The organism is Streptococcus sp. HMSC34B10 (assembly GCF_001839505.1).
Classification (GTDB): domain Bacteria; phylum Bacillota; class Bacilli; order Lactobacillales; family Streptococcaceae; genus Streptococcus; species Streptococcus peroris.
In genome coordinates, this window is record NZ_KV841556.1 from 1 (window position 1) to 112,378 (window position 112,378).

At 40.1% G+C, this 112,378-nt stretch carries 121 protein-coding genes, 6 tRNA genes and 1 pseudogene (1 of these 128 cut by a window edge); 117 read left to right on the top strand and 11 right to left on the bottom strand.

The features are described from left to right. Positions 1-42: 42 nt before the first annotated feature. From HMPREF3237_RS05500 to rpmH, 29 genes and pseudogenes are all read left to right on the top strand, one after another. A tRNA-Tyr gene (locus HMPREF3237_RS05500) sits at positions 43-123 on the top strand. A gap of 6 nt (positions 124-129) precedes the next feature. Beyond that, positions 130-200: transfer RNA gene (locus HMPREF3237_RS05505), tRNA-Trp, on the top strand. A gap of 12 nt (positions 201-212) precedes the next feature. Continuing rightward, positions 213-285 (top strand) — tRNA-His (locus HMPREF3237_RS05510). A gap of 13 nt (positions 286-298) precedes the next feature. Continuing rightward, a tRNA-Gln gene (locus tag HMPREF3237_RS05515) sits at positions 299-370 on the top strand. A gap of 9 nt (positions 371-379) precedes the next feature. Then, positions 380-463, top strand: a tRNA-Leu gene (locus HMPREF3237_RS05520). A 266-nt stretch (positions 464-729) separates the two neighbouring features. Further along, on the top strand, positions 730-1,881 hold the full coding sequence (nagA, locus tag HMPREF3237_RS05525) for an N-acetylglucosamine-6-phosphate deacetylase (protein WP_049503731.1): 1,152 nt from the start codon (positions 730-732) through the stop codon (positions 1,879-1,881). Between the two features lie 236 nt (positions 1,882-2,117). After that, entirely contained in the window at positions 2,118-2,495 is a 378-nt protein-coding gene (locus tag HMPREF3237_RS05530) for a DUF1033 family protein (protein ID WP_049503733.1), read from the top strand. Between the two features lie 53 nt (positions 2,496-2,548). Next, positions 2,549-3,490, top strand: coding sequence for a competence type IV pilus ATPase ComGA (gene comGA, locus HMPREF3237_RS05535; RefSeq protein WP_006144820.1), 942 nt, complete (start codon positions 2,549-2,551; stop codon positions 3,488-3,490). Beyond that, the gene (gene comGB / locus HMPREF3237_RS05540) at positions 3,420-4,454 is read left to right on the top strand and encodes a competence type IV pilus assembly protein ComGB (RefSeq protein ID WP_257365478.1); all 1,035 of its coding nucleotides are present in this window, start codon (positions 3,420-3,422) and stop codon (positions 4,452-4,454) included. Before comGA ends, comGB begins: the two co-directional genes overlap by 71 nt. Further along, positions 4,455-4,778: a competence type IV pilus major pilin ComGC gene (gene comGC, locus HMPREF3237_RS05545; RefSeq protein ID WP_006144822.1), complete on the top strand. Its 324-nt coding sequence runs from the start codon at positions 4,455-4,457 to the stop codon at positions 4,776-4,778. It abuts the gene before it with no gap. Beyond that, a complete protein-coding gene (comGD, locus tag HMPREF3237_RS05550; protein WP_070889106.1) occupies positions 4,741-5,175 on the top strand; it encodes a competence type IV pilus minor pilin ComGD in 435 nt (144 codons plus the stop codon). The genes comGC and comGD overlap by 38 nt, the downstream gene beginning before the upstream one ends. Continuing rightward, on the top strand, positions 5,138-5,440 hold the full coding sequence (gene comGE / locus HMPREF3237_RS05555) for a competence type IV pilus minor pilin ComGE (protein WP_070889107.1): 303 nt from the start codon (positions 5,138-5,140) through the stop codon (positions 5,438-5,440). Before comGD ends, comGE begins: the two co-directional genes overlap by 38 nt. Beyond that, positions 5,403-5,864: a competence type IV pilus minor pilin ComGF gene (comGF, locus tag HMPREF3237_RS05560; RefSeq protein WP_006144826.1), complete on the top strand. Its 462-nt coding sequence runs from the start codon at positions 5,403-5,405 to the stop codon at positions 5,862-5,864. Before comGE ends, comGF begins: the two co-directional genes overlap by 38 nt. After that, complete coding sequence (comGG, locus tag HMPREF3237_RS05565) at positions 5,842-6,279, top strand: competence type IV pilus minor pilin ComGG (protein ID WP_070889108.1); 438 nt, start codon at positions 5,842-5,844, stop codon at positions 6,277-6,279. The genes comGF and comGG overlap by 23 nt, the downstream gene beginning before the upstream one ends. A 109-nt stretch (positions 6,280-6,388) precedes the next feature. Then, positions 6,389-7,090 (top strand): histidine phosphatase family protein, encoded by a 702-nt coding sequence (locus tag HMPREF3237_RS05570; protein WP_070889109.1) that lies wholly within the window; start codon positions 6,389-6,391, stop codon positions 7,088-7,090. Positions 7,091-7,278: 188 nt separating this feature from the next. After that, positions 7,279-8,985 (top strand): ABC transporter ATP-binding protein, encoded by a 1,707-nt coding sequence (locus tag HMPREF3237_RS05575; protein ID WP_070889110.1) that lies wholly within the window; start codon positions 7,279-7,281, stop codon positions 8,983-8,985. A gap of 1 nt (position 8,986) precedes the next feature. Next, positions 8,987-10,753 carry an ABC transporter ATP-binding protein gene (locus tag HMPREF3237_RS05580; RefSeq protein WP_070889111.1) on the top strand — a complete coding sequence of 589 codons (1,767 nt, stop codon included), beginning with the start codon at positions 8,987-8,989 and terminating at the stop codon, positions 10,751-10,753. 137 nt (positions 10,754-10,890) lie between these two features. Beyond that, positions 10,891-11,580, top strand: coding sequence for a gamma-glutamyl-gamma-aminobutyrate hydrolase family protein (locus HMPREF3237_RS05585; RefSeq protein WP_070889112.1), 690 nt, complete (start codon positions 10,891-10,893; stop codon positions 11,578-11,580). Between the two features lie 171 nt (positions 11,581-11,751). Then, the gene (locus HMPREF3237_RS05590; RefSeq protein ID WP_000018239.1) at positions 11,752-13,101 is read left to right on the top strand and encodes a glucose-6-phosphate isomerase; all 1,350 of its coding nucleotides are present in this window, start codon (positions 11,752-11,754) and stop codon (positions 13,099-13,101) included. Positions 13,102-13,284: 183 nt separating this feature from the next. Continuing rightward, entirely contained in the window at positions 13,285-14,085 is an 801-nt protein-coding gene (locus HMPREF3237_RS05595; RefSeq protein WP_038804195.1) for an SDR family oxidoreductase, read from the top strand. A gap of 62 nt (positions 14,086-14,147) precedes the next feature. Next, positions 14,148-15,974 (top strand): BglG family transcription antiterminator, encoded by a 1,827-nt coding sequence (locus tag HMPREF3237_RS05600; protein WP_083279645.1) that lies wholly within the window; start codon positions 14,148-14,150, stop codon positions 15,972-15,974. Then, complete coding sequence (locus HMPREF3237_RS05605; protein WP_049548210.1) at positions 15,974-16,471, top strand: transcriptional regulator GutM; 498 nt, start codon at positions 15,974-15,976, stop codon at positions 16,469-16,471. The genes HMPREF3237_RS05600 and HMPREF3237_RS05605 overlap by 1 nt, the downstream gene beginning before the upstream one ends. After that, complete coding sequence (locus HMPREF3237_RS05610) at positions 16,468-17,013, top strand: PTS glucitol/sorbitol transporter subunit IIC (RefSeq protein WP_001106813.1); 546 nt, start codon at positions 16,468-16,470, stop codon at positions 17,011-17,013. The genes HMPREF3237_RS05605 and HMPREF3237_RS05610 overlap by 4 nt, the downstream gene beginning before the upstream one ends. Before the next feature lie 13 nt (positions 17,014-17,026). Then, complete coding sequence (locus HMPREF3237_RS05615; RefSeq protein WP_000120696.1) at positions 17,027-18,007, top strand: PTS glucitol/sorbitol transporter subunit IIB; 981 nt, start codon at positions 17,027-17,029, stop codon at positions 18,005-18,007. Between the two features lie 97 nt (positions 18,008-18,104). Next, positions 18,105-18,476: a PTS glucitol/sorbitol transporter subunit IIA gene (locus HMPREF3237_RS05620; RefSeq protein WP_033585537.1), complete on the top strand. Its 372-nt coding sequence runs from the start codon at positions 18,105-18,107 to the stop codon at positions 18,474-18,476. A gap of 196 nt (positions 18,477-18,672) precedes the next feature. After that, positions 18,673-19,149, top strand: a pseudogene (pgi, locus tag HMPREF3237_RS05625) (glucose-6-phosphate isomerase); the annotation flags it as partial. A gap of 130 nt (positions 19,150-19,279) precedes the next feature. Beyond that, positions 19,280-20,740 carry a glutamate--tRNA ligase gene (gene gltX, locus HMPREF3237_RS05630; RefSeq protein WP_070889113.1) on the top strand — a complete coding sequence of 487 codons (1,461 nt, stop codon included), beginning with the start codon at positions 19,280-19,282 and terminating at the stop codon, positions 20,738-20,740. A 426-nt stretch (positions 20,741-21,166) separates the two neighbouring features. After that, positions 21,167-22,381, top strand: coding sequence for a pyridoxal phosphate-dependent aminotransferase (locus tag HMPREF3237_RS05635; RefSeq protein ID WP_070889114.1), 1,215 nt, complete (start codon positions 21,167-21,169; stop codon positions 22,379-22,381). A gap of 144 nt (positions 22,382-22,525) precedes the next feature. After that, complete coding sequence (rpmH, locus tag HMPREF3237_RS05640; protein WP_000831905.1) at positions 22,526-22,660, top strand: 50S ribosomal protein L34; 135 nt, start codon at positions 22,526-22,528, stop codon at positions 22,658-22,660. A 180-nt stretch (positions 22,661-22,840) separates the two neighbouring features. Here rpmH and HMPREF3237_RS05645 read toward each other — a convergent pair whose 3' ends face one another. Continuing rightward, a complete protein-coding gene (locus HMPREF3237_RS05645) occupies positions 22,841-24,685 on the bottom strand; it encodes an APC family permease (RefSeq protein ID WP_070889115.1) in 1,845 nt (614 codons plus the stop codon). A gap of 245 nt (positions 24,686-24,930) precedes the next feature. On the opposite strand from HMPREF3237_RS05645, the gene HMPREF3237_RS05650 reads away from it, so the two are divergent. From HMPREF3237_RS05650 to pflA, 13 genes are all read left to right on the top strand, one after another. Further along, entirely contained in the window at positions 24,931-25,707 is a 777-nt protein-coding gene (locus HMPREF3237_RS05650; protein ID WP_070889116.1) for a TatD family hydrolase, read from the top strand. Next, positions 25,704-26,267: a ribonuclease M5 gene (gene rnmV, locus HMPREF3237_RS05655; RefSeq protein WP_070889117.1), complete on the top strand. Its 564-nt coding sequence runs from the start codon at positions 25,704-25,706 to the stop codon at positions 26,265-26,267. The genes HMPREF3237_RS05650 and rnmV overlap by 4 nt, the downstream gene beginning before the upstream one ends. A gap of 132 nt (positions 26,268-26,399) precedes the next feature. Then, positions 26,400-27,827, top strand: a complete 1,428-nt coding sequence (locus tag HMPREF3237_RS05660) for a hypothetical protein (RefSeq protein WP_070889118.1) — start codon at positions 26,400-26,402, stop codon at positions 27,825-27,827. Positions 27,828-27,913: 86 nt separating this feature from the next. Beyond that, complete coding sequence (locus tag HMPREF3237_RS05665; protein ID WP_070889119.1) at positions 27,914-28,630, top strand: dimethyladenosine transferase; 717 nt, start codon at positions 27,914-27,916, stop codon at positions 28,628-28,630. 12 nt (positions 28,631-28,642) lie between these two features. Next, positions 28,643-29,515 carry a 16S rRNA (adenine(1518)-N(6)/adenine(1519)-N(6))-dimethyltransferase RsmA gene (gene rsmA / locus HMPREF3237_RS05670; protein ID WP_006144859.1) on the top strand — a complete coding sequence of 291 codons (873 nt, stop codon included), beginning with the start codon at positions 28,643-28,645 and terminating at the stop codon, positions 29,513-29,515. Between the two features lies 1 nt (position 29,516). After that, positions 29,517-30,395: a ribosome small subunit-dependent GTPase A gene (gene rsgA / locus HMPREF3237_RS05675; RefSeq protein ID WP_025168586.1), complete on the top strand. Its 879-nt coding sequence runs from the start codon at positions 29,517-29,519 to the stop codon at positions 30,393-30,395. 10 nt (positions 30,396-30,405) lie between these two features. Continuing rightward, complete coding sequence (rpe, locus tag HMPREF3237_RS05680) at positions 30,406-31,062, top strand: ribulose-phosphate 3-epimerase (protein ID WP_070889120.1); 657 nt, start codon at positions 30,406-30,408, stop codon at positions 31,060-31,062. Continuing rightward, positions 31,025-31,687 carry a thiamine diphosphokinase gene (locus HMPREF3237_RS05685; RefSeq protein ID WP_070889121.1) on the top strand — a complete coding sequence of 221 codons (663 nt, stop codon included), beginning with the start codon at positions 31,025-31,027 and terminating at the stop codon, positions 31,685-31,687. The genes rpe and HMPREF3237_RS05685 overlap by 38 nt, the downstream gene beginning before the upstream one ends. A gap of 1 nt (position 31,688) precedes the next feature. Next, positions 31,689-32,945, top strand: coding sequence for a DNA recombination protein RmuC (gene rmuC / locus HMPREF3237_RS05690; RefSeq protein WP_070889122.1), 1,257 nt, complete (start codon positions 31,689-31,691; stop codon positions 32,943-32,945). Then, entirely contained in the window at positions 32,935-33,876 is a 942-nt protein-coding gene (locus HMPREF3237_RS05695) for a 3'-5' exoribonuclease YhaM family protein (protein WP_025168588.1), read from the top strand. Before rmuC ends, HMPREF3237_RS05695 begins: the two co-directional genes overlap by 11 nt. A gap of 100 nt (positions 33,877-33,976) precedes the next feature. Next, positions 33,977-34,801, top strand: a complete 825-nt coding sequence (gene purR / locus HMPREF3237_RS05700) for a pur operon repressor (RefSeq protein ID WP_006144868.1) — start codon at positions 33,977-33,979, stop codon at positions 34,799-34,801. A gap of 72 nt (positions 34,802-34,873) precedes the next feature. Then, positions 34,874-36,127, top strand: a complete 1,254-nt coding sequence (locus tag HMPREF3237_RS05705) for a diaminopimelate decarboxylase (protein WP_070889123.1) — start codon at positions 34,874-34,876, stop codon at positions 36,125-36,127. A 132-nt stretch (positions 36,128-36,259) separates the two neighbouring features. Beyond that, entirely contained in the window at positions 36,260-37,054 is a 795-nt protein-coding gene (gene pflA / locus HMPREF3237_RS05710) for a pyruvate formate-lyase-activating protein (protein ID WP_006144870.1), read from the top strand. 142 nt (positions 37,055-37,196) lie between these two features. Here the strand turns inward: pflA and yidC are convergent, their stop codons facing one another. Then, a complete protein-coding gene (gene yidC, locus HMPREF3237_RS05715; protein WP_025168590.1) occupies positions 37,197-38,117 on the bottom strand; it encodes a membrane protein insertase YidC in 921 nt (306 codons plus the stop codon). 76 nt (positions 38,118-38,193) lie between these two features. Continuing rightward, complete coding sequence (locus HMPREF3237_RS05720) at positions 38,194-38,472, bottom strand: acylphosphatase (RefSeq protein WP_070889124.1); 279 nt, start codon at positions 38,470-38,472, stop codon at positions 38,194-38,196. Positions 38,473-38,505: 33 nt separating this feature from the next. Here HMPREF3237_RS05720 and HMPREF3237_RS05725 point away from each other — a divergent pair, with 33 nt between their 5' ends. The 11 genes from HMPREF3237_RS05725 (at position 38,506) to HMPREF3237_RS05775 (ending at position 47,276) form a co-directional block, all read left to right on the top strand. Further along, positions 38,506-39,246 carry a TrmH family RNA methyltransferase gene (locus tag HMPREF3237_RS05725; RefSeq protein WP_070889125.1) on the top strand — a complete coding sequence of 247 codons (741 nt, stop codon included), beginning with the start codon at positions 38,506-38,508 and terminating at the stop codon, positions 39,244-39,246. Between the two features lie 56 nt (positions 39,247-39,302). Continuing rightward, positions 39,303-39,986 (top strand): Bax inhibitor-1/YccA family protein, encoded by a 684-nt coding sequence (locus HMPREF3237_RS05730; protein ID WP_070889126.1) that lies wholly within the window; start codon positions 39,303-39,305, stop codon positions 39,984-39,986. A 95-nt stretch (positions 39,987-40,081) separates the two neighbouring features. After that, a complete protein-coding gene (gene asnA / locus HMPREF3237_RS05735; protein WP_006144882.1) occupies positions 40,082-41,074 on the top strand; it encodes an aspartate--ammonia ligase in 993 nt (330 codons plus the stop codon). A 60-nt stretch (positions 41,075-41,134) separates the two neighbouring features. Then, a complete protein-coding gene (gene rsmD / locus HMPREF3237_RS05740; protein ID WP_006144883.1) occupies positions 41,135-41,674 on the top strand; it encodes a 16S rRNA (guanine(966)-N(2))-methyltransferase RsmD in 540 nt (179 codons plus the stop codon). Continuing rightward, positions 41,664-42,152 carry a pantetheine-phosphate adenylyltransferase gene (coaD, locus tag HMPREF3237_RS05745; protein ID WP_006144884.1) on the top strand — a complete coding sequence of 163 codons (489 nt, stop codon included), beginning with the start codon at positions 41,664-41,666 and terminating at the stop codon, positions 42,150-42,152. The genes rsmD and coaD overlap by 11 nt, the downstream gene beginning before the upstream one ends. Continuing rightward, a complete protein-coding gene (locus tag HMPREF3237_RS05750) occupies positions 42,136-43,173 on the top strand; it encodes a SepM family pheromone-processing serine protease (protein WP_006144885.1) in 1,038 nt (345 codons plus the stop codon). Before coaD ends, HMPREF3237_RS05750 begins: the two co-directional genes overlap by 17 nt. A 56-nt stretch (positions 43,174-43,229) precedes the next feature. Further along, positions 43,230-43,460 (top strand): DUF1146 family protein, encoded by a 231-nt coding sequence (locus HMPREF3237_RS05755; RefSeq protein ID WP_070889127.1) that lies wholly within the window; start codon positions 43,230-43,232, stop codon positions 43,458-43,460. Positions 43,461-43,484: 24 nt separating this feature from the next. Beyond that, positions 43,485-44,771 carry a UDP-N-acetylglucosamine 1-carboxyvinyltransferase gene (murA, locus tag HMPREF3237_RS05760; RefSeq protein WP_070889128.1) on the top strand — a complete coding sequence of 429 codons (1,287 nt, stop codon included), beginning with the start codon at positions 43,485-43,487 and terminating at the stop codon, positions 44,769-44,771. Next, complete coding sequence (locus HMPREF3237_RS05765; protein WP_070889129.1) at positions 44,758-44,952, top strand: DNA-directed RNA polymerase subunit beta; 195 nt, start codon at positions 44,758-44,760, stop codon at positions 44,950-44,952. Before murA ends, HMPREF3237_RS05765 begins: the two co-directional genes overlap by 14 nt. A gap of 46 nt (positions 44,953-44,998) precedes the next feature. Further along, a complete protein-coding gene (locus tag HMPREF3237_RS05770) occupies positions 44,999-45,826 on the top strand; it encodes a DNA/RNA non-specific endonuclease (protein WP_070889130.1) in 828 nt (275 codons plus the stop codon). 118 nt (positions 45,827-45,944) lie between these two features. Next, a complete protein-coding gene (locus HMPREF3237_RS05775; RefSeq protein ID WP_070889131.1) occupies positions 45,945-47,276 on the top strand; it encodes a hemolysin family protein in 1,332 nt (443 codons plus the stop codon). Between the two features lie 89 nt (positions 47,277-47,365). Here the strand turns inward: HMPREF3237_RS05775 and HMPREF3237_RS05780 are convergent. Further along, positions 47,366-47,436 (bottom strand) — tRNA-Cys (locus tag HMPREF3237_RS05780). Positions 47,437-47,619: 183 nt separating this feature from the next. Here HMPREF3237_RS05780 and HMPREF3237_RS05785 point away from each other — a divergent pair. The 17 genes from HMPREF3237_RS05785 to HMPREF3237_RS05865 all read left to right on the top strand — a co-directional run bounded on the left by HMPREF3237_RS05785 (position 47,620) and on the right by HMPREF3237_RS05865 (position 62,106). Continuing rightward, positions 47,620-49,599, top strand: a complete 1,980-nt coding sequence (locus HMPREF3237_RS05785) for a peptide ABC transporter substrate-binding protein (RefSeq protein ID WP_070889132.1) — start codon at positions 47,620-47,622, stop codon at positions 49,597-49,599. A gap of 65 nt (positions 49,600-49,664) precedes the next feature. After that, on the top strand, positions 49,665-51,161 hold the full coding sequence (locus tag HMPREF3237_RS05790; RefSeq protein ID WP_070889133.1) for an ABC transporter permease: 1,497 nt from the start codon (positions 49,665-49,667) through the stop codon (positions 51,159-51,161). Further along, on the top strand, positions 51,161-52,087 hold the full coding sequence (oppC, locus tag HMPREF3237_RS05795) for an oligopeptide ABC transporter permease OppC (RefSeq protein WP_006144894.1): 927 nt from the start codon (positions 51,161-51,163) through the stop codon (positions 52,085-52,087). The genes HMPREF3237_RS05790 and oppC overlap by 1 nt, the downstream gene beginning before the upstream one ends. An 8-nt stretch (positions 52,088-52,095) precedes the next feature. Next, positions 52,096-53,163 (top strand): ABC transporter ATP-binding protein, encoded by a 1,068-nt coding sequence (locus HMPREF3237_RS05800; protein ID WP_070889134.1) that lies wholly within the window; start codon positions 52,096-52,098, stop codon positions 53,161-53,163. Positions 53,164-53,173: 10 nt separating this feature from the next. Next, a complete protein-coding gene (locus HMPREF3237_RS05805; RefSeq protein ID WP_070889135.1) occupies positions 53,174-54,100 on the top strand; it encodes an ATP-binding cassette domain-containing protein in 927 nt (308 codons plus the stop codon). Positions 54,101-54,437: 337 nt separating this feature from the next. Then, positions 54,438-54,683, top strand: a complete 246-nt coding sequence (locus tag HMPREF3237_RS05810) for a YneF family protein (RefSeq protein ID WP_025168592.1) — start codon at positions 54,438-54,440, stop codon at positions 54,681-54,683. A gap of 206 nt (positions 54,684-54,889) precedes the next feature. Continuing rightward, positions 54,890-55,684 (top strand): glutamate racemase, encoded by a 795-nt coding sequence (gene racE / locus HMPREF3237_RS05815; protein ID WP_070889136.1) that lies wholly within the window; start codon positions 54,890-54,892, stop codon positions 55,682-55,684. Continuing rightward, the gene (locus HMPREF3237_RS05820) at positions 55,681-56,652 is read left to right on the top strand and encodes a nucleoside-triphosphate diphosphatase (protein ID WP_070889137.1); all 972 of its coding nucleotides are present in this window, start codon (positions 55,681-55,683) and stop codon (positions 56,650-56,652) included. The genes racE and HMPREF3237_RS05820 overlap by 4 nt, the downstream gene beginning before the upstream one ends. Further along, positions 56,628-57,149 (top strand): metallophosphoesterase, encoded by a 522-nt coding sequence (locus HMPREF3237_RS05825; protein ID WP_070889138.1) that lies wholly within the window; start codon positions 56,628-56,630, stop codon positions 57,147-57,149. The genes HMPREF3237_RS05820 and HMPREF3237_RS05825 overlap by 25 nt, the downstream gene beginning before the upstream one ends. Beyond that, positions 57,146-57,607 carry a cyclic-di-AMP-binding protein CbpB gene (cbpB, locus tag HMPREF3237_RS05830; RefSeq protein ID WP_070889139.1) on the top strand — a complete coding sequence of 154 codons (462 nt, stop codon included), beginning with the start codon at positions 57,146-57,148 and terminating at the stop codon, positions 57,605-57,607. The genes HMPREF3237_RS05825 and cbpB overlap by 4 nt, the downstream gene beginning before the upstream one ends. After that, positions 57,604-58,338: a site-specific tyrosine recombinase XerD gene (gene xerD / locus HMPREF3237_RS05835; RefSeq protein WP_070889140.1), complete on the top strand. Its 735-nt coding sequence runs from the start codon at positions 57,604-57,606 to the stop codon at positions 58,336-58,338. Before cbpB ends, xerD begins: the two co-directional genes overlap by 4 nt. Beyond that, the gene (locus HMPREF3237_RS05840; RefSeq protein ID WP_070889141.1) at positions 58,338-59,072 is read left to right on the top strand and encodes a segregation/condensation protein A; all 735 of its coding nucleotides are present in this window, start codon (positions 58,338-58,340) and stop codon (positions 59,070-59,072) included. Before xerD ends, HMPREF3237_RS05840 begins: the two co-directional genes overlap by 1 nt. Positions 59,073-59,084: 12 nt before the next feature. After that, the gene (gene scpB / locus HMPREF3237_RS05845; protein WP_070889142.1) at positions 59,085-59,654 is read left to right on the top strand and encodes an SMC-Scp complex subunit ScpB; all 570 of its coding nucleotides are present in this window, start codon (positions 59,085-59,087) and stop codon (positions 59,652-59,654) included. Next, complete coding sequence (locus HMPREF3237_RS05850) at positions 59,641-60,363, top strand: pseudouridine synthase (protein ID WP_006144906.1); 723 nt, start codon at positions 59,641-59,643, stop codon at positions 60,361-60,363. The genes scpB and HMPREF3237_RS05850 overlap by 14 nt, the downstream gene beginning before the upstream one ends. Further along, the gene (gene yidD / locus HMPREF3237_RS05855) at positions 60,363-60,617 is read left to right on the top strand and encodes a membrane protein insertion efficiency factor YidD (RefSeq protein ID WP_006144907.1); all 255 of its coding nucleotides are present in this window, start codon (positions 60,363-60,365) and stop codon (positions 60,615-60,617) included. The genes HMPREF3237_RS05850 and yidD overlap by 1 nt, the downstream gene beginning before the upstream one ends. Positions 60,618-60,720: 103 nt before the next feature. Next, positions 60,721-61,785: a glutamyl aminopeptidase gene (gene pepA / locus HMPREF3237_RS05860; protein ID WP_070889143.1), complete on the top strand. Its 1,065-nt coding sequence runs from the start codon at positions 60,721-60,723 to the stop codon at positions 61,783-61,785. Positions 61,786-61,809: 24 nt separating this feature from the next. After that, positions 61,810-62,106 carry a bacteriocin immunity family protein gene (locus tag HMPREF3237_RS05865; RefSeq protein WP_025168594.1) on the top strand — a complete coding sequence of 99 codons (297 nt, stop codon included), beginning with the start codon at positions 61,810-61,812 and terminating at the stop codon, positions 62,104-62,106. A gap of 30 nt (positions 62,107-62,136) precedes the next feature. Here the strand turns inward: HMPREF3237_RS05865 and HMPREF3237_RS05870 are convergent, their stop codons facing one another. Further along, positions 62,137-63,768: a Na/Pi cotransporter family protein gene (locus tag HMPREF3237_RS05870; RefSeq protein ID WP_070889144.1), complete on the bottom strand. Its 1,632-nt coding sequence runs from the start codon at positions 63,766-63,768 to the stop codon at positions 62,137-62,139. A 270-nt stretch (positions 63,769-64,038) separates the two neighbouring features. Between HMPREF3237_RS05870 and pgk the strand changes: the two genes are divergently transcribed. The 5 genes from pgk to folB all read left to right on the top strand — a co-directional run bounded on the left by pgk (position 64,039) and on the right by folB (position 69,036). Beyond that, positions 64,039-65,238, top strand: a complete 1,200-nt coding sequence (pgk, locus tag HMPREF3237_RS05875) for a phosphoglycerate kinase (protein WP_070889145.1) — start codon at positions 64,039-64,041, stop codon at positions 65,236-65,238. Between the two features lie 124 nt (positions 65,239-65,362). Beyond that, a complete protein-coding gene (folP, locus tag HMPREF3237_RS05880) occupies positions 65,363-66,328 on the top strand; it encodes a dihydropteroate synthase (RefSeq protein ID WP_373879056.1) in 966 nt (321 codons plus the stop codon). Position 66,329: 1 nt separating this feature from the next. Further along, on the top strand, positions 66,330-67,649 hold the full coding sequence (locus HMPREF3237_RS05885) for a bifunctional folylpolyglutamate synthase/dihydrofolate synthase (RefSeq protein WP_070889146.1): 1,320 nt from the start codon (positions 66,330-66,332) through the stop codon (positions 67,647-67,649). Beyond that, positions 67,630-68,184 carry a GTP cyclohydrolase I FolE gene (gene folE, locus HMPREF3237_RS05890; RefSeq protein WP_070889147.1) on the top strand — a complete coding sequence of 185 codons (555 nt, stop codon included), beginning with the start codon at positions 67,630-67,632 and terminating at the stop codon, positions 68,182-68,184. The genes HMPREF3237_RS05885 and folE overlap by 20 nt, the downstream gene beginning before the upstream one ends. Before the next feature lie 39 nt (positions 68,185-68,223). After that, positions 68,224-69,036: a dihydroneopterin aldolase gene (gene folB / locus HMPREF3237_RS05895; RefSeq protein ID WP_070889148.1), complete on the top strand. Its 813-nt coding sequence runs from the start codon at positions 68,224-68,226 to the stop codon at positions 69,034-69,036. Between the two features lie 40 nt (positions 69,037-69,076). On the opposite strand, the gene HMPREF3237_RS05900 is transcribed toward folB, so the two are convergent. Further along, a complete protein-coding gene (locus HMPREF3237_RS05900; RefSeq protein WP_006144917.1) occupies positions 69,077-69,394 on the bottom strand; it encodes a DUF960 domain-containing protein in 318 nt (105 codons plus the stop codon). A gap of 204 nt (positions 69,395-69,598) precedes the next feature. Between HMPREF3237_RS05900 and ccpA the strand changes: the two genes are divergently transcribed. Beyond that, the gene (gene ccpA / locus HMPREF3237_RS05905) at positions 69,599-70,606 is read left to right on the top strand and encodes a catabolite control protein A (protein WP_006144918.1); all 1,008 of its coding nucleotides are present in this window, start codon (positions 69,599-69,601) and stop codon (positions 70,604-70,606) included. A 41-nt stretch (positions 70,607-70,647) separates the two neighbouring features. Here the strand turns inward: ccpA and HMPREF3237_RS05910 are convergent, their stop codons facing one another. Next, positions 70,648-71,610 (bottom strand): asparaginase, encoded by a 963-nt coding sequence (locus tag HMPREF3237_RS05910; RefSeq protein ID WP_070889149.1) that lies wholly within the window; start codon positions 71,608-71,610, stop codon positions 70,648-70,650. A gap of 65 nt (positions 71,611-71,675) precedes the next feature. Here HMPREF3237_RS05910 and HMPREF3237_RS05915 point away from each other — a divergent pair, with 65 nt between their 5' ends. Further along, positions 71,676-73,067, top strand: a complete 1,392-nt coding sequence (locus tag HMPREF3237_RS05915; protein WP_070889150.1) for a Cof-type HAD-IIB family hydrolase — start codon at positions 71,676-71,678, stop codon at positions 73,065-73,067. A gap of 32 nt (positions 73,068-73,099) precedes the next feature. Here the strand turns inward: HMPREF3237_RS05915 and HMPREF3237_RS05920 are convergent, their stop codons facing one another. Continuing rightward, complete coding sequence (locus tag HMPREF3237_RS05920; protein ID WP_070889151.1) at positions 73,100-73,552, bottom strand: universal stress protein; 453 nt, start codon at positions 73,550-73,552, stop codon at positions 73,100-73,102. 147 nt (positions 73,553-73,699) lie between these two features. Between HMPREF3237_RS05920 and HMPREF3237_RS05925 the strand changes: the two genes are divergently transcribed. The 22 genes from HMPREF3237_RS05925 to dnaJ all read left to right on the top strand — a co-directional run bounded on the left by HMPREF3237_RS05925 (position 73,700) and on the right by dnaJ (position 97,793). Beyond that, positions 73,700-74,539, top strand: a complete 840-nt coding sequence (locus HMPREF3237_RS05925; RefSeq protein WP_070889152.1) for a metallophosphoesterase family protein — start codon at positions 73,700-73,702, stop codon at positions 74,537-74,539. 63 nt (positions 74,540-74,602) lie between these two features. Beyond that, complete coding sequence (locus HMPREF3237_RS05930) at positions 74,603-75,040, top strand: Rrf2 family transcriptional regulator (protein WP_070889153.1); 438 nt, start codon at positions 74,603-74,605, stop codon at positions 75,038-75,040. 197 nt (positions 75,041-75,237) lie between these two features. Continuing rightward, positions 75,238-77,457 (top strand): single-stranded-DNA-specific exonuclease RecJ, encoded by a 2,220-nt coding sequence (gene recJ / locus HMPREF3237_RS05935; protein WP_070889154.1) that lies wholly within the window; start codon positions 75,238-75,240, stop codon positions 77,455-77,457. 191 nt (positions 77,458-77,648) lie between these two features. Next, positions 77,649-78,278, top strand: coding sequence for a COG3942 and LysM peptidoglycan-binding domain-containing protein (locus tag HMPREF3237_RS05940; protein ID WP_070889155.1), 630 nt, complete (start codon positions 77,649-77,651; stop codon positions 78,276-78,278). A gap of 223 nt (positions 78,279-78,501) precedes the next feature. Beyond that, positions 78,502-80,163: a ribonuclease J gene (locus HMPREF3237_RS05945; RefSeq protein WP_070889156.1), complete on the top strand. Its 1,662-nt coding sequence runs from the start codon at positions 78,502-78,504 to the stop codon at positions 80,161-80,163. Positions 80,164-80,231: 68 nt separating this feature from the next. Further along, entirely contained in the window at positions 80,232-81,011 is a 780-nt protein-coding gene (locus HMPREF3237_RS05950; protein ID WP_070889157.1) for an alpha/beta hydrolase, read from the top strand. 112 nt (positions 81,012-81,123) lie between these two features. Beyond that, the gene (locus tag HMPREF3237_RS05955; RefSeq protein WP_070889539.1) at positions 81,124-81,828 is read left to right on the top strand and encodes a M57 family metalloprotease; all 705 of its coding nucleotides are present in this window, start codon (positions 81,124-81,126) and stop codon (positions 81,826-81,828) included. A gap of 98 nt (positions 81,829-81,926) precedes the next feature. Continuing rightward, the gene (gene uvrC / locus HMPREF3237_RS05960; RefSeq protein ID WP_070889158.1) at positions 81,927-83,747 is read left to right on the top strand and encodes an excinuclease ABC subunit UvrC; all 1,821 of its coding nucleotides are present in this window, start codon (positions 81,927-81,929) and stop codon (positions 83,745-83,747) included. Between the two features lie 71 nt (positions 83,748-83,818). Further along, a complete protein-coding gene (gene rsmH, locus HMPREF3237_RS05965) occupies positions 83,819-84,769 on the top strand; it encodes a 16S rRNA (cytosine(1402)-N(4))-methyltransferase RsmH (RefSeq protein WP_070889159.1) in 951 nt (316 codons plus the stop codon). Positions 84,770-84,778: 9 nt separating this feature from the next. Continuing rightward, a complete protein-coding gene (gene ftsL, locus HMPREF3237_RS05970) occupies positions 84,779-85,096 on the top strand; it encodes a cell division protein FtsL (RefSeq protein WP_070889160.1) in 318 nt (105 codons plus the stop codon). 3 nt (positions 85,097-85,099) lie between these two features. Beyond that, a complete protein-coding gene (gene pbp2X / locus HMPREF3237_RS05975; protein ID WP_070889161.1) occupies positions 85,100-87,355 on the top strand; it encodes a penicillin-binding protein PBP2X in 2,256 nt (751 codons plus the stop codon). A gap of 1 nt (position 87,356) precedes the next feature. Beyond that, entirely contained in the window at positions 87,357-88,337 is a 981-nt protein-coding gene (mraY, locus tag HMPREF3237_RS05980) for a phospho-N-acetylmuramoyl-pentapeptide-transferase (protein ID WP_070889162.1), read from the top strand. A 116-nt stretch (positions 88,338-88,453) separates the two neighbouring features. Next, positions 88,454-88,975, top strand: a complete 522-nt coding sequence (locus HMPREF3237_RS05985; protein ID WP_006144942.1) for an FUSC family protein — start codon at positions 88,454-88,456, stop codon at positions 88,973-88,975. Positions 88,976-89,055: 80 nt separating this feature from the next. Further along, positions 89,056-89,415: a MerR family transcriptional regulator gene (locus tag HMPREF3237_RS05990; RefSeq protein ID WP_025168600.1), complete on the top strand. Its 360-nt coding sequence runs from the start codon at positions 89,056-89,058 to the stop codon at positions 89,413-89,415. Between the two features lie 35 nt (positions 89,416-89,450). Next, a complete protein-coding gene (glnA, locus tag HMPREF3237_RS05995) occupies positions 89,451-90,797 on the top strand; it encodes a type I glutamate--ammonia ligase (RefSeq protein ID WP_006144944.1) in 1,347 nt (448 codons plus the stop codon). A 121-nt stretch (positions 90,798-90,918) separates the two neighbouring features. Continuing rightward, positions 90,919-91,239, top strand: coding sequence for a PadR family transcriptional regulator (locus HMPREF3237_RS06000; protein ID WP_070889163.1), 321 nt, complete (start codon positions 90,919-90,921; stop codon positions 91,237-91,239). After that, positions 91,239-91,814, top strand: a complete 576-nt coding sequence (locus HMPREF3237_RS06005) for a DUF2812 domain-containing protein (RefSeq protein WP_070889164.1) — start codon at positions 91,239-91,241, stop codon at positions 91,812-91,814. The genes HMPREF3237_RS06000 and HMPREF3237_RS06005 overlap by 1 nt, the downstream gene beginning before the upstream one ends. 34 nt (positions 91,815-91,848) lie before the next feature. After that, the gene (locus HMPREF3237_RS06010; protein WP_070889165.1) at positions 91,849-92,355 is read left to right on the top strand and encodes a DUF2812 domain-containing protein; all 507 of its coding nucleotides are present in this window, start codon (positions 91,849-91,851) and stop codon (positions 92,353-92,355) included. A 166-nt stretch (positions 92,356-92,521) separates the two neighbouring features. Then, positions 92,522-93,556, top strand: coding sequence for a heat-inducible transcriptional repressor HrcA (hrcA, locus tag HMPREF3237_RS06015; protein ID WP_070889166.1), 1,035 nt, complete (start codon positions 92,522-92,524; stop codon positions 93,554-93,556). A gap of 26 nt (positions 93,557-93,582) precedes the next feature. Next, a complete protein-coding gene (gene grpE / locus HMPREF3237_RS06020) occupies positions 93,583-94,098 on the top strand; it encodes a nucleotide exchange factor GrpE (RefSeq protein ID WP_025168602.1) in 516 nt (171 codons plus the stop codon). A gap of 365 nt (positions 94,099-94,463) precedes the next feature. After that, on the top strand, positions 94,464-96,290 hold the full coding sequence (gene dnaK / locus HMPREF3237_RS06025; RefSeq protein ID WP_070889167.1) for a molecular chaperone DnaK: 1,827 nt from the start codon (positions 94,464-94,466) through the stop codon (positions 96,288-96,290). Between the two features lie 360 nt (positions 96,291-96,650). Beyond that, the gene (gene dnaJ, locus HMPREF3237_RS06030; protein ID WP_006144952.1) at positions 96,651-97,793 is read left to right on the top strand and encodes a molecular chaperone DnaJ; all 1,143 of its coding nucleotides are present in this window, start codon (positions 96,651-96,653) and stop codon (positions 97,791-97,793) included. A 71-nt stretch (positions 97,794-97,864) separates the two neighbouring features. On the opposite strand, the gene HMPREF3237_RS06035 is transcribed toward dnaJ, so the two are convergent. The 3 genes from HMPREF3237_RS06035 to HMPREF3237_RS06045 form a co-directional block, all read right to left on the bottom strand. After that, positions 97,865-98,503 (bottom strand): hypothetical protein, encoded by a 639-nt coding sequence (locus tag HMPREF3237_RS06035; protein ID WP_070889168.1) that lies wholly within the window; start codon positions 98,501-98,503, stop codon positions 97,865-97,867. 86 nt (positions 98,504-98,589) lie between these two features. Then, entirely contained in the window at positions 98,590-98,877 is a 288-nt protein-coding gene (locus HMPREF3237_RS06040) for a hypothetical protein (RefSeq protein ID WP_070889169.1), read from the bottom strand. A 9-nt stretch (positions 98,878-98,886) separates the two neighbouring features. Then, a complete protein-coding gene (locus tag HMPREF3237_RS06045) occupies positions 98,887-99,297 on the bottom strand; it encodes an HIT family protein (protein ID WP_070889170.1) in 411 nt (136 codons plus the stop codon). 67 nt (positions 99,298-99,364) lie between these two features. On the opposite strand from HMPREF3237_RS06045, the gene HMPREF3237_RS06050 reads away from it, so the two are divergent. The 18 genes from HMPREF3237_RS06050 to ytpR form a co-directional block, all read left to right on the top strand. Then, positions 99,365-100,096, top strand: a complete 732-nt coding sequence (locus HMPREF3237_RS06050) for an ABC transporter ATP-binding protein (RefSeq protein ID WP_006144956.1) — start codon at positions 99,365-99,367, stop codon at positions 100,094-100,096. Further along, on the top strand, positions 100,093-101,142 hold the full coding sequence (locus HMPREF3237_RS06055; RefSeq protein ID WP_070889171.1) for an ABC transporter permease: 1,050 nt from the start codon (positions 100,093-100,095) through the stop codon (positions 101,140-101,142). Before HMPREF3237_RS06050 ends, HMPREF3237_RS06055 begins: the two co-directional genes overlap by 4 nt. Positions 101,143-101,189: 47 nt before the next feature. Further along, positions 101,190-101,984, top strand: a complete 795-nt coding sequence (gene ccrZ / locus HMPREF3237_RS06060) for a cell cycle regulator CcrZ (RefSeq protein WP_006144959.1) — start codon at positions 101,190-101,192, stop codon at positions 101,982-101,984. Next, the gene (gene trmB / locus HMPREF3237_RS06065) at positions 101,981-102,616 is read left to right on the top strand and encodes a tRNA (guanosine(46)-N7)-methyltransferase TrmB (protein WP_070889172.1); all 636 of its coding nucleotides are present in this window, start codon (positions 101,981-101,983) and stop codon (positions 102,614-102,616) included. The genes ccrZ and trmB overlap by 4 nt, the downstream gene beginning before the upstream one ends. A gap of 127 nt (positions 102,617-102,743) precedes the next feature. After that, a complete protein-coding gene (rimP, locus tag HMPREF3237_RS06070) occupies positions 102,744-103,223 on the top strand; it encodes a ribosome maturation factor RimP (protein WP_070889173.1) in 480 nt (159 codons plus the stop codon). A 42-nt stretch (positions 103,224-103,265) separates the two neighbouring features. After that, positions 103,266-104,402, top strand: a complete 1,137-nt coding sequence (nusA, locus tag HMPREF3237_RS06075) for a transcription termination factor NusA (protein WP_006144963.1) — start codon at positions 103,266-103,268, stop codon at positions 104,400-104,402. A gap of 21 nt (positions 104,403-104,423) precedes the next feature. Continuing rightward, complete coding sequence (gene rnpM, locus HMPREF3237_RS06080; protein ID WP_070889174.1) at positions 104,424-104,717, top strand: RNase P modulator RnpM; 294 nt, start codon at positions 104,424-104,426, stop codon at positions 104,715-104,717. Further along, a complete protein-coding gene (locus tag HMPREF3237_RS06085) occupies positions 104,710-105,009 on the top strand; it encodes a YlxQ-related RNA-binding protein (RefSeq protein ID WP_070889175.1) in 300 nt (99 codons plus the stop codon). The genes rnpM and HMPREF3237_RS06085 overlap by 8 nt, the downstream gene beginning before the upstream one ends. Positions 105,010-105,025: 16 nt before the next feature. Then, positions 105,026-107,767 carry a translation initiation factor IF-2 gene (infB, locus tag HMPREF3237_RS06090; protein ID WP_070889176.1) on the top strand — a complete coding sequence of 914 codons (2,742 nt, stop codon included), beginning with the start codon at positions 105,026-105,028 and terminating at the stop codon, positions 107,765-107,767. Between the two features lie 165 nt (positions 107,768-107,932). Next, the gene (gene rbfA / locus HMPREF3237_RS06095) at positions 107,933-108,283 is read left to right on the top strand and encodes a 30S ribosome-binding factor RbfA (protein ID WP_070889177.1); all 351 of its coding nucleotides are present in this window, start codon (positions 107,933-107,935) and stop codon (positions 108,281-108,283) included. Between the two features lie 151 nt (positions 108,284-108,434). Next, positions 108,435-109,214 carry a hypothetical protein gene (locus tag HMPREF3237_RS06100; RefSeq protein WP_070889178.1) on the top strand — a complete coding sequence of 260 codons (780 nt, stop codon included), beginning with the start codon at positions 108,435-108,437 and terminating at the stop codon, positions 109,212-109,214. Position 109,215: 1 nt separating this feature from the next. Beyond that, positions 109,216-109,398 (top strand): hypothetical protein, encoded by a 183-nt coding sequence (locus HMPREF3237_RS06105; protein ID WP_006144974.1) that lies wholly within the window; start codon positions 109,216-109,218, stop codon positions 109,396-109,398. A gap of 153 nt (positions 109,399-109,551) precedes the next feature. After that, positions 109,552-109,785 carry a DUF1858 domain-containing protein gene (locus HMPREF3237_RS06110; RefSeq protein WP_006144975.1) on the top strand — a complete coding sequence of 78 codons (234 nt, stop codon included), beginning with the start codon at positions 109,552-109,554 and terminating at the stop codon, positions 109,783-109,785. After that, positions 109,785-111,119: a DUF438 domain-containing protein gene (locus HMPREF3237_RS06115; RefSeq protein ID WP_070889179.1), complete on the top strand. Its 1,335-nt coding sequence runs from the start codon at positions 109,785-109,787 to the stop codon at positions 111,117-111,119. Before HMPREF3237_RS06110 ends, HMPREF3237_RS06115 begins: the two co-directional genes overlap by 1 nt. 9 nt (positions 111,120-111,128) lie before the next feature. Then, entirely contained in the window at positions 111,129-111,383 is a 255-nt protein-coding gene (locus tag HMPREF3237_RS06120; protein ID WP_070889180.1) for a DUF1912 family protein, read from the top strand. Between the two features lie 75 nt (positions 111,384-111,458). Next, positions 111,459-111,749 carry a DUF4651 domain-containing protein gene (locus HMPREF3237_RS06125; protein WP_070889181.1) on the top strand — a complete coding sequence of 97 codons (291 nt, stop codon included), beginning with the start codon at positions 111,459-111,461 and terminating at the stop codon, positions 111,747-111,749. After that, entirely contained in the window at positions 111,746-112,063 is a 318-nt protein-coding gene (locus HMPREF3237_RS06130; protein ID WP_070889182.1) for a thioredoxin family protein, read from the top strand. Before HMPREF3237_RS06125 ends, HMPREF3237_RS06130 begins: the two co-directional genes overlap by 4 nt. A 14-nt stretch (positions 112,064-112,077) precedes the next feature. After that, positions 112,078-112,378, top strand: the start of a protein-coding gene (gene ytpR, locus HMPREF3237_RS06135; RefSeq protein WP_070889183.1) for a YtpR family tRNA-binding protein. Its footprint extends 326 nt past the window's final position; the window shows 301 of its 627 coding nt (coding positions 1-301); it begins with the start codon at positions 112,078-112,080; the stop codon falls past the right edge of the window.

A 112,378-nucleotide genomic window follows, 5' to 3' on the forward strand; every position in this document is an offset into this window, starting at 1 on the left:
TCGGCGGTTCGATTCCGTCTCGCGCCATAATTTTTATCATATGGAAGGGTAGCGAAGAGGCTAAACGCGGCGGACTGTAAATCCGCTCCTTCGGGTTCGGGGGTTCGAATCCCTCCCCTTCCATCCTCTACGGGCATAGTTTAAAGGTAGAACTAAGGTCTCCAAAACCTTCAGTGTGGGTTCAATTCCTACTGCCCGTGTTTAATAGTATGGCGGGTGTGGTGAAGTGGTTAACACACCAGATTGTGGCTCTGGCATGCGTGGGTTCGATCCCCATCACTCGCCTATTTTATATTATTGGGGTATAGCCAAGCGGTAAGGCAAGGGACTTTGACTCCCTCATGCGTTGGTTCGAATCCAGCTACCCCAGTTATACTTTGCCGGCGTGGCGGAATTGGCAGACGCGCTGGACTCAAAATCCAGTGTCCGCAAGGACGTGCCGGTTCGACCCCGGCCGCCGGTATAGTATTAAAGACAAGTTTTTCTGACCTTGTCTTTTTATTTTTTCTTCTAATTTTTTTCTCAGAGTTACCAAAAATTACTATTATTTATTCTGAATACTAACTTTTATTTTATAAAATTATTTTTACTTTATTTTTACTAAATCTTAATTTATTTCTTGAATTTTTAAACTATAATAGGTCTATACCATTTACAAATTTTAGAGAAAGGTTTATAATGTAATTGACATAATAAATAGTATATGAAATATTAGAGGAGGTATACATTATGCCTAAATATATTAAAGCGGATCAATTTTTCTATCCACATGGTGTTCGTCGTGGAGGTTATTTGGAGCTTGTAGATGGTAAGTTTGGAAAACATGTAGAAGAGGTACCTGAAGGTGCTGAAGTAGTTGACTATAGTGGTTATAGCATTGCTCCTGGTCTTGTTGATACTCATATTCATGGTTTCGGTGGTGTGGATGTTATGGATAATAATATCGAAGGAACTCTTCATACTATGAGTGAGGGACTCCTTAGTACTGGTGTTACAAGTTTCTTACCAACTACTTTAACTTCATCTTATGACCAACTCCTTGCGGTAACTGAGAATATCGGGGCTCGATATCAGGAAGCAACTGGTGCTAAGATTCGTGGTATCTATTTTGAAGGTCCCTATTTTACTGAGAAATATAAAGGAGCTCAGAATCCAGCTTATATGAAAGACCCTCGTATGGATGAATTTCGTGCTTGGCAAAAAGCATCTAATGGTCTCCTTAATAAAATTGCGCTTGCTCCTGAACGTGAAGGTGTAGAAGACTTTGTTCGTACCATTACTGGCGAAGGAGTGACGGTTGCTCTTGGTCATTCAAATGCGACATTTGATGAAGCTAAAAAGGCTGTTGACGCTGGTGCTAGTGTCTGGGTACATGCATACAATGGTATGCGTGGATTGACTCACCGTGAACTTGGGATGGTTGGCGCTATGTATGAATTACCCCATACTTATGCAGAGTTGATTTGTGACGGTCATCATGTAGATCCAAAAGCATGTGATATTCTTCTTAAGCAAAAAGGAGTTGAAAATATCGCTCTGATTACAGACTGTATGACAGCAGGTGGACTTCAAGATGGTGATTACATGCTTGGTGAATTTCCTGTAGTAGTAGCTAATGGTACTGCTCGTCTTAAATCTACGGGTAACCTAGCGGGGTCTATCCTTAAACTCAAAGATGGTTTGAAAAATGTCGTCAACTGGGGAATTGCTAGTCCTTATGAAGCAGTGATGATGGCTAGTCTAAATGCTGCTAAGTCAGTTCATATTGATGATGTTTGTGGACAAATTCGTGAAGGTTATGATGCGGACTTCATTGTTCTAGATAAAGATTTAGAGTTAGTAGCAACTTATCTTGATGGGGAAAAACGTTATCAAGCGTAAAAATAAAGCAGTGACTAGACTTAGTCACTGCTTTTTAATTTTTATACTAGAGATAATCTTGAATAATCTCTTGCAAAGATGTATTGTTTTTTTATAGTTGAGTTATTCCCTTAACTGTATTTTGTAAAGGTATCTAATGAACGAAAAATACTTCAAAGAGGCTTCTGAAAACGAGCAAATTTCTTTAATTGTTTTCAAAAATTCGCTATAATATACGATACAAAGGAAATAAAACTATGTATAGAGTTATAGAAATGTATGGAGATTATGAACCTTGGTGGTTTATAGAGGGCTGGGAAGAAGATGTGATTTCCAGTAAGAAATTTGATAAGTATTATGATGCACTAAAGTATTACAAATCTTGCTGGTTTGAACTGGAAAAGAAAATTCCTCTTTATAAAAGTCGAGGAGACTTAATGACCATATTTTGGAATCCAGAGGATAAGCGTTGGTGTGATGAATGCGATGAGTATCTGCAGCAATATCACTCTCTCGCCTTATTAGAAGATGGTCAGATTATTCCAGATGAAAAATTTAGACCTGGATATGAAAAACAAACAGGTCTAGAAATTCACAGAACTTGTCGTATCAAAAAAGATGGAACAACTTTTTAATAAAGTTGTTCTTTTTTTTATATTTTCTTCGAATAATAAACTGAGGAGGGAATATGGTACAAGTATTAGCACAAGAATTAATTAGTCTCGCGAAAACGGATGGAGCTCAGGATATCTATTTTATTCCCAAGGAAAAGGTTTATGAGTTGCATATGCGAATAGGAGATGAAAGGCGTTTAATCAATACCTATGACTTTGAAAAGTTGGGAGCAGTTATTAGTCATTTTAAATTTCTTGCGGGGATGAATGTTGGAGAAAAACGTCGAAGTCAGCTTGGTTCCTGTGATTATCAGCATGACGGTAAGGTTTCTTCACTACGCTTATCGACGGTAGGAGATTATCGTGGTCACGAAAGTCTAGTTATTCGACTTTTACATGACCAAGAGCAAGAGTTACACTTTTGGTTTCAAGACTTAGGAGAATTGGAGCAGAATTATAGGCAACGAGGACTATATCTATTTGCAGGCCCCGTAGGAAGTGGCAAAACGACTCTGATGCATGAGTTAGCCAAATCCTTATTTAAAGGGCAGCAGGTTATGTCGATTGAAGATCCGGTGGAAATTAAGCAAGAAGAGATGTTACAACTACAACTCAATGAAGCTATCGGGCTGAGCTATGAGAATCTCATTAAACTGTCTCTTCGCCACAGGCCTGATTTATTGATTATTGGTGAAATTCGTGATAGCGAAACGGCGCGTGCGGTGGTCAGAGCCAGTTTGACGGGTGCGACAGTTTTTTCTACGATTCATGCTAAGAGCGTGAGAGGTGTTTACGAACGCTTGTTAGAATTGGGTGTAAGTCAGGAAGAGCTGTCAGTCGTTCTGCAAGGGGTCTGCTACCAGAGATTGATTGGGGGAGGAGGAATTATTGATTTTGCAAACGGAAATTATCAAGAACACCAGGCAAACAAGTGGAACGAGCAGATTGACAAACTTTTTAAAGAAGGATATATCACTGCCCTTCAAGCTGAAAGGGAGAAAATTAGCTACCAGTAAGCAGAAGAAAATCATAAATCTGTTTAACAATTTATTTTCAAGTGGTTTTCATTTGGTGGAAGTTGTTTCTTTTTTAGAGCGAAGTGCTCTACTAGAAAAAGACTATGTAATGCAGATGAAGCAAGGCTTATCACAAGGGAAATCTTTCTCAGAGATGATGGGGAATTTAGGTTTTTCGAGTGCGATTGTCACGCAACTATCACTAGCTGAAGTTCATGGAAATCTCCATCTGAGTTTAGGAAAAATTGAAGAATATCTGGATAATCTTTCTAAGGTCAAGAAAAAGTTAATCGAAGTTGCGACCTATCCAATCATTTTGTTGGCTTTCTTACTGCTCATTATGTTGGGCTTGCGAAACTATCTCTTGCCCCAACTAGATAGTAGTAACATAGCTACAGTAGTGATTAGTAATCTACCACAGATTTTTCTTGGGCTCGCTCTGGCTCTAGGTACAGTATCTTTAACGGGATTGTTCTTCTACCGAAAATCTAGGAAGATACAAGTCTTTTCTTTTCTGGCTAAAATTCCTTTTATGGGTGTGTTTATTCAGTATTATCTGACTGCCTATTATGCTCGGGAATGGGGAAATATGATTGGACAAGGTTTAGAATTATCACAGATTTTCCAGATGATGCAGGAGCAAGGGAACCCACTTTTTAGGGAAATTGGTCAAGATTTAGAGCAGTCCTTGCAAAATGGGCGTGAATTTTCTAAAGTTGTGCAAAATTATCCTTTCTTTAGAAGAGAGTTGGGGTTAATCATTGAATATGGAGAGGTCAAGTCTAAGCTGGGAAGTGAACTCGAAGTCTATGCGGAGAAAACTTGGGAATCCTTCTTTACCCGAGTCAATCAAACCATGAATCTGGTTCAACCGCTGGTATTTATTTTTGTAGCTCTACTAATCGTTTTATTGTACGCAGCTATGTTGCTGCCGATGTATCAAAATATGGAGGTAAATTTTTAGATGAAAAAAATGATGATGAAATTAAAAGAAGCGAAGGTAAAAGCTTTTACACTGATTGAAATGTTGGTGGTTCTTCTTATCATTAGTGTTTTACTCTTGCTTTTTGTGCCAAATTTGACCAAGCAAAAGGATGCAGTCAATGACAAGGGTAAAGCAGCTGTAGTTAAGGTAGTAGAAAGCCAAGCAGAACTCTATAGTCTGGATAAAAATGAGACTGCAAGTCTAAGCAAATTACAGGCGGATGGGCGTATCACAGCTGAGCAAGCAAAAGCTTACAAAGAATACCATGCAAAACAAAATACAAGTCAAACAGTTGCGGATTAAGGCATTTACCATGCTTGAGAGTCTCTTAGTTTTAGGAATTGTGAGCCTATTAGCATTGGGTCTATCAGGTTCCGTCCGGTCCACTTTTGCGGCGGTTGAGGAGCAGATTTTTTTTATGGAATTTGAGGAACTCTATCGGGAAACTCAAAAACGCAGTATTGCGAGTCAGCAAAAGACTAGTCTAAACTTAGATGGGCAGACGATCAGTAATGGCAGTCAAAAGTTGACAGTTCCTAAAGGGATTCAAGCTCCATCAGGCCAAACAATTGTATTTGACCGTTCTGGGGGAAATTCAAGTCTAGCAAAGGTGGAATTTCAAACGAGAAAAGAAACTATTCGTTATCAATTATATTTAGGAAATGGAAAGATTAAACAAACTAAAGACACGAAAAATTAAGGCTGTTATTCTACTAGAGGCAGTGATTTCGCTGGCAATTTTTGCAAGTATTGCAATCCTCTTGCTAGGGCAGATTCAAGAAAGTAGAAAAAGAGAAGTAGAACTTCTAAAACAGGAAGAAGTTCTGCGAGTGGCTAGAATGGCTTTACAGACTGGACAAAAACAACTGACTGTCAATGGTGTAACGATTGATGTTGTCACGAGAGAGAAGAGTTTAGAGGTGTATCATGGGACTGAGAAATTACTTGACATTCAGGAAAGGTAAGGTCAAAGGGTTTACGCTCTTAGAATCTCTGATTGCCTTAGTGGTTATTAGTGGAAGCTTACTGTTATTTCAAGCTATGAGTCGCCTTCTTATATCAGAAGTTCGCTACCAGAAAAGTCATGAGCAAAAAGAGTGGCTTTTATTTGTGGATCAACTGGAAGCAGAACTTGACGGATCCCATTATCAAAAAGTGGAAAACAATCGTATTTATCTGAAACAAGATGGCAAAGATATCTCTATTGGGAAATCTAAGTCGGATGATTTTCGAAAAACAGATGCGAGTGGTCGAGGGTACCAACCGATGGTATATGGACTTAAATCAGCGCGAGTTCATGAAGAAGGACAGCTAGTTCACTTCCATTTCCAATTTCAGAAGGGATTAGAAAGAGAGTTCATCTATCGTGTGGAAAAAGAAAAAAGTTAAGGCAGGCGTTCTTCTTTATGCCCTTGTGATGGCAGGTATTTTTAGTCTCCTGTTCCAATTTTATCTGAACCGACAAGTTGCTCATCATCGGGATTATGTATTAAATAAAGAAAAACTGGTGGCTTATGCGATGGCAAAGAGAACTCGAGACAAGGTTCTCGATGAAAAAGGTGGAAAATCTTATCATCTTGGAAGTGTGACCTACCAAAATAAAGAAACTGGGTTTACGACAGTTGTCCAAAGGAATAAAAATCAATTTGAATTTCACTTTCCACCTTTGAAAAAGGCCAACGAAAAAACTAATAAGACAGAAAAAAAGTCAAAAGAAGGAAGTAAGGAGAAGCAAGAAGAACAGGTTAAAAAAGAGATTGCCAAGCCTTCCGAAGTTGCTACTTCTAAGAAAGACATAGAGTAGCTTGATTCTTGTATCAGTTCACGTTTAAGTTGTTAGGTTGGAACAAGTGGGTTAGGACGAGGTTTTTACCTAAAATCATGCTATAATAGATACATATGGAGGACAGAAAATGTCAAGTGTAAAATTGTATCTAGTGCGTCATGGGAGAACGATGTTTAATGCGATTGGGCGTGCTCAAGGTTGGAGTGATACTCCTCTAACTACTGAAGGTGAGCGAGGAATTCATGAATTGGGAATTGGCTTGCGTGAGTCTGGCTTAACGTTTGAACGTGCCTATTCAAGTGATTCTGGGCGTACGATTCAGACGATGAAAATCATCCTTGAGGAATTAGGTTTGACAGGGAAAATTCCTTATCAGATGGATAAGAGAATCCGTGAATGGTGCTTTGGTAGTTTTGATGGTGCTTATGATGGGGATCTTTTTATGGGTATCATCCCTCGAATCTTTAATGTTGATCATGTGCATCGTTTGTCCTATGCGGAGCTAGCTGAAGGTTTGGTAGAAGTTGATACAGCGGGCTGGGCTGAAAGCTGGGAAAAACTAAGTGGGCGTATCTGGGAAGGCTTTGAGGCCATTGCCAAGGAAATGGAAGCTAATGGAGGTGGAAACGCTCTGGTAGTTAGCCATGGAATGACTATTGGAACCATTGTTTATTTAATCAACGGAATGCATCCGCATGGCCTTGATAATGGTAGTGTGACGATTCTTGAGTATGAAGATGGTCAATTCTCAGTCAAGATAGTTGGTGACCGTAGCTACCGTGAACTTGGACGAGCTAAACTAGAAGAGCAAACTAGTTTAGAGCAATAAAATTCAGTACTAAATTTAGAAGAATTTTTAAAGGATTGATAGAATGCTAATGTCATCTTGCACGAGCTTGTAAGAGTTGAGTACTTTGACAATAGCATTCTTTTTTGTTAGAATAGTATCAACATAAAAGCATAAGAAGGGACTGACAGAACTGTCGTCCCCTTTTGTCTATCTTATAAGGGGGAAATATGCTGTTTCAGAAAATAAAAGCCTATAAATGGCAGGTCCTGGCTTCCTTGGTTATGACAGGTCTAATGGTAACGAGTTCACTCTTGCAACCACGTTATTTGCAGGAGGTTTTAGAGGCACTGCTAACGGGTGATAATGAAGCTATTTATACTATCGGTTTTTGGTTAATCCTTGTTGCCTTGATTGGTTTGATTGCAGGTGGCATCAATGTTGTGTTAGCCGCCTACATTGCTCAAGGAGTTTCGTCTGATTTACGGGAGGATGCCTTTCGTAAGATTCAAACTTTCTCATACGCTAATATTGAGAAGTTTAATGCAGGGAACCTTGTTGTTCGTATGACCAACGATATCAATCAGATTCAGAACGTAGTCATGATGACCTTCCAAATTCTCTTTCGACTACCACTTTTGTTTATCGGTTCCTTTATTCTAGCAGTTGTCACCCTACCTTCTCTATGGTGGGTGCTAGTTCTCATGGTCGTTCTGATTGTTGTCATAATGGGTTTTATGATGGGGATGGTGGGACCACGCTTTTCAAAGTTCCAGACATTGCTAGAACGTATCAATGCCATTGCAAAAGAAAATTTACGTGGTGTGCGCGTGGTTAAATCTTTTGTTCGAGAAAAAGACCAGTTTGCTAAGTTTACGCAGGTATCCGATGAATTACTGGGTGAAAACCTTTATATCGGTTATGCTTTTTCTGTTATGCAACCTGCAATGATGTTAATTTCATACGGGGCTGTCTTTCTTTCCATCTGGCTTGTAGCAGGTATGGCAGAGTCAGATCCGTCAGTAGTTGGTTCCATTGCTTCCTTTGTAAACTATCTGAGTCAGATTATCTTTACTATCGTCATGGTTGGATTTTTGGGGAATTCAGTCACTCGTGCCATGATATCGCTCCGTCGTATTCGTGAAATCCTGGATACAGAACCGGCTATGACCTTCAAGTATGTGGAAGATGAAGAATTAGAAGGAAGTCTCAGTTTTGAAAATGTAACCTTCACCTATCCAAATGATGAAGAACCTATCCTAAAAGATGTATCTTTCGATATTGCAGCTGGTGAGATGGTTGGGGTTGTCGGAGCAACTGGTGCAGGGAAGTCAACCTTGGCTCAGTTGATTCCACGACTGTTTGATCCTCAGCAAGGTTCGATTAAAATTGGTGGAAAGGATATTCGTACAGTTAGTGAAGGGACGCTTCGTAAGACAGTTTCTATCGTCCTACAAAGAGCCATTCTCTTTAGTGGAACCATCGCAGATAATCTCAGACAAGGTAAGGGAGATGCGACAGTTTCAGAAATGGAACGCGCAGCTCGCATCGCCCAGGCCAGTGAATTTATTAGTCGTATGGACTTGGCCTTTGAAAGTCCGGTTGAGGAACGTGGGACTAACTTTTCTGGTGGACAAAAACAAAGAATGTCTATTGCGCGTGGAATTGTCAGCAATCCTCGTATCTTGATTTTCGATGATTCAACCTCTGCCCTTGATGCCAAATCGGAACGTTTGGTTCAAGAAGCCCTCAACAAGGATTTGAAGGGGACGACTACGATTATCATCGCACAAAAAATTAGCTCTGTTGTGCATGCTGATAAAATTTTAGTGCTTGACCAAGGTCGCTTGATTGGTCAAGGCAAACACACTGACTTGGTTGTATCAAACCCAGTTTATCGTGAAATTTACGAGACGCAAAAAGGAAAGGAGGAGTAGGATGAAGACATTTGAATTCTTTTGGAACTATTTTAAAGTTTATAAGATATCCTTTGTCGTTGTTATTGCTATGATTATCATTGCAACGATTGCACAAGCCCTCTTTCCAGTATTTGCAGGTCAAACAGTCACGGAACTGGCTAATTTAGTTATAGCTTATCAAAATGGAAATACTGATATGGTTTGGCAAAGTCTATTAGGACTCTTGATGAATCTTGCTTATATTTTGATTGTGCTCGTGGTGTCGAGTCTTATCTATATGGTTTTGATGAGCCGTATTATTGCCGAATCGACAAATGAGATGCGTAAGGGACTTTTTGGCAAGCTTTCTCGCTTGACTGTTTCCTTCTTTGACCGCCATCAAGATGGTGATATCCTGTCACGTTTTACCAGTGATTTGGATAACATCCTACAGGCTTTCAATGAAAGTCTGGTGTCTGTTATGACCAATATTGCCCTTTATATTGGTTTGTTGATTGTTATGTTCGCAAAGAATGTCACCTTGGCTTTGATTACGATTGCTAGCACTCCGCTAGCTGTCATCATGTTGATTGTCATTTTGAAATTGGCAAGAAAATATACCAATCTTCAGCAAAAAGAGGTTGGGAAGCTCAACGCCTACATGGATGAGAGTATTTCAGGTCAAAAAGCCGTTATCGTTCAGGGTATTCAAGATGATGTGATCGCAGGTTTTGTTGAGCAAAACGAGCGTGTCCGTAAAGCAACTTTTAAGGGCAGAATGTTTTCAGGAATTCTCTTTCCTGTCATGAACGGAATGAGCTTGGTCAACACAGCTATTGTTATTTTTGTCGGTTCAGCTGTCTTACTGAATGATAAGAACATCGAGACAGCAACTGCTCTGGGCTTGATTGTCATGTTTACCCAGTTTTCTCAGCAATATTACCAACCCATTATCCAATTAGCGGCGAGCTGGGGAAGTTTGCAACTTGCTTTTACAGGTGCAGAACGTATCCAAGAAATGTTTGATGCAGAAGAAGAAATTCGTCCTCAAGATGCTCCAGTTTTCACAGAATTGCGAGAGGGTGTGGAAATTCAGAACGTAGACTTCTCCTACCTGCCAGGAAAACCCATTTTGAAAGATGTTAGCATTTCAGCTCCAAAAGGAAAAATGATTGCGGTTGTTGGTCCGACAGGTTCAGGGAAAACAACTATCATGAACTTAATCAATCGTTTTTATGATGTGGATGCAGGAAGTATCAGCTTTGATGGAACAGATATCCGAGAATTTGACTTGGATAGTTTGCGAAGTAAGGTAGGAATTGTCCTACAGGATTCTGTTTTGTTCAGTGGAACTATTCGGGACAATATTCGATTTGGAGTACCGGATGCTAGTCAGGAGATGGTAGAAGCAGCTGCTAAGGCTACGCATATCCATGACTATATCGAAAGTCTACCAGATAAGTACGATACTTTGATTAATGATGATCAGAGCGTATTCTCAACAGGTCAGAAGCAGTTGATTTCCATCGCTCGTACCTTGATGACAGATCCACAGGTCTTAATCTTGGATGAGGCAACATCAAACGTTGATACGGTAACAGAAAGTAAGATTCAAAATGCCATGGAAGCTATTGTGGCAGGAAGAACTAGCTTTGTCATTGCCCACCGCTTGAAAACGATTCTCAATGCCAATCAGATTATTGTCCTTAAGGATGGTGAGGTTATCGAACAAGGAAATCACCACGAATTACTCAAGCTTGGAGGTTTCTACTCTGAACTGTACCATAATCAATTTGTCTTTGAATAAGCAAAAAAGTTGTCCTAATTTTGGGCAACTTTTTCTGATAAAAAAATTTTATCACGGACTTAAAAAATACATATTAGACAGGAGTGGGTAAGGGTGATAAGATAAGATTATCAATGGAGAACGAAAGGAAGTCAGTAATGGTAAGAACAGTTGTTGGAGTAGCGGCAAACCTATGTCCTGTAGACGCAGAAGGAAAAAACATCCACTCATCTGTATCCTGTAAATTTGCTGAAAGTATTCGTCAGGTTGGCGGACTTCCTTTGGTCATTCCGGTTGGTGATGAGACACTTGTCCATGACTATGTAGAAATGATTGATAAGCTCATCTTGACTGGAGGACAAAATGTTCATCCTCAGTTTTATGGTGAGGAAAAAACAATTGATAGCGATGACTATAATCTAGCTCGCGACGAGTTTGAGCTAGCTCTTCTACAAGAAGCCTTGCGTCAGAACAAGCCAATCTTAGCCATTTGCCGTGGCGTTCAGTTGGTAAACGTTGCCTTTGGTGGTACACTCAATCAGGAGATTGAAGGTCATTGGCAAGGTCTACCTTTTGGAACTTCACATTCTATTGAAACAGTGGAAGGAAGTGTTGTGTCCAAGTTGTTTAGTAAAGAAAGTCAAGTAAACTCAGTTCATCGTCAAAGTATTAAAGACTTGGCACCTAATTTCCGCGTAACTGCAGTAGATCCACGTGACCAAACGATTGAAGCAATCGAATCTATCGATGAACACCGTATTATTGGTTTGCAGTGGCATCCAGAATTTTTGGTCAATAAAGAGGATGGCAACTTAGAATTATTTGAGTATTTATTGAATGAATTGTAACGACTGGAAACCTAGTCGTTTTTTTGTCTTATTTCGTTCAAATTTTAATATTGTAACATTTTTTACGCAAATGTTTAAATTATGATAAAATTTGGAAAAATTCAGTATAAAAACTTGAAAAAATCTAAGGTAAGGGTTATGATAGAAGAGAAGAAATTTTGGAGGAATATTATGTCACATATTAAATTTGATTATTCAAAAGTATTAGATAAATTTGTTGCACCACATGAACTAGATTATATGCAGCCTCAAGTGACTGCAGCAGATTCTGCTCTGAGAAATGGTACAGGTCCTGGGGCAGAAATGACTGGCTGGTTGAACTTACCTGAAGAATATGACAAAGATGAATTTGCTCGTATTCAAAAGGCTGCTGCTAAAATCCAATCTGATAGTGAGGTATTGATCGTAATCGGTATTGGTGGTTCCTATTTAGGAGCTCGTGCAGCTATTGATTTCTTGAATAATTCATTTGTAAACTTGCAAAGAAAGGAAGAACGCAAGGCACCTCAGATCCTCTATGCTGGAAACTCTATCTCTTCAAGCTATTTGGCTGATTTGGTAGACTATGTATCAGACAAAGATTTCTCAGTAAACGTGATTTCTAAATCAGGTACAACAACTGAACCGGCTATTGCTTTCCGTGTCTTCAAAGAACTCTTGGTTAAGAAGTACGGTCAAGAAGAAGCTAACCAACGTATCTACGCAACTACAGACCGCGCTAAAGGTGCAGTTAAAGTTGAAGCAGATGCTAATGGCTGGGATACTTTTGTAGTGCCTGATAGTGTAGGTGGTCGTTTTACAGTATTGACAGCAGTGGGGCTCTTGCCAATCGCAGCTGCAGGAGCTGATATCAGCAAGTTAATGGAAGGAGCAAATGCTGCTCGCAAGGCTTATGCTTCTGATAAGTTGGCTGAAAATGAAGCATATCAATATGCAGTTGTACGCAATATCTTGTACCGTAAAGGTTATCTGACAGAAGTTCTAGCTAACTATGAACCATCTCTGCAATACTTCTCTGAGTGGTGGAAGCAACTGGCTGGTGAGTCAGAAGGGAAAGACCAAAAAGGGATTTATCCAACTTCAGCTAACTTCTCAACAGACTTGCACTCTCTGGGACAATTTATCCAGGAAGGTACCCGTATCCTCTTTGAAACAGTTATCCGTGTAGATAAACCTCGCAAAAATGTGCTGATTCCTGAATTGGCAGAAGACTTGGACGGTCTTGGCTACTTGCAAGGAAAAGATGTTGACTTTGTCAATAAAAAAGCTACAGATGGAGTGCTGTTAGCACACACTGATGGTGGAGTTCCAAATATGTTTGTGACACTGCCTGAGCAAGATGAGTTCACTTTGGGCTACACTATTTACTTCTTTGAGTTGGCTATTGCTCTTTCTGGCTACCTGAATGGTATCAATCCATTTGACCAGCCTGGAGTTGAAGCTTATAAGAAAAACATGTTTGCTCTTCTTGGGAAACCAGGCTTTGAAGAGCTGGGTGCTGAGTTGAATGCACGCCTTTGATTCTCATATGCTTTGAGTTCATTTAGAATATAAAAAGATCCACAAGTTCATTTCTTGTGGATTTTTAGTACAAGCCTCTTAATTAGTTTATTATTTTTTTTAAAAGTGTAAAAAAGAGTGTCTTAATTCTTTTATGAAAGCGCTGTATAATTGCCTTGTAAATAAAATTTGAGAGGTATCAAAATGAATGATTGGTTAAACATAAAAGGCAAAACAGTTCTTGTGACTGGCGCGTCATCTGGGATCGGTAAGGCAATCGTTGAAGAATTGCTGGAATTAGGAGTCAATGTAGCGAATTTTGATCTTAGCGACAACGATTTGCGTCACCCGAATCTATTATTTGTAAAAGTTGATGTAACTTCTCGCTCTGAAGTAGAAGAGGGTGTTGCCAAAATAGTTGAAAGATTTGGCAATATTGATGCGGTAGTCAATAATGCAGGGATTAATGTTCCCAGATTATTAATTGATGCAGAAAATCCTAAAGGTCCTTACGAGTTAGACGATGAAACGTTTGAAAAAGTAACAATGATTAATCAAAAAGGTTTGTATTTGGTTAGTCAGGCAGTAGGACGTATTTTAGTGAAAAATGGAAAAGGTGTAATTGTGAACATGGCTTCAGAAGCAGGCTTGGAAGGTTCTGAAGGACAAAGTGCCTATGCTGCAACAAAAGCAGCAGTCTATAGTTACACTCGTTCATGGGCGAAAGAGCTGGGTAAGCATGGTGTACGTGTGGTTGGAATTGCTCCAGGAATTATGGAAGCTACGGGACTTCGAACTCTTTCTTATGAGGAAGCTCTTGCTTATACCCGTGGAAAGACGGTAGAAGATATTCGAGCTGGTTATGCTTCAACTTCAACAACTCCTTTGGGACGAAGTGGTAAACTACGGGAAGTAGCTGATCTTGTAGCATTCTATATTTCAGATCGTTCTAGCTATATAACTGGAGTCACTACAAATATTGCTGGAGGGAAAACTCGCGGTTAAAAAAATGAAGGTGAGGAAGAGAGTTGACCTTAGTAAATCGATGGTATAACATTTTAGAAAAAATGGTCTCACAGCCAACTTATTCCATGATAGATATGCGCTCAGAGCTGGATATTAGTATGCAAACCTTGCAAAAGAGTATCCAACAATTAAATGATGTTTTGGCTCCTAATATCCAGATTATCTCACAAGATGATAAGTTAATGTTAGAAGTGTATGACTATACAGAGTTGGAAAGGATTTTATCTGGTAGTTTAAAACAGGAGAGTGACTTCAATTCTTCCAGTAAAAGAATTGCCTATTTACTAAAACGTTTAATTAAGTCAAACTCCCCTCTTCTTATTGACGACTTGGCTGAGGAAGCAGGTGTTAGTAGAAGTACCCTTAATAAGGATTTAAAACAAGTAAAATCTTTGGCAGATAGTTACTCTATCACTATTTCAGGAAAGCCCAACCGTGGGCTGGAGGTCTTGGGGGACGAGCTGAATTTGCGCTTGCTCTATATTCACCAAGTGGCCCCTTACTTTGAAGGAAGGACACTCACCGAGGCAACATCTTCTTTTCTGGAGACGCTACTCCAGGAGTATAAAATCCCGAAAGAAACAAAGGAACTCCTTCGAAAGACCATTTCAATTATGGTGGAGCGTATTCATGCATCTAGGGTGTTGAGTTGTCCTATTCCTTACTATAGGAATGATTTAACAGAGACCCCTTTGGTTGAGAAATTAATCTATCATATTGTGATGACTTATAAGATTTCCCTCAGTCAGTTTGAAATAGACTTTTTGTGTTTTCCTTTTAATGTCCGTTTTATTGACACTTTAAGCAAGCCGTCTTATCAATCTGAACAGCTTGCAAACATTTTTCAAGGGATTGTCAAGAAAGTCAAAGAAACAATGTTGGTTAACTTTGATGATGAAGAATTATTTGAAGAAATCAAGTCTCATCTAGGCCCCTTAATCAATCGACTGATTTTCCATGTGCAAGCTAATGATATATTTCATGGCGAGGTTCAAACTCAATATCCTTTTGCTTTTGAAATGGCGAAAATTGCTGGAGAAGAACTATCTGCAATTTTTGGTTCTGAATTGGAATTATCTGAAATCGGATATTTGGCTTTGTATTTTGAAATGATTTTAAGAAAGCAAAACTCTATTGTAAATAGTTCTCGCAAGCAGATAGCTGTAGTTTGCACAACAGGAAGAGGAACTGCTGCGATGATTATTCAGCAACTCAGACGAATCCTTGGAAATGATGTAGACATTACTCAGTATTCTGAAGAGGATTTTAATGTGGATTTGAATCAGGACTATTTCGCGATTTTTACGACAGTTCCTCTAAAATATAAAGATTCTAAATCTCCAGTCATTCAAGTTAATCATCTTTTTGATGATCAATGGTTGCGGGAAGAATGGCAGAGAGCCAATGCTTTTCATCAAAGAAATCTAGAAACAGTCAGCTTACGATTTGTTCGATTAGGTCCACAAAAAACCTATCATCAATACTTGCTAAATATGGTTGCAGAGTTAGAGAAACTTCAGATGATTGATGAAGGTTTTAGAAATCGGATAATTGATAGGGAGAAAAAACAATCAACCGTTTTTGGCGGAGGAATTGCTTTTCCCCATACAATTAACCAAGGTTATGCAAAAACTATTTTAATGTTTGGAAAACTAGAAGAGCCTTATCAAAAAGGAGATGATTGGATTGAATTTATCTTTCTAGTCGCTATACCCTCAGAAATTGAAAGAAAAATGGAAAGTGAATTGCTGGAATTGTATGACGACATTTTTCGAATTGCAGGAGAGCCTTCTCTAAAAGAAGCATTGAGGGCTGTAGAAACAGAGACAGAATTTCTATCATTTTCTAAGAGCAAAGGAGTATTTTAATGAATTCGCTAATAATTTTCGCTGTATTTGTCATGGCAGCTTATATATTTCAAATGTTCCTCGGCTGGCAGCAACTCAAAGACTTCAATAAGACCTATACGATGCTCCGGAAACTGGGGCGCGTAGCGATTGGCAGAAAATCCGGAAGAATCAAATCCGGTACGATTGTCATGTTCGCGGTTGATGAAAACGGTCGGGTTCTTAAAGCTAGCAAAATGCAAGGAGTCACAATCTTAGCGCGTTTTCAAAATATGGACGATTATGTTGGAGAAGACATCCATTATTTTGACAAGTATAATCCTCTTGTGAGAAAAGAAAATAAGTTGATGCAATCAGCTATAGAAGATGCTAGAAAAGTCTATCTTTGGCATGAGGCAGGTATTGAGAAAGAGACAAGTTCTTCTGATTCTTTTCTGGGATTCGGCTTTTATGCGGATTACTTACAATTATCTATTAAACAGTTATTTAAAAAAAATAAGAAAAGGAGTTCCTTATGAATTACATTACAGAATTTGCAGAGAGTTTTATGAAACTCTTCCAATTAGGTGGAGAAACCTTTATTAGCTGGATGACAAATATTGTACCTCTTGTCTTGATGCTATTGATTGCAATGAATACCCTTATCGCTTTCTTGGGAGAAGAGAAGGTCAATTCCTTGGCTAAGATTTCTGCCAAAAATCCTGTTAGCCGGTATATGATTTTACCTTTCATTTCAGCTTTTATGCTGGGAAATCCGATGGCAATCAGTATGGGACGTTTCTTACCAGAATATTATAAACCTAGTTTTGTAGCAGCTCAGATGCAGTTTTGCCATACTTCAAATGGTGTATTTCCACATATCAATCCTGGGGAATTATTTGTATGGATGGGAATTGCGACAGGAATTCAAACTTTAGGTTTAAGTCAAATGGACTTAGCCATTCGTTACATGCTTGTTGGGCTTGTCATGAACTTTGTAGGTGGTTGGGTAACCGATTTTACAACTGCTTATGTAGCAAAACAGCAAGGTGTTACCTTGAGTAAAACATTTGATTTATAGAAAGAGTGAAATTATGTCATATAAGAGTATAAAAGTTGTTAAAGGAAATGGCGGTTTCGGAGGACCTTTGGTCATTACACCTAGTGAAGCTAAGCATAAATTCATCTATATTACTGGTGGCGGAGAAAAGCCAGATATTGTAGATAAAATTGCTGATTTGACCGGTATGGAAGCTGTTAATGGGTTTAAAACTTCTATCCCAGATGAGGAAATTGCTTTAGCAATCGTGGATTGTGGCGGTACTCTTCGCTGTGGTATTTATCCTAAAAAGGGAATCCCTACAATAAATATTGTCGCTACAGGGAAAAGTGGGCCTCTAGCTCAATATATAACCGAGGAAATCTATGTGTCAGCAGTTGGCCTTAATCAAATTTCTGCTGCTAATGAAGACGAAAAAGCGACAACTGTGGTAACTGAAAAGCCAACTTACGATACTAGTAAAAAAATTACAGAGCAAAAAGCTGAAACAAGTATTGTAGCACGAATTGGGATGGGGGCTGGTAAGGTCGTTGCAACTTTCAACCAGGCTGCTCGTGAAGCCATCCAAACAATGCTCAATACAATAATTCCTTTCATGGCCTTTGTTTCCTTGCTGATTGGGGTTATTCAAGGATCTGGTGTTGGAAATTGGCTGGCAAAATTAATGGTTCCCCTAGCGGGGAACATCTGGGGACTCGTTTTAATTGGCTTTATCTGTTCCTTACCATTCCTATCTCCTTTGTTAGGTCCCGGAGCTGTTATTAGTCAGATTATTGGAACTTTAATTGGAGTCGAAATCGGAAAAGGGACTATTCCGCCCCAAATGGCTCTGCCAGCTTTATTTGCTATCAACACTCAAAACGGTTGTGATTTCATTCCTGTAGCACTCGGCCTATCTGAAGCCAAGGCTGAAACAGTTGAGGTTGGTGTCCCTTCGGTACTTTATTCACGCTTTCTCAATGGTGTTCCGCGGGTGCTAGTTGCTTGGATAGCTAGTATTGGTCTTTATCAGTAGACCTTTGATAGATGCCTGAAAACAGAGAACTATTATGTTAAACTTATCTATAAGCCTAAGTTTATGACAAATTAGAGAAAGTATGAATAGAAATCAGATGAAGAAAATTTTTGAAACTAAAGTAATTCAAGTAGGGTCTGAAGCTCAGAATATGATTCAAGATGCCAATATGCTCATTTTATTTGGAGAAGAAGCACCAGAAGATTTATCAGAGTATTGTTTTAAGATTGATAACAAAAATCTGCTAGGTTCAATACTAGAAGGTGGCAAGCTGGTGGTAGATAATCAGGAATATTCGATTAGTTCCGTAGGAAATGTAGTAGAAAAAAATTTAACTGGACTGGGACATATCACGATTTCTTTTGATGGTTCAAAAGAGGGGAGCCTTCCTGGTACACTCCATGTTGTAGCAGATCAAGCGGTAGTAATTGATAAAGATTCTACCATTCAGATTTTTGAAACTGCTTAACCATAATAAAATTTCAAATCAAGCAATTTAGAAAAATAAAAGTCTAAAAAATTGATTCAGAGCCTGGACCAAAAGTCCAGGCTTCTGGGTCTAAATTAGAAAAAATAGATGACGCAGTGGTTGATTGGCAAGTCAATCAAACTAGCCAGTCAGTGCAAGGGAATTTCCAGCAGATGCATCCACAAGGGGTGCCTGAACAGAAGGAAAAGACCAAAAAGGGATTTACCCAACTTCAGCTAATTTCTCAACAGACCTACACTCATTGGGTCAATTTATCCAAGAAGGAACTCGTATCATGTTTGAAACAGTTGTCCGTGTTGACAAACCTCGTAAGAATGTGATCATCCCTACTTTGGAAGAAGATCTTGATGGACTTGGTTACCTTCAGGGAAAAGACGTTGACTTCGTTAACAAAAAAGCAACTGACGGTGTTCTTCTTGCCCACACAGATGGTGACGTGCCAAACATGTACGTGACTCTTCCTGAGCAAGATGCCTTCACTCTTGGTTACACTATCTACTTCTTCGAATTGGCCATCGCCCTTTCAGGTTACTTGAATGCGATCAACCCATTTGACCAACCAGGTGTTGAAGCATACAAACGTAACATGTTTGCCCTTCTTGGTAAACCAGGATTTGAAGAATTGAGCAAAGAACTAAACGCTCGTCTATAATAGAATAAAAAAGAGTGGTAAATCCACTCTTTTTGCTATTTTTTGAAAAGAGAAATTGGACTCTGGCAAGACTTGTGATATAATATAGAGAGCAAAAAGGCAGACGCCTAGAGACTTTATAGGAGAAGATATGTCAAAAGATATTCGTGTGCGTTACGCACCAAGTCCAACAGGACTATTACACATCGGTAATGCCCGTACAGCATTGTTTAACTACTTGTATGCGCGCCACCATGGTGGAACTTTTATTATTCGTATCGAAGATACTGACCGTAAGCGCCACGTTGAAGACGGAGAACGTTCACAGCTGGAAAATCTTCGTTGGTTGGGGATGGACTGGGATGAAAGCCCTGAAACGCATGAAAACTACCGCCAATCAGAACGTTTGGAACTCTATCAAAAATACATTGACCAACTCTTGGCAGAAGGAAAAGCCTACAAATCTTACGTAACCGAAGAAGAATTGGCAGCAGAACGTGAACGCCAAGAAGCAGCGGGGGAAACACCTCGCTACGTCAATGAATATCTTGGCATGAGCGAAGAGGAAAAAGCAGCATATATCGCAGAACGTGAGGCAGCAGGGATTGTTCCGACCGTTCGTTTGGTAGTTAATGAGTCTGGCATCTACAAATGGCATGATATCGTTAAAGGAGATATCGAGTTTGAAGGTGGTAATATCGGTGGCGATTGGGTTATCCAAAAGAAAGATGGCTACCCAACGTACAACTTTGCTGTTGTCATCGATGACCACGATATGCAAATCTCTCACGTTATTCGTGGAGATGACCATATCGCTAACACACCAAAACAACTCATGGTTTATGAAGCACTTGGATGGGAAGCACCAGAATTTGGTCACATGACCTTGATTATCAACTCTGAAACTGGTAAGAAGTTGTCTAAACGTGATACCAATACCCTTCAATTTATCGAAGACTATCGTAAAAAAGGTTACCTTCCAGAAGCGGTCTTTAACTTTATCGCTCTTCTTGGTTGGAACCCTGGTGGAGAAGACGAAATCTTCTCTCGTGAAGAACTCATCAAACTTTTTGATGAACATCGTCTCAGCAAGTCTCCTGCGGCCTTTGATCAAAAGAAATTGGATTGGATGAGCAACGACTATATCAAGAATGCAGATCTTGAAACAATCGTAGCAATGGCTAAACCATTCTTAGAAAAAGCAGGTCGTTTAACTGATAAGGCCGAGAAGTTTGTAGAACTATACAAACCACAAATGAAATCAGTCGATGAAATCGTTCCATTGACAGACCTATTCTTTGCAGACTTTCCAGAGTTGACAGATGCGGAAAAAGAAGTCATGGCAGGGGAAACTGTGCCAACGGTACTTGAAGCCTTCAAAGCGAAACTCGAAGCTATGTCAGACAATGAGTTTGTGGTAGAAAATATCTTCCCACAAATTAAATCGGTTCAAAAGGAAACAGGCATTAAAGGAAAAAATCTCTTTATGCCAATTCGGATTGCCGTTTCCGGAGAAATGCATGGTCCAGAATTGCCAGAAACTATCTACCTGCTTGGTCGTGAAAAATCAATCCAACACATTGAAAGCATGTTGGAAAAAATCGCAAAATAGCATCTCAAAAAGAGCTCAAATATTGAGTTCTTTTTATATGTATGCTTGTTTGAAAATGCAAATATTTTAGTGTATAATATGAATTGACAGGGTAAGGAAATAAGTTAGTGAGATGGTATTTTTACAACTAGACTCGGCTTAGTCTAAACATTATTCCTAATGTTGGTGAGTCTACTTATTTTTTCTTTGCGTTTTGCTGGATGAGAGAAGCGATTCTTTTGTCTATGCAGTTACTATCCATTATGATGACTTTGTTTTCGATCTAGAGAGTTTCTCTACTCTTTCTTCTCCATATACAGAAAGAAATCGACCTAGCTCTGTTACCTTGCGTTCAGCAAGGTTTTTTTGAGGAAAAGCGCTAGGAAATTTACGATTTCGTTTTGGAGTGGTATAATATTAACTATCCTGATGAATAGAGGAATTGAAATGAAAGAATTTAATAAATCAATTAAATTAGAGCATGTGGCTTATGATATTCGTGGTCCAGTTTTGGAAGAGGCTATGCGCATGCGTGCAAATGGCGAAAAAATTCTCCGTTTGAACACAGGGAACCCGGCTGAATTTGGCTTTACAGCGCCAGATGAGGTGATTCATGACTTGATTATGAATGCGCGTGATAGTGAAGGATATTCGGATTCAAAAGGGATTTTTTCAGCTCGTAAGGCTATTATGCAATATTGCCAACTCAAAAAATTTCCAAATGTAGATATCGATGATATTTACCTTGGAAATGGGGTTAGTGAGCTGATTGTTATGTCCATGCAAGGACTTTTGGATAATGGGGACGAGGTTTTAGTTCCTATGCCTGACTATCCACTTTGGACTGCAGCAGTCAGCTTAGCTGGAGGAAATGCCGTACACTATGTTTGTGATGAAGAAGCTGAATGGTATCCAGATTTAGATGATATTAAGGCAAAGATTAGCTCAAATACAAAGGCCATTGTTTTGATTAATCCAAATAATCCAACGGGAGCTCTCTATCCGAAAGAACTCTTGCTAGATATCATTGAGATTGCTCGTCAAAATGACCTGATTATCTTTGCGGATGAAATCTACGATCGTATGGTCATGGATGGGAATGTCCACACATCAGTAGCAAGTTTGGCTCCAGATCTTTTCTGTGTGAGCATGAATGGTCTATCTAAATCTCACCGTATTGCTGGTTTCCGTGTGGGTTGGATGGTCTTATCTGGACCTAAACATCATGTAAAAGGCTACATTGAAGGTCTCAATATGCTTTCAAATATGCGCCTTTGTTCAAACGTGCTTGCCCAACAGGTCGTTCAAACCTCACTTGGTGGTCACCAATCTGTAGATGAATTACTCTTGCCAGGCGGTCGTATCTACGAGCAACGAAACTTTATTTACAATGCCATTCAAGATATTCCAGGTTTGTCAGCCGTCAAGCCTAAGGCTGGTCTTTATATCTTCCCTAAAATCGATCGAGATATGTATCGTATCGATGATGATGAGCAATTTGTCCTTAATTTCTTGAAACAAGAGAAAGTGCTTTTGGTACACGGACGAGGCTTTAACTGGAAAGAACCAGATCATTTCCGTATCGTTTATCTTCCTCGTGTCGATGAGTTGGCACAAATCCAAGAGAAGATGACTCGCTTCTTGAAACAGTATCGTAGATAAGGCTTTCACAGCAAAAAAGCTGGAAACATTTGTCAGGGCTATTGACAAATAAGTAAGAATCAGATAGAATAGTAAAGTATGTTTAGTAACTGATCACTTTATAGCCGGCTAAACGAATACAAAATCTATGAGGAGGTATTCATCGTGAAACGTACTTATCAACCAAGTAAACTTCGTCGTGCGCGCAAACACGGATTCCGTAACCGTATGTCAACTAAAAACGGTCGTCGCGTATTGGCAGCTCGTCGTCGCAAAGGACGCAAAGTTTTGGCTGCATAATCCAAACAAATGAAACAAAGAAGTCAGTAGGAACTCGAGCCTACTGACTTTTCTTTTGTTTCAAAATGGAATTTTCCAATATAGTTGGTTTAGGGTGAAAGTTTAAGAAAATGAATTGGAAAGACAACATATAAAAAAGCCCAAAACCAGATGATTAGATTTCTGATTTTGAGCTTTTTGTTATTCTTTCAAATGATAAGAATAGCTAGCAACGACGACATCTTCGTGCCATCTGAGTGCGTATTTGAGCTTGAGGCTCATTTGGTTATGGAGAATATTTTGCCAAGGTTTGTTAGGGATAAACTGAGGAACTAATACTGTTACGGTACAGTTTTTCTTCTTGGCTTCCATAGAGACTTTCTTGACATATCTAACAGTAGGAGTGATGATATCACGATAGCTAGTATGGATATTTTTCAAAGAAATAGTTGGGAAATAATGGGTAAATTCTTGTAAAATTTCTTGGTCTTTTTCTGCGGTCTCTTTCGTAGAGATATGCATGGCCAACACTTGATCACCGATGCTTTGTGCATAGTTAATGGCTCCAACACTCACTCGAGTGACATTCCCCACCAACACAAGGACGATATTGCCATCGTATGTTCGTTTTTGGATTCCTTCATATAGTCGAAGTTGTTTCGCAACATTTTGATAATGGCGATTGATGGCCAAGAAGAGTAGGGTAAGCACGAGGATAATTGGGAAGAAAGGCCAAATATCACCGAGTCTGAAGAGGAGTAAGATGAGGACAATAGCGTAACAAATAATAGCGCCGAGGATATTTGCAAAGGCAGATTTCAAAAAATGAGCGCCCTTGACCTTTCTCCAGTGATGGACCATTCCCGTTTGTGATAGAGCAAAGGGAACGAATACACCGATTGTATAAAGAGGAATAAGTCGTTCGGTATTCCCATTAAAGATGAGAAGAAGGATAATGGCACCAAAGGCAAGTGTTAGGATACCATTAGAGTAGCCAAGACGATCTCCTTTTTCCATGAAAAGATGGGGCATATATTTGTTTTTAGCCATGTTGTATGACAACATTGGAAAGGCTGAAAATCCAGTATTAGCAGCGACTGCTAGGATAAGCGCCGTTGAAAATTGGAATAGATAATAGGCTATTTGACCGAATGCAGAATCTCCTAGAATCCCTCTAGCCATTTGCGAAAGGATTGTTTCACCATGTTGAGGAGTGATTCCCATCCAGTAGTTCAAGAAAGTGATTCCTGCAAATAAGAATCCAAGAATGAGAGACATAATGGTTAATGTCTGTGCAGCATTCTTTTCTTTTGGAACCTTGAAAAATGGAACAGCATTTGAGATGGCTTCAACCCCTGTTAGAGAAGCAGAACCGCTAGTGAAAGCTCTCAGGATAAGAACGATAGAGAGACTTGGAACAGCTTGACCGATAGCTGAAGTTGCATGATAGCTGAGATTTCCTGTCAATAGCTGGAATATTCCGAATAGTAATAAGAATACAGTGCTTAGGATAAAGAGGTAGACGGGAATCATAAGGGAACTAGCAGACTCCCTTAAGCCCCGAAGATTTAGAAGCATGAGGATGCAGACTAAAAAGATTGAAATATGTAAATTATAGGGGTGGAGAGGAGGAATCGCTGCGGTTATGGCATCAGCACCTGAGGAGACGGATACCGCAACTGTTAGCATATAGTCAACCAAAAGGCTACCACCTGCAATTAAACCCAATTTAGGGGAGAGATTCTCGCGTGTTACCATATATGCGCCACCACCCTGAGGATAGGCGTGAATGATTTGACGATAAGAAATTGTTAAACTTGCAAGTAGCAAAAGAACGAAAACGCCAATAGGAAGGCTCCACCAAATAGCGAGTGGAGAGAGACTGGTTAAAACGAGAATAACTTGCTCAGGTCCATATGCAATGGAAGAAAGTGCATCGCTGGATAACATAGCGAGAGCTTGTAGTTTTCCGAGAAGGCCACCTTCTCCCTCTGTAAGTGATTTAAGAGGACGACCGATAAAGGTCTGTTTTAATTTAAGAAACATAAGATCTCCCTTTGTTTAGAATTTTAAACAAGTGATATTATACTGCTTTGAGAAGATATAGTCAAGGGAGAATGGTACTTGATGCCTTGTATACAGGCGCTTTTGTCTAGTTTGTGCTCTCGCTCTTGGATAAAAGGAGCGCTGTCCCTCTATGATTAGGCCTTTTATAGGAAGGAACTATTCTTTTCCAAAGAAAGAGGCTCGATTTTTTGGTATAATAGGAAAAGAAAAAGAGGATAGAAATCATGATTTTTGATACACATACCCACTTGAATGTGGAAGAATTTTCAGGAAGAGAAGCAGAAGAAATAGCCTTAGCCGCTGAAATGGGCGTGACGCGAATGAATATTGTTGGTTTTGACAAACCGACCATTGAGCGTGCTTTAGAATTGGTGGACAAGTATGACCAACTCTATGCGACAATTGGATGGCATCCAACAGAGGCAGGAGATTATACAGAGGATATTGAGAATTACTTGCTAGAAAAACTAAAACATCCAAAAGTTGTTGCCTTGGGTGAGATTGGTTTGGACTATCACTGGATGACAGCGCCTAAAGAAGTTCAAGAGAAGGTTTTCCGTCGTCAGATTCAGCTATCAAAGAAAATGGACTTGCCTTTTGTAGTTCATACCCGTGATGCGCTAGAAGATACCTATGAGATTATTAAGAGTGAGGGCGTTGGTCCACGTGGCGGCATCATGCATTCCTTTTCAGGTTCTTTGGAGTGGGCTGAGAAGTTTGTGGAGCTTGGCATGACTATTTCATTTTCTGGAGTGGTGACCTTCAAGAAGGCAACAGATATTCAAGAGGCTGCTAAAGAGTTACCTTTGGATAAGATTTTGGTAGAAACGGATGCCCCTTACCTGGCTCCTGTTCCTAAACGTGGTCGTGAAAACAAGACAGCTTACACGCGCTATGTAGTGGACTTTATTGCAGACTTGCGTGGCGTGTCAACAGAAGAATTAGCTGCTGCAACCAGTGCCAATGCAGAACGAATCTTTGGATTGGAACGTAAATCATGAAAGAGAAAATTTCCCAAGTCATCGTAGTCGAAGGACGGGATGATACAGCCAATCTTAAACGTTATTTTGATGTGGAGACCTATGAGACTCGTGGCTCGGCTATCAATGAACAGGACCTTGAACGAATCCAACGTCTACACCAACGTCATGGGGTGATTGTCTTTACAGATCCAGATTTTAACGGTGAACGCATTCGTCGTATAATTATGACGGCCATTCCAACGGTACAGCATGCCTTTCTCAAGAGAGATGAGGCTGTTCCTAAATCTAAGTCCAAGGGACGTTCTTTGGGGATTGAACACGCTAGCTACGAAGACTTGAAAACAGCACTAGAACAAGTCACAGATCAGTTTGAAGTAGAAAGTGACTTTGATATTAGCCGTAGTGACTTGATTCGATTAGGGTTTCTAGCTGGAGCAGACAGCCGAAAACGCAGAGAATATCTAGGAGAAAGCCTTCGTATTGGTTATTCCAATGGGAAACAACTTCTCAAGCGTTTGGAATTATTTGGCATCCGTTTAGCTGAAGTTGAAGATGCCATGAAATCTTATGAGGATTGAGAAACTCCCCAAAATGTAAGGGGAATATGATACAATAGAAGTAATCATAAACGGTTTAATCAGGCTTGCTTGCAAGCATTAGAAAAGTGACTCCATAGGCTTTGTGCTAAGTGGAGACAATGAGGAAAAGTTATGGGAATATTTGATTTTTTAAAAAAGACAGAAGCAACAAAAACAACTGAAATAACTGAATCAAATAAGGAAGCAGAAGAGGCGAAAGGCAATGCTTGTTTGGGAGTTCTAGGATTTTTCCCAATGGAAGAAAAGGGGGAACTCTTAATTGCTGCCAACCTAGAAGGAAGTTTGAAGGTTGGTGATTGTCTCCAGTTTTGTAATCCTGATCAGGGGATGGATGCTCTTGGTTCAGTAGTCGTGAAAAAACTTTCCTGCCATAAAGAGGATGTAGAAGCTCTAAACGACGAAGAACTGGTCTATCTAGAAGTTGATAAGGTTCCTTCCTTGGATAAACTGAAAAAGGGAAGTGTGCTCTATAGTCAGGGAGTCGAAGAGGAAAAACGTTCATCTACTTATGGATATGCTCTTTACCGAGCTTTTGTGACTATCCAAGAAGGTAAAGTAGGTGATGAGGACTATCAGGCACTTAGTCTTGAGGATAGCATTGAGATTCTACAAGCCTTTTTATGGGATTGCCGTCAAAATCAGGAAACTGAAAGTGAAGAAAGTTATCAAGCTAACACCCGCAAGTTGGAGCGACTAGCAGAAATTGTCAAGGATAAGTTATTAGCAGCAGATTCGATTTATGCAGTTTATTCGGAAAAAACAGGTGAACCCTATCTTTTTTCAACTACCTATGACAGAGGAGAAGAAGGGTATCTCTGTACAGACCCGATGATCATGCTTTTTACACCACGTTGGTATCACCAATTTAAGGAAACCATTGATAGCCGTCCAAATTCATTGGTAAAACTGATTGAAAATACAGCAGATAAAAAAGGGATTGAAAATTTCCTTGGGACAGCCTTTTACTTAAACGGAGCTTTAGGAGCAACCTTTAATACCAAGGAAGTCAGCATCAGTGCTTCTGCTTTGGTTCAGAAACCAGATTTTTCGAACCTACCAGAGATACAAGTTCCTGTTATGAATCCGGATATTGTAAGGTGGATGCTGTTGATGGGGCAGATGGATAAGCCCACGACAGAAGACGAAGAAGTCATATATAAGCTCTATTATAAATTCTTTTCAGTAGCCATGCCAAAAGCCAAACTCCTCATTCCTTTAAATGCTACTTCAGGTTTCCCAGATAAGAATCAGGGAGTCAACTCCTTTGTATTGAAAGAAGACGCCAAGTTCAGCATTCCAGTTAGAGAAGGAAAAGATGGCCGAAACTCCGTGCAGGTATTTACTGATTGGAAACGTCTGAGAATGGTCTTTGATGAACAGTGGAACGGCATGATTGAAGAAGCAGGCGGGATGATTGCCTCTTTTGACTATGCTATCAATGCAACTGAGTATTATAAGGCAGGTGCCTATGTCAGTGAAAAGACATTTAGAGAGATGCAAAAGCTTAGTGAGGAGCTAGAAGGAAGAACTCAAGATTAGGAAGTTACTTTGCATAAAAAAATGTAAAATTTTTCAATTCTTGCTTGAACTACTAGATATCTTCAAAGATTTTGAAAGGGAACGATATGGCAAATAGAAGCTATATTTATTTAAAAAACGGGGATGAAACTCGTATTCTAACAGAGGGAATTTACACGATACCCTATTTTTGGCAATTGTTTTGGGATGAAGAAGATTTAAGAGCTCCCATTTCTCTCTGGAAAACAGCAGAAAAACTCGAAGAAGATGAAGAGCAAGCAGAAAAGTTTTATCAAGAGCAGAATGTAGATATTTTGCTTCCTATTGAGAAATTTCAGCAACATGCCCTCCAAAATCGCTCTTTTTTAGAAGAAAATGCCCCGCAAGCCTTGCAACTATATGATGCCTTTGTTCGCTATATTCTTGCAAATGTCAAAGACGGTGATGTGCTTGGATTTGATGTTTTAGAAGTTATCTTTATGGATCAAGTATCTACAGCTTCTGATAAACTGTTAAAAAACATACGAGCTATTCGAGAAAATCAACCAAAAGATTTGGACTTTTCTCTAACGGATAAGAACATAATCGGCCTTGCTATGGGGTTTCCTGATTATTATGCCTCAGAATTATTGCCAAAAGACAATATTCTAGCCTCAGTCGCCTATCAAGATGAATTGAATAAAACGAACCCTCAAGATGATAAGCAAGGAGACGATTTGACTGGAGCCGATACAAAAGCGAACAAGTGGAGGAATGGTATAGTATATTTATTTATACTTGCACTAGTAATTAGGTTGATTTTTTATATGATGGTTAAGAGATAGAAAAGAGAATACATGAGAATTGCAGATTATAGCGTGACCAAGGCAGTGCTGGAGCGTCACGGTTTTACCTTTAAAAAATCCTTCGGGCAAAATTTCTTGACCGATACCAATATCCTTCAAAAAATTGTGGATACGGCTGAAATTGATGACCAGGTCAATGTCATCGAGATTGGGCCAGGGATTGGTGCCCTGACTGAGTTTTTAGCTGAGCGTGCGGCCCAAGTCATGGCCTTTGAGATTGACCACCGTTTGGTACCAATTCTGGCAGATACCCTGCGTGATTTTGACAATGTGACCGTAGTCAACGAGGACATTCTAAAAGTTGACCTAGCGCAACATATCCAGAATTTTAAAAACCCTGACCTGCCTATTAAGGTAGTAGCCAACTTGCCTTACTATATCACGACTCCTATTCTCATGCACTTGATTGAAAGTGGCATTCCTTTTAGTGAGTTTGTGGTAATGATGCAAAAAGAAGTGGCAGATCGTATCTCTGCTAAGCCAAATACCAAGGCATACGGCAGCTTGTCGATTGCAGTTCAGTATTACATGACAGCCAAGGTTGCCTTTATCGTACCTCGTACGGTCTTTGTACCAGCGCCAAATGTGGACTCAGCTATCCTGAAAATGGTACGCCGTCCAGAACCTGCGGTAGCAGTAAAAGACGAGAACTTCTTCTTTAAGGTTTCCAAGGCTAGTTTTACCCATCGTCGCAAGACCTTGTGGAATAACTTGACAGGCTACTTTGGCAAGACTGATGAAGTCAAGGATAAGTTGACCAAGGCTCTGGACCAAGCAGGTCTGTCGCCATCTGTGCGTGGTGAAGCTCTTGGCTTAGAAGAATTTGCCAGTCTAGCCGATGCGCTTAAAGGACAAGGACTCTAAGATGCAAGGACAAATCATTAAAGCCTTGGCCGGCTTCTACTATGTGGAGAGTGATGGTCAGATTTATCAAACACGCGCGCGTGGAAATTTTCGTAAAAAAGGTCATACCCCCTATGTTGGAGATTGGGTAGATTTTTCTGCGGAGGAAAATTCCGAAGGTTATATTCTCAAGATTCACGAGCGAAAAAATAGTCTGGTTCGTCCACCCATTGTCAATATTGACCAAGCCGTTGTCATTATGTCCGTTAAAGAGCCGGATTTTAATAGCAATTTGCTGGATCGCTTCTTGGTTCTCTTAGAACATAAGGGCATTCATCCTATCATCTATATTTCCAAAATGGACTTACTGGAAGATGGGGGAGAACTGGATTTTTACGAGCAGACCTACCACGCTATTGGTTATGACTTTGTGACTAGTAAAGAGGAACTCTTGCCTCTGTTGACAGATAAAGTGACAGTCTTTATGGGGCAGACAGGTGTTGGAAAGTCAACTCTCCTCAATAAAATCGCACCAGATCTCAATCTAGAGACGGGTGAAATCTCAGATAGTCTGGGGCGCGGTCGTCATACCACTCGAGCTGTTAGTTTTTACAATCTCAATGGTGGAAAAATCGCAGACACACCAGGTTTTTCATCGCTAGATTATGAAGTATCGACGTCAGAAGACCTGAATCAGGCCTTTCCAGAGCTTGCCTCTGTCAGCCGAGACTGTAAGTTCCGTAGCTGTACTCATACTCATGAGCCATCTTGCGCGGTTAAGCTAGCAGTAGAAGAAGGTACCATTGCTACCTTCCGTTTTGATAACTATCTACAATTCCTCAGTGAGATTGAAAATCGCAGAGAAACCTATAAAAAAGTTAGTAAAAAAATTCCAAAATAAGGAGAATCCCATGTCACAATACAAGATTGCTCCGTCAATTTTGGCAGCAGATTATGCCAACTTTGAACGTGAAATCAAACGTCTAGAAGCAACTGGGGCAGAATATGCCCATATCGATATCATGGATGGTCACTTTGTGCCACAAATCAGTTTTGGGGCAGGTGTAGTTGAAAGTCTTCGTCCTCATAGCAGGATGGTCTTTGACTGCCACTTGATGGTCTCTAACCCTGAACATCATCTAGAGGATTTTGCGCGTGCAGGGGCAGATATCATCAGCATTCATGTTGAAGCAATACATCATATCCATGGCGCTCTTCAAAAGATTCGTTCTTTGGGAGTGAAACCTTCAGTTGTTATCAATCCTGGAACACCTGTTGAAGCTATTAAGCATGTCCTTCACCTAGTTGACCAAGTATTAGTCATGACGGTTAACCCTGGATTTGGTGGGCAAGCCTTTCTGCCAGAAACTATGGACAAGGTTCGTGAGTTGGTTGCCCTACGCGAGAAAAAAGGCTTGAATTTTGAAATTGAAGTGGATGGCGGGATTGATGACCAGACCATTGCTCAAGCCAAAGAAGCTGGTGCTACAGTCTTTGTAGCAGGGTCCTATGTCTTTAAGGGAGATGTCAATGAACGAGTGCAAGCTCTCAGAAAACAACTGGACTAACGTTGCAGTTTTTGCAGGCGGAGATCGCGGTCACTATCGGACAGATTTTGACTGCTTTGTCGGTGTGGATCGAGGCTCACTTTGGGTACTAGAGGAAAACCTTCCTCTTGCTATTGCGGTTGGGGATTTTGATTCTGTGACTGTAGAAGAACGCCAAGTAATTAAAAAATGTGCTCAGTACTTTATTCAAGCCCAGCCAGAAAAGGATGATACAGATCTGGAACTGGCACTTTTAACGATTTTTGAACAAAATCCTCAAGCTCAGGTCACTATTTTTGGTGCACTAGGTGGTCGTATTGACCATATGCTGGCTAATGTCTTTCTGCCTAGCAATCCTAAATTGGCACCCTTTATGCGTCAAATAGAGATTGAGGATGAGCAAAATTTGATTCGTTACTGTCCAGAAGGAACCAGTCAACTTGAACCACGTTCGGACTATGATTACCTTGCTTTTATGCCTGTGAGGGATAGTCAGTTGACCATTATCGGAGCCAAGTACGAACTGACTGAGGAGAATTTTTTCTTTAAGAAAGTTTACGCTTCTAACGAATATATAAATAGGGAAGTTTCGGTGACTTGCCCAGATGGCTATGTAGTCGTGCTGCATAGCAAGGACAGGAGATAGGATGGAGATTATATTACTACTGTTACTAATTGCTAACCTAGCCGGCCTCGTTCTCATTTGGCAAAGGCAGGACAAGCAGGAGAAATATCTGACCAAGAGCTTAGAAGACCAGGCAGATAACCTATCAGACCAGTTGGATTATCGCTTTAAGCAAGCCAGACAGTCTAGTCAGCTTGACCAAAAAAATCTTGAAGTGGCTGTCAGTGACCGTTTGCAGGAGGTGCGAATCGAATTGCACCAAGGTCTGACTCAGGTTCGGCAAGAGATGAATGAGAACCTCCTCCAAACCAGAGATAAGACCGACCAACGCCTCCAAGCCTTGCAAGAATCAAATGAGCAACGTTTAGAGCAGATGCGCCAAACGGTTGAGGAAAAGCTAGAAAAAACCTTGCAGACACGTTTGCAAGCCTCCTTCGAGACAGTTTCTAAACAGTTGGAGTCTGTCAATCGAGGTCTGGGAGAAATGCAAACTGTTGCGCGAGATGTTGGTGCGCTAAATAAAGTTCTTTCCGGAACTAAGACCCGAGGTATTCTAGGAGAATTGCAACTGGGACAGATTATTGAAGATATCATGACGCCTGCCCAGTATGAACGAGAATTTGCAACGGTTGAAAATTCGAGTGAGCGAGTTGAGTACGCCATCAAGTTGCCTGGCCAAGGTGACCAGGAATATGTTTATCTACCAATTGACTCTAAGTTTCCACTGGCAGCTTATTACCGCCTGGAAGAAGCCTATGAGGCAGGTGATAAGGATGAAATCGAAAATTGTCGCAAATCTCTCCAAACGAGCATCAAGCGTTTTGCCAAAGATATCAAGAGCAAGTACATCGCACCACCAAGGACGACCAATTTTGGAGTCTTGTTTGTTCCGACAGAAGGTCTCTACTCAGAAATCGTTCGAAATCCGATTTTCTTTGATGATTTGAGACGGGAGGAGCAGATTATTGTTGCGGGACCAAGTACCTTGTCAGCCCTTCTTAACTCCCTATCAGTTGGCTTCAAGACTCTGAATATCCAAAAGAGTGCGGACCATATTAGTCAGACTCTAGCCAATGTCAAAACTGAATTTGGCAAGTTCGGAGGCATTCTGGTCAAGGCACAAAAACATCTCCAACATGCCTCTGGCAACATTGATGAATTGTTAAACCGTCGTACTACAGCTATCGAGCGGACGCTCCGTCATATTGAGTTATCGGAAGATGAGCCTACGCTTGACTTACTCCAGTTCCAAGAAGATGAGGAAGAATATGAAGATTAGTCACATGAAAAAAGATGAACTGTTCGAGGGCTTTTACCTAATCAAATCAGCCGACCTGAGACAAACACGTGCCGGAAAGAATTACCTAGCCTTTACTTTTCAAGATGATAGTGGGGAAATTGAAGGAAAACTCTGGGATGCCCAACCTCATAATGTAGAGGCTTTTACTGCAGGGAAAGTTGTTCACATGCAGGGACGTCGTGAGGTGTACAACAACACTCCACAGGTTAATCAAATCACCCTTCGATTACCTCAGCCTGGCGAACCTAGTGATCCAGCAGATTTCAAGGTTAAATCCCCAGTAGATGTCAAAGAAATCCGTGAGTATATGTCACAGATGATTTTCAAAATCGAAAATCCCATTTGGCAACGAATCGTCCGGAGTCTTTACACTAAATATGATAAGGAATTCTACTCCTATCCGGCCGCTAAGACTAATCATCATGCCTTTGAAAGTGGTTTGGCTTATCACACAGCGACTATGGTTCGCTTAGCAGATGCAATTGGTGATATCTATCCTCAGCTCAACAAAAGTCTTCTTTATGCGGGCATTATGTTACATGATCTGGCTAAGGTTATTGAGTTGAGTGGGCCTGAGCAGACAGAATATACCGTTAGAGGAAACCTTTTAGGTCATATTTCGCTAATAGATAGCGAAATCATCAAAACTGTTATGGAACTTGGCATTGACGATACTCGAGAAGAAGTAGTGCTCTTGCGTCACGTCATTCTCAGCCACCACGGTTTGCTCGAGTATGGTAGTCCTGTTCGCCCACGTGTGATGGAGGCAGAAATTATTCATATGATTGACAATTTGGACGCCAGTATGATGATGATGACGACAGCTCTTGGGTTAGTGGATGAAGGAGAAATGACCAATAAGGTCTTTGCTATGGACAATCGTTCCTTCTACAAGCCGAAATTAGACTAGAAACTAAAAAATGGACTTTATTTGAGTAATAAAGTTCGTTTTTTCTCATGATTGTGATATAATAGAAAAAATATGAAATGAATGGAACGGTAAAAAAATAATGAAATTAAGACGAAGTGATAGGATGGTTGTGATTTCAAATTACCTGATCAACAACCCCTATAAACTAACAAGTCTCAATACCTTTGCGGAAAAGTATGAATCTGCTAAATCTTCGATTTCAGAAGATATTGTCATTATCAAGCGAGCCTTTGAAGAAATTGAAATCGGCCATATCCAGACAGTTACAGGTGCTGGTGGTGGAGTTATTTTCACACCATCAATCTCCACCCTCGAATCAAAAACAATTATCGAAGAGCTTCGCGATAAACTTTCAGAGAGCGACCGTATTCTTCCAGGTGGCTATATCTATTTATCTGATCTACTTAGTACCCCAGCTATTTTAAAAAATATTGGTCGTATTATTGCTAAGAGTTTTATGGATCAAAAGATTGATGCTGTTATGACTGTTGCAACAAAAGGGGTACCTCTTGCAAATGCTGTCGCAAATGTTCTCAACGTACCATTTGTAATTGTCCGTCGTGACTTGAAAATCACTGAGGGTTCAACTGTTAGTGTCAACTACGTTTCAGGTTCTAGTGATCGTATTGAAAAAATGTTCCTTTCAAAACGTAGCCTCAAAGCAGGAAGCCGTGTCTTGATTGTCGATGACTTCTTGAAGGGTGGAGGAACCATTAACGGGATGATCAGCCTTTTAGCAGAGTTTGATTCAGAGTTAGCTGGAGTAGCCGTCTTTGCTGATAATGCGCAAGAAGATCGTGAACAACAGTTTGACTATAAATCCCTCTTGAAAGTCACAAATATTGATGTGAAGAACCAACAAATTGCTGTTGAAGTCGGAAATATTTTTGACTCAGTAAAATAAGAATTGACTTAAAATACAAAGGTTGGAACTTTCGTCCCAGCCTTTCTTTAGTAAAGGATATAAAGGAGTCCTATGAAAACACCATTTATAAATCGTGAAGCTTTAGAAAAAATCGTTCAAGAATTTCCAACTCCTTTTCATCTTTACGATGAAAAAGGAATTCGAGAAAAGGCGCGTGTAGTAAACAAAGCCTTCTCCTGGAATAAGGGATTTAAAGAATATTTTGCAGTTAAGGCTACCCCAAATCCAACTATTTTAAAAATCTTACAAGAAGAGGGATGTGGAGTTGATTGTTCCAGTTATGTAGAATTGTTAATGAGTCATAAACTCGGTTTTTCAGGTTCTGAGATGATGTTCTCATCTAACAATACTCCCGATAGAGAATACACTTATGCACATGAATTGGGTGCAACTATCAACCTCGATGCGTTTGAGGATATTGAACATTTAGAGCGTGCTGCGGGAATCCCAGAAGTGATTTCTTGTCGCTATAATCCTGGTGGAGTATTTGAACTAGGAACAGATATCATGGATAATCCTGGTGAAGCAAAGTTTGGGATGACCAAGCAACAGCTCTTTGATGCCTATAAAATTCTAAAGGATAAGGGTGCCAAAAGATTTGGACTTCATTCCTTCCTAGCTTCCAATACAGTTACGCATCTTTACTACCCGGAGTTAGCGCGTCAATTATTTGAGTTAGCTGTTGAGGTTAAAGAAAAATTAGGAATATCACTTGAATTTATCAACTTATCTGGAGGTATTGGAGTCAATTACCGACCAGAGCAAGAGCCTAATGATATTGCTTTGATTGGTGAAGGAGTTCGCCAGGTTTATGAAGAGGTTTTGACACCAGCAGGCCTTGGTCAAGTCAAAATCTTCACAGAATTAGGACGCTTTATGCTAGCGCCTCATGGTGTATTGGTTACAAGAGTTACCCATAAAAAGAAAACCTATCGTACTTATCTCGGAGTAGATGCCTCAGCTGTCAATCTGATGAGACCAGCTATGTATGGTGCTTATCATCACATTACAAATATGATGCATCCAGATGGTCAGACTGAAGTGGTAGACGTAGTTGGTTCACTTTGTGAAAATAATGATAAATTTGCCGTCAATCGCGAACTTCCACATACAGAAATTGGTGATTTATTAGTGATTCATGACACAGGCGCCCATGGGTTCTCTATGGGTTACCAGTACAATGCGAAACTTCGTTCGGCAGAGATTCTCTATACCGAAGAAGGAAAAGCCAAGGAGATTCGTCGAGCAGAGCGCCCAGAAGATTATTTTGCGACCTTGTATGGGTTTAATTTTAACAAAGAATAGAAAAATTTTTGAAAATCATGAAAGTTGAAAGTGAAAAACAGATTGTTTTCTAAAAAATAGACAAAATCTATTGTTTTTCCTTTCAAGCGTGATATAATAAAATTATAAAACGGTTTCAAGGAAGGTAACGCTATGTCAGAAGAAACAATTGACTACGGACAAGTGACAGGAATGGTGCATTCGACAGAGAGTTTTGGGGCGGTAGATGGTCCTGGGATTCGTTTTATTGTCTTTTTGCAGGGCTGTCAGATGCGTTGCCAATACTGCCATAACCCAGATACTTGGGCAATGGAAACCAATAAGTCTCGTGTGCGCACAGTGGATGATGTTCTAGAAGAAGCGCTTCGTTACCGCGGATTCTGGGGGGACAAGGGTGGTATTACAGTCAGTGGGGGAGAAGCTCTTCTCCAAATCGATTTCTTGATTGCCCTCTTTACAAAGGCAAAAGAAAAAGGCATCCACTGTACCTTAGATACCTGTGCTCTACCTTTTCGTAACAAGCCACGCTATCTTGAAAAATTTGATAAATTAATGGCTGTGACTGATTTGGTTCTTCTTGATATTAAAGAAATTAATGATGCTCAGCATAGAATTGTAACTAGTCAAAGTAACAAAACCATTCTAGCTTGTGCTCAGTATCTTTCAGATATTGGAAAACCTGTCTGGATTCGTCACGTTCTTGTACCTGGATTGACCGACCGAGATGAGGATTTGATTGAACTTGGTAAGTTTGTGAAAACTCTCAAGAACGTTGATAAGTTTGAGATTTTGCCTTACCATACTATGGGTGAGTTCAAGTGGCGTGAACTCGGGATTCCATATTCGCTCGAAGGTGTTAAACCGCCGACGAAAGAACGAGTCAAGAACGCTAAAGAATTGATGGATACAGAAAGTTATCAAGACTACATGAAACGTGTACATGGATAAAAAAAGAGGTTGGAGTAAAGCTATCCAACCTCTTTTGTGAATATGTTTGAAACAATTATAGGATGACCTGTTTTCTATTATTGTTCACAATGAAAATGAAAAGGGCCTAGCAATTAATTGCTAGGCCCTTTTTGGAACTAACCTATCTAGAACGTTGTTTTCCAGAATTTCGTTTATTATTTTTCTTCTTAGTTGGAATGCCAGCAGGTTGCTGAGGGGTTACATCTTTACGAGCGCCTGAAGTTTTGCTTGCTTTTGGTGGATTCTTCGCAAATTCTTCGCGTACTTTTTTACGAAGTTTTGGACGAATCAGATAGTTAATGATAAATTGTTGGAAAATCATGATAATACCACCAACAACAAAGTAAAGTGTTACACTGGCTGGTGAGAAGATTGAAAACATGACAATCATCAACGGACTCATGTAAATCATCTTTTTAAGCTGCTCTCTTTGAGTCTCGTCTTCAACTCCGTGTAGAGAAAGAAGTGATTGGAGATAGTAGAGAACACCTGCGCAGGCAAGAAGAATCCAACTTGGAGAACCGAGTGCAATTCCCATGAAGCTAGCTTCAGAAACACCTTCTGTATGTTGAGCAGCAAAGTAGATAGCCGAGAAGAATGGCAATTGAATGAGGATAGGGAAACATCCTACACCACCAAGCATACTAATGCCGTGCTCTTTTTGAGCAGCAAAGAGAGCTTGTTGGGCTTCGAGTTTTTCTTCTTGAGTTGTTGCCTCTTTCAGACGAGTCTGATGTGGTTCAAGGACGTCTTTGAGAGCATTCATCTTTTCAGAATGAAGGGTTGCCTTCCATGATTGGTAGATACCGAGTGGAAGGATAAGCAAGCGAACGATAATGGTTACGACAATAATAGCGACTCCAAATCCTAACCCTTTATCAGTAGCGAGGTACTTGATAGCTTCTCCCATCGGAGCGCCTAAGAACTCCCAAACGGGACCAGTTGGCTGACCTGTTGCTTTATCAATCTGAACGCAACCTGTCAAGACTAATAGCATAGCAACTCCCATGATAGAGAGAGCGATTCGTTTAATTGATTTCACAGTAATTATTCCTTTTTTTAATTGATACCTTTCTATTCTACTGTTTTTTTGGAAAATATACAATAGTTCTAGAGACCTAATTTGCGATTTTGAAGTCAGAGTAGGAAGGAAAGTTGCTCAATTGGACATCGAGATAGGTCACTTTTGAGAAAGGAGTTGGTCCTTTTCGGATCTCTTGGATGAACTTAGCCATGATAGCAGAGGATTCTGCTTGGGCTAAAATTTCGACAGTTCCATCATCATTATTCCAGACACGACCAGTAATACCACCCAATTCCAGAGCGAGTCTATAGACACCCCAACGGAAACCAACCCCTTGAACCCGTCCTTGGGCTATCATCTTCACCTTTTGCATACCAAACCTCCTTGATTGTGTTATAATATCTTTATGACTATTATAACCTCAAAAGCCAATTCTGTGGTGAAAAATGCTAAAAAATTGCATCAAAAAAAATATCGAAAGTCTTCTTATTTAATTGAAGGATGGCATTTATTTGAAGAGGCGGTACAAGCTGGAGCTAGGATTGAAAAAATCTTTGCTTTAGCGGAACATGGGGAAAAACTAACTGACTATCCCCAGACCGTATTTGTGACAGAAGAAATCTTGCTTGATTTGGCAGATTCACAAACTCCTCAGGGCATTGTAGCCATTGTTCAAAAGGAAGAGGAGCAGATGCCAGATTTGACTTCAGGGAAATATCTCTGTTTGGAAGATGTACAGGATCCAGGAAATGTTGGCACAATGATCCGAACGGCAGATGCAGCAGGTTTTTCTGGAGTCGTCGTTTCAAGCAAGTCAGCAGATATTTACAGCTTGAAGACTCTCCGATCCATGCAGGGCAGTCATTTTCATGTACCGATTTATCGGGTGCCTGTTGGAATTTTTGTTGAAGAGGCTAAAAAGGGCAATTTACCAATTCTGGCAACTACCTTATCTCAAGAGTCCAAGGATTATCGTGAACTTGCTAGGCTAGAAAACTTCGCCTTGGTCATGGGAAATGAAGGACAAGGGATTAGTCCATTCATGGTGGAGCAGGCTGATCAACTGGTTCACATCAGCATGAAAGGGCAGGCGGAAAGCCTCAATGTAGCGGTTGCTGCAGGGATACTCATGTTTTATTTGAGTTAAATTATTTTATTTTTGTTATAATCTATAAAAAAGAATAGAAATAAAGGAGAATAAATATGAATCAAACAATTATTCAAGAACGTTCTGGATTGAATCAATTTTATGCGAAAGTCTATAGTTTTGTTGGCTTGGGAATTGCTTTATCCGCAATTGTTTCAGCCTTAATGCTGACAACCTTCCAAGATTTACTTGTTCAACTGATGCTTAACGCCCGCATATGGTTAATCGTAACAGGAATTGTTGAAGTTGCTCTAGTGATTTTTGCGAGTGGCTTAGCAGCAAAGAATAGCCCTGCTACACTTCCAATGTTTTTGCTATATTCAGTGGTAAATGGTTTCTCACTCAGTTTCATTGTGTCACTATATCTTCCTGGTACGGTTTTAACAGCCTTTATCTCCAGTGCAGCCCTCTTCTTTGTCATGGCCATTATTGGAGTCGTGATTAAGAAGGATTTGAGTGGAATCGGTCGTGCTTTGATTGCAGCCCTATTTGGTTTGATACTAGCCATGGTTGTCAATATCTTCTTAAATAGTGGCTTTATGGACTACATTATTAGTATTGTTATGGTCATTGTTTTTGCAGGTTTAATCGCTTGGGATAATCAAAAAATTCGTTATATTTACGAAGAGTCAGATGGTCAGGTTGCTACAGGTTGGGCAGTTGCTTTAGCTCTTAGCCTATATCTTGATTTTATCAACCTCTTCCTTAGTTTCTTACGTATTTTCGGAAGTGATGATTAAAACTTTAAGAGCTCGATTGAGCTCTTTTTTACTTTTTACTTTCAATTTTATCATCAAAAAGGTATAATCTTTTTATTATTCAAAAGGAGGGGCATATGAAAAAGAGTTTTATTCATCAGCAAGAAGAGATTTCATTTGTAAAAAATACCTTTACTCAATATTTAAAAGATAAGTTAGGAGTCGTTGAAGTTCAAGGTCCAATCCTCAGTAAGGTTGGGGACGGGATGCAGGATAATCTTTCAGGGATTGAACACCCTGTATCTGTTAAGGTCTTGCAAATCCCAAATGAAACTTACGAAGTAGTTCATTCATTAGCCAAATGGAAACGTCATACCCTTGCGCGTTTCGGTTTCGGAGAAGGAGAAGGTCTCTTCGTACATATGAAGGCTCTTCGTCCAGATGAAGATTCATTAGATGCGATTCATTCTGTTTATGTTGATCAATGGGACTGGGAAAAAGTGATTCCAAATGGGCAACGAAATATTGCTTATCTAAAAGAAACTGTTGAGAAGATTTATAAGGCCGTTCGTTTAACAGAGCTTGCAGTAGAAGCTCGTTATGACATTGAGTCTGTCCTTCCAAAACAAATTACTTTTATTCATACCGAAGAGTTGGTGGAACGTTATCCAGATTTGACTCCGAAAGAGCGTGAAAATGCTGTCTGTAAAGAATTTGGAGCTGTGTTCTTGATTGGTATTGGTGGCGTCTTGCCGGATGGGAAACCTCATGATGGGCGTGCACCAGACTATGATGACTGGACAACAGAATCTGAAAATGGATATAAGGGACTAAACGGAGATATTCTTGTTTGGAATGAAGCTCTTGGGGGCGCGTTTGAACTATCTTCTATGGGGATTCGTGTCGATGAAGAAACTCTTCGTCGCCAAGTAGCCATTACAGGTGATGAGGATCGCTTAGAGTTGGAATGGCATAAAGCTCTCTTAAATGGCCTTTTCCCTTTGACAATTGGTGGAGGAATTGGACAATCTCGTATGGCCATGTTCTTACTTCGTAAGAAACATATCGGTGAAGTTCAAACTAGTGTTTGGCCACAAGAAGTCAGAGATACTTACGATAACATTCTTTAAACAATCGAACCGTAAGGTTCGATTTTCTTTTTTTTATCAGAATTTGGTATAATAGACGGTATGAAAATTGTATCTGGATTTTACGGAGGGCGCCCTTTAAAGACGCTAGAGGGAAAAACGACTAGACCAACATCGGACAAGGTTAGAGGAGCGATTTTTAATATGATTGGCCCCTACTTTGATGGTGGCCGTGTTCTGGATCTTTATGCTGGAAGTGGTGGTCTATCCATCGAAGCAGTCTCAAGAGGAATGTCGAGTGCAGTTCTGGTCGAGAAAGATCGTCGAGCCCAGAACATCGTTGCAGAAAATATAGGGATGACCAAAGAAACCTCTAAGTTTCAACTATTAAAAATGGAGTCTAGCCGTGCTTTGGAACAAGTAAGTGGCGTCTTTGATCTCATTTTTTTGGATCCTCCTTATGCCAAGGAACAGATTGCGTCTGACATTGAAAAAATGGCGGAGAGAAATCTTTTTTCAGAAGATGTCATGGTGGTATGTGAGACCGATAAAACAGTAGAACTTCCAGAAGAGATTGCTTGTTTGGGTATTTGGAAGCAAAAAATATATGGAATTAGTAAGGTGACGGTTTATGTCAGATAAAATTGGGTTGTTCACGGGTTCGTTTGATCCGATGACTACTGGGCACTTGGATATTATTGAACGTGCAAGTAAATTCTTTGATAAATTATATGTAGGAATTTTTTATAATCCAAACAAAAATGGATTTTTACCGATAGAAAGTCGGCTAGAGACGGTTGAAAAAGCGGTGGGACACCTAAAAAATGTCCAAGTCATTGCCTCTCATGATGAATTAGTCGTTGATGTTGCTAGAAAACTGGGTGTCCATGTTCTTGTTCGTGGTTTGCGTAACGCTGCGGATCTTCAGTATGAAGCCAGTTTTGATTTTTACAATCATCAATTAGTAGGAGAGATTGAGACAGTCTATCTCCATAGTCGCCCAGAGCATGTTTACATCAGCTCTTCAGCTGTGAGAGAACTATTGAAATTTGGTCAAGATATCAGTAAGTATGTGCCAAATGCTGTCCTAGAGGAGTTAAAGAATGAAGAGAAAGACTAGATGGCCCATATATCTAATTATTGGCCTCATTATCACTTTTATAGCTTTTACGGTGCCACTGCCTTATTACATTGAGGTTCCAGGAACTGCAGAGGATATTCGAAAAGTCTTATTGGTCAATAATCAACCTGACCAAGAGGAGGGGTCCTACCAATTTGTGACGGTTGGAGTTAAACATGCCAGGCTGGTTGACTTGATGTATGCCTGGTTAACACCATTTACGGACATACATAGCGCCAAAGAGATGACAGGTGGTTCATCTGATACGGAATTTATGCGAATCAATCAGTTTTATATGGAAACTTCGCAAAATATGGCTAAATATCAAGGTCTAAAGACAGCGGGTAAGGAAATAGAACTCAAATATTTGGGGGTCTATGTTTTGACTGTGACAGATAACTCAACTTTTAAGGGAGTTCTTAATATCGCTGACACCGTGACAGCTGTGAATGATAAGACTTTTGAGAGCTCCAAGGAAATGGTCGACTACGTTAACTCTCAAACGCTAGGTGACAAGGTTAAGGTTACTTACCAAGAAGATGGGAAAGTCAAAACCGCTGAAGGTAAAATCATTACCCTCGAAAATGGGAAAAATGGTATTGGAATCGGTCTGATTGACCGCACAGAAGTATCTAGTGACGTGCCAATCCGTTTCTCAACTGCTGGGATTGGTGGTCCTAGTGCTGGATTGATGTTTAGTTTATCCATCTATACGCAAATTGCAGACCCTACTCTTCGAAATGGGCGTGTCATTGCTGGTACAGGAAGTATCGACAGAGATGGGAATGTAGGTGATATTGGCGGCATCGATAAAAAGGTTGTTTCTGCTGCTAAAAAAGGAGCTACTGTGTTTTTCGCTCCTAATAATCCTGTTTCTGAAGAAGCAAAAAAGGCAAATCCAAACGCTAAAAGTAATTATGACACAGCTGTAGAAGCAGCTGAAATGATTAAAACAGACATGAAGATTGTTCCAGTCAAAACGCTTCAAGATGCGATTGATTACTTGAAAAACAATCCATAATTAAAGTGTGAGCTCATAGACTAGCATAGAAAAAGAGAAGATGGTATAATAGGCAGATGATTCAGTTGTTTTTTACCCTCAGTAGTCATATGTTTTTTGTCTACCTAGTTTTTCAACTCTTGAAAGATTTGGTCAAATGGGATCAAATCTTGAAGGTGACCAAGGACAATGCGAGGAAGGTACGACTTTTAGTAGTCTTGTGTAGTATCGGTTTAGGATATCTAATCAGTTCTTTTTTCCTAAATATCTATCAGCTATGGCAAGAAGCAGTACGAACATTATTTTAAACTCGAAAGTAAAGGAAAGTATGTATGGAAAAAATTGTAGTTCAAGGTGGCGATAATCGCCTAGTTGGAAGCGTCACTATTGAAGGTGCAAAAAATGCAGTTTTACCACTACTTGCGGCGACTATTTTGGCAAGTGAAGGAAAAACAGTTTTAAAAAATGTTCCAATCTTATCAGACGTCTTTACCATGAACCAGGTAGTTCGTGGATTAAATGCGAAGGTTAATTTTGATCAAGAGGCACATGTTGTTGAAGTGGATGCAACAGAAGATATCACAGAAGAAGCTCCTTATAAGTATGTTAGTAAGATGCGTGCCTCTATTGTAGTCTTGGGTCCAATCCTAGCTAGAGTTGGTCACGCTAAAGTTTCCATGCCTGGTGGCTGTACGATTGGTAGTCGTCCTATTGACCTTCACCTTAAAGGTTTAGAAGCAATGGGTGCTAAGATCACTCAAACAGCTGGTTATATCGAAGCTAAGGCAGAACGCTTGCATGGAGCTCATATCTATATGGACTTTCCTAGTGTTGGGGCAACCCAAAACTTGATGATGGCTGCAACGCTAGCTGATGGCATAACTGTTATTGAAAACGCTGCTCGTGAGCCCGAAATTGTTGATTTGGCTGTTCTCTTAAATAAAATGGGAGCAAAAGTCAAGGGTGCAGGGACAGAAACAGTGACAATCACTGGTGTTGAAACATTACACGGTGCTACACATAAGGTTGTGCAGGACCGTATTGAAGCTGGGACCTTTATGGTGGCGGCAGCCATGACAGGTGGAGATGTCTTGATTCAAGATGCTATCTGGGAACACAATCGCCCTTTGATTGCAAAATTGCAGGAAATGGGTGTTGAAGTTATTGATGAGGATGAAGGGATTCGTATCCGCTCTCAACGTGATAAGTTAAAGGCTGTTCATGTTAAGACACTTCCTCATCCAGGATTTCCGACAGACATGCAAGCACAGTTCACGGCTCTTATGACGGTTGCTCAAGGTGAATCAATCATGGTGGAGACTGTATTTGAGAATCGTTTCCAACATCTAGAGGAAATGCGCCGGATGGGTTTGCACTCTGAAATCATTCGTGATACAGCTCGTATCGTCGGTGGGCAAGCTCTCCAAGGAGCAGAGGTCCTGTCTACAGACCTTCGCGCTAGTGCAGCCTTGATTTTGACAGGTTTAGTGGCTGAAGGTGAGACAGTTGTTGGGAAACTTGTCCATTTAGATAGAGGCTATTATCGTTTCCATGAAAAATTGGCTCAGTTAGGAGCTAATATTAAACGGGTAAGTGTGGAAGCTGATGAAGACGAATAAACAAGTAACTTATGTATTGCGACGATTTCTATTAGTCATTGTAGTTTTACTTCTAGGAATTTTAGCTCTTGGTATCGGATTAATGATTGGCTATGGCTTAGTTGGGAAAGGCCAAGATCCGTGGGCAATACTAACACCGGAAAAATGGCATGAATTGATTTCAAAATTTACAGGAAAATAGGCTGGGATACCGGCCTTTTTCTAGGGATAAAAAACAAGGAGGAAACATGAATAAAAAAACCAGACAAGCCCTTATAGGTCTTCTGATTTTTCTACTCTTGTCGATAGGAAGTTACTACATTAAAAGGATGCAGACTTCCAATAGTGCACGGCAAACACAAGTAACACAAAAATCGCAGTCGCTTGACACTCCTAGTCAAGAATTGGCGGAGAGTGTACTGACTGACTCAATCAAAAAACAAATAAAGGGAACTCTTGAGTGGAATGGAGCAGGTGCCTTCATAGTTAATGGGAATAAAACAAATCTAGACGCTAAGGTATCGAGTAAACCCTATGCTGATAATAAGACGAAAACTGTAGGAGGGGAGACTATCCCAACTGTAGCCAATGCTCTCATGTCAAAGGCGACTCGACAGTATAAAGATCGTGAAGAGACTGGGAATGGTTCAACGTCTTGGACACCACCGGGATGGCATCAGGTCAAGAACCTAAAAGGTAGTTACAATCACGCAGTGGATAGAGGGCATTTACTAGGCTATGCCTTGATTGGTGGTTTAGATGGCTTCGATGCATCTACCAGTAATCCTAAAAATATTGCAGTACAGACAGCTTGGGCCAATCAAGCACGTGCAGATGATTCAACTGGACAAAACTACTATGAAAGTTTAGTTCGAAAAGCACTGGATCAGAATAAACGAGTGCGTTACCGTGTTACGCTACTATATGCTACAGAAGAAGACTTAGTTCCTTCCGCATCTCAGATAGAAGCGAAATCTTCTGACGGAGAACTGGAATTTAATGTTGTAATTCCGAATGTTCAAAAGGGGATTCAATTAAATTATCGCACCGGAGAAGTTACAGTTACAAAGAACTAATAGTAAGAAAGTCCCTTATCGATTCGATAGGGGCTTTATTATAGAAATTGAAAATTAATGTGTAGAAAATAAAAAATGTGGTATAATAGTGTCAATTATACTTTTTAGGAGAAGGAAAATGGAAGACCCGAGCAGTCAGAATTTGTTGCTGCAGTTTGTATTATTAGTTGTTTTGACCTTTTTAAATGCCTTTTTCTCTGCGACAGAGATGGCCATGGTTTCCCTTAGCCGGTCGCGTGTTGAACAAAAAGCTGAAGAAGGTGATAAACGCTATATCCGTTTGCTAAAGGTACTTGAAAACCCAAATCACTTTTTATCAACCATTCAAGTTGGTATTACTTTAATTACGATCTTGTCAGGTGCGAAGTTGGCGGATTCTCTTGGAGAATTGATTGCCTCTTGGATGGGAAATAGCGAATCTGCACATGCAATTGCAAGCTTCCTGTCACTTGCTTTCTTGACCTATATCTCTATCGTTTTTGGTGAGCTCTATCCCAAACGAATTGCTCTAAACCTTAAGGATTCCTTGGCTATCCGAACAGTACCATTTATTATTGCTCTTGGTAAAATTGTAAGTCCCTTTGTTTGGATGTTATCGGCATCAACCAATCTTTTGAGTCGCTTGACACCAATGACATTTGACGATGCAGATGAAAAAATGACCCGTGATGAGATTGAGTATATGCTTACTAATAGTGAAGAAACCTTGGATGCTGATGAAATTGAAATGCTGCAAGGGGTTTTCTCGCTTGACGAGCTTATGGCGCGTGAAGTCATGGTCCCACGAACAGATGCCTTCATGGTTGATATTCAAGATGATACTCAGACGATTATCGAAAGCATTTTAAAACAAAACTTTTCTCGAATTCCAGTTTATGATGATGACAAGGATAACGTGATTGGTCTGATTCATACCAAGAGCCTGTTAAAAGCAGGCTTTTACGATGGTTTTGACAATATTGTATTGAGAAAAATTTTACAGGAACCACTCTTTGTACCTGAAACTATTTTTGTGGACGATTTGTTAAAAGAGTTGAGAAATTCACAAAGACAAATGGCTATTCTTCTCGATGAATACGGAGGAATGGCAGGTTTGGTCACTCTCGAGGATTTACTTGAAGAGATTGTTGGTGATATTGATGATGAAACTGACAAGGCAGAAGTAGAAGTCCATCAGATAGGTGAAGATACCTATATCGTTCAAGGCACCATGAATTTGAATGACTTTAATGATTACTTTGATTTAGAGTTAGAAAGCGACGATGTTGATACCATCGCAGGTTATTATTTGACAGGTGTAGGAACTATACCAACAACGGAAAAACTCAGTTATGAGTTAGAAAATTGTAATAAAAAAATTACTTTGACCAACGACAAGGTCAAGAATGGCCGTGTAACAAAGGTCAAGGTTCAGATTCAAGAACTTGAAGTCGAAGAAGAAACTGAATAAAATAAAAGCTTTATCAGCTAAATACTGATAAAGCTTTTTCATCGTCAAAAATAAAAGACCCCATCCGGAGTCTTTGTTCAATATAATAGAGGCGGTAGACGGATTTGAACCGACGATCAAGCTTTTGCAGAGCCGTGCCTTACCACTTGGCTATACCGCCTTAACTTTTATTATTATACATTGAAATTTTATTCTCGTCAATAGTTTCTATTCTTAAATAGAAAGTTTTCACAGTTTTGAAAGCGGTATGACAAAATATTCTGAAAATTTGTTTACTTTTTAAATAAACTGTGTTATAATTATCAGTATCTCAAAATTTAAAAAAAAAGAGGAGTTATGAGACATGAAAAAAAGTCGGATTCTTGCTGTAGCAGGTGTTGTCCTGCTTACATCAGCTACCCTTGCAGCTTGTGGTTCTTCAAAATCTTCTGATGCTGAAGCACCAAAAGCTTATGGTTACGTATATTCTGCTGACCCAGAAACATTGGATTACCTCATCTCAGGTAAGCAAAGTACTAAAATTGCTACTTCAAATGGTATTGATGGTCTCTTCACAAATGATAAATATGGTAATATTACCCCAGCGATGGCAGAAGACTGGTCAGTATCTCAAGATGGCTTGACTTACACTTATAAGATTCGTAAAGGTGTGAAGTGGTACACTTCTGACGGAGAAGAATATGCTGAAGTTACAGCCAATGACTTTGTCAACGGCTTGAAGCACGCTGCAGATAAAAAATCAGAAGCGCTTTACCTAGCACAAGATTCTGTTAAAGGTTTGGCTGATTATGTTTCAGGAAAAACAACAGATTTTTCAACAGTTGGTGTGAAAGCTCTTGATGATTATACTCTTCAATATACATTGAACCAACCAGAACCATACTGGAACTCTAAGATGTCTTATGGTATCTTCTGGCCATTGAATGCAGAGTTTGAAAAATCACAAGGTGAAAACTTTGCCAAAGCGACTGATCCAACTTCATTGCTATACAATGGACCATTCTTGCTTAAGGCTTTGACAGCCAAGTCTTCTATCGAATTTGTTAAAAATGCAAACTATTGGGATAAAGACAATGTCCATCTTGATACAGTAAATCTTGCTTTCTATGATGGTTCAGACCAAGAATCACTTGAACGTAACTTTACAAGTGGTGCTTATAGCTTTGCTCGTCTCTTCCCAACTAGCTCAAACTATTCTAAAGTTGAAGAAACATACAAGGACAATATTTACTACACTCCAGCAGGTTCAAGTACTTTCGGTATTGGTGTGAATATTGACCGTCAAGGTTATAAATATACTTCAAAAACTACGGATGAAGAAAAAACATCTACTAAGGAAGCCCTTCTTAACAAAGATTTCCGTAAAGCTTTGAACTTTGCACTTGACCGTAATTCATACTCCGCTCAAGTGAATGGTAAAGATGCGGCAACCCTTGCAATTCGTAATCTTTTTGTAAAACCAGACTTTGTCTCTGCTGATGGCAAGAGCTTCGGTGACATGGTTGCTGAAAAGATGGCTAGCTATGGAGACGAGTGGAAAGATGTGAAATTTGATGATGGACAAGATGCATTCTACAATGCTGATAAAGCTAAAGCAGAGTTTGCTAAAGCTAAAACTGCCCTAGAAGCAGAAGGTGTCAAATTCCCAATCCATTTGGATATCCCAGTTGACCAAACTACTAAGAGCTATGTCGCTCGTATCCAATCTCTTAAGCAATCAGTTGAAACAGTGCTTGGTGCTGATAATGTAGTGATTGATATCCAACAAGTCTCAAAAGATGAATTGAACAATATTACTTACTACGCATCAAACGCTGCTGCTGAAGACTGGGATCTTTCAGGTGCTGTTGGTTGGAGCCCAGACTTCCAAGACCCATCAAGTTACTTGGATATCCTAAAAACAGCTAATAAAGCAACAACTAAGAGCTACATGGGTTACGATAATCCAGATAGCGCTGCAGTTCAACAAGTTGGTTTGAAAGAGTATGATAAGTTAGTCGACGAAGCTAGCAAGGAAACAACAGATCTTAACAAACGTTATGAAAAATATGCCGCTGCTCAAGCTTGGTTAACAGATAGCTCACTCTTCATGCCTACAATGACAGGTGCGGGTGCTGCACCAGTTATCTCTCGCGTAGTACCATTCACGGCTTCTTATGCTCAATCTGGAGATAAGGGTTCAGATAACTACTTCAAGTATCTTCAATTACAAAGTAAACCTGTAACGAAGAAACAATACGAAGAAGCTCGTGAAAAATGGCTTAAAGAAAAAGCTGAAGCAAACGAAAAAGCTCAAAAAGATTTTGCGAGTCATGTAAAATAAATAATGCTCATTAGAACTTTCTCTCCTAAAGGAGAAGGTTCTTTTGGGATTTTAAAGGAATTAATATGAGAAAATATGTTTTAATGCGTATCTTGCGGTCACTGGTTTCTATTTTTCTAGTAACGACCTTGACCTATACGATTATCTATACGATGGTTCCTCGGCAATTAATCTTCAAACAGGACCCGAACTATAATAAGATCGCAACTACTGCGGATAAACGGGATAATTATGAAAATACCGTTTATGAACGTATGGGATACATTGAGTATTACGATACAAAAGAGTTGCAAGAAAAAACTAGTAGCATGGATTCCTCTGTAACAGTAGATGCAAATGATACTAATAAAGCCATTTATGAGAAGTATATCCAACAACTAGGACATGGTTGGAAATTGGGTGAATTCACAGAAAGTGGACAATTTTATGCGACGCGTGAAATTCCAATTTTTGAACGTGTATTCAAATTCTATGCTAATTTGATTGATATTGATCATACAAATAAAATTCAAGATCCTGAAAATCCCAACTTGCAGCGTTATCTACGATTTGAAAATGACCCAGCTATTGGTTGGTCTTTAGTCGGTTCAGGAACTAAGCATAAATATTTGTTGTATTTTAACAATAAATTCCCGTTTGTCCATCAGAATTTTGTGAATATTAACTTAGGTGATTCTTATCCAACCTACGCAAATACGCCTGTTCTTCAAGTAATCACTCAAGGACAAGGTCAAACGAAGACTTCAGAGGTTCAATTCCCAACAGGTAAAAAGACGTCATCTGTCAATATTTACTCAAGAACTTATAAATCTCCAAGTCAAGCTGATGCCCGTGAAGTGGCAAACTACGGCAAGGATGATCCATACACTGCAACTGAAAGCAACTATCAATATCCTTCAATGATTACAAGTTCAGCTATTGCTGGTTTGATTGGTTTAGTTATTTCTTATGCAATTGCAGTTCCTCTTGGATCTCTCATGGCACGCCATAAGAATTCTTGGATTGATAGTTTCTCTACAGGTGCTTTGACCTTCTTGTTGGCTCTTCCAACAATCGCCTTAGTTTATATCATCCGTTTGATTGGATCTTCTATTGGACTTCCAGATTCATTCCCAATCTTGGGAGCTGGAGATGTGCGCTCTTATATCTTACCTGCAGTCATTTTAGGATTGTTGGGGGCACCAGGTACTGCTATCTGGATTCGTCGTTATATGATTGACTTGCAATCTCAAGACTTTGTACGTTTTGCTCGTTCAAAAGGATTGTCTGAAAAAGAAATTTCTAACAAGCATATCTTTAAAAATGCCATGGTTCCATTGGTTTCTGGAATTCCGGCTTCTATTATGGGAGTTATCGGTGGAGCTACTTTGACTGAAACAGTCTTTGCTTATCCTGGTATGGGTAAAATGTTGATTGACTCTGTCAAAGCTTCAAATAACTCTATGGTAGTTGGCCTTGTCTTTATCTTCACTTGTATCTCCATCTTCTCATTGTTTATTGGAGATATCTGGATGACAATGCTTGACCCACGTATTAAATTGACAGAGAAAGGAGGCAAATAATGTCTACAATTAGTAATGAGAAATTTAAGTTTGTAAAACGTGACGATTTTGCCTCTGAAGCAATTGATGCTCCTGCCTATTCATACTGGGGTTCTGTTTTCAGACAATTCATGAAAAAGAAATCAACAATCGTTATGCTAGCGATTTTGATTTCAGTTATTTTGATGAGTTTCATTTATCCAATGTTCTCTAATTTTGACTATAACGACGTTAGTAAGGTAAATGACTTCAGTGCTCGTTATATCAAACCGAATGGAGAATATTGGTTTGGAACAGATAGTAATGGTAAATCTCTATTTGATGGTGTTTGGTTTGGAGCTCGTAACTCTATCCTGATTTCTGTCCTTGCAACTTTCATCAACGTTGTGATAGGGATTATAGTCGGGGGTATTTGGGGAATCTCAAAATCTGTTGACCGCGTCATGATGGAAGTTTATAACGTTATCTCAAATATTCCACACCTATTGATCGTTATCGTCCTAACTTACTCAATCGGAGCAGGTTTCTGGAATTTGATTTTTGCCATGAGTGTAACGACTTGGATTGGGATTGCCTATTCAATTCGTATCCAAATCATGCGTTACCGCGATTTGGAATATAACCTTGCTTCTCGTACTCTTGGGACACCAACCTTTAAGATTGTTATCAAGAATATCATGCCTCAGTTGGTATCAGTTATCGTATCAACTATGACACTGATGCTTCCAAGCTTTATCTCTTATGAAGCCTTCCTTTCATTTTTTGGGCTTGGTTTACCAATTACAGTACCAAGTTTGGGACGTTTGATTTCAGATTACTCTCAAAACGTAACAACCAATGCTTACTTGTTCTGGATTCCATTGACGACCTTGATTCTAGTATCATTATCCCTCTTCGTTGTTGGTCAGAACTTAGCGGATGCAAGTGATCCACGTACACATAGATAGGAGTAGACATGACAAAAGAAAATAATGTAATTTTGACTGCTCGCGATATTGTTGTGGAATTTGACGTTCGTGACAAAGTTTTAACAGCGATTCGTGGCGTTTCCATTGATTTGGTTGAAGGTGAAGTACTGGCTCTAGTAGGGGAATCTGGTTCTGGAAAATCCGTTTTAACAAAAACTTTCACAGGGATGTTGGAGGAAAATGGACGTATTGCCAAAGGTAGCATTAACTATCGTGGCCAAGATTTAACTGCCCTTTCTTCTAATAAAGATTGGGAAAATATTCGTGGGGCTAAGATTGCTACGATTTTCCAAGATCCAATGACCAGTCTTGACCCTATTAATACAATTGGTAGTCAAATCACTGAAGTTATCATTAAGCACCAAGGGAAGACAGCGAAAGAAGCCAAAGAAATGGCTATCGATTATATGAATAAAGTCGGAATTCCTGATGCTGAAAAACGCTTTGAAGAGTATCCATTCCAGTATTCTGGAGGGATGCGTCAACGGATCGTTATCGCGATTGCACTTGCTTGTCGTCCGGATATCTTGATTTGTGATGAACCAACGACAGCCTTGGATGTGACCATTCAAGCTCAGATTATTGACTTGTTAAAATCACTTCAAAAAGAGTATCATTTCACAACTATCTTCATCACCCATGACCTTGGTGTGGTAGCAAGTATTGCTGATAAGGTTGCTGTTATGTATGCGGGTGAAATTGTTGAGTACGGTACCGTAGAGGAAATTTTCTATGACCCTCGTCATCCATACACATGGAGTCTCTTGTCTAGTTTGCCACAGTTGGCAGATGACAAAGGGGAGCTTTATTCAATCCCTGGTACACCTCCATCACTCTATGCTGAGTTGAAAGGGGATGCATTTGCTCTTCGTTCAGATTATGCGATGCAAATCGATTTTGAAGAAAAAGCGCCTCAATTTAAAGTGTCTGATACGCACTGGGCAAGAACATGGTTGCTTCATGAACAAGCTCCAAAAGTAGCAAAACCTGCGGTAATTGCAGATTTACACCACAAGATTCGTGAAAAAATGGGCTTTGCTCATCTCGAAAACTAGGAGGAAGGAAATGTCTGAAAAATTAGTAGAAATTAAAAATTTAGAAATTTCCTTCGGTGAAGGAAGCAAGAAGTTTGTAGCCGTTAAAAATGCTAACTTTTTTATCAACAAGGGAGAAACCTTCTCTCTTGTTGGGGAATCAGGAAGTGGTAAGACAACAATTGGTCGTGCTATCATTGGTCTGAATAATACTAGCAAGGGTGACATCATTTTTGATGGACAAAAAATCAATGGGAAAAAATCTCGTGCACAAGCAGCTGAATTAATTCGCCGTATCCAGATGATTTTCCAAGACCCTGCTGCTAGTTTGAATGAACGTGCTACGGTTGATTATATCATCTCTGAAGGTTTGTATAATCACCACTTATTCAAAAACGAAGAAGAGCGAAAAGAAAAAGTTCAAAACATTATTCATGAAGTTGGACTTTTGGCAGAACACTTGACACGTTATCCACATGAGTTTTCAGGTGGACAACGTCAACGTATTGGTATTGCTCGTGCCTTGGTTATGCAACCAGACTTCGTTATTGCAGATGAACCAATTTCAGCCTTGGATGTTTCTGTCCGTGCTCAAGTGTTGAACTTGCTCAAGAAATTTCAGAAAGAATTAGGCTTGACTTATCTCTTTATCGCCCATGATTTGTCAGTAGTTCGTTTTATCTCTGATCGAATTGCGGTTATTTATAAGGGAGTGATTGTAGAGGTTGCAGAAACAGAAGAATTGTTTAACAATCCAATCCACCCTTATACACAAGCATTGTTATCAGCCGTTCCGATACCAGACCCAATCTTAGAGCGCGAAAAAGTTTTGAAAGTCTATGATCCAAATCAACATGACTACGAAACAGATAAGCCATCTATGCATGAAATTCGTCCAGGTCACTATGTTTGGGCTAACCAAGCAGAATTGGAAAACTACAAACAACAAGTTAAATAACATTAGTTTTATAACTTCTTTGGGATTTTTCTAAGAAGTTATAAAACTTTTTTTCTTTATATAAATATTTTTTATTTCGAAGGAAGTAGTGTAGTTAAACTCTAAAATTTTACGATTGCAAATGTATTGATGTGTCAAAATATTTTATAAACTTAGTTAGTTTATTTTATAGAAAGTGTATGTCCTAGTTTTTATAATTTGCATTAAGTAAGTTAATTATATAGGACAAGTGAATTGAGATGATAGTTAGTTGTTTTTGAAAACATAAATCAAACTAGTCAGGCTTAGGACTTTATGGTATAATATATAAGATTCCAAAAGAAACAGGAGAAAAATGATGGATTTAATTTTAGCTATTTTATTGATTGTTCTAGCATTTCTAGGAGGTGCACTTGGTGGAATGTACTTAGTGCGTAAGCAAGTTGAAAAAGAATTTGCAGACAACCCACGTTTAAACGCTGAAGCTGTTCGTACGCTTTTAAGTGCTAGTGGACAAAAACCAAGCGAGGCTAAGGTGCAACAAGTTTATCACCAAATTATCCGCCAACAAAAATCAGCCCTTGCTAACAATAAAAAGAAATAAATAGGAAAAGTCTGGGATGAAAATTCCAGACTTCTCACTATGTTCAACTATTATTTAGAAAAAAGACTTTTTCCTTGCATTCTATTGATATTTGATTATGATTAAGAAGGAGATAGTTGCAACCGATTATCTGTCAGCAATTTTATCGGAACTTAGTAATCATGATGAACTATCAATCAGAAAAATAAGACTAGAAAGAAGACTATATGGATAATCGACCAATTGGTTTTTTGGATTCGGGCGTTGGAGGCTTGACTGTTGTACGTGAGCTCATGCGCCAGCTTCCTCATGAAGAAATCGTCTATATTGGGGATTCGGCACGGGCACCTTACGGACCCCGTCCTGCTGAGCAAATTCGTGAATATACTTGGCAGTTGGTCAACTTTCTTTTGACTAAGGATGTCAAGATGATTGTCATTGCTTGTAATACTGCAACAGCAGTTGTCTGGGAAGAAATCAAATCCAAACTGGATATCCCTGTGCTGGGTGTGATTTTGCCAGGTGCTTCAGCAGCTATCAAAGCAAGTCAGGGTGGTAAAATCGGTGTAATTGGAACACCGATGACAGTACAATCAGATATCTATCGTCAAAAAATCCATGACTTAGATCCTAATTTACAGGTGGAGAGTTTGTCTTGTCCTAAGTTTGCTCCCTTGGTTGAGTCTGGTGCCCTTTCAACCAGTGTGACCAAGAAAGTAGTCTATGAAACCTTGCGCCCCTTGGTAGGTAAGGTAGACAGCTTGATTTTGGGTTGTACCCATTATCCGCTTCTAAGACCCATTATCCAGAATGTGATGGGGCCAGACGTAAAACTGATTGATAGTGGTGCAGAGTGCGTGCGGGATATCTCTGTTTTACTCAATTATTTCGAGATTAATCGTAGCCGCGATGCAGGGCCTCTACAACATCGTTTTTACACAACTGCAAATAGCCAAAGTTTTGCTCAAATCGGAGCAGAATGGCTAGAAAAAGAGATTCATGTGGAGCATGTAACATTATGACAAATAAAATTTATGAATACAAGGACGATCAGGATTGGTATGTCGGTTCCTATAGTGTTTTTGGTGGCATTCGGGCTTTGACGGATGATGAGTTAGAGTTTCCTTTATTTGATTTATCCAAAATCTTTCGAGATGAGGAGAGAGGATTTCCACTTTCAGTCACTGTTTTACGATATAGTTCAGACTATAGACTACTCTCTTTTATAGTAGATATACTTAACCAAGAAGCAGATCGAAACCTAGAGGTCATTCAACGTCAAGGAGCTCTGCTTTTGGTCGAAAATGGGAAACTCTTGCATGTAGAATTGCCTAAAGAAGGAGTTGATGTTGAAGCCTTCTTTGAAACTAGCAGAGTCAGAGAAACCTTGTTGATTGCAACTCGTAATGAAGGGAAGACCAAGGAATTTCGTGCTATCTTTGACAAACTTGGATATGATGTGGAGAATCTCAATGATTACCCAGATCTGCCTGAAGTTGCTGAAACTGGTATGACCTTTGAAGAAAATGCTCGCCTTAAGGCTGAAACCATCTCCAAATTGACAGGCAAGATGGTTCTAGCAGATGATTCTGGTCTTAAAGTCGATGTCCTCGGTGGATTACCAGGTGTCTGGTCAGCTCGATTCGCAGGAGTAGGAGCAAGTGATGAAGAGAATAATGCCAAACTCTTGCACGAATTGGCTATGGTCTTTGAACTCAAGGATCGTTCGGCTCAATTCCACACTACCTTGGTCGTAGCTAGTCCAGGTAAGGAAAGCTTGGTTGTCGAAGCTGACTGGCCAGGCTACATTAATTTTGAACCTAAGGGTGAAAATGGTTTTGGCTATGATCCGCTCTTCCTAGTAGGAGAGACTGGGAAGTCATCAGCCGAATTAACCCTTGAAGAAAAAAATAGTCAGTCTCACCGTGCCTTAGCCGTTAAGAAACTTTTGGAGGTATTTCCATCATGGCAAAGCAAACCATCATTGTAATGAGCGACTCTCATGGAGATAGCTTGATTGTAGAAGAAATCCGTGACCGCTATCTTGGAAAAGTTGATGCCATTTTTCACGATGGTGACTCGGAGCTTCGTCCTGATTCACCACTCTGGGAAGGTATCCACGTTGTTAAGGGGAATATGGACTTTTACTCAGATTATCCAGAACGTTTGGTGACTCAACTTGGTCCTACCAAGATTATCCAGACTCATGGGCATTTATTTGATATTAACTTTAATTTCCAAAAGCTTAATTTTTGGGCTCAAGAGGAGGATGCAGATATCTGTCTTTATGGTCACTTGCATGTTCCAGATGCTTGGATGGAAGGAAAGACTCTCTTTTTAAATCCAGGTTCTATCAGTCAACCACGTGGTACTATCAGAGAATGCCTTTATGCTCGTGTGGAGATTGATGATAGCTACTTTAAAGTGGACTTTTTAACACGTGAGCATGAGATCTATCCAGGCTTGTCCAAGGAGTTTACTCGATGATTGCCAAAGAATTTGAACAGTTTTTACTGGAGCAAGAGGGAACCTTTTTAACACCTGCTGAAAATTTGGCTGTGCTCATTGATAGTCACAATGCAGATCATGCAATTCTCCTTCTTAGCCAGATGACCTATACCAGGGTGCCAGTAGTGACTGCTGAGAAAAAATTTGTTGGAACCATTGGGCTTAGAGATATTTTTGCATACCAAATGGAGCAGGGCTTGAGTCAGGAAGTCATGGCAGATACAGATATCGTACACATGACCAAGAAGGACGTAGCAGTTGTCAGTCCAGACTATACATTGACGGATGTTTTACATAAGTTAGTGGATGAGTCTTTCCTACCAGTCGTTGACAAGGATGGTATTTTCCAAGGGATTATCACGCGGAAATCAATCCTTAAGGCTGTCAATGCCCTTCTGCATGATTTTAGTAAAGAATATGAGATTCGAAGCAAATGAGAGAATGGATTTCAGCATTTTTAGAAGAAAAACAAAATCTATCTAGCAATTCTAAACAGTCCTATAAGTATGATTTGGAGCAGTTTTTAACTCTTGTTGGAGAACGAATCTCTGAGACAAGTTTAAAAATTTATCAAGCTCAGCTTTCAAATTTTAAAATCAGTGCCCAAAAGCGTAAAGTTTCTGCTTGTAATCAATTTCTCTACTTTTTATACCAGAAAGGAAAGATTGGCACTTTTTACCGTTTGGAATTACCCAAACATGCTGAGAAAAAGCCAGGGAAGTCAGAGCTTTTAGACTTGAGTTCTTTCTGGCAAGAAAGTGCCTATCCAGAAGGACGCTTGCTAGCCTTGTTAATAGTAGAATTAGGCCTCTTGCCGAGTGAAATTCTAGCCTTAAAAACAAGTGATGTGAATCTAGACTTTCAAGTATTGAGAATCAATAAAGCCTCTCAACAAAGAGTCTTGAGTCTTCCCACAAACTTGCTTACGGAGTTAGAACCTTTGATGGGGCAGACCTATCTCTTTGAAAAAGCTGGGAAACCATACTCCCGTCAGTGGGCCTTTCGTCAGTTAGAAGCCTTTCTAAAGGAAAAAGGTTTTGCAGATTTATCGGCTCAAGGATTGAGAGAACAGTTTATATTAAGACAAATCGAAGAAAAGCTTGACTTGTACGAAATTGCTAAAAAATTAGGATTAAAGACAGTCATGACCTTAGAAAAATATAGATAATGGATATTAAACTAAAAGATTTTGAAGGGCCTTTGGATCTTCTTTTGCACTTGGTTTCAAAGTACCAGATGGATATCTATGATGTGCCAATCACAGAGGTTATCGAGCAATATCTAGCCTACATATCAACCCTACAAGCCATGCGTTTAGAAGTGGCAGGCGAGTATATGGTAATGGCTAGCCAACTGATGCTGATTAAGAGTCGCAAGCTCTTGCCAAAGGTTGCAGAAGTGACAGATTTGGAGGATGACCTAGAGCAGGATCTCCTTTCTCAAATCGAAGAATACCGTAAGTTTAAACTTTTGGGAGAGCAGTTGGAAGTGAAGCATCAAGAACGAGCTCAATATTACTCAAAAACACCGACAGAGCTGATTTATGAGGATGCTGAACTTATTCATGATAAGACCACGATCGATCTCTTCTTAGCTTTTTCAACCTTACTGACCAAGAAAAAAGAAGAATTCTCGAAAAATCATACAACTATTTTACGAGATGAGTATAAGATTGAGGATATGATGGTTATCGTCCGAGAAGCCTTGGTTGAAGGTCAGCAATTATGCTTGCAGGATTTATTTAAAGAAACCAAGGATTTGCAAGAGGTCATCACACTTTTTTTAGCAACCTTGGAGTTGATTAAAACCCAAGAAATTCTCTTGATTCAAAAAGAGAGTTTTGGAGATATCTATCTCATGAAAAAGAAAGACGAAAATCAAGTAGAGCAAAGTCAGGCTTGATAGAGAGGAAGTATGAGTACTTTAGCAAAAATAGAAGCACTCCTGTTTGTAGCGGGGGAAGATGGGATTAAAATTCGCCAGCTGGCGGAGGTTCTATCGCTTCCACCAACAGGGATTCAGCAGAGTCTTGAAAAATTAGCCAAAAAGTATGAAAAAGACCAGGATTCTAGTCTAGCCCTGATTGAGACAGGAGGTTCTTATAGATTAGTCACCAAGCCTCAATTTGCAGAGGTTTTGAAAGAATACTCTAAGGCCCCCATCAACCAGAGCCTATCTCGGGCTGCCCTTGAAACCTTGTCCATCATTGCCTACAAGCAGCCTATCACACGGATCGAGATTGATGCCATTCGTGGGGTCAATTCAAGTGGAGCGCTAGCTAAGCTACAGGCCTTTGAGTTGATACGAGAAGATGGGAAAAAGGAAGTTCTCGGACGCCCTAATCTCTATGTAACAACAGATTATTTCTTAGATTACATGGGCATTAACAGCTTGGAAGAACTACCAATAATTGATGAGCTTGATATCCAAGCACAAGAAAGCCAATTATTTGGTGAAAGGATAGAAGAAGATGAGAATCAATAAATATATTGCCCACGCAGGAGTGGCCAGTAGGAGAAAAGCAGAGGAGTTAATCAAGCAGGGCTTGGTAACTGTCAATGGACAGGTGGTACGTGAATTAGCAACGACAATCAAGTCAGGCGACAAGGTCGAAGTTGAAGGCCAACCCATCTATAACGAAGAAAAAGTCTATTATCTGCTTAACAAACCACGTGGAGTGATTTCCAGTGTAACGGATGATAAGGGTCGTAAAACGGTTGTCGACCTTTTGCCCAATGTGAAAGAGCGTATTTACCCTGTGGGTCGCTTGGACTGGGATACATCAGGTGTCTTGATTTTGACCAACGATGGTGACTTTACCGATGAGATGATTCATCCTCGTAATGAAATTGACAAAGTTTATGTTGCGCGTGTGAAAGGAATCGCTGATAAAGATAATCTTCGCCCCTTGACTAGAGGAGTTGAGATTGATGGCAAGAAGACCAAACCGGCTGTTTACGAGATTCTCAAAGTAGATCCCGTAAAAAACCGCTCAGTGGTTCAGTTGACCATCCATGAAGGGCGTAACCATCAGGTCAAAAAAATGTTTGAAGCTGTTGGCCTCCAAGTGGATAAACTCTCTCGAACTCGTTTTGGGCATCTAGACTTAACTGGTCTTCGTCCAGGGGAGTCCCGTCGCCTTAACAAAAAAGAAATTAGCCAACTACACACTATGGCTGTAACCAATAAATAATGAAAAAAATCTTAATTGCACCAGTGCGCTTTTACCAACGCTTCATATCACCGGCTTTTCCACCTTCTTGTAGATTTGAGCCCACTTGTTCAAATTACATGATTCAGGCTATTGAAAAACATGGCCTCAAGGGGGTCCTCATGGGACTGGCTAGGATATTACGTTGCCATCCTTGGTCTAAAACGGGTAAAGATCCAGTACCAGATCACTTTTCCTTGAAAAGAAATCAAAAAGAAAAAGAATTGCCTTTGTGATTCTTTTTTTGTTGTAGGAAGCTATCTGTTAGGGTGATTGATGATTTATACTACCGTTCTCTTATAAAAAATGGTAAAATGGTTTCAGAAAGAAGGAACTAAAATGACAACATTATTTTCAAAAATCAAAGAAGTCACAGAACTTTCTGCTATTTCAGGCCATGAAGCACCTGTTCGTAACTATCTTCGTGAAAAATTAACACCTCACGTTGACGAAGTTGTAACGGATGGCTTGGGAGGCATTTTTGGTGTCAAACATTCAACAGCAGCAGATGCTCCTCGTGTCCTTGTTGCTGCTCATATGGATGAAGTCGGATTTATGGTTAGTGAGATTAAACCAGATGGGACATTCAGAGTTGTAAATATCGGTGGTTGGAATCCAATGGTTGTTAGCAGCCAACGATTTAAACTCTTTACTCGCCAAGGACGTGAAATTCCAGTAATCTCAGGTTCAGTACCCCCACATTTGACTCGAGGAACTGGTGGACCAACTGTACCAGCTATTTCAGATATTGTCTTTGATGGTGGTTTTGCAGATAAGTCAGAGGCTGAAAGCTTTGGAATCCGTCCAGGGGACACAATCGTACCAGACAGTACAGCCATTCTAACAGCCAATGAAAAGAATGTGATTTCAAAATCTTGGGATAATCGTTATGGTGTCCTCATGGTTAGTGAACTAGCAGGAGCCTTATCAGATCAAAAATTGAATAATGAACTCTATCTTGGTGCCAACGTCCAAGAAGAAGTTGGTCTTAGAGGAGCTCAAGTTTCAACCACTAAATTAGATCCAGAAGTCTTTCTAGCTGTAGACTGTTCACCTGCTGGTGATGTTTACGGTGGTCAAGGCAAGATTGGGGATGGAACCTTGATTCGTTTCTACGACCCAGGTCACTTGCTTCTTCCAGGTATGAAGGACTTCCTTTTGACAACGGCTGAAGAAGCTGGAATCAAATACCAATATTACTGTGGTAAAGGTGGAACCGATGCTGGGGCAGCTCATCTGAAAAATGGTGGTGTTCCATCCACAACAATCGGTGTTTGCGCTCGCTATATTCACTCTCACCAAACACTCTACGCTATGGATGATTTCCTTGAAGCACAAGCCTTCTTACAAGCCTTAGTTAAAAAATTGGATCGTTCTACAGTAGATTTAATCAAAAATTATTAAACAGAAAAGATGGAGGTGATAGGGATGGAAGAACCAAACCTAGAAACCTTGATACGGGATCTTTACAATAATGCCCGTCAAAACCTGAGTGAAGATCTAGTGAATGCACTGCTAGAGACTGCTAAGAAATTACCTAGCACCAATGAGCGCTTGCTAGCAGTCCGACTTTCAGGGCTAGTCACACTTGAACTACTCAAAAATCCCAAGCATCCAGCGCCAGAGTTAGTCAATTTGGCCCGCTTTATCAAAAAGGAAGAAGCGAGATACAGGGGTGCAGCCGCATCTTCCTTTATGATTGGAGAGCTATTTAAAATGCTTTGATTCGAAAGAATCAAAGCATTTTTTTTCGTTTTAAATTTGTTCAGCCAAAACCTTTTCAGCTAGGTTCATAGCGTGGTCTGACACACGAGTATAGTGTGAAATGATATCGATAAAGTTGACACCTGCTTGGGTAGAACATTCACCGTTATTAAGACGTTTAATGTGAGTCTTACGAAGTACACGTTCCATTTTATTGATCGCTTCGTGGCGGTCGATAAGAGATTTAGCTTTTTCGAGATTGTTATTTTCGACACTATCTAGAGCATCTTTAACGAAATGACTAGTTTCATGATAGATTTCTTCTAATTCTGCCAGAGCAGCCTTAGAAAATTGTACGTTTTTACGTTGAAGATAGTCGTTGAGATTTAAAAGGGCTTCCGCGTGATCACCAATACGTTCCAAGTCTCGTGAAGAATCGAGTATATTGGTTAAGACTTCACTTTCTTTTTGGCTCAAGGCCTCACTGGATAGACTGATGAGGTAACGCGTTAATTTCTCATCAATCGTATTGATGGCTTCTTCTGTTTTATGACCCTTTTCTGCCACTTTTTCTTCAGAGTTGATAATGTAGTCGTAAGAGAGGTCAAAAGCTTTGGCAGCGTAATTTCCCAAGTGTAAGAGTTCTTTTTTGGCATTTCCGAGGGCGATAGATGGGGCCTGCTTGATTAATTGTGGATCAAGATAAAGAGGCTCGTATTTGACAACTTCATCTTCACCAGGGATGAGTTTGGTAACTAGATAAGCGAGAGCCCCGATAAATGGGAATTGGATAATAGTATTGGTAATATTAAAGGTTCCGTGTGCGAAGGCAATAGTCATCTCTGGAGCCAAGTTTAGTGTTACTTCAAACCATTGAATCAAGGCTGTAAAAGGAACTAGGAAAATCATACAGATAACGGTTCCGATGACATTGAAAGCTACATGGGCTCCAGCTACACGTTTGGCAGCGATATTAGCACCCAAGGAAGCGATAATAGCAGTGATGGTTGTTCCAATGTTATCTCCAAAGAGAACTGGTAGTGCACCCTGAAGGTCAATCAGATTGCTAGCGTAGAGATTTTGTAGAATCCCGATGGTCGCTGAGGAGGCTTGAATCAGAAGGGTTAAACCTGTTCCGACAAGAACACCCAAGATGGGATTCTTACTAAGTTCAATCATATAATCCTTAAAGACTTGTAAATCTTTCAAAGGCTCCATGGCGCCACTCATAAGATTGAGGGCGAAGAAGATACCACCAACCCCAAAGAGGATTCGTCCGATATTATTAATTGTGCGATTTTTAGTAAAGAAGAGACAAAGCGCACCGGCAAAGAGCATTGGCAGAGCATAGTCTCCCAACTTAAAACCAATGATGAAGGATGTCACAGTAGTTCCGATATTTGCCCCCATGACAATTCCTATGGCCTGACGTAAAGTCAAGAGTCCCGCACTGACGAGTCCAACTGTTATGACTGTTACGCCCGAACTAGACTGAATGAGTGCAGTCATACCGATCCCTACCAGGACACCAAAGAAAGGGTTACTGGTATATTTATCGATATAGTAGCGAAGGCGATCTCCAGCAGCCTGTTGAAGTCCGTCTCCCATGGTCTTGATACTATATAAAAATAGCCCTAGACCACCTAAAAAGTGAAATACAATTTCCTGCCAATTAATGGACATTTCTTTTTCCTCCGAAAGATAATCACGGAATCTCTCCTACTCTATTTTAAAGGATAAAAGGAAATCTAACAAGTATAAAATGAAAATTTTAAAAATAATGAAAGATTTGTGATGAGTTTGAAAACTTTCTGCGAATATCAGCGATAGTAAACGGGTGTGGTATAGTAAAATAGTGACAGTAAAGAATTGTAAAAGTTTGAGGTTTTGCTATCTCTTTTGTTGATTTTGTGATATAATTAACACGTATAAAAAATTAAGGAGTCTTTCAAAATGGCAAAATTGACTGTTAAAGACGTTGAATTGAAGGGGAAAAAAGTTCTCGTTCGTGTTGATTTCAACGTTCCTGTAAAAGACGGGGTTATCACTAACGATAACCGTATCACTGCGGCTCTTCCAACTATCAAGTATATCCTTGAACAAGGTGGACGTGCGGTTCTTTTCTCTCACCTTGGACGTGTTAAGGAAGAAGCAGATAAAGAAGGTAAATCTCTTGCACCAGTAGCTGCTGATTTGGCTGCTAAATTGGGTCAAGAAGTAAAATTCATCCCAGGAGTGACTCGTGGTGCTGAATTGGAAGCAGCAGTTAATGCTCTTGAAGATGGACAAGTTCTTTTGGTTGAAAACACTCGTTTCGAAGATGTTGACGGCAAGAAAGAATCTAAAAACGATCCTGAACTTGGTAAATACTGGGCATCTCTTGGAGATGGTATCTTTGTAAATGATGCATTCGGTACAGCTCACCGTGCACACGCATCTAACGTAGGTATCTCAGCAAACGTTGATAAAGCAGTTGCTGGTTTCCTTCTTGAAAACGAAATTGCCTACATCAAAGAAGCAGTTGAAGCTCCAGAACGTCCATTTGTAGCTATCCTTGGTGGATCTAAAGTATCTGATAAGATTGGTGTTATCGAAAACCTTCTTGCCAAAGCTGATAAAGTTCTTATCGGTGGTGGTATGACTTACACATTTTACAAAGCTCAAGGTATCGAAATCGGTAACTCACTTGTAGAAGAAGATAAATTGGATGTAGCGAAAGCTCTTCTTGAAAAAGCAAACGGTAAATTGATCTTGCCAGTTGACTCAAAAGAAGCAAACGCATTTGCTGACTATACTGAAGTGAAAGACACTGAAGGTGAAGCAGTAGACCCAGGATTCCTTGGTCTTGATATCGGACCTAAATCAATTGCTGAATTCGATAAAGCCTTGACTGGTGCGAAAACAGTTGTATGGAACGGACCAATGGGTGTGTTTGAAAACCCTGACTTCCAAGCTGGTACAATCGGTGTTATGGACGCTATCGTAAAACAACCTGGCGTTAAATCAATCATCGGTGGTGGTGACTCAGCTGCTGCAGCTATCAACCTTGGTCGTGCAGACAAATTCTCATGGATTTCTACTGGTGGTGGTGCATCTATGGAACTCCTTGAAGGTAAAGAACTTCCAGGATTGGCTGCTCTTACAGACAAATAAGAATATAAAAAAAGGAGAACTTCGGTTCTCCTTTTTTTTGCACACTCTGGTGAGATATTTAGAAGTAGAGGGATAATTGGACAGAATCCAAAAAAAACAGTAAAATAGAGGAATACGAATCATTATGAAATTTGAGGGTGATATCATGAAAAAGGGAGAAAAGCAAGACAAGACATCTATTTGTGGCATTATCAATGTAACTCCAGATTCATTCTCCGACGGTGGGAAGTATTTTTCAGTGGAGCATGCTCTTGAGCAGGCCCGTAGGTTAGTGTCAGATGGTGCAACAATGTTAGACATTGGCGGAGAATCTACTCGACCTGGAAGTAGCTATGTTGAGATAGAGGAAGAAATCCAACGTGTGGTTCCTGTCATTCAAGCCATTCGTCAAGAAAGTGATATTTTGATTTCGATTGATACGTGGAAAAGTCAGGTAGCAGAGGCTGCCTTGGCTGCTGGTGCAAATGTGGTCAATGATATTACAGGCCTCATGGGTGATGAGAAAATGGCAGACGTTGTTGCAAAAGCAGGAGCTCAGGTTATCATTATGTTTAATCCTGTTATGGTTCGTCCGCAACATCCAAGTTCACGCATCTTCCCTCATTTTGGCTTTGGAGAATCATTTACAAAGGAAGAACTTGTAACGTTTGAGAAGTTGTCTATAGAAAAATTAATGCAAGCTTTCTTTGATTGTGCTCTAAGAAGAGCGGAGAAAGCAGGAATTTCGAAAGAAAACATCATGCTTGATCCTGGAATTGGCTTTGGCTTGACCAAAAAAGAAAATCTGCTTCTCCTTCGTGACCTTGACAAGTTGCACGATATGGGCTATCCCATCTTTCTGGGAGTTTCTCGCAAGCGCTTTGTTATCAATATCCTTGAAGAAAATGGTTTTGAGGTTAATCCTGAAACTGAAGATGGTTTTCGCAATCGGGATATAGCCTCAGCCCTTGTGACCAGTATTGCTGCTAGACAAGGTGTAGAAGTAGTGCGTGTGCACGATGTAGCTAGTCACAAGATGGCAGTGGAAATTGCATCTGCCATTTGTCTTGCAGATGATGCGGAAAATTTGGATTTGAAACAGTATAGATAATATGAAGAAAATCGAAAACAGTCAGTGGATTGCTAACTATCGAACGGACCACCCGCATTTTGGTTTGGAGAGAATGGTGGAGTTATTGGACTTACGTGGCAATCCTCATCTTAAAATCAAAGTTATTCACATCGGAGGAACCAATGGTAAGGGCTCTACCATAGCTTTTTTGAAAAATATGTTAGAAGAGTTGGGGTTGAGGGTTGGTGTCTTTAGTTCACCCTATCTGATTCATTATACGGATCAAATCGCCATTAACGGAGAATCCATCCCAGAAGCAAGATTAGAGTCCTTGATGGTGAATTATCGTTTATTACTTGAAGGGGAGCACGCTCCTGCCTTACAAGGAACGACAGAATTCGAGATTATGACTGCCATTGCCTATGACTATTTTGCCTCTGAAAAAGTAGATGTGTCGATTATGGAAGTCGGTATGGGCGGACTCTTGGATAGTACTAATGTTTGTCAGCCAATCCTGACAGGGATTACTACTATTGGCCTAGATCATGTAGCGCTTCTGGGGAACACTCTAGAAGCTATCGCGGAGCAAAAAGCGGGTATTATCAAACAGGGGATTCCTTTGGTGACCGGTCACATTGACCCAGAAGCTTTAGCTGTTATCGACCGTGTAGCAGCGAGAAAAGATGCTCCTAGAATCATCTACGGGAAAGATTATCAAGTCAGTCATCAAGTGAGTGTGGGAACGGGCGAAGTCTTTGACTATACAAGCCCACTTAGACAAGGTCGCTTCCAGACAGGTCTGCTTGGTTTGCACCAGGTTGAGAATGCTGGGATGGCACTTGCCTTGTTGGATACCTTTTGTCAAGAGACTGGGCGAGAATTGCCAGAAAATGATATAGTGGCTCAAGCCTTAGAGGGAACAAGTTGGCCTGGACGTTTGGAAATTGTTTCTAGGGAACCCTTGATGATTTTGGATGGGGCCCACAATCCCCATGCCATCAAGGCTTTGTTAGCTACTCTGGAAGAACGATTTACTGATTATCATAAGGAAATCCTCTTTACTTGCATTAAAACCAAAGCTTTAGAGGATATGTTGGACTTGTTGAAAACAGTTCCAGATGCGAAGCTTACTCTAACACATTTTGACGATAGTCGGGCGACGGATGAGGATATGTTAAAAGCAACCGCTCATTCTAGAAATCTTAACTACCAAGGTTGGCAGGAATTTCTAGATCAACAATTAACAGAAGATGAAGAGAAAAAAACAGTTAGGATTATCACGGGCTCCTTGTATTTTTTGAGCCAGGTGAGAGCCTATCTGATGGAGAGGAAATTTAGAGATGGATACACAAAAGATTGAAACAGCTGTGCAAATGATTATTGAGGCTGTCGGTGAAGATATCAACCGTGAAGGTTTGCAGGAAACGCCTGCCCGTGTAGCGCGTATGTACCAAGAGATTTTTTCAGGTCTTGGTCAAACTGCAGAGGAACACTTGTCAAAATCCTTTGAGATTATTGATGACAATATGGTAGTAGAAAAGGATATCTTTTTCCATACCATGTGTGAACACCACTTCTTGCCATTTTATGGGAAAGCGCATATTGCCTACATTCCAGATGGACGTGTGGCAGGCTTGTCCAAACTAGCACGCACAGTTGAGGTTTATTCTAAAAAGCCACAGATTCAAGAGCGTTTGAATATCGAAGTGGCCGATGCCTTGATGGACTATCTAGGTGCTAAGGGTGCTTTCGTTGTCATTGAGGCAGAACATATGTGTATGAGTATGCGTGGTGTTCGAAAGCCAGGAACTACAACCTTGACAACTGTAGCTCGTGGAGTGTTTGAGACAGATAAGGATCTTAGAGATCAGGCCTACCGTCTTATGGGACTTTAAAAATCCTTTTCAAGCGGATTTCTCAAGAAAGGACTGCTTATGGACCAACTGCATATTAAAGATTTAGAAATTTTCGCCTATCACGGCCTTTTTCCTAGTGAGAAAGAACTGGGACAAAAGTTTGTTATTTCAGCAAGCTTATCCTATGATATGACCAAGGCTGCGAAAGACTTAGATTTGGAGGCTTCTGTCCACTATGGGGATCTTTGCCAGCAGTGGACAGCTTGGGTTCAAGAAGAAACTGAGGATTTGATTGAAACAGTAGCTTATAAACTAGTAGAGCGCACTTTTGAGACCTATCCCCTCGTACAAGAGATTGAGCTGGAGCTTAAAAAACCTTGGGCACCTGTTCATCTACCATTGGATACCTGCTCAGTAACCATCCATCGCCGTAAACAACGAGCCTTTATTGCTCTAGGTAGCAATATGGGGGATAAAACGGCTAATCTCAAGCAAGCTCTTGAAAAAATAAGTACTCGTGGGATTCGTATTCTCAAAGAGTCTAGTGTGATTACAACTGAGCCATGGGGCGGTGTAGAGCAAGATAGTTTTGCTAATCAGGTCATTGAAGTCGAAACTTGGCTGCCGGCTCCAATCTTGTTAGAAACCTTATTGGACATTGAGTCAGAAATGGGACGAGTTAGGGAGGTGCATTGGGGTCCTCGCTTGATTGACCTGGATTTGCTCTTTGTAGAGGACCAAGTTATCTATACAGATGACCTCATATTGCCTCATCCTTATATTGCTGAACGCCTCTTTATCCTAGAGTCAATTCATGAAATAGCTCCACATTTTATCCACCCAGTACTACAGAAGCCAATTCGTTATTTATATCAAGAATTGAAAAAATAAGAAAACTCTAGTTCCCTACATTTACAGGGGACTAGAGTTTTTAAAATAGGTCATTTTCTTCAGGGAGGAGGATGGTTTCCTTGCCGTCCATATCCATAACAAGTACTTCTGGTGGATACAATGGGTCAAAAGGATGATTAAAGTCGAAGTCAATCGTTGTAGGTAGATGCTCACTTGAAAAACGGAAGGTGATAGAGCCTTCATTATTTAAGAGTCGAAATTCCAATTCATCTTCTAGTTCAAAAACATGCTTTAAAAAGTGGTCGATAATATACCAGATTGAGTCGATAACATCATCTGGGAGATTGGTTACTACACCAAAACTAGTACAACGTTGATGCGAATCCGTGAAAGCCATCAATAACTCCTACTTTATTTTTTTATTATCATACTGCAAACTTCCCGAAAAATCAAGAAAAGTCGACTGTTTTAAAAAATTACATAAATTTCTATATTTTTTCAAACATTCCTTTAAAATAACTTGAAAATGCTTACAAATAGTGATAGAATAGAAGTAGTAGAATCATGAAAACAAAATTTTCAACATTAGAAAGGAAACGGTATGAATACAGATGATACAGTTACGATATATGACGTTGCCCGAGAAGCGGGAGTTTCAATGGCGACAGTCAGTCGTGTAGTCAATGGTAATAAGAATGTCAAAGAGAACACTCGTAAAAAGGTTCTAGAGGTTATTGATCGACTCGACTATCGTCCAAATGCAGTCGCTCGTGGTTTGGCAAGCAAACGTACGACAACTGTTGGTGTTGTTATTCCAGATATTACCAACACTTATTTTGCAACTCTTGCAAAAGGGATTGATGACATTGCGGAGATGTACAAGTACAATATCGTTCTTGCTAATAGTGATGAAGATGATGAAAAAGAAGTCGCTGTAGTAAACACACTTTTTTCAAAACAAGTTGACGGTGTTATCTTTATGGGCTATCATTTGACAGAGAAGATTCGTTCAGAATTTTCTCGTTCACGTACCCCTGTCGTCCTTGCGGGAACAGTGGATGTTGAGCACCAACTTCCAAGTGTTAACATTGATTATAAGAATGCTATTGCGGATGCTGTTCGTCATTTATTGAAACGTAACAAAAAAATTGCTTTTGTTAGCGGTCCTTTGGTAGATGATATTAATGGTAAAGTTCGCTTAGCTGGTTACAAGGATGCTTTGAAAGAAGCTGGAGTCAACTATAGTGAAGGTCTTGTATTCGAATCAAAATATCGCTATGATGATGGCTATGCTCTAGCAGAGCGCTTAGTTTCTTCAAAAGCAACTGCAGCTGTTGTAACTGGTGATGAGTTAGCGGCAGGTCTTTTGAATGGCTTGGCAGACCATGGAGTTTCAGTACCAGAAGACTTTGAAGTTATTACTAGTGATGATTCCCAAATTGCTCGTTTTACTCGACCAAATCTGACAACTATCGCACAACCCTTGTATGATCTTGGTGCGATTAGTATGCGTATGTTGACGAAGATTATGCATAAAGAAGAATTGGAGGAACGTGAAGTTCTTCTTCCTCACGGTTTGAAAGTGCGTAAATCAACTCGTAAAGACTAATAAAAAATCCCAGGAAATCAGCTGATTTCCTGGGATTTTTCTTATCCTTCCATATATGTTCGGAGTTGGTCTCCCTTTAGTCCTGCATTAATCGCAATCAGGAGTTTAAGGCGTGCTTTTTGAGCATTTAATTCTTTTACAAAATAAACACCATCATTTTGAAGACAAATACCCCCACCTTCGTAGGCATAGACAGGTTCTGCAATTCCATTGAAACAACGGGAAACAAGTGCAATAGGAAGTCCTGCTTGACAAAGGGATTTCAGTTTTTGAGCAGTTTCTTTTGGGACATTTCCGGCACCAAAAGCCTGTATAATCAATCCATCTAACTGCGCAACTGGAAGTAAGTCAAGAAGTTCATCAGTCATTCCTGTATAAACTGGTATGATAGGAATTAGTCCGTGAATGCTCTCAAGGTCAAAACGAACACGAGGTTCTGCGGTTTTGAAGTAGAGAATTTCATGCTTCATAATCAGTCCAAGTGGGCCATGAGTCGGTGTTTGAAAGGTGCTAACATTTGTAGTATGTGTTTTGGTGACATATTTAGCAGCGTGAATTTCATCGTTCATAACGACTAACACGCCTTTGTCCGCAGCCTTGTCATCGCTAGCCACACGTAAGGCGCTAAGATAATTATAGACGCCATCACTTCCTAGTTCATTGGAAGATCTCATAGCCCCTGTCAGAACGATAGGTATATGAGGCACCTCCATGGTATCGAGAAAATAGGCCGTTTCTTCTAGTGTATCTGTCCCATGAGTAATCACAATCCCATCGTAAGTAACTGCCTCTTGTTTGATCTTTTTGTAAAGAGCTAGCATATGCTTGGGCTTGATGTGCGGGCTTGGTAAATTTAAAAAATCTAAGGAATGTACTTCAATGCCTTCGAGTGGATTAGAGATATGATTCATAGGGTTGTCAGCACTAGTCCTTACAGCTCCAGCTTCATCTGCCTGCATGGAAATAGTACCACCAGTATGTAAAACAAGGATTTTCTTAGTCATGATTCACTCACTTTTTCTGAAATGTGGTATAATCATTGTATCATAAAAGAAAGGAATGAGATAGGATGGAAGTCAAAGCTGTTTTTTTTGATATTGATGGAACGCTTGTAAATGACCGTAAGAGTGTTTTGAAGTCCACTAAAGAAGCTATCAAGATTGTGAAAGAACAAGGGGTGCTTGTTGGGGTTGCAACAGGGCGAGGACCTTTTTTTGTTAAGGATTTGATGGATGAATTGGATCTAGATTTTGCAGTGACCTACAATGGCCAATATATCTTTAACAAAGACCGTGTTCTTTTTGCTAACCCTATTGATAAGAGTAGTCTCAGACAGATCATCACTTATGCCAAGGAAAATCGAAAAGAAATTGCCATGGGGACTAGACAAGATGTTGTCGGCTCTCGGATTATGTCCTTTGGACTCAGCCCGCTTTCACAATTAGTTAGTCATTTCGTTCCTAAATTTTTGACACGTACTGTTAGTCATTCCTTTAATCGTATGGTCAGCAAGGCACTTCCACAGAAGGAAGATGATTTGTTGGACTTAATCAATCAACCAGTTTATCAAGTACTCATGTTGATGACGCCTGAGGAAACAAACCATGCTGCGGAACAATTAAGCCAGCTCAAGTTTACAAGAAGCAACCCTTTTGCAGCTGATATTATCAATCAAGGAAACTCTAAGTTAGAGGGTATCCGTCGTGTCGGAAAAGAGTATGGCTTTGATCTCAATCAAGTCATGGCCTTTGGAGACTCCGATAATGACTTAGAAATGTTGGCTGGAGTTGGGATGTCTGTCGCTATGGGAAATGGAAGTAGTAGTGTCAAAGAAGTTGCCAAACATATCACTACCAGTAACCAAGATGACGGTATTCATAAGGCATTAGAATATTTCGGAGTCTTGGCTTCTGAAAAAGTCTTTGTTAGCCGTGACTATCATTTCAACAAGGTTAAAACCTTCCATCGTATGATGGATGAGCGAACTCAAGAAGAACCTATCGCTTGGGATTTAGAAGGGGCAACCCATCGTGCTGGCTTTAAGATTGAAGAGTTAGTTGAGTTTGTTCGTGCTGCAAGTAATTCTGAGGAGGAATTCCAACAGGGTGTACAGAATTTACACCAGGCACTCGATAAAGCTGCTGAAAAAGTGAGACAATCAACACCAGCAGAAGTTACTCTGGTTGGTCAGGCAGATGCATTGATTGATACACTTTACTTTACTTATGGAAGCTTTGTTTTGATGGGGGTAGACCCAGAGAGAATTTTTGAAATTGTTCATCAAGCCAATATGGGAAAAATCTTCCCAGATGGCAAGGCCCATTTTGATCCGGTGACTCACAAGATTTTGAAACCAGATAACTGGAAAGAAAAATATGCTCCAGAGCCTGCTATTAAAAAGGAGATAGAGCGCCAAATTAAGGCTTATGAACGTCATAAGGAAAGAGAAAATAAAAAATAAAAAGGAGCACATTCGCTCCTTTTTAAATGTAATTATAAAGTTTTATCCTCGTCTCGAACGACGAGAAGGTCAACGCTTGTATGACGTAGGATATATTCTGATGAAGATCCTACAAGCAAACGTTCGAAGGCGTTAAGTCCTGTTGCTCCAACTAATATCAAATCAACATGTTCTTGATCTGGGATTGTTTTAGCCAAAAGAGTTTTAGGATTTCCCATCTCGATGACCGTTTTGACATCTGTCACACCAGCTGCTTTTGCCCGCTCTTCGTATCCAGCCATCAAATCTTTGGCTTCTTGTTGTAATTCTTCATAAACATCAGCATCAAAAGTTGACACGCTTTGAAGGGCACGAGTATCGACTACATGAGCTATAATCAGTTTTGCGTGATTCCGAAGTGCTGAGTGGACTCCTTTGACAAAGGCTAAATCCGCTCCTTTAGATCCATCAACGGCAACCATAATATTTTCATAACGTTGTGACATAATAGAACCTCCTGTACATTTTTCACCTTCATTGTAAATCTTTTCCCTAAAAAAGTAAAGTAAAAAATGATAGGGATACGAGTATACATTGAATTTATAAGTGTGTTTGGTATAATGAAATGAGAAGGATTGCTCAAAGGAGAGATGATGACAAAAATTGCAGTGATTTCGGATATTCACGGGAATACAACAGCTCTAGAAGCAGTAATAGAAGATGCTAAGCAGGCGATGGTGGATGAATATTGGCTTTTGGGAGATATCCTCATGCCTGGTACTGGTCGGAAAAATATTTTAGATCTTTTAGCGACTCTGCCGATTACTGTACGAGTGTTAGGAAACTGGGAAGATAGTCTTTGGAGAGCCCTTCATCGAAAACTAGACGAGACAAGACCGAGTCATCGCTATCTTCTGCGCCAATGCCAGTATATCTTGGAGGAAGTGACTCCAGAAGAGATTGAAGCTCTGCAAGAGTATCCCTTGCAGGTTCACCGTCACATCGGTGAATTGAAAGTAGGAATTACTCATCACTTACCTGATAAAAACTGGGGAAGAGAACTAATTCATCTCGGAAAACAAGAGGATTTTGATCGTTTAGTGACTAATCCTGCTTGCGATATTGCAATTTATGGGCACATTCACCAGCAGTTTTTTCGATATGGAAGCGGTGGGGAGCTTATATTGAATCCAGGTTCAATCGGCCAGCCCTTCTTTTTAGCAGAAAATTTACGAAAAGACTTAAGGGCCCAATATATGATTTTAGAATTTGATGAAAAAGGATTGAAGGATGTAGACTTTCGCCGTGTCGATTATGATGTGGAGGGAGAATTGCAGCTGGCTAGAGACTTGCAATTGCCCTACTATCAAGTATATTATGAAAGTTTAGTCAATGGGATTCACCATACCCATAATCAGGACTTACTGCGTGAAATCGCTCAACAACAAGGCCATGATGAGGAATTAGATGCCTGGCTCCGTGGTAACTCTTGACATTACAACTCTAAGAGATATAATAGAAAGATGAGATAATTGTATGGTTTAAAGGAGGATAATATGCAAGTCCCAAGTCGATTTACCATTGCAATCCATATGCTAGTTATCGTTGCCCTCGAAGGCAAGGAAAACAAGATTACCAGTGATTTTCTAGCTAGCAGTGTGGGAGTTAATCCTGTTATTATTCGTAAAACCTTGTCTCAGTTGAAAAAAGCAGAACTCGTTACGGTTGCTCGTGGAACAGGAGGGGCAGAAATTATCAAAAATCTTGAAGATATTAGTCTCTTGGATATCTACCAAGCAGTTGAATGTCTCGGGAAAACGGATCAACTCTTCAACTTTCATGATCATCCAAATCCAAATTGTCCAGTTGGAGCCAATATTCATGGGGTTTTAGATGAGAAATTGCTAAAAATCCAGCAAGCTATGGAAGAAGAATTGAGCCGGACCAGTCTTGCGCGACTAGTGGCAGATACAAAAGCGAGAATTATAGAATAAATTTTAAAATAAGGAACACCTGAATTGCTAAGCTGAAAAGCTTGGTTGTTTAGGTGCTTTTTTCGTTATTAAATATGCTAGGTGTTAGCTGAAGTAACCTGAAAATTTAGCAAGGAATATGGTCTGAATATCAAGAGAAAAACTAAAAATCGTGTTATAATAAATGAATAGAATCGTAAGAAAGAGTGGATGTTTGTTTGATAATTCCTACTTATAATTGGCAATTTTCTCCGCAAGTTGAGGACGCGGATTTTACCAAGATAGCCAAAAGTGCAGGCTTGAGTTCTGAAGTCGCTTGTTTGTTGTTTCAACGAGGAATCAAGGACGAAAGCAGCCTGAAGAAATTTTTAGATCCTTCTTTGGAAGATTTACATGATCCTTATCTATTACATGATATGGATAAGGCAGTGGAACGGATTCGTCAGGCCATCGAACGAGGAGAATTGATTCTGGTCTATGGAGACTATGATGCGGATGGGATGACTTCGGCTTCGATTGTTAAGGAGAGTTTGGAACAATTAGGGGCAGAGTGTCTGATCTATCTCCCTAATCGCTTTACAGATGGTTACGGACCAAATGCTAGTGTTTACAAATATTTTATCGAGCAACAAGGTGTGTCTTTGATTGTGACGGTGGACAATGGAGTTGCCGGGCATGAAGGCATTGATTTGGCCCAGTCTATGGGAGTGGACGTCATTGTGACAGACCACCACTCCATGCCAGAGGTTTTGCCAGATGCCTATGCGATTGTCCATCCTGAACACCAAGAAGCAGATTATCCTTTTAAACATTTAGCAGGTTGTGGAGTTGCTTTTAAACTAGCTTGCGCCCTCTTGGAAGAGGTGCAGGTTGAGTTGCTTGATTTGGTTGCCATTGGAACAATAGCAGATATGGTTAGCTTGACAGATGAAAATCGTATCATGGTTCAATATGGTCTAGAAGTTTTGCGCAATACCCAAAGACTAGGCCTCCAAGAACTTTTTGAAGTTGCAGGGATTTCTAGTAGTGACCTTACAGAAGAAACGGTTGGTTTTCAGTTAGCACCACGTTTAAATGCCCTAGGACGTTTGGATGATCCTAATCCAGCTATTGATTTACTGACTGGTTTTGATGATGAAGAGGTGCATGAGATTGCCCTCATGATTCAAGAAAAGAATGAAGAACGTAAGGAAACCGTTCAAGCCATCTATGAAGAAGCTAAAAGTTTGGTAGATCCTAACAAAAGTGTTCAGGTTTTAGCCAAAGAAGGCTGGAACCCGGGAGTACTTGGAATTGTAGCAGGACGTTTACTAGAAGAACTAGGTCAGACAGTTATTGTTCTGAATATTGAAGATGGTCTTGCCAAGGGAAGCGCGCGGAGTATTGAAGCAGTCGATATCTTTGAAGCTTTGGATCCGCATCGGGAGCTTTTCATCGCATTTGGTGGTCATGCAGGTGCCGCAGGTATGACGCTCGAAGCTGAACAGTTAGATGCCTTGTCAGAAATTTTAGAAACCTATGTAAAAGACAAAGGAATAGACGCAAAGGGTAAGAGTCAATTATATCTAGACGAAGAACTAGATTTGGAAAACTTGAATTTAGATACGGTTAAAAGTTTTGAACGATTAGCTCCTTTTGGGATGGATAATCAAAAACCTATCTTCTATATTCGAGATTTTCAAGTAGAAAACGCTCGTTCTATGGGCGCTGGAGATAGTCATCTAAAGTTGAAAATATCCAAAGGAACTGCGAACTTTGAGGTAGTAGCTTTTGGCCAAGGGGCAAAGGCAACAGAATTTGCGCAGACCAAACAACTGGAGTTAGCAGTCACCCTTTCTGTTAACCAGTGGAATGGACAAACAACCCTCCAGTTGATGATGGTAGATGCTCGTGTAGATGGTGTTCAACTCTTTAATATTCGTAGTAAGAGCGCTGCTCTGCCAGATGGAGTGCCCGTACTTGATTTTTCGGAAGAATTGCCTGATATTACCTCTAGTCCAGCAGTTGTTGTCAAGAATATCCCAGAAGACATCAGGATTCTCAAGGACATTTTCCAGCAACATGATTTCTCAGCTGTTTACTTTAAAAATGATATTGATAAGCCCTACTATTTGACTGGTTATGGTACAAGAGAACAATTCGCTAAGCTTTATAAGACAATCTACCAGTTCCCAGAATTCGATATTCGTTATAAATTAAAAGACCTATCAGCTTATCTTAAAATTGAGCAAATCTTATTAGTGAAGATGATTCAGATTTTTGAAGAACTTGGTTTTGTCTCAATTGAGAATGGTGTGATGAAAGTCAATAAAGGTGCTGCAAAGCGGGATATCGCTGAAAGTCAGATTTATCAAAATCTTAAACAGACTGTTAAAGACCAAGAAATGATGGCACTAGGTACGGTGCAGGAAATCTATGATTTCTTGAAGGGGAAATAAATACAAAGAGGCTGAAGTAATCTATTTTGGCCTCTTTTTGTGATTGCTTTTGCAATTTATGTAGTAAAAATATACAGATTTGTAACATGACTACAACATAACTCTAAAATGATTGACATGTAAATCAGGTATGATTCTCTTGTCAATAAAAAAGTTAAAAACAATCAAAAAAATTTTAGGAGAAAATGATTATGAAAAAAACAGTTGCTAAACTGACTCTTGGTTTAACATCTACAGCTATTTTGGCTACAATTGGGGCTCAAACTGTAAGCGCAGACTCTTACGTTGTTCAAGACGGTGATTCATTTTTTGGTATTGCTGCTACAAGTGGTATGGATCCTTATGTATTAGCTGCTAATAATGGGAAAAGTATTTTTGATACCATCCACCCAGGAGATGTGTTGGAAGTGAGTGGTCCAGTTCAAACTAGCTATTCATACAATGCTCCGGCTTCAGATAATGTTGTCGTAAATACCCCTACAAACTATGGGAACTCTTATCCTGTTGGTCAGTGTACATGGGGTGTGAAAGAAATGGCTCCATGGGCTAGCAACTGGTGGGGAAATGCTAATACTTGGGCAATCTATGCTAGTGCACAAGGTTTTAGGACTGGAACTGTGCCTGTAGTAGGAGCAATTGCTGTTTGGGATGGTGGTGAATACGGACACGTAGCAGTTGTTACAGCTGTTGAGTCAACAACGCGTATTCAAGTTTCTGAATGTAACTATGATGGTAGTGGAACTCAACCAATCGGAAACTATCGTGGATGGTTTAACCCGACAGCATCAAAAGGTACTGTAAGATATATTTATCCAAACTAAAAATACTTAAAAGATTTAGAATTTCTAAATCTTTTTTTATTTCTGAGTAACTTCCCTTATCAGTGGTGAATGAACTCTAGCTAAAATCCTATCTTCATTTTGAAAATTAGTAAAAAAATGGTATAATGAGAGGAAAAGATTCGGATAAAAGTAAATTGAACTTTTAAAAAAAGAGAGTTGTGAAGACTCTACAAACACGTTATAGTAATGCTTCGGAGGAAAAATGACCAATATTAAATTAACAACTCTGGGCGGTGTTCGTGAAAATGGAAAAAACATGTACATCGCAGAAATTAATGACTCAATCTTTGTTTTAGACGCAGGTTTAAAATATCCTGAAAATGAGCAGTTGGGTGTCGATGTCGTTATTCCAAATATGGAATATCTATTTGAAAATAGTGACCGTATTGCAGGTGTCTTTTTAACGCACGGACATGCGGATGCGATTGGAGCTCTTCCTTATCTTTTGTCAGAAGTGAAAGTTCCTGTTTTTGGCTCAGAGTTGACAATTGAGCTTGCTAAGCTTTTTGTTAAAGGAAATGATAGTGCTAAAAAATTCGATGATTTCCATGTTATTGATGAAAATACAGAAATCGACTTTGGCGGTACGGAGGTTTCCTTCTTCCGCACAACTCACTCTATCCCAGAGAGTCTGGGTGTCGTTTTGAAAACATCTGAAGGAAGTATCGTTTATACAGGGGACTTCAAATTTGACCAAACAGCTAGTGAATCATATGCAACTGATTTTGGTCGTTTAGCAGAAATCGGTCGTGAAGGAGTCTTGGCGCTACTAAGTGATTCAGCTAATGCAGACAGTAATATCCAGGTGGCGAGCGAAAGTGAAGTTGGTGATGAAATTACGCAAACTATTTCTGACTGGGATGGGCGTATTATCGTTGCTGCGGTTGCAAGTAACCTTTCTCGTATTCAACAAGTGTTTGATGCGGCTGCAGATACAGGCCGTCGAGTTGTGTTGACTGGTTTTGACGTTGAGAATATCGTTCGCACAGCCATCCGATTGAAAAAGTTGTCTTTAGCAAATGAGAATCTCTTGATTAAGCCAAAAGACATGTCTCGTTTTGAGGACCATGAATTAATCATCCTTGAAACTGGACGTATGGGTGAACCAATTAATGGACTACGTAAGATGTCCATTGGTCGTCACCGCTATGTTGAAATCAAAGATGGGGACTTGGTTTATATCGTCACTACACCATCCATCGCCAAGGAAGCTGTGATGGCACGTGTGGAAAATATGGTCTACCAAGCGGGCGGTGTCGTTAAACTGATTACTCAAAATTTGCGAGTATCCGGACACGGAAATGCGCGTGATCTTCAATTAATGATCAATCTCCTGCAACCTCAGTATCTCTTCCCGATACAAGGAGAGTACCGTGAGTTGGACGCCCATGCCAAGGTTGCAATGGCAGTTGGTATGCTACCAGAACGTATCTTTATCCCTAAGAGAGGGACAACCATGTCTTATGAACATGAGGACTTTGTCCCATCTGGTGCAGTTACAGCAGGCGATGTCTTGATTGACGGGAATGCTATCGGGGATGTTGGGAACGTTGTTCTTCGTGATCGTAAGGTTTTGTCAGAAGATGGCATTTTTATAGTCGCTATTACTGTTAACCGTCGTGAAAAGAAAATCATCTCTAAAGCCCGAGTACATACGCGTGGATTTGTCTATCTCAAGAAGAGTCGTGATATTTTACGTGAAAGTACTGAGTTGGTAAATCAAACGGTTGAAGACTACCTCCAAGGGGAAGATTTTGACTGGGCTGATCTGAAAGGTAAGGTACGTGATAATTTGGCCAAATTCCTTTTTGACCAAACCAAGCGTCGACCAGCCATCCTACCAGTAGTCATGGAAGCAAAATAAGGATTTAATAGCAACAGAGAAAGTCGAGTTTCGGCTTTTTCTTATCTTAAACGAATAAGGAGCAAGTTATGGCAGTAATGAAGATTGAGTATTACTCAGAAGTTTTAGATATGGAGTGGGGGGTAAATGTTCTCTACCCCGATGCGTCTCGGGTAACAGAGCCAGACTCTACAGATATCCCAGTTCTTTATCTCCTTCACGGGATGTCAGGGAACCACAACAGCTGGCTCAAACGGACCAATGTAGAGCGCTTGCTACGACGAACCAATCTAATTGTCGTCCTGCCAAGTACAAATAATGGCTGGTACACAGATACTCAGTATGGCTATAACTACTATACAGCTCTAGCAGAAGAACTACCTAAGGTGCTCAAACGCTTCTTTCCAAATATGACTAACAAGCGTGAAAAGACTTTTATCGCTGGTCTGTCAATGGGAGGTTACGGTTCCTTCAAGTTGGCGCTGTCAACTGATCGTTTCTCTCATGCAGCTAGTTTTTCAGGCGCTCTCAGTTTCGAGGAGTTTTCTCCTGAAAGTCAAAATTTAGGAGCGCGTGATTACTGGCGAGGTGTTTTTGGCAAAATCGATGACTGGGTGAATAGCCCATACTCACTTGAAACCTTCGCTAAAAAGTCAGATAAGAAGACTAAACTCTGGGTTTGGTGTGGTGAACAAGACTATCTCTACTCTGCCAATAATCTTGCAGTCAAAAATCTCAAGAAACTTGGTTTCGATGTGACCTATAGTCATAGTGCGGGTAGCCATGAGTGGTATTACTGGGAAAAACAATTGGAACGTTTTTTGGCTACATTACCAATTGATTTCGTTTTGGAAGAACGTTTATCCTGATTTTAGCTTTCTTTCAGTTTTTTAAAGTAAACTATAGAATCTGTATTCATATGGAGATGCGAATTCCAATTGATATGAAGGCAGATTCTTGTTTTTTGAGAGGAGGTTGAGCATCTTGTTTATTGTTCGATTGTTTTTACGACTAATTTTAGGAATTTGGCGCTTGTTCTGGAGATTGGTGTGGACAGCTCTTGTTCTGATTCTAATTGCTTTAGGGATTTTATGGTATTTGACAGGTGATTTGTCTAAGGCTGTCAACCAAGCGGGGCAGATTGTGCAAACTGGTCAAATTGGTTGGAATCAATGGCAAAATACCGGAGGGCTGCAACACTTAACCCAGACAGATAACCATCAACATTCGGGTGGAAAATGGGAGAAAGCACAAGCGACGATTTACATCGACCCTCAAATGGATTCGACCTTTCAGAAAGCTTATGTAGAAGCCATCTCTAATTGGAATCAGACAGGTGCTTTTAACTTTGTAGTGACCACAGATTCTAGCCAAGCCTCTATTTATGCAACAGAAATGAATGATGGGAAAACTCCTGTAGCTGGCGAAACAGAGAGTCAAACAAATCTGTTGACTGGACGATTTGTGTCAGAAACGGTTCGCTTAAACCACTATTATCTTTCTAACCCGAATTTTGGATATACTTACGCACGTATTGTTCACACAGCTGAGCATGAGTTAGGGCATGCGATTGGTTTGGAACATACCAACGACATATCAGTGATGCAACCTGCAGGATCATTTTATGGGATTCAGGAGAGAGATATTAAAGCTGTACAAGATTTATATGCTGGTAATGATAACTAAAAATAAGAGCTGAGCATTGTAACCATTAATGTTATAATGCTTGTTTTAAAGCTCACTTTTTGTTCGTCCAGCGTCTGTCTTTTTGCTATAATGAAAGTATGAATAACTTGATCAAATCAAAACTGGATCTCTTACCGACCAGCCCCGGTTGTTATATCCATAAAGATAAAAATGGTACGATTATTTACGTAGGGAAGGCTAAAAATCTGCGCAATCGGGTGCGGTCTTACTTCCGTGGTAGTCATGATACTAAGACAGAAGCCTTGGTGTCTGAGATTGTAGATTTTGAGTTTATAGTTACTGAGTCCAATATTGAGGCCTTACTTCTTGAAATTAACCTGATCAAGGAAAATAAGCCTAAATACAATATTATGCTCAAGGACGATAAGTCCTATCCTTTTATCAAAATCACCAATGAGCGTTATCCTCGACTAATCATTACTCGTCAGGTCAAAAAAGACGGAGGTCTCTATTTTGGACCTTATCCGGATGTGGGTGCTGCCAATGAAATCAAACGTCTTTTAGACCGAATTTTTCCTTTCCGCAAGTGTACCAATCCACCATCTAAGGTCTGTTTTTATTACCATATAGGTCAGTGCATGGCTCACACAGTCTGCCACAAGGATGAGGTCTATTTCAAATCCATGGCCCAAGAGGTTTCTGATTTTCTAAAAGGACAGGATGATAAAATCATAAATGACCTCAAGGAAAAGATGAACTCTGCTGCCCAAAGTATGGAATTTGAGCGTGCGGCTGAATACCGAGATCTGATTCAAGCGATTGGAACTCTTCGAACCAAGCAACGAGTTATGGCCAAGGACCTCCAAAATCGTGATGTATTTGGCTACTATGTAGATAAGGGATGGATGTGTGTACAGGTTTTCTTTGTTCGTCAGGGTAAACTGATTGAACGGGATGTCAATCTCTTTCCTTACTACAATGATCCGGATGAAGATTTCCTGACCTATGTTGGGCAGTTTTATCAAGAAAAATCTCACTTGGTACCTAATGAAATCTTGATTCCTCAGGATATTGATGAAGAAGCTGTTAAGGCTTTGGTGGATACCAAAATTCTCAAGCCCCAACGTGGTGAGAAGAAGCAACTGGTCAATCTCGCCATAAAAAATGCTCGTGTCAGTCTGGAGCAGAAGTTTAATCTATTAGAGAAATCAGTTGAAAAGACTCAAGGGGCCATTGAAAATTTAGGACGTCTGCTTAAGATTCCAACACCAGTCCGAATTGAGTCCTTCGACAACTCTAATATCATGGGAACCAGTCCTGTCTCTGCTATGGTAGTTTTTGTCAACGGGAAACCAAGCAAAAAAGATTACCGCAAGTATAAAATCAAGACCGTAGTCGGACCAGACGACTATGCTAGTATGCGTGAGGTCATCCGTAGACGCTATGGGCGCGTCCAGCGTGATGGCTTGACCCCGCCAGATTTGATTGTCATTGATGGAGGACAAGGCCAAGTTAATATTGCCAAACAGGTCATTCAAGAAGAGTTGGGGTTGGATATTCCAATCGCAGGTTTGCAGAAGAATGATAAGCACCAAACTCATGAATTGCTTTTTGGAGACCCACTTGAGGTGGTAGAGTTGTCTCGCAATTCTCAAGAATTTTTCCTCCTACAACGCATTCAGGATGAAGTTCACCGTTTTGCAATCACCTTCCATCGTCAACTTCGTTCTAAAAATTCCTTCTCTTCTCAATTAGATGGGATTGAGGGATTGGGTCCAAAACGCAAGCAGAATTTGATGAAATATTTCAAATCTCTGACAAAAATCAAGGAAGCTAGTGTGAACGAGATTGTCTCAGTTGGCATACCAAGAGCAGTGGCAGAGGCTGTTCACGAACACTTGAATCCAGAAGTAGAAAGATTAGCCCAGGTAGCCGAGAAATCTGCTGACTATAAATAATAAAGAAGCAGTAGAATGATTTTACTTTAGTGAGTGCAAGATAGGCCGAATTGTGGTAAAATAGATAAGATATGACAAGAGAATTTCATCATGTGACGGTCATGCTCCATGAGACTATTGATATGCTTGATGTGAAGCCTGATGGGGTTTACGTTGATGCGACCTTGGGAGGAGCAGGACATAGCGAGTATTTGTTAAGTAAGTTAAGCGAGAAGGGGCATTTGTATGCTTTTGACCAGGATCAAAATGCCATTGAAAATGCGCAAAAACGTTTGGCTCCCTATATTGAAAAGGGAATGGTCACCTTCATCAAGGATAATTTCCGTCATTTGAAGGACCGCTTACATGACTTAAGTGTGACTGAAATTGATGGAATTTGTTATGATTTAGGTGTGTCAAGCCCGCAGTTGGATCAGCGTGAACGTGGTTTTTCCTATAAGAAGGATGCTCCACTCGATATGCGCATGAATCAGGAAGCTAGTTTGACTGCTTATGAAGTTGTCAATCATTATGACTATCATGAATTGGTTCGAATCTTTTTCAAATATGGAGAGGACAAGTTTTCCAAACAGATTGCTCGAAAAATTGAACAGGCGCGTGAACAGAAACCGATTGAGACCACGACGGAATTGGCAGAGATTATTAAATCTGCCAAACCGGCAAAGGAGCTCAAGAAAAAAGGCCACCCAGCTAAACAAATTTTCCAAGCTATCCGTATAGAGGTCAATGATGAACTGGGTGCTGCAGATGAATCAATCCAGCAGGCCATAGATCTTTTAGCAATAGGCGGAAGAATCTCAGTCATCACTTTTCATTCGCTGGAAGATCGCTTGACTAAGCAGTTATTTAAGGAAGCTTCTACAGTTGAAGTTCCTAAAGGACTACCTTTCATCCCAGACGATCTCAAGCCAAAGATGGAATTAGTATCTCGGAAGCCGATTTTACCAAGCAAGGAAGAATTGGAAGCCAATAATCGTTCCCACTCAGCCAAGCTACGAGTGGCAAGAAAAATTCACAAGTAAGAGGAAACAATGGCAGAAAACAGAGGAACAACGAGCCAATTGCTACAAGCTCGTATAAAAAAATTTTCACGTGTTGAAAAGGCCTTTTACTTTTCAATTGCCATCACAGCCCTTGTCTTAGCAATTAGTGTAGTCTATATGCAGACAAAACTTTTTCAGGTCCAGAGTGATTTGACAAGAGTCAATGCACAAATTGAAGAAAAAAAGACAGAGCTAGATGATGCCAAACAAGAAGTTAACGAATTGATCCGATCAGAGCGTTTGACCGGAATTGCAGACTCACAAGACTTGCAATTAAATAATGAAAATATTCGATCAGCGGAGTAGTATATGAAAACCTGGAAAGAAAGAATCATACGCTTTGCCATTAAGAATCGTAAAAATCCAGAAGAAAATCGCAGACGAGTGGGAAAGAATTTGAGCCTCTTGGCCGTCTTTCTCTTTGCTGTTTTTTTGGTTAATTTTGCGGTGATTATTGGTACTGGTACAAAGTTTGGTGTTGACTTGGTCAAGGAAGCAGACAGGGTTCACCAAACAACCAAAACGGTTCCTGCTAAAAGAGGAACGATTTATGACCGTAACGGAACACCCATTGCGGAAGATGCAACATCCTATAATGTCTACGCAGTCATTGATAAAGATTATAAGTCTGCTAATGGTAACATTCTATATGTAGAAGAATCACAGTACAATAAAGTTGCAGAGATTTTCCACAAGTATTTGGATATGGAAGAGTCTTATGTCAAGGAACAACTTTCCAAACCAAATCTCAAGCAAGTTTCCTTTGGTGTTAAAGGTAATGGGATTACTTACGCCAACATGATGGCTATTAAAAAGGACTTGGAAACTGCCAAGGTGGAGGGGATTGACTTTACAACAAGTCCCAACAGAAGCTATCCTAATGGACGCTTTGCTTCATCCTTCATCGGTTTAGCCCAACTTCATGAAAACGAAGATGGTTCTAAGAGTCTCGTTGGGACATCCGGTATGGAAAGCTCCCTTAATAATCTACTAGCGGGGACAGATGGTATTCTTACTTATGAAAAAGATCGCTTTGGAAATATCGTACCTGGAACTGAAAAAGCTACCCGTCAAATGGTAGATGGAAAGGATGTATATACCACCTTATCTAGTCCGCTACAATCCTTTATGGAAAGTCAAATGAATATGTTTCAAGAGAAACTTAAAGGAAAGTATGTGTTTGCTACCTTGGTTAGTGCTAAGACAGGGGAGATTTTGGCAACGACTCAGAGACCAACTTTTGATGCGGATACAAAAGAAGGTATTACTGAGGATTTTGTTTGGCGAGACCTTTTATATCAGAGCAATTACGAACCTGGTTCAACCATGAAGGTCATGACCTTAGCTGCTGCTATTGACAATAAAACATTCCCTGGAGGCGAATATTTTAATAGTAGTGAATTAAAGGTTGCTGATGCGACTATCAGAGACTGGGATGTTAATGATGGCTTATCAGCTGGAAGTATAATGACTTACTCACAAGGGTTTGATCACTCAAGTAATGTGGGTATGACCTTGCTCGAACAAAAGATGGGGGATGCTACTTGGTTAGAATACCTTAATCGATTCAAGTTTGGAGTTCCAACTCGTTTTGGAATGCCCGATGAGTATGCGGGACAACTACCTGCAGATAACGTTGTTAATATTGCCATGAGTTCTTTTGGTCAAGGGATTTCTGTTACTCAGACACAAATGCTTCGTGCTTTCACAGCAATTGCGAATGATGGGGTTATGCTAGAACCGAAGTTTATTAGTGCCCTCTATGATCCAAATGATCAGACTGTTCGTAAATCACAAAGAGAGGTTGTAGGGAATCCTGTTTCTAAAGAAGCGGCTAGTTTGACTCGAGAAAATATGATTTTGGTTGGTACAGATCCTGTTTATGGTACGATGTACAATAAACTTACCGGTAAACCAATCGTTACTGTACCAGGTCAGACTGTTTCTGTCAAATCTGGAACAGCTCAAATTGCCGATGAGCAAAACGGAGGATATTTAGTTGGGAAAACCAATTATATCTTTTCTGTAGTAACCATGCATCCTTCTGAAAATCCTGATTTTATTCTTTACGTAGCAGTTCAACAGCCAGAACACTATTCTACACCTTGGTTTGGAGAATTTGCGAACCCTATCTTGGAGCGAGCTTCGGCAATGAAGGAATCTCTCAATCTTCAATCTACAGCTAAGAACTTGGATCAGGTAACATCAACAACTAACTATGCAATGCCTGCGACTAAGGATTATAGTGCTGGAGATTTGGCTGAAGAGCTACGACGTAACCTTGTTCAACCAATTGTTATCGGTTCCGGAACAAAAATTAAAGAAAGTTCAGTATCAGAAGGAACCAATCTAAATGCTAATGAAAAAGTTCTACTACTCTCTGACAAGGTAGAGGAGATGCCTGACTTGTATGGTTGGTCTAAGAAGAATGTTGAAACCTTTGCAAAATGGCTCAATCTCGAGGTAGAATATGAAGGCTCTGGACAAACTGTTACGAAACAAAGTGTTCGTGCCAATACAGCTTTAAAAAACATACAGAAAATAAAAATAACATTAGGAGATTAGAATGTTAGTTTCTATCTTTGCTGGAGTCGTTGCTTTTGTTCTTACAGTAGTAGGAATTCCAGTCTTTATCCGTTTTTATCATAAGGCACATATTACCGGTCAGCAGATGCATGAGGACGTGAAACAACATCAGGCTAAAGCCGGAACGCCAACAATGGGGGGCATCGTCTTCCTTATAACTGGAGTCTTGGTTAGTTTAGTTCTTGCTCTTGCGACGAATCAGTTAACCAATAATGCTGGGATGATTCTTTTTATCCTAGTCTTATATGGATTGGTTGGTTTCTTTGATGATTTTCTCAAGGTTTTTCGTAAAATCAATGAAGGACTCAATCCCAAGCAAAAACTCCTACTTCAATTAGTTGGAGGAGTAATCTTCTATTTCTTTTATGAAAGAGGGGGAGATATCTTAAATGTATTTGGCTATCCTTTGCATTTGGGCGTTCTTTACATTTTCTTTGCTCTCTTCTGGTTAGTTGGTTTTTCAAATGCTGTTAACTTGACTGACGGAATCGATGGCTTGGCAAGTATCTCAGTAGTGATTAGTCTGTCTGCCTATGGAGTCATTGCTTATGTACAAAACCAGTTGGATATCCTCCTAGTGATTCTTGCCATGATTGGTGGTCTTCTTGGTTTCTTTGTCTTTAACCATAAGCCTGCTAAGGTATTCATGGGAGATGTCGGAAGTCTTGCTCTTGGAGGAATGTTGGCCGCTATTTCCATGGCGCTACACCAAGAATGGACCTTGCTCTTGATTGGGATAGTATATGTTTTTGAAACAACATCCGTTATGATGCAAGTTAGTTACTTTAAGTTGACTGGAGGAAAACGTATCTTCCGGATGACACCAGTTCATCACCATTTTGAGTTGGGGGGCTTTTCTGGTAAAGGTCAAGCTTGGAGTGAGTGGAAAGTTGACTTCTTCTTTTGGGGTGTCGGTTTGTTCGCAAGTATTTTGGCTTTGGCTTTTATGTATTTGTTTTAATCATAGAAAAATAAATCATAATAAAGGAGAAGGATTAAACCTTCTCCTTTTCTGTTTATGAATCTCTTTCTCAAAAAAGTAAATTTATGATAAAATGGAAGTAGAAAGATGAGATTATGAGTTATTTAAAAAAATATAAATTTGACAAATCACAGTTTAAATTAGGTATGCGAACCTTCAAAACAGGAATTGCTGTTTTTTTAGTTCTTATGATTTTTGGTTTTTTTGGGTGGAAGGGGCTACAAATTGGATCACTAACAGCTGTTTTTAGTTTGAGAGAAGACTTTGATAAGAGTATTCACTTTGGGACGTCACGTATTTTAGGAAATAGCATCGGTGGTCTTTATGCTCTGATTTTTTTTCTATTAAATAATTTTTTTCACGGTGCCTTTTGGGTAACTCTTGTTGTTGTTCCAATTTGTACCATGTTGACCATCATGACAAATGTCGCCATGAATAATAAGTCAGGAGTCATCGGTGGAGTTGCAGCCATGTTGATTATTACCCTATCAATTCCAAATGGTGAAACTGTTTTATATGTGTTTGCCCGTATTTCTGAAACCTTTATCGGAGTGTTTGTAGCAATCCTTGTAAATTACGACATTGATCGTTTACGTAGTATTTTGCTAAAAAAATAAAATAATGTCATAAGATATGACATAAACAATTGACGATTGAATTTTTTTGGACTATAATAGACAGAAAGAAGGAAGTGTACATGAGGGAAAAAGAATTTCGCCGTAATTTGGCAGTTTTTCCGATTGGTAGTGTTATGAAGCTGACCGACCTTTCGGCGCGCCAGATTCGTTATTATGAGGACCAGGAATTGATAAAGCCTGATCGTAACGAAGGTAATCGTCGTATGTATTCTTTGAATGACATGGATCGCTTATTGGAGATTAAAGATTATATCTCTGAAGGTCTTAACATTGCTGCCATCAAGAAAAAATATGCTGAACGTGAAGCGAAATCTAAAAAACCAGTCAGTCAAACTGAAGTGCGTCGGGCCCTTCGTAATGAGGTTCTCCAACAAAGTCGCTTCGCTTCTCAACAATCATCACCTTTTGGTCGCGGTTAGGCAACCGCTAGTCGTCAAATATAAGGAGAAAAACCATGCCAATCACAGCTGCAGATATTCGTCGTGAAGTTAAGGAAAAAAATGTAACATTTATCCGTCTCATGTTTTCAGATATTCTAGGAACCATGAAAAACGTCGAAATTCCTGCTACAGATGAACAACTTGATAAAGTCTTGTCAAACAAGGCTATGTTTGATGGATCTTCTATTGAAGGTTTTGTTCGTATCAACGAATCTGATATGTATTTGTACCCAGATTTGGATACATGGACTGTCTTCCCTTGGGGAGATGAGAACGGTAGTGTTGCAGGATTGATTTGTGATGTCTATACAACAGAAGGAGAACCATTTGCAGGGGACCCTCGTGGCAATTTGAAACGAGCACTTCGCCACATGGAAGAACTTGGTTTCAAATCATTTAACTTGGGTCCTGAGCCAGAATTCTTCCTATTCAAGTTAGATGAAAATGGAGATCCAACTCTCGAAGTGAATGACAAGGGTGGTTACTTTGACTTGGCGCCTACTGACCTTGCGGACAATACCCGTCGTGAGATTGTGAATGTCTTGACCAAAATGGGATTTGAAGTAGAAGCAAGTCACCATGAGGTTGCGGTTGGACAACATGAGATTGACTTTAAGTACGATGAAGTTCTTCGTGCTTGTGATAAAATCCAAATCTTTAAGTTGGTTGTGAAAACAATTGCTCGTAAACATGGACTTTATGCAACCTTTATGGCAAAACCAAAATTTGGTATTGCTGGATCAGGTATGCACTGTAATATGTCCTTGTTTGATGCAGAAGGAAATAATGCCTTCTTTGATCCAAATGATCCAAAAGGCATGCAACTGTCAGAAACAGCTTATCATTTCCTTGGAGGTTTGATCAAGCACGCTTACAATTTTACAGCTATTACGAACCCAACAGTTAACTCCTACAAGCGTTTGGTTCCTGGTTATGAAGCACCGGTTTATATCGCTTGGGCAGGACGTAACCGTTCACCACTTGTTCGCGTGCCAGCTTCACGTGGTATGGGTACTCGCCTTGAGTTGCGCTCAGTAGACCCAATGGCTAATCCTTATATCGCTTTGGCTGTCCTTCTTGAAGTCGGACTCCATGGTGTTGAAAATAAAATTGAAGCACCAGCTCCAATTGAAGAAAACATCTATGTGATGACACCAGAAGAACGCAGAGCTGCAGGAATCACTGATCTCCCTTCTACACTTCACAATGCTTTGAAAGCATTGACAGAAGACGAAGTTGTAAAAGCGGCCCTAGGAAATCATATTTATACGAGCTTCATTGAAGCTAAACGCATCGAGTGGGCAAGCTATGCAACTTTCGTTTCACAATGGGAAGTTGATAACTATCTTGACCTTTACTAATTTACTAATAGAGAAGAAAGAGTGCCAGATGGCAGTCTTTTTTTCTTGCATTTTATATCGAGGTGTGATATATTTTATATAACGAAGTGCGATATATCGAACTGAATAGAAGGTGATAAAAATGGAATTAACGGATAAGATTAGACGTGTCTACCTTCCCATGACGGAAACAGGTTTTTATATCTTGTTCTGCCTGCAAAAGCAGAACCATGGCTATGGTATCACGCAAAAGGTCAAGGAAATGACGGATTCACAGGTTTTAATTAGTCCTGGAACCATGTATGGAACCCTGTCAAAGATGGAAAAAGACGGTTTGATCTCCTTTGTCCGAGAAGAGGAAAAACGTAAAATCTATCAGATAACAGACTTGGGCCGAAAAGTTTTAGAGATTGAGCTGAAACGTATTGAGCGGCTCTATAGAAACAGTCGGGAGGAGCTTTGATGGAAAAGAAAGTTGTTTATAGGATTTGTACCATTGCGGATTATGATAGAGAGGCTTTCTATCTCGGAGAAATGCATGCTCAGGGCTGGAAACTTAAGGAAGTAAGCTACTCTAACTTAGTAGTTGCGGTTAAGTATACTTTTGAAAAGTGCCAACCAGAGCAGGTGGTTTATCAGTTGGACTTTTATCCTATGAAAAAGTCAGAGAGAGCTTCCTATTTACAACTATTTAAAGATTGTGGCTGGGAGCATATTACAGACTTTAATGGTTTTTCCTACTTTAGAAAGCTTTATTCTGGAGTTGAGTCGGATGCCGAGTTTGAAATTTATAATGACGCGGCCGGGAAGTTAGCAATGGTCAAGAAGATTTTAACAATGCGGATGCTTCCTATTTTGCTTCTCTTTTCAGCTCTACTACCAGTTTTCTCAAAGTTACTCAGCGGAAGAGGTTATTTCAGTTGGGGAATGTTTTTGATTGTTATCATAGACTGTACTTTATTGATAGTTTTTGTGATTCAGATTTCTTATATTTTTTGGAGATTGTTTCAAAAGTGGAAAGAATTATCTGATAAATAAAACCATGCATGTTTTCTAATTTGGAGGATAGACAATGAATAGCAAAGTACAATTTCGAATGTTTACCATTTTTGATTTGGATAAGGTAGAAGATTATTTGCATGAGATGCATTTGAAAGGTTGGAAATATAAAGCGAATCGTTTTGGCTTTTTCTATTTTGAACAATGCCAACCTGATGATGTGACTTACTGTGTATGGGATACTAGGTACCTTAGAAAAAATGAGGTGGAGTTACAAAGTATTAAGGATAGAGGATGGGAATTTGTGGAAAATTGTTCTTATTCTGTTTTTCGAAAAGCAACTTGTGATGTAGATTTAAATGATCAATCTTTCATGGACAATCGTCTTCGATGGGATGGTGTGAAAACTGGACTTCGTACATCTACAGTTTCTATCTCTGGCGGTCTAGTTATTTGTATGAGCTTGTTTCGCGAAAGTCTCTCTCAGTCTTTCTTCCTTATTTTTGCCCTTTATGCTCTCATGGTTGCTTATCTAATCTATAGTTTTTACAGACTTAGACGGAAATATCTTGTTGATTGACATTGGTTTCTAGGTCTCCAGACTGATTTTTAGCACTCTTGTCAAAAGAGTGCTAATTTTTTGAGTTTTTGTCTTGACTTTATCTTCTAAGGGTGTATAATAGAATCATAGGTTAGCACTTAGGTGTATAGAGTGCTAAAAAGATCTGACAGAGAGGAGTGGCGAGATGGTTACAGAACGTCAGCAGGATATTTTAAATCTGATTATTGACATCTTTACCAAAACGCATGAACCGGTCGGATCGAAAGCTTTACAGGAGTCTGTCAATACTAGTAGCGCGACAATTCGTAACGATATGGCAGCTCTGGAAAAGCAAGGTTTACTTGAAAAAGCTCATACTTCCAGCGGACGCAAGCCTAGCGTGGCAGGATTTCAGTATTTTGTCAAACATTCGCTTGCTTTTGACCGATTGGCTGAAAACGAAGTCTATGAGGTGGTGAAAGCATTTGACCAAGAGTTTTTCAAGTTGGAGGATGTTCTCCAGCGTGCGACGGATGTTTTATCAAACTTAAGTGGTTGCACGGTGGTAGCATTTGATGTAGAACCGAGAAAGCAACGATTGACAGCTTTTGATATTGTTGTTTTAGGACAACACAATGCACTTGCTGTTTTAACGTTAGATGAGTCCAGAACGGTGACCAGTCAGTTTTCGATTCCAAGAAATTTCTTGCAAGAGGATTTGACGAGGTTTAAGTCTATTATTCAAGAACGTTTTATAGGGCAAACGGTTCTCGATATTCACTACAAGATTCGAACTGAGATTCCACAGATTATCCAGCGGTATTTTACAACAACAGACAATGTCATGGATCTTTTTGAACATATCTTTAAGGAAATGTTTAAAGAAGATGTTGTAGTAGCTGGCAAAGTCAAACTTTTAAACTTTGCGAATTTAGCGGCCTATCAGTTCTTTGATCAACCTCAGAAGGTGGCGCTAGAAATTCGAGAGAATCTGTTAGATGATCAGATGCAAAATGTTCGAGTTGCTGATAGTCAGGAATCTTGCCTAGCAAATCTAGCAGTGATTAGTAGCAAGTTTTTAATTCCCTATCGTGGTTTTGGAATCCTAGCTATTATTGGACCGGTCAATTTAGATTATCAGCAATTGATAAATCAGTTAAATGTAGTAAACCGCGTCTTGACCATGAAGCTAACGGATTTTTACCGCTATCTCAGCAGCAATCATTATGAAGTAAATTAAGATTGAAATTAATAAAGGAGGCGAAAATGGCTGAAGATCAAAAAAATGAAGAAGTAAAAGACGAGGAAGTTGTGGAAACAGCTGAAGAAACAACTCCTGAGAAGTCTGAATTGGACTTGGCGAATGAACGAGCTGAGGAATTTGAAAACAAATATCTTCGTGCTCACGCAGAAATGCAAAACATTCAGCGCCGTGCCAATGAAGAACGTCAACAATTACAAAAATATCGTAGCCAGGATTTGGCAAAAGCAATCTTGCCGTCACTGGATAACCTTGAACGTGCTCTTGCCGTTGAAGGATTGACAGATGATGTGAAGAAGGGCTTAGAAATGGTCCAAGAGAGTTTGGTACATGCCTTGAAAGAAGAAGGGATCGAGGAGATCGCAGCTGACGGAGAATTTGACCATAATTACCATATGGCCATCCAAACGGTTCCAGCTGATGACGAACATCCAGCAGACACCATTGCACAAGTCTTCCAAAAAGGCTACAAACTCCATGACCGCATTCTACGCCCAGCCATGGTGGTAGTATACAACTAGGCAATTCTGACGGTAGCTAAAGCAACTCGTCAGAAAACGGCAATCGCTATAGCGTTTGCCTAGCCTCCTTACTAACTCGTCGTCGAAATAAAATCGATTTCGACTCCTCGTGTCGCAACATTCATAATCAAAACCTTGTCCGAAACGACAATAAACTATGAAAGAAAGATAAACAATGGTTCAGCTTTACTAATAGTGAGCGAAGCGAACCAAAGGCGATGCTCTTCGCCGTGGCGCTATTTTCGCAAACTTTGAGACCTTAGGCTCAAAGTTTAGTCAAAGAGATTGGCGAAGTCAAGCTCTGACGGCGTCGCCACTTAAGAAGAGTATCAAAAGGAAAATTAAATTAAAAAGAGGAAAAAATAATGAGCAAAATTATCGGTATTGACTTAGGTACAACAAACTCAGCAGTTGCAGTTCTTGAAGGAACTGAATCAAAAATTATCGCAAACCCAGAAGGTAACCGTACAACACCTTCAGTTGTTTCATTCAAAAACGGTGAAATCATCGTTGGTGACGCTGCAAAACGTCAAGCAGTCACAAATCCAGATACAGTAATCTCTATCAAATCTAAGATGGGTACTTCTGAAAAAGTTTCTGCTAACGGTAAAGAATACACACCTCAAGAAATCTCAGCTATGATCCTTCAATATTTGAAAGGTTATGCTGAAGACTACCTTGGTGAAAAAGTAACCAAAGCTGTTATCACAGTTCCAGCTTACTTCAATGACGCTCAACGTCAAGCAACTAAAGACGCTGGTAAAATCGCTGGTCTTGAAGTAGAACGTATTGTTAACGAACCAACTGCAGCAGCCCTTGCTTATGGTTTGGATAAGACAGATAAAGAAGAAAAAATCTTGGTATTTGACCTAGGTGGTGGTACATTTGACGTGTCTATCCTTGAACTTGGTGACGGTGTCTTCGATGTATTGGCAACTGCAGGGGATAACAAACTCGGTGGTGATAACTTTGACCAAAAAATTATTGATTACATGGTTGAAGAATTTAAGAAAGAAAATGGTATCGACTTGTCAACAGACAAGATGGCTCTTCAACGTTTGAAAGATGCAGCTGAAAAAGCTAAGAAAGACCTTTCTGGTGTCACTTCAACTCAAATCAGCTTGCCATTCATCACCGCTGGTGCTGCTGGACCTCTTCACTTGGAATTGACCTTGACTCGTGCTAAATTCGACGATTTAACTCGTGAACTTATAGATCGTACAAAAACTCCAGTTCGTCAAGCTCTTTCAGATGCAGGTTTGAGCTTGTCAGAAATCGATGAAGTCATCCTTGTTGGTGGTTCAACTCGTATCCCTGCCGTTGTTGAAGCTGTTAAAGCTGAAACTGGTAAAGAACCAAACAAATCAGTGAACCCTGATGAAGTAGTTGCTATGGGTGCTGCGATCCAAGGTGGTGTCATCACTGGTGATGTCAAAGACGTTGTCCTTCTTGACGTAACACCATTGTCACTTGGTATTGAAACAATGGGTGGAGTATTTACAAAACTCATCGCTCGTAACACTACTATTCCAACATCTAAATCACAAGTCTTCTCAACTGCAGCAGATAACCAACCAGCCGTTGATATCCATGTTCTTCAAGGTGAACGCCCAATGGCAGCAGATAACAAGACTCTTGGACGCTTCCAATTGACTGATATCCCAGCTGCACCTCGTGGTATCCCACAAATCGAAGTAACATTTGACATCGACAAGAACGGTATCGTATCTGTTAAGGCCAAAGACCTTGGAACTCAAAAAGAACAAACAATCGTTATCCAATCAAACTCAGGTTTGACAGATGAAGAAATTGAAAAAATGATGAAAGATGCCGAAGCAAACGCTGAAGCAGATAAGAAACGTAAAGAAGAAGTTGACCTTCGTAATGAAGTCGATCAAGCCATCTTTGCGACTGAAAAGACAATCAAGGAAACTGAAGGAAAAGGCTTCGATGCTGAACGTGATGCTGCTCAAGCAGGATTGGATGATCTTAAGAAAGCTCAAGAATCAGGTAACCTTGAAGAAATGAAAGCAAAACTTGAAGCCTTGAACGAAAAAGCTCAAGCTCTTGCCGTTAAACTCTACGAACAAGCTGCAGCAGCTCAACAAGCTCAAGCAGGAGCTGAAGGCGCACAAGCAACAGGAAACGCAGGCGGCGATGACGTCGTAGACGGAGAGTTTACGGAAAAGTAAGATGCAAAGCCCGTTAAAACCTCACAGTGAAAATAGGAAATCTGACGCAGAAACTTTAGTTTCTAGAAAGATTTATCTTTTTCACCAAGAGGTTAGGGCGTGCTCAATTCAACTTAACAACTAAATGATAAAAAGAAATCCAGAGGTTGCAACCCAGCCTCTGTTTTTCGGTAAAATAGAGCCTAACCCTTATATATATTGGGTTTGATTCACAATATAAAAGAAAGGAACAAAGAGTGTTCGTAACTGAACACGGGCTACGGACGGTGCCAAAAAGATAGTTTTTTCTAGGACGCAAGCGTCCGTCGTCAAAACTCCTATTTTGGCTGTGTCCGTTTAACGCCCTTTGTATCTTGAATTATGAACAATACTGAATTTTATGACCGTTTAGGCGTTTCAAAGAATGCATCTCAAGATGAAATCAAGAAAGCCTATCGGAAATTATCTAAAAAATATCACCCAGATATCAACAAGGAACCTGGTGCTGAGGAAAAGTACAAGGAAGTTCAAGAAGCTTATGAGACTTTGAGTGATGAACAAAAACGAGCTGCTTATGACCAATATGGTGCTGCGGGGGCCAATGGTGGCTTCGGTGGTGGAGCTGGCGGTTTTGGTGGCTTTGGTGGCGGAGCAGCTGGTTTTGGCGGTTTTGAAGATATCTTCTCAAGTTTTTTCGGCGGAGGCGGTTCTTCTCGCAATCCAAACGCTCCACGTCAAGGTGATGATCTCCAGTACCGTGTTAATCTGACTTTTGAAGAAGCTATCTTTGGTACTGAAAAAGAAGTCAAATACAATCGTGAGGCAAGCTGTCGTACATGTAATGGATCAGGTGCTAAGCCGGGAACAAGTCCTGTTACTTGTGGACGATGTCATGGTTCTGGTGTTATCAATGTGGACACCCAAACACCGCTTGGTATGATGCGTCGTCAAGTAACCTGTGATGTCTGTCATGGCCGTGGTCAAGAAATCAAGGATCCTTGTGCAACTTGTCATGGAACTGGTCATGAAAAACAAGCCCATAGCGTACACGTGAAAATCCCAGCTGGTGTGGAAACAGGGCAACAAATTCGTTTAGCTGGTCAAGGTGAAGCAGGATTTAATGGTGGTCCTTATGGAGACTTGTATGTAGTGGTTTCAGTAGAAGCAAGCGATAAATTTGAACGTGAAGGAACTACGATTTTCTACACCTTAAATCTGAACTTTGTCCAAGCAGCTCTTGGGGATACAGTTGATATCCCGACGGTTCATGGAGATGTAGAATTAGTGATTCCAGAAGGTACTCAAACAGGTAAACGATTCCGTTTGCGTGGTAAGGGGGCACCGAGCCTTCGTGGAGGTGCTGTTGGTGATCAGTTTGTAACAGTCAATGTTGTAACGCCAACAGGCTTGAACGAACGGCAAAAAGCAGCTTTGAAAGAATTCGCAGCTGCAGGTGATTTGAAAGTCAACCCAAAGAAAAAAGGATTCTTTGACCATATAAAAGATGCCTTTGAGGGTGAATAACTAAAAAGAGCCATGAGGCTCTTTTTGTTTGTAATTAGCAATGGAGAAAATCCTCTCCAGCTGGTCAGTTACTAGGGCCTTTGAGTGAGCAAGCCAGCCGCATCCATCTCCTGGATGAGTTGCTTGATTTCCGCTTCTTTACCAGGTTTCACGGTGACAGTATCAATGTGCTTAATCTCCGAATTATCCTGAATATCTACCAAGCTCAAAGCTTTTTCATAGAATGCAATTCCCTTTTTCAAGCTTTCTGGATCCTTCCAAGAGAGAATAAAGTAAGAAGGATTTGATTTCTTTCCATTTTCTTCGAAATACTTCCTGCATTCCTTCTCTAAAAATTGGTATAAACCATGATTGAATAAGTTGTCTTCTACTGCATGGTAGGAAATATTGCCTGTGTTTAGAACATAGATTTTGAGTCGGTTTTTAGTAAGGTTTGGACTTTCTTTTAGGACAGGGTGGCTATTGATGACTTCATTTGAGAAGGTCATATAAAAATCTAAACCTCCACCCTCGAATTGATAGCTTCCATTTGATTCCACTTTCTTAGGCGGCATGTCAAGGGAGATAAAAATTTGTTTTAAGTCTTCATTTCCTTTACGGATGTCACTTGGCGATGCCTTGAAAAGATTGATAAGTAGTAGAAATGCCAGGACTGCAAGAAGACAGAAGCAACCAGAAATAATCAAGATGACTTTAAAAAACTGTTTCATTTTTATGCCCTCTCTTGTCTTTTAAAATCTACTAACCCAAAATGGATTTAAAGGGAAAATAAGGAAAGTTGGAGATTTTCTTTTCCTTAGTTGTCTTTAGTTTCTTGTAATTCTTTCATCACAGCAAGTCTTGCTTGAAGATCTTTTTCTAAGACCTTAAATTTGTAAGTGAGGTCTTCTTGGTATTCCTTGATGACCTCTTTTTGTTGATTGATAATTTGTAAGCTATTTTGAATGACATCTAAATCATCTTTGATAGCTTCAACGCGATCAGTTGTTTCTAGAACTTCTTCAGTGATAACTTCACGGTTCTTAACGAGAAAGTAAGAACCTACAGCAGAGCCTGCAAAAAGTAGTAAATTTGATAGTTTCATAGGGACTCCTTAGGCGTTTTTAATAGTTTCAGCGACTTGGGCAAGTTTATCAAAGTCAGGTTCATGCGCAACAAAGTCAATTTTTAGGTCATCGTCTGTGCCATAACGAGGAACGAGGTGGACATGGGTGTGAAAAACGGTTTGTCCAGCGATTTCTTCGCAGTTGGCGATGATATTCATTCCATCGGCTTTGGTAGCCTTCATGACTTTTTGTGCAATGGCTGGAATCTTAGCGAAGAGTTGACTAGCGCTAGTAGCATCCATCTCCAAAAGATTGCGATGGTGTTTTTTTGGTACGACCAAGGTATGACCTGGAGTTACTTGAGAAATATCGAGGAAGGCCAGAACTTGATCATCCTCATAAACCTTAGATGCAGGAATTTCTCCTGCTAAAATCTTACAAAAAATACAATCTGACATAAAAACCACCTCTAGTGTATTAAATTTTGATATAATATAGCTACATTATACCAGATTCGGAGAAAATATGTTAGAAATTAAAAACCTGACAGGAGGCTATGTTCACGTTCCTGTCTTGAAAGATGTATCTTTTACAGTTGAGAGTGGACAGTTGGTCGGTTTGATTGGCTTGAATGGTGCAGGTAAATCAACGACTATCAATGAGATTATCGGTCTTTTGACTCCCTACAGTGGAGAGATAAGTATTGATGGATTGACTCTACGAGAGAATGCTACGAACTACCGTAAGAAGATTGGCTATATCCCAGAAACACCTAGCTTGTATGAAGAATTAACTCTCAAAGAACATATTGAGACAGTTGCTATGGCCTATGGTATTGAACAAACTATTGCTTTTGAACGTGTAGAACCGCTTTTAAAAATGTTTCGTTTGGATCAAAAATTGGATTGGTTTCCAGTTCATTTTTCAAAAGGGATGAAACAAAAGGTTATGATTATCTGTGCCTTTGTCGTGGATCCTAGTCTCTTTATCGTAGACGAACCCTTCCTTGGTCTCGATCCTTTGGCAATTTCAGATTTGATTCAGCTACTAGAAGTGGAAAAAGGGAAAGGCAAGTCTATCCTCATGAGTACCCACGTCCTTGATTCAGCTGAAAAGATGTGTGATTCTTTTGTCATTCTCCACAAAGGTCAAGTGAGAGCTAAAGGAAACCTTGAACAACTCCGAGAAGCTTTTGCCATGCCATATGCAAGTCTCAATGATATCTATTTGGCTCTGACCAAAGAGGAGGAACTATGAAAGGCTTGTTTTTAAAACGAAAACAGGAATTTCGGAAGGAATGTCTGGGCTATCTTCGCTATGTGCTCAATGACCATTTTGTCTTGTTTTTGTTGGTGTTATTAGGATTTTTGGCTTATCAGTACAGTCAGCTACTCCAACATTTCCCTGAAAATCATCTACCAATTTTATTTTTAATTGGAATTGTATCTGTTTTGCTCTTGTTGTGGGGTGGTATTGCAACTTATCTAGAAGCTCCTGACAAACTCTTTCTTTTGGTAGCTGAAGAAAAAGTAAAAGCGCATATCAAAAAGCAATCTCTTATATCTTTTATTTTTTGGATAAGTGTTCAAACTGTATTTTTGCTCCTGTTTGCGCCTTTATTCTTAGCCATGGGGCTTGGTTTGCCGATTTTTGGAGTCTATCTACTTATCTTAGGAATAATAAAATACGTGATTTTTCGCCAAAAGTCTAGCAACTTTTTCCTTGGAAATGGACTTGACTGGGATTATGTCATTGCTCAAGAAAGTAAACGCAAGCAGTTCTTGCTTCGATTCTTTGCCCTCTTTACACAGGTCAAGGGAATTTCAAACAGTGTTAAGCGTCGAGCTTATTTAGACTTTATCCTAAAAGTAGTTCAGAAAGCACCAGGTAAAATCTGGCAGAATCTCTATCTTCGTTCTTATTTGAGAAATGGAGATTTATTCTCTCTTAGTCTGCGCCTTGTAATCCTATCCTTATCAACTCTTATGTTTGTTGAGCAGTCTTGGATTGCACTAGCAATTGTAATTTTATTCAATTATCTTTTGTTATTCCAGCTCTTAGCTCTCTATCATGCTTTTGACTATCAGTATTTGACGCAACTATTTCCAGTAGAAAAGGGGCAAAAAGAGAGAGGGTTGAGAGAAATTTTGAGAGGGATTGGGATTTTTGTCTTAATCTTGGAAAGCCTCGTTGGCTTGCTTGTCTTCAAGGACAAAATCCTTGTCTTAGTCCTTGTGGGAGCAGGCCTTGTATTGCAATATCTTTATTTACCATATCAACTGAGAAGATTGGTTGACGAATAGCATAAAAATTAGTAGAATAATAAGGAAACTTTATTCGGAGGAAAAAAATGGACTTGGGTGATATTGAGCTAACGCTTACCCCGATATCTGGAAAGAGCGGAAAAGCTTATATGGGAAGTTACCCTGATGGGAAACGTGTTTTTATAAAAATGAATACTTCTCCAATCCTACCTGGTTTAGCGAGAGAGCAAATTGCGCCACAATTGCTTTGGAATCGTCGATTACCAGATGGCCGTGATATGTCCGCCCAGGAATGGTTGACAGGAAAAATCTTGACGCCAAGTGACATGAATCGTAAACAAGTTATCGACATTTTGACACGTTTACACTGTTCACGTCCCTTAATGACCCAGTTGACACGCCTAGGATATGCGATGGAAAAACCTTCGGATTTACTTCAGTCTTGGGTAAACAAGGCTCCTAATGCTTTAAAAAACAACCAGTATCTACGAATGGTCTTGAGTGATATGCGTGAGAACCTTCCTAGTTTTAGGGAAGATTATGCGACCATAGTCCATGGGGATGTTCGTCATAGCAATTGGTTTGAGACGGATAGTGGCTTGATTTATCTAGTTGATTGGGATTCTGTTCGCTTGACTGATCGTATGTTCGATGTGGCCTATCTGCTCTGCCACTATATTCCAGAGTTTCAATGGCAAGAATGGCTGACTAATTATGGTTACAAGTACAATCAAACGGTTTTGAATAAGTTGTATTGGTATGCTCAACTGTCGTTTTTGAGCCTGATTACCAAATATTATGAAAATCAAGATTTGGATAACGTAAATCGGGAGATTTATGCTTTACGTAGCTTCCGAGATAAGTATGGAAAGAAAAAATGAGAGTTAGAAATCGTAAAGGTGCAACGGAACTGCTAGAAGCTAATCCACAGTATGTTGTCTTAAATCCCGCAGAATCCAAAGGTAAGTGGCGAAATTTGTTTGACAATGACAATCCAATCCATGTAGAGGTGGGTAGCGGCAAAGGTGCTTTCGTAACAGGAATGGCCAAACAAAACCCTGGCATCAACTATATTGGGATTGATATTCAGAAATCTGTATTAAGTTATGCTTTGGATAAGGTATTAGAAGTTGGAGTTCCCAATATCAAACTTTTATGGGTTGATGGTTCAGAATTGACCAATTATTTTGAAGATGGTGAAATTGACCGCTTGTATTTGAATTTCTCGGATCCATGGCCTAAAAAACGCCATGAGAAGCGTCGTTTGACTTATAAGAGTTTCTTGGATACTTTCAAACGAATCTTGCCTGAACACGGTGAAATTCATTTCAAGACAGATAATCGTGGCTTGTTTGAGTATAGTTTAGTGAGCTTTTCACAATATGGCATGAAACTTAATGGCGTCTGGCTAGATTTGCACGCTAGCGACTTTGAAGGAAATGTCATGACTGAATATGAACAAAAGTTCTCAAGCAAAGGTCAAGTCATTTATAGAGTTGAAGCAGAATTTTAAAAAGTGGCTTGGTTTCACGAATAATTTGAACGCTTATACTTTACATAAGTAAGGAAACATGTTATACTGAAAGCAAGAATATAAGAAAAGAGGCGGGGAGATATCTTCGCCTCTTGCTTATGAGGAGGTGGATGCAATCGCAACGATCGTTGAATTAGTCAGAGAAGTTGTAGAACCTGTCATTGAAGCTCCTTTTGAACTCGTAGATATCGAGTATGGAAAGATTGGTAGTGACATGATTCTCAGTATTTTTGTAGACAAGCCTGAAGGAATCACCTTGAATGATACAGCGGACTTGACTGAAATTATCAGTCCTATCCTAGATACTATCAATCCGGATCCCTTCCCAGAACAATATTTCCTAGAAATTACCAGTCCAGGATTGGAGCGTCCTTTGAAAACCAAGGAAGCAATCGCTGGAGCAGTTGGGAAATACATCCATGTCGGGCTCTACCAAGCCATCGACAAGCAAAAGGTTTTTGAAGGAACCTTGTTGTCCTTTGAAGAGGATGAGTTGACAATGGAATATATGGATAAAACGCGCAAGAAAACAGTCCGGATTCCATATAACTTGGTATCAAAAGCACGTTTAGCAGTAAAATTATAGAAAAGAAAGGATAGCTTTTGAGAATTCAAAAGTAAAAAGAACATGAGTAAAGAAATGCTAGAGGCCTTCCGCATTTTGGAAGAAGACAAGGGAATCAAGAAAGAAGATATCATCGATGCAGTCGTAGAATCACTTCGCTCTGCTTATCGTAGACGCTATGGTCAATCAGACAGCGTAGCTATCGACTTCAACGAAAAAACAGGTGACTTTACAGTCTACACAGTTCGCGAGGTTGTTGATGAAGTATTTGATAGCCGTTTGGAAATCAGTTTGAAAGATGCTCTTGCCATTAATTCAGCCTATGAGCTTGGTGACAAAATCAAGTTTGAAGAAGCACCAGGAGAGTTTGGTCGTGTAGCAGCCCAATCTGCTAAACAAACCATCATGGAGAAAATGCGTAAGCAAACACGTGCCATTACCTACAATACTTACAAAGAGCATGAACAAGAAATCATGTCAGGTACAGTTGAACGTTTTGACAACCGCTTCATTTATGTCAACCTTGGTAGCATCGAAGCTCAATTGTCAAAACAAGATCAAATTCCTGGAGAAGTGTTTGCTTCTCATGATCGTATCGAAGTCTATGTTTACAAAGTCGAAGACAATCCTCGTGGAGTTAACGTCTTTGTTAGCCGTAGTCACCCAGAGATGATCAAACGTTTGATGGAACAAGAGATTCCAGAAGTATATGATGGAACTGTTGAAATCATGAGCGTAGCCCGTGAAGCAGGTGACCGTACGAAAGTTGCTGTTCGTAGCCACAATCCTAACGTGGATGCTATCGGAACAATCGTTGGACGTGGTGGAGCGAACATCAAGAAAATCACTAGCAAATTCCACCCAGCTCGCTACGATGCTAAGAGCGACCGCATGGTACCTGTAGAAGAAAACATCGATGTTATTGAGTGGGTAGCAGATCCAGCTGAATTTATCTACAATGCCATAGCTCCTGCCGAAGTTGACCAAGTTATCTTTGATGAAAACGACAGCAAGCGTGCCTTGGTTGTTGTTCCAGATAACAAGCTTTCTCTTGCTATCGGTCGTCGTGGACAAAACGTTCGCTTGGCAGCTCACTTGACTGGATACCGTATCGATATCAAATCTGCAAGTGAATTTGAAGCTATGGAAGAAGCAGGTCAAGTTGATTTCGCTGACACAGACGAATTGACTGAAGAATAAAAGCTGCAAGAGGAGGGAAAGATGAAAACAAGAAAAATCCCTTTGCGCAAGTCTGTTGTTTCCAACGAAGTGATTGACAAGCGAGATTTACTCCGTATTGTCAAGAACAAAGAAGGAGAGGTCTTTATCGACCCGACAGGCAAGGCTAATGGTCGTGGCGCTTATATCAAGTTAGACAATGCAGAAGCCCTAGAGGCAAAAAAGAAAAAAGTCTTTAACCGTAGCTTTAACATAGAAGTTGAAGAAAGCTTTTATGACGAGTTGATTGCTTATGTTGATCACAAAGTAAAAAGAAGAGAGTTAGGACTTGAATAAGCAAAAAGTAAGTAATCTCTTGGGACTTGCTCAACGAGCAGGGAAAATCATTTCGGGTGAAGAAATGGTAGTTAAGGCTATTCAAGACCAGAAAGTAAAACTGGTATTTCTGGCTCATGATGCTGCTCCCAACCTGACCAAGAAGATTCAAGATAAAAGTGACTATTATCAAGTAGAAGTTATTACCGTGTTTTCAACACTGGAATTAAGCATAGCAGTCGGAAAATCGAGAAAGGTTCTGGCTGTAACAGATGCTGGATTTACAAAGAAAATGAGGTCTATTATGGAATAGAAGAGGAGGACATGATTTGTCTAAGAAAAGATTGTACGAAATCGCAAAAGAACTTGGAAAAGAAAGTAAAGAAGTTGTAGCGCGTGCAAAAGAGTTGGGCTTGGAAGTGAAGAGCCACTCGTCAAGCGTTGAAGCCGATGCTGCTGAAAAAATCGTAGCTAGCTTTAAACCTGCTGCTCCTAAAGCAGAGGCAAAACCTGCAGCGCCAAAAGTAAGTGAAGCGAAGGTGGAAAACAAATCTGCTACGCCAGCAGCTTCTAAGGAAGAAAAAGTAGTAGCTGCTAGACCACAGAGCCGAAACTTCAAAGCAGAGCGTGAAGCTCGTGCAAAAGAGCAGGCAGAACGACGCAAGCAAAACAAGGGCAACAACCGCGACCAACAACAAAACGGAAACCGTCAAAAGAATGACAACCGTAATGGTGGAAAACCAGGTCAAGGAAACCGCGACAACCGCCGTTTTAATGATCAAACTAAGAAACAACAAGGTCAAGGGAATCGTGGGAATGATCGCCGCCAACAAGCCGATAATCGTCCCAACCAAGCGGGCCCACGTATTGATTTCAAGGCTCGTGCAGCAGCCCTGAAGGCTGAGCAAAATGCAGAATACGCACGCTCAAGCGAGGAACGCTTCAAACAGTCTCGGGAAGCTAAAGAAGCCTTGGCTCAAGCTAACAAGCGCAAAGAACCAGAGGAAATCTTTGAGGAGGCTGCTAAACTAGCTGAACAAACTCAGCAAGTGGTTGAAGTAGCTCCTGTAGTCAAGGAGCCTGTAGTGGATACACGTCGTAAAAAACAAGCCCGACCAGACAAAGATCGTGATGATTACGATCGCGAGGAAGATGGTCCAAGAAAACAACAAAAGAATCGAAGTAACCAAAATCAAGTGAGAAATCAGAAGAACAGTAACTGGAATAACAATAAGAAAAATAAAAAGGGCAATAAGCAAAATAACCATAATCAGGCTTCAAAACCTGTTACAGAACGCAAATTCCACGAATTGCCAACAGAATTTGAATACACAGATGGTATGACTGTTGCGGAAATTGCAAAACGTATCAAACGTGAACCAGCTGAGATTGTTAAGAAACTCTTTATGATGGGTGTCATGGCTACCCAAAACCAATCTTTGGATGGTGATACGATTGAACTTCTCATGGTGGATTATGGTATTGAAGCGAAACAAAAAGTCGAAGTTGACAATGCTGATATCGAACGTTTCTTCGTAGAAGATGGTTATCTCAACGAGGACGAGTTGGTTGAACGTCCACCAGTTGTAACCATCATGGGACACGTTGACCACGGGAAGACAACCCTTTTGGATACACTTCGTAATTCACGTGTTGCAACAGGAGAAGCAGGTGGTATCACTCAACATATCGGTGCCTACCAAATAGTCGAAGGTGGTAAGAAAATTACTTTCCTTGATACACCAGGACACGCGGCCTTTACGTCAATGCGTGCACGTGGTGCTTCTGTTACTGATATTACCATCTTGGTCGTAGCGGCTGATGACGGGGTTATGCCTCAAACTATCGAAGCCATTAACCACTCAAAAGCGGCTAATGTTCCAATCATCGTTGCTATCAATAAAATTGATAAACCAGGTGCCAACCCCGAACGTGTTATCGGAGAGTTGGCAGAGCATGGTGTTATGTCGACAGCTTGGGGTGGAGATTCTGAGTTTGTAGAAATCTCAGCCAAATTCAACCAAAATATCGATGAACTCTTGGAAACTGTCCTTCTAGTAGCTGAAATCCAAGAACTCAAAGCAGATCCAACAGTTCGTGCCATCGGTACAGTTATCGAAGCGCGCTTGGATAAAGGAAAAGGTGCGGTTGCAACCCTTCTTGTTCAACAAGGTACTTTGAACGTTCAAGACCCAATCGTTGTCGGAAATACTTTCGGACGTGTCCGTGCCATGACCAATGACCTTGGACGTCGTGTTAAGGTTGCAGGACCATCAACACCAGTTTCTATCACAGGTTTGAACGAAGCACCTATGGCGGGTGATCACTTTGCTGTATACGAAGATGAAAAATCTGCTCGTGCAGCTGGTGAAGAACGTGCTAAACGTGCTCTTATGAAGCAACGTCAAGCTACTCAACGTGTCAGCCTAGAAAATCTATTTGACACTCTTAAAGCTGGTGAACTTAAATCTGTTAACGTCATCATCAAAGCTGACGTACAAGGTTCTGTTGAAGCTCTTGCTGCCTCACTTCAAAAGATTGATGTGGAAGGTGTAAAAGTTACCATCGTTCACTCAGCAGTTGGTGCTATTAATGAATCTGACGTCACCCTTGCCGAAGCTTCAAATGCCTTTATCGTAGGTTTCAACGTACGCCCTACACCACAAGCTCGTCAACAAGCAGAAGCAGACGATGTAGAAATCCGTCTCCACAGCATTATCTACAAGGTTATCGAAGAGATGGAAGAAGCCATGAAAGGGATGCTCGATCCAGAATTTGAAGAAAAAGTTATCGGTGAAGCAATCATCCGTGAAACCTTCAAAGTATCTAAAGTCGGAACGATCGGTGGATTTATGGTTACCAGTGGTAAAGTTACCCGTGACTCAAAAGTCCGTGTTATTCGTGACGGTGTCGTTATTTACGATGGTGAACTTGCAAGCTTGAAACACTATAAAGATGACGTCAAAGAAGTTACAAACGGCCGTGAAGGTGGTCTCATGATTGATGGCTACAATGATATCCAGACTGACGACGTGATTGAGGCATATGTCATGGAAGAAATCAAACGATAAAAGAGAAACGATAGCTCATTTGACTCGTTGTCAACAGCGCCTTGATGAACTTCAGTTCTATCTAAGGCTTGTTTCCTAGATTCAAATGGCTCTAGTTCCTCTATCTAATAAAAATAGCTAGGTCTGCTGGCCTAGCTTTTGGTTCAATAGAGAGGAAGGAATAGCATGGGAAATCATTTCCGTACGGATCGTGTGGGCATGGAAATCAAACGCGAAGTCAATGAGATTTTACAAAAGAAAGTCCGTGATCCCCGTGTACAAGGTGTGACCATCACAGATGTTCAGATGCTAGGTGATTTGTCTGCGGCTAAGGTCTACTACACCATTTTAAGCGACCTCGCTTCAGATAATCAAAAGGCTCAAATCGGGCTTGAAAAAGCAACTGGTACTATCAAACGTGAACTCGGTCACAATTTGAAATTGTATAAAATTCCAGACTTAAATTTCGTCAAAGATGAATCCATCGAGTATGGAAACAAGATTGACGAGATGTTACGCAATCTGGATAAAAACTAAGCAGAAAGAGGGGAATCCCTCTTTTTTATTTTGAAGAAGCAAGATTTACAGCATTCAAAACCTAATAAGAAAAATAAGTTCTTAAAATTTCATTTCTCAAGCAAATATGATATGATATAGTTCAAATTGAAAGAAAAAGAGAAAAAACAAGATGTCTAAACAAGATGTAGCTTTGCAAGTATTGCAACAAGTCGTGAAACTTCCTGTCGTCAAAGTTGATCGGTCAAAATTTTTAGTTGATAAATTTTCCAAAGTATTGAATCCCAAGGATATTCCTAGACTCTTAGAAGAAGGACCAACAGCCCTATTAGCACAAGATATTTTAGATAAAGTTGCTGATTCTTGTATTAAGGATACTGTTTTATTGGCAAGTGGGACTTCTGTTATCGCTGGTATACCTGGAGGACTAGCCCTTGCAATCACTATTCCAACAGATGTGGCTCAATTTTATGCCTTTTCATTAAAATTAGCGCAAGAATTGGGATATATTTATGGTTATGATGATCTTTGGGCTTCGCGGAATGAATTGAGTGAAGAAGCCAAAAATACACTCTTGCTCTATCTTGGGGTCATGCTTGGTGTCAACAGTGCTGGAGCTCTCCTTAGGGCTGGTGGTGTATCAGTTGCTAAGCATGTCATGAAAACAGTACCTCAAAAGGCTTTGGCTAAGACCTTGTGGTATCCTATTCTAGAAAAAATTTTGAAAATTTTTGGGGTGAGTCTGACAAAAGGTGGTTTTGCTAAAGGAATGGGCAAAGTTATCCCAATTCTAGGAGGTATTGTCTCAGGTGGTTTAACTTATACAACCATGAAGCCTATGGGTAAAAGTTTGCAAAAGGAATTATCCAAACTAGTCAATTATAGTGAAACTCAGTATCAAAGAGATGTAGAAACGATTCGAAAAGAAGCAGAAATCATCGAAGGAGAGTAATATGGGTATCATAAAAATTCTGGCTAAAACTTATGGAAATTACTTTTTTACGATGCAAGGGCTCAAAGTCTTAAAAACGATGAAAAAGGATGAGAATATTGTTGTTGGCTTGGGTAAATTATTTATTGCAGATAAGCTAATGGATATGGCACAAGGATTGCTAAAATCAGATGATAAAGATTGAACGATTTCCGAGTGATTCAATCCTGGAATGGAGATAAGTGAAATAAATAACCTTATATAAAACTAGCAGGCTTGTACTGCTAGTTTTTTTATCCCATGCCTTGTGGTATAATAAGAAAAGAAAAGCCAGTGAAAGAATGTAACGGAGGTTGTGATGGATAATATTATTGACGTTTCTATTCCTGTTGCGGAAGTGGTGGACAAGCATCCCGAAGTTTTAGAAATCCTAGTGGAGCTCGGTTTTAAACCTCTCGCCAACCCAATCATGCGCAATACAGTTGGTCGGAAAGTATCTCTTAAACAAGGCTCTAAGCTTGAAGGAACTCCTATGGATAAGATTGTGCGTACGCTTGAAGCAAATGGATATGAAGTGATTGGATTAGATTAATGGCAGATGAACGAATTCATGTCCTTCGGGATATTTTATTAGAATTGCATAATGGGGCTTCGCCTGAGTCCGTTCAGGAGCGCTTTGATGCAACCTTTACAGGCGTTTCAGCCATTGAGATTTCCCTCATGGAGCATGAGTTGATGAACTCGGATTCAGGTGTCACCTTCGAAGATGTCATGGAACTCTGTGATGTCCATGCTAATCTTTTTAAAAACGCCGTGAAGGGCGTTGAAGTTGAGGATACAGAACATCCAGGTCATCCTGTGCGTGTCTTTAAGGACGAAAATCTAGCTCTTCGTGCAGCCTTGATTCGTGTTCGTAGATTGTTAGACACTTATGAGTCAATGGAAGACGAGGAAATGCTTGCGGAAATGCGTAAGGGTTTGGTTCGCCAAATGGGACTTGTAGGGCAGTTTGACCGTCACTATCAACGCAAGGAAGAACTCTTCTTTCCTATCATGGAGCGTTATGGACATGATTCACCACCAAAGGTTATGTGGGGAGTGGATGACCAGATTAGGGAACTCTATCAAAAAGCCATGTCTACAGTCAAGTCACTACCAGAGGTATCCATTAGTACTGTAAAGAAAGATTTTGAAGCTTTTGCGACAGAATTTGAAAGTATGATTTTCAAGGAAGAGTCCATCCTTCTCATGATTCTGCTCGAGTCTTTCACCCAGGATGACTGGATTCAGATTGCTGAAGAAAGTGACGCCTATGGATATGCCATTATCCGTCCGTCTGAGAAATGGGTTCCTGAACGTCAAAGTTTTGTTGAGGAGAAAAGTGTAGAAGAACCAACTCAGCTAGAAACTGTAGATGGACAAGTTCAGCAAGTGATTGATACGCCAGAAGGTCAGTTTACCATTACCTTTACTCCTAAGGAAAAGGAAATAGTGCTAGACCGTAATAGTCAACAGGCTTTTGGCAATGGCTATCTTTCAGTTGAACAAGCAAATCTTATCCTCAATCACCTGCCTATGGAGATTACCTTTGTTAATAAGGATGATATCTTCCAGTATTATAATGACAATACACCAGCGGATGAGATGATTTTCAAGCGGACGCCGTCCCAGGTCGGGAGAAATGTTGAGCTTTGTCACCCACCCAAGTATCTGGACAAGGTAAAAACCATTATGAAAGGCCTTCGTGAGGGAAAAAGGGACAAGTACGAGATGTGGTTCAAGTCAGAATCACGAGGCAAGTTTGTCCATGTCACCTACGCAGCTGTCCACGATCAAGCAGGCGAATTTCAAGGAGTCTTGGAGTATGTTCAGGACATCCAACCCTACCGTGATATAGATACAGATTACTACCGTGGATTAGAATAAGGAGAACAAATGAGTTACGAACGTGATTTTATGAAGGACTTTGAAGAGTGGGTCAACACTCAGGTTATGATTAACGAAATGGCACACAAGGAAAGTCAAAAGGTCTATGAAGAAGATCAAGATGAGCGCGCTAAAGATGCCATGATTCGCTACGAGAGTCGCTTAGATGCCTACCAGTTCTTACTAGGTAAATTTGAAAACTTCAAGGCAGGCAAGGGATTCCATGATTTACCAGAAGGTTTGTTTGGCGAGAGAAATTATTAATGTTTAGAAATTAGAAAGGGGAGTGGAACTCCCTTTTTCATTGTTCCTTGAGCCTTTTTGTGTTACAATGTTAGCATGAAAACGAAAAATATTATTAAAACAGGTTTAGTTGTGGCAGGACTTGGAGCACTCGCCTTTGGAGCAAAGAAAGTAGCCGATGAGCACAAGCTCATGAAGACGCAAGAAGAGTTGACTGCGATTGTGCGTGACTACTTTTCAGAGATGGGTGAAATCGCGACTCTCTATGTCCAAGTATATGAAAGCAATTTAGAGCGTCTTGTTGGTGGTGTCATTTTTGAAGATGGTCGTCACTATACCTTTGTCTATGAAGATGAAGATCTCATCTACGAGGAGGAAGTCTTATGATTTCTCCTAAGAGTATCGAAGAATTAGCAAATCTAGTAGAGCAGGGTGGGAAGAAGGCCTTCCTTTTTGTTGCGGATTGGTGTGGTGATTGCCGTTATATCTATCCTGCCTTGCCAGAGATTGAAGAGGAAAATCCAGAGTTCACTTTTATACGGGTAGATCGAGATGAGTACATAGAGCTTGCTAAACTTTGGGATGTATACGGAATTCCTAGTCTTGTTGTATTAGACAAGGACAAGGAGATTGGACGTTTTGTCAATCGTGACCGTAAAACCAAGGAGCAAATCAATGACTTTTTAGCAGGATTGAAATAGGAGAAAAAGAAAGAATGATTTTCACATATAACAAAGAATATGTCGGAGATGTCCTTATGGTCATCGTGAAAAACAGTGGAGATGCCAAACTAGATGTTGAACGTAAAGGCAATGTGGCGCGTGTTTTCCTAAAAGAAACTGGTGAAACTGTCGCATGGAACATTTTTGAAGTTTCTAGCATGTTTGAAATCGCTGAGCGCGGGCAAGTCTTTTTAACTGACGAGCAAGTAGCACGTTTGAACCAAGGGTTGCAGGTGCAAGGATTTGCTGAAGAAATCATCAATGACAAGGAACCCAAATTTGTGGTCGGTGAAA

Excerpts from the sequence above, each read along its gene's own strand:
- nagA (WP_049503731.1), top strand. The coding sequence starts at position 730 with ATGCCTAAATATATTAAAGCGGATCAATTTTTCTATCCACATGGTGTT.
- HMPREF3237_RS05530 (WP_049503733.1), top strand. The coding sequence starts at position 2,118 with ATGTATAGAGTTATAGAAATGTATGGAGATTATGAACCTTGGTGGTTT.
- comGA (WP_006144820.1), top strand. The coding sequence starts at position 2,549 with ATGGTACAAGTATTAGCACAAGAATTAATTAGTCTCGCGAAAACGGAT.
- comGC (WP_006144822.1), top strand. The coding sequence starts at position 4,455 with ATGAAAAAAATGATGATGAAATTAAAAGAAGCGAAGGTAAAAGCTTTT.
- comGD (WP_070889106.1), top strand. The coding sequence starts at position 4,741 with ATGCAAAACAAAATACAAGTCAAACAGTTGCGGATTAAGGCATTTACC.
- comGE (WP_070889107.1), top strand. The coding sequence starts at position 5,138 with ATGGAAAGATTAAACAAACTAAAGACACGAAAAATTAAGGCTGTTATT.
- comGF (WP_006144826.1), top strand. The coding sequence starts at position 5,403 with ATGGGACTGAGAAATTACTTGACATTCAGGAAAGGTAAGGTCAAAGGG.
- HMPREF3237_RS05570 (WP_070889109.1), top strand. The coding sequence starts at position 6,389 with ATGTCAAGTGTAAAATTGTATCTAGTGCGTCATGGGAGAACGATGTTT.
- HMPREF3237_RS05575 (WP_070889110.1), top strand. The coding sequence starts at position 7,279 with ATGCTGTTTCAGAAAATAAAAGCCTATAAATGGCAGGTCCTGGCTTCC.
- HMPREF3237_RS05580 (WP_070889111.1), top strand. The coding sequence starts at position 8,987 with ATGAAGACATTTGAATTCTTTTGGAACTATTTTAAAGTTTATAAGATA.
- HMPREF3237_RS05585 (WP_070889112.1), top strand. The coding sequence starts at position 10,891 with ATGGTAAGAACAGTTGTTGGAGTAGCGGCAAACCTATGTCCTGTAGAC.
- HMPREF3237_RS05590 (WP_000018239.1), top strand. The coding sequence starts at position 11,752 with ATGTCACATATTAAATTTGATTATTCAAAAGTATTAGATAAATTTGTT.
- HMPREF3237_RS05595 (WP_038804195.1), top strand. The coding sequence starts at position 13,285 with ATGAATGATTGGTTAAACATAAAAGGCAAAACAGTTCTTGTGACTGGC.
- HMPREF3237_RS05600 (WP_083279645.1), top strand. The coding sequence starts at position 14,148 with ATGGTCTCACAGCCAACTTATTCCATGATAGATATGCGCTCAGAGCTG.
- HMPREF3237_RS05605 (WP_049548210.1), top strand. The coding sequence starts at position 15,974 with ATGAATTCGCTAATAATTTTCGCTGTATTTGTCATGGCAGCTTATATA.
- HMPREF3237_RS05610 (WP_001106813.1), top strand. The coding sequence starts at position 16,468 with ATGAATTACATTACAGAATTTGCAGAGAGTTTTATGAAACTCTTCCAA.
- HMPREF3237_RS05615 (WP_000120696.1), top strand. The coding sequence starts at position 17,027 with ATGTCATATAAGAGTATAAAAGTTGTTAAAGGAAATGGCGGTTTCGGA.
- HMPREF3237_RS05620 (WP_033585537.1), top strand. The coding sequence starts at position 18,105 with ATGAAGAAAATTTTTGAAACTAAAGTAATTCAAGTAGGGTCTGAAGCT.
- gltX (WP_070889113.1), top strand. The coding sequence starts at position 19,280 with ATGTCAAAAGATATTCGTGTGCGTTACGCACCAAGTCCAACAGGACTA.
- HMPREF3237_RS05635 (WP_070889114.1), top strand. The coding sequence starts at position 21,167 with ATGAAAGAATTTAATAAATCAATTAAATTAGAGCATGTGGCTTATGAT.
- HMPREF3237_RS05645 (WP_070889115.1), bottom strand. The coding sequence starts at position 24,685 with ATGTTTCTTAAATTAAAACAGACCTTTATCGGTCGTCCTCTTAAATCA.
- HMPREF3237_RS05650 (WP_070889116.1), top strand. The coding sequence starts at position 24,931 with ATGATTTTTGATACACATACCCACTTGAATGTGGAAGAATTTTCAGGA.
- rnmV (WP_070889117.1), top strand. The coding sequence starts at position 25,704 with ATGAAAGAGAAAATTTCCCAAGTCATCGTAGTCGAAGGACGGGATGAT.
- HMPREF3237_RS05660 (WP_070889118.1), top strand. The coding sequence starts at position 26,400 with ATGGGAATATTTGATTTTTTAAAAAAGACAGAAGCAACAAAAACAACT.
- HMPREF3237_RS05665 (WP_070889119.1), top strand. The coding sequence starts at position 27,914 with ATGGCAAATAGAAGCTATATTTATTTAAAAAACGGGGATGAAACTCGT.
- rsmA (WP_006144859.1), top strand. The coding sequence starts at position 28,643 with ATGAGAATTGCAGATTATAGCGTGACCAAGGCAGTGCTGGAGCGTCAC.
- rsgA (WP_025168586.1), top strand. The coding sequence starts at position 29,517 with ATGCAAGGACAAATCATTAAAGCCTTGGCCGGCTTCTACTATGTGGAG.
- rpe (WP_070889120.1), top strand. The coding sequence starts at position 30,406 with ATGTCACAATACAAGATTGCTCCGTCAATTTTGGCAGCAGATTATGCC.
- HMPREF3237_RS05685 (WP_070889121.1), top strand. The coding sequence starts at position 31,025 with ATGAACGAGTGCAAGCTCTCAGAAAACAACTGGACTAACGTTGCAGTT.
- rmuC (WP_070889122.1), top strand. The coding sequence starts at position 31,689 with ATGGAGATTATATTACTACTGTTACTAATTGCTAACCTAGCCGGCCTC.
- HMPREF3237_RS05695 (WP_025168588.1), top strand. The coding sequence starts at position 32,935 with ATGAAGATTAGTCACATGAAAAAAGATGAACTGTTCGAGGGCTTTTAC.
- purR (WP_006144868.1), top strand. The coding sequence starts at position 33,977 with ATGAAATTAAGACGAAGTGATAGGATGGTTGTGATTTCAAATTACCTG.
- HMPREF3237_RS05705 (WP_070889123.1), top strand. The coding sequence starts at position 34,874 with ATGAAAACACCATTTATAAATCGTGAAGCTTTAGAAAAAATCGTTCAA.
- pflA (WP_006144870.1), top strand. The coding sequence starts at position 36,260 with ATGTCAGAAGAAACAATTGACTACGGACAAGTGACAGGAATGGTGCAT.
- HMPREF3237_RS05720 (WP_070889124.1), bottom strand. The coding sequence starts at position 38,472 with ATGCAAAAGGTGAAGATGATAGCCCAAGGACGGGTTCAAGGGGTTGGT.
- HMPREF3237_RS05725 (WP_070889125.1), top strand. The coding sequence starts at position 38,506 with ATGACTATTATAACCTCAAAAGCCAATTCTGTGGTGAAAAATGCTAAA.
- HMPREF3237_RS05730 (WP_070889126.1), top strand. The coding sequence starts at position 39,303 with ATGAATCAAACAATTATTCAAGAACGTTCTGGATTGAATCAATTTTAT.
- asnA (WP_006144882.1), top strand. The coding sequence starts at position 40,082 with ATGAAAAAGAGTTTTATTCATCAGCAAGAAGAGATTTCATTTGTAAAA.
- rsmD (WP_006144883.1), top strand. The coding sequence starts at position 41,135 with ATGAAAATTGTATCTGGATTTTACGGAGGGCGCCCTTTAAAGACGCTA.
- coaD (WP_006144884.1), top strand. The coding sequence starts at position 41,664 with ATGTCAGATAAAATTGGGTTGTTCACGGGTTCGTTTGATCCGATGACT.
- HMPREF3237_RS05750 (WP_006144885.1), top strand. The coding sequence starts at position 42,136 with ATGAAGAGAAAGACTAGATGGCCCATATATCTAATTATTGGCCTCATT.
- HMPREF3237_RS05755 (WP_070889127.1), top strand. The coding sequence starts at position 43,230 with ATGATTCAGTTGTTTTTTACCCTCAGTAGTCATATGTTTTTTGTCTAC.
- murA (WP_070889128.1), top strand. The coding sequence starts at position 43,485 with ATGGAAAAAATTGTAGTTCAAGGTGGCGATAATCGCCTAGTTGGAAGC.
- HMPREF3237_RS05765 (WP_070889129.1), top strand. The coding sequence starts at position 44,758 with ATGAAGACGAATAAACAAGTAACTTATGTATTGCGACGATTTCTATTA.
- HMPREF3237_RS05770 (WP_070889130.1), top strand. The coding sequence starts at position 44,999 with ATGAATAAAAAAACCAGACAAGCCCTTATAGGTCTTCTGATTTTTCTA.
- HMPREF3237_RS05775 (WP_070889131.1), top strand. The coding sequence starts at position 45,945 with ATGGAAGACCCGAGCAGTCAGAATTTGTTGCTGCAGTTTGTATTATTA.
- HMPREF3237_RS05785 (WP_070889132.1), top strand. The coding sequence starts at position 47,620 with ATGAAAAAAAGTCGGATTCTTGCTGTAGCAGGTGTTGTCCTGCTTACA.
- HMPREF3237_RS05790 (WP_070889133.1), top strand. The coding sequence starts at position 49,665 with ATGAGAAAATATGTTTTAATGCGTATCTTGCGGTCACTGGTTTCTATT.
- oppC (WP_006144894.1), top strand. The coding sequence starts at position 51,161 with ATGTCTACAATTAGTAATGAGAAATTTAAGTTTGTAAAACGTGACGAT.
- HMPREF3237_RS05800 (WP_070889134.1), top strand. The coding sequence starts at position 52,096 with ATGACAAAAGAAAATAATGTAATTTTGACTGCTCGCGATATTGTTGTG.
- HMPREF3237_RS05805 (WP_070889135.1), top strand. The coding sequence starts at position 53,174 with ATGTCTGAAAAATTAGTAGAAATTAAAAATTTAGAAATTTCCTTCGGT.
- HMPREF3237_RS05810 (WP_025168592.1), top strand. The coding sequence starts at position 54,438 with ATGGATTTAATTTTAGCTATTTTATTGATTGTTCTAGCATTTCTAGGA.
- racE (WP_070889136.1), top strand. The coding sequence starts at position 54,890 with ATGGATAATCGACCAATTGGTTTTTTGGATTCGGGCGTTGGAGGCTTG.
- HMPREF3237_RS05820 (WP_070889137.1), top strand. The coding sequence starts at position 55,681 with ATGACAAATAAAATTTATGAATACAAGGACGATCAGGATTGGTATGTC.
- HMPREF3237_RS05825 (WP_070889138.1), top strand. The coding sequence starts at position 56,628 with ATGGCAAAGCAAACCATCATTGTAATGAGCGACTCTCATGGAGATAGC.
- cbpB (WP_070889139.1), top strand. The coding sequence starts at position 57,146 with ATGATTGCCAAAGAATTTGAACAGTTTTTACTGGAGCAAGAGGGAACC.
- xerD (WP_070889140.1), top strand. The coding sequence starts at position 57,604 with ATGAGAGAATGGATTTCAGCATTTTTAGAAGAAAAACAAAATCTATCT.
- HMPREF3237_RS05840 (WP_070889141.1), top strand. The coding sequence starts at position 58,338 with ATGGATATTAAACTAAAAGATTTTGAAGGGCCTTTGGATCTTCTTTTG.
- scpB (WP_070889142.1), top strand. The coding sequence starts at position 59,085 with ATGAGTACTTTAGCAAAAATAGAAGCACTCCTGTTTGTAGCGGGGGAA.
- HMPREF3237_RS05850 (WP_006144906.1), top strand. The coding sequence starts at position 59,641 with ATGAGAATCAATAAATATATTGCCCACGCAGGAGTGGCCAGTAGGAGA.
- yidD (WP_006144907.1), top strand. The coding sequence starts at position 60,363 with ATGAAAAAAATCTTAATTGCACCAGTGCGCTTTTACCAACGCTTCATA.
- pepA (WP_070889143.1), top strand. The coding sequence starts at position 60,721 with ATGACAACATTATTTTCAAAAATCAAAGAAGTCACAGAACTTTCTGCT.
- HMPREF3237_RS05865 (WP_025168594.1), top strand. The coding sequence starts at position 61,810 with ATGGAAGAACCAAACCTAGAAACCTTGATACGGGATCTTTACAATAAT.
- HMPREF3237_RS05870 (WP_070889144.1), bottom strand. The coding sequence starts at position 63,768 with ATGTCCATTAATTGGCAGGAAATTGTATTTCACTTTTTAGGTGGTCTA.
- pgk (WP_070889145.1), top strand. The coding sequence starts at position 64,039 with ATGGCAAAATTGACTGTTAAAGACGTTGAATTGAAGGGGAAAAAAGTT.
- folP (WP_373879056.1), top strand. The coding sequence starts at position 65,363 with ATGAAATTTGAGGGTGATATCATGAAAAAGGGAGAAAAGCAAGACAAG.
- HMPREF3237_RS05885 (WP_070889146.1), top strand. The coding sequence starts at position 66,330 with ATGAAGAAAATCGAAAACAGTCAGTGGATTGCTAACTATCGAACGGAC.
- folE (WP_070889147.1), top strand. The coding sequence starts at position 67,630 with ATGGATACACAAAAGATTGAAACAGCTGTGCAAATGATTATTGAGGCT.
- folB (WP_070889148.1), top strand. The coding sequence starts at position 68,224 with ATGGACCAACTGCATATTAAAGATTTAGAAATTTTCGCCTATCACGGC.
- HMPREF3237_RS05900 (WP_006144917.1), bottom strand. The coding sequence starts at position 69,394 with ATGGCTTTCACGGATTCGCATCAACGTTGTACTAGTTTTGGTGTAGTA.
- ccpA (WP_006144918.1), top strand. The coding sequence starts at position 69,599 with ATGAATACAGATGATACAGTTACGATATATGACGTTGCCCGAGAAGCG.
- HMPREF3237_RS05910 (WP_070889149.1), bottom strand. The coding sequence starts at position 71,610 with ATGACTAAGAAAATCCTTGTTTTACATACTGGTGGTACTATTTCCATG.
- HMPREF3237_RS05915 (WP_070889150.1), top strand. The coding sequence starts at position 71,676 with ATGGAAGTCAAAGCTGTTTTTTTTGATATTGATGGAACGCTTGTAAAT.
- HMPREF3237_RS05920 (WP_070889151.1), bottom strand. The coding sequence starts at position 73,552 with ATGTCACAACGTTATGAAAATATTATGGTTGCCGTTGATGGATCTAAA.
- HMPREF3237_RS05925 (WP_070889152.1), top strand. The coding sequence starts at position 73,700 with ATGACAAAAATTGCAGTGATTTCGGATATTCACGGGAATACAACAGCT.
- HMPREF3237_RS05930 (WP_070889153.1), top strand. The coding sequence starts at position 74,603 with ATGCAAGTCCCAAGTCGATTTACCATTGCAATCCATATGCTAGTTATC.
- HMPREF3237_RS05940 (WP_070889155.1), top strand. The coding sequence starts at position 77,649 with ATGAAAAAAACAGTTGCTAAACTGACTCTTGGTTTAACATCTACAGCT.
- HMPREF3237_RS05945 (WP_070889156.1), top strand. The coding sequence starts at position 78,502 with ATGACCAATATTAAATTAACAACTCTGGGCGGTGTTCGTGAAAATGGA.
- HMPREF3237_RS05950 (WP_070889157.1), top strand. The coding sequence starts at position 80,232 with ATGGCAGTAATGAAGATTGAGTATTACTCAGAAGTTTTAGATATGGAG.
- uvrC (WP_070889158.1), top strand. The coding sequence starts at position 81,927 with ATGAATAACTTGATCAAATCAAAACTGGATCTCTTACCGACCAGCCCC.
- rsmH (WP_070889159.1), top strand. The coding sequence starts at position 83,819 with ATGACAAGAGAATTTCATCATGTGACGGTCATGCTCCATGAGACTATT.
- ftsL (WP_070889160.1), top strand. The coding sequence starts at position 84,779 with ATGGCAGAAAACAGAGGAACAACGAGCCAATTGCTACAAGCTCGTATA.
- pbp2X (WP_070889161.1), top strand. The coding sequence starts at position 85,100 with ATGAAAACCTGGAAAGAAAGAATCATACGCTTTGCCATTAAGAATCGT.
- mraY (WP_070889162.1), top strand. The coding sequence starts at position 87,357 with ATGTTAGTTTCTATCTTTGCTGGAGTCGTTGCTTTTGTTCTTACAGTA.
- HMPREF3237_RS05985 (WP_006144942.1), top strand. The coding sequence starts at position 88,454 with ATGAGTTATTTAAAAAAATATAAATTTGACAAATCACAGTTTAAATTA.
- HMPREF3237_RS05990 (WP_025168600.1), top strand. The coding sequence starts at position 89,056 with ATGAGGGAAAAAGAATTTCGCCGTAATTTGGCAGTTTTTCCGATTGGT.
- glnA (WP_006144944.1), top strand. The coding sequence starts at position 89,451 with ATGCCAATCACAGCTGCAGATATTCGTCGTGAAGTTAAGGAAAAAAAT.
- HMPREF3237_RS06000 (WP_070889163.1), top strand. The coding sequence starts at position 90,919 with ATGGAATTAACGGATAAGATTAGACGTGTCTACCTTCCCATGACGGAA.
- HMPREF3237_RS06005 (WP_070889164.1), top strand. The coding sequence starts at position 91,239 with ATGGAAAAGAAAGTTGTTTATAGGATTTGTACCATTGCGGATTATGAT.
- HMPREF3237_RS06010 (WP_070889165.1), top strand. The coding sequence starts at position 91,849 with ATGAATAGCAAAGTACAATTTCGAATGTTTACCATTTTTGATTTGGAT.
- hrcA (WP_070889166.1), top strand. The coding sequence starts at position 92,522 with ATGGTTACAGAACGTCAGCAGGATATTTTAAATCTGATTATTGACATC.
- grpE (WP_025168602.1), top strand. The coding sequence starts at position 93,583 with ATGGCTGAAGATCAAAAAAATGAAGAAGTAAAAGACGAGGAAGTTGTG.
- dnaK (WP_070889167.1), top strand. The coding sequence starts at position 94,464 with ATGAGCAAAATTATCGGTATTGACTTAGGTACAACAAACTCAGCAGTT.
- dnaJ (WP_006144952.1), top strand. The coding sequence starts at position 96,651 with ATGAACAATACTGAATTTTATGACCGTTTAGGCGTTTCAAAGAATGCA.
- HMPREF3237_RS06035 (WP_070889168.1), bottom strand. The coding sequence starts at position 98,503 with ATGAAACAGTTTTTTAAAGTCATCTTGATTATTTCTGGTTGCTTCTGT.
- HMPREF3237_RS06040 (WP_070889169.1), bottom strand. The coding sequence starts at position 98,877 with ATGAAACTATCAAATTTACTACTTTTTGCAGGCTCTGCTGTAGGTTCT.
- HMPREF3237_RS06045 (WP_070889170.1), bottom strand. The coding sequence starts at position 99,297 with ATGTCAGATTGTATTTTTTGTAAGATTTTAGCAGGAGAAATTCCTGCA.
- HMPREF3237_RS06050 (WP_006144956.1), top strand. The coding sequence starts at position 99,365 with ATGTTAGAAATTAAAAACCTGACAGGAGGCTATGTTCACGTTCCTGTC.
- HMPREF3237_RS06055 (WP_070889171.1), top strand. The coding sequence starts at position 100,093 with ATGAAAGGCTTGTTTTTAAAACGAAAACAGGAATTTCGGAAGGAATGT.
- ccrZ (WP_006144959.1), top strand. The coding sequence starts at position 101,190 with ATGGACTTGGGTGATATTGAGCTAACGCTTACCCCGATATCTGGAAAG.
- trmB (WP_070889172.1), top strand. The coding sequence starts at position 101,981 with ATGAGAGTTAGAAATCGTAAAGGTGCAACGGAACTGCTAGAAGCTAAT.
- nusA (WP_006144963.1), top strand. The coding sequence starts at position 103,266 with ATGAGTAAAGAAATGCTAGAGGCCTTCCGCATTTTGGAAGAAGACAAG.
- rnpM (WP_070889174.1), top strand. The coding sequence starts at position 104,424 with ATGAAAACAAGAAAAATCCCTTTGCGCAAGTCTGTTGTTTCCAACGAA.
- rbfA (WP_070889177.1), top strand. The coding sequence starts at position 107,933 with ATGGGAAATCATTTCCGTACGGATCGTGTGGGCATGGAAATCAAACGC.
- HMPREF3237_RS06100 (WP_070889178.1), top strand. The coding sequence starts at position 108,435 with ATGTCTAAACAAGATGTAGCTTTGCAAGTATTGCAACAAGTCGTGAAA.
- HMPREF3237_RS06105 (WP_006144974.1), top strand. The coding sequence starts at position 109,216 with ATGGGTATCATAAAAATTCTGGCTAAAACTTATGGAAATTACTTTTTT.
- HMPREF3237_RS06110 (WP_006144975.1), top strand. The coding sequence starts at position 109,552 with ATGGATAATATTATTGACGTTTCTATTCCTGTTGCGGAAGTGGTGGAC.
- HMPREF3237_RS06115 (WP_070889179.1), top strand. The coding sequence starts at position 109,785 with ATGGCAGATGAACGAATTCATGTCCTTCGGGATATTTTATTAGAATTG.
- HMPREF3237_RS06120 (WP_070889180.1), top strand. The coding sequence starts at position 111,129 with ATGAGTTACGAACGTGATTTTATGAAGGACTTTGAAGAGTGGGTCAAC.
- HMPREF3237_RS06125 (WP_070889181.1), top strand. The coding sequence starts at position 111,459 with ATGAAAACGAAAAATATTATTAAAACAGGTTTAGTTGTGGCAGGACTT.
- HMPREF3237_RS06130 (WP_070889182.1), top strand. The coding sequence starts at position 111,746 with ATGATTTCTCCTAAGAGTATCGAAGAATTAGCAAATCTAGTAGAGCAG.